Annotated in this window: 101 protein-coding genes and 1 pseudogene (2 of these 102 cut by a window edge); 38 read left to right on the plus strand and 64 right to left on the minus strand. The window is 58.2% G+C overall.

Going from position 1 to position 115343, the window contains the following annotated elements; all coding sequences use genetic code 11:
- On the minus strand, positions 1-900 hold the 5' portion of the coding sequence (locus F3J36_RS03755; RefSeq protein ID WP_104092940.1) for an FGGY-family carbohydrate kinase. Its footprint begins 657 nt before the window's first position; 900 of the gene's 1557 nt are visible here — the first part of the coding sequence; the start codon lies at positions 898-900; its stop codon lies beyond the left edge, outside the window.
- 432 nt (positions 901-1332) lie between these two features.
- On the opposite strand from F3J36_RS03755, the gene F3J36_RS03760 reads away from it, so the two are divergent.
- The 5 genes from F3J36_RS03760 to F3J36_RS03780 all read left to right on the plus strand — a co-directional run bounded on the left by F3J36_RS03760 (position 1333) and on the right by F3J36_RS03780 (position 6613).
- Complete coding sequence (locus F3J36_RS03760; RefSeq protein WP_166718959.1) at positions 1333-1986, plus strand: DUF2291 family protein; 654 nt, start codon at positions 1333-1335, stop codon at positions 1984-1986.
- Complete coding sequence (locus F3J36_RS03765; protein ID WP_021506048.1) at positions 1983-3521, plus strand: sugar ABC transporter ATP-binding protein; 1539 nt, start codon at positions 1983-1985, stop codon at positions 3519-3521. The genes F3J36_RS03760 and F3J36_RS03765 overlap by 4 nt, the downstream gene beginning before the upstream one ends.
- 22 nt (positions 3522-3543) lie before the next feature.
- Positions 3544-4599, plus strand: coding sequence for an ABC transporter permease (locus F3J36_RS03770; RefSeq protein WP_058758647.1), 1056 nt, complete (start codon positions 3544-3546; stop codon positions 4597-4599).
- 74 nt (positions 4600-4673) lie between these two features.
- Entirely contained in the window at positions 4674-5621 is a 948-nt protein-coding gene (locus F3J36_RS03775; RefSeq protein WP_058758551.1) for a D-ribose ABC transporter substrate-binding protein, read from the plus strand.
- Positions 5622-5749: 128 nt separating this feature from the next.
- On the plus strand, positions 5750-6613 hold the full coding sequence (locus F3J36_RS03780; RefSeq protein WP_021506045.1) for a DeoR/GlpR family DNA-binding transcription regulator: 864 nt from the start codon (positions 5750-5752) through the stop codon (positions 6611-6613).
- Positions 6614-6628: 15 nt separating this feature from the next.
- Here F3J36_RS03780 and F3J36_RS03785 read toward each other — a convergent pair whose 3' ends face one another.
- Complete coding sequence (locus F3J36_RS03785) at positions 6629-7879, minus strand: NupC/NupG family nucleoside CNT transporter (RefSeq protein WP_166719127.1); 1251 nt, start codon at positions 7877-7879, stop codon at positions 6629-6631.
- Between the two features lie 83 nt (positions 7880-7962).
- Positions 7963-8895, minus strand: a complete 933-nt coding sequence (rihB, locus tag F3J36_RS03790; protein WP_058758552.1) for a ribosylpyrimidine nucleosidase — start codon at positions 8893-8895, stop codon at positions 7963-7965.
- 136 nt (positions 8896-9031) lie between these two features.
- Here rihB and yeiL point away from each other — a divergent pair, with 136 nt between their 5' ends.
- Entirely contained in the window at positions 9032-9724 is a 693-nt protein-coding gene (gene yeiL / locus F3J36_RS03795) for a transcriptional regulator YeiL (RefSeq protein ID WP_166719128.1), read from the plus strand.
- Between the two features lie 3 nt (positions 9725-9727).
- On the opposite strand, the gene F3J36_RS03800 is transcribed toward yeiL, so the two are convergent.
- On the minus strand, positions 9728-10462 hold the full coding sequence (locus F3J36_RS03800) for an SDR family oxidoreductase (protein ID WP_166718960.1): 735 nt from the start codon (positions 10460-10462) through the stop codon (positions 9728-9730).
- Between the two features lie 109 nt (positions 10463-10571).
- Here F3J36_RS03800 and F3J36_RS03805 point away from each other — a divergent pair, with 109 nt between their 5' ends.
- The gene (locus tag F3J36_RS03805; protein WP_166718961.1) at positions 10572-11405 is read left to right on the plus strand and encodes a LysR family transcriptional regulator; all 834 of its coding nucleotides are present in this window, start codon (positions 10572-10574) and stop codon (positions 11403-11405) included.
- A 40-nt stretch (positions 11406-11445) separates the two neighbouring features.
- On the opposite strand, the gene F3J36_RS03810 is transcribed toward F3J36_RS03805, so the two are convergent.
- Entirely contained in the window at positions 11446-12201 is a 756-nt protein-coding gene (locus F3J36_RS03810; RefSeq protein ID WP_166718962.1) for an SDR family oxidoreductase, read from the minus strand.
- Between the two features lie 326 nt (positions 12202-12527).
- Between F3J36_RS03810 and F3J36_RS03815 the strand changes: the two genes are divergently transcribed.
- Positions 12528-13667 (plus strand): fimbrial protein, encoded by a 1140-nt coding sequence (locus F3J36_RS03815; RefSeq protein ID WP_166718963.1) that lies wholly within the window; start codon positions 12528-12530, stop codon positions 13665-13667.
- A 588-nt stretch (positions 13668-14255) separates the two neighbouring features.
- On the opposite strand, the gene F3J36_RS03820 is transcribed toward F3J36_RS03815, so the two are convergent.
- The 4 genes from F3J36_RS03820 to F3J36_RS03835 all read right to left on the minus strand — a co-directional run bounded on the left by F3J36_RS03820 (position 14256) and on the right by F3J36_RS03835 (position 17278).
- Positions 14256-14771 (minus strand): phenolic acid decarboxylase, encoded by a 516-nt coding sequence (locus F3J36_RS03820; protein WP_058758650.1) that lies wholly within the window; start codon positions 14769-14771, stop codon positions 14256-14258.
- 182 nt (positions 14772-14953) lie between these two features.
- On the minus strand, positions 14954-15871 hold the full coding sequence (locus tag F3J36_RS03825) for a nucleotidyl transferase AbiEii/AbiGii toxin family protein (protein ID WP_058769802.1): 918 nt from the start codon (positions 15869-15871) through the stop codon (positions 14954-14956).
- Positions 15846-16400: a type IV toxin-antitoxin system AbiEi family antitoxin gene (gene abiEi, locus F3J36_RS03830; RefSeq protein WP_021506034.1), complete on the minus strand. Its 555-nt coding sequence runs from the start codon at positions 16398-16400 to the stop codon at positions 15846-15848. The genes F3J36_RS03825 and abiEi overlap by 26 nt, the downstream gene beginning before the upstream one ends.
- A gap of 146 nt (positions 16401-16546) precedes the next feature.
- Positions 16547-17278: a YoaK family protein gene (locus tag F3J36_RS03835; RefSeq protein WP_166718964.1), complete on the minus strand. Its 732-nt coding sequence runs from the start codon at positions 17276-17278 to the stop codon at positions 16547-16549.
- Between the two features lie 228 nt (positions 17279-17506).
- On the opposite strand from F3J36_RS03835, the gene F3J36_RS03840 reads away from it, so the two are divergent.
- Positions 17507-18286 (plus strand): alpha/beta hydrolase, encoded by a 780-nt coding sequence (locus F3J36_RS03840; protein ID WP_166718965.1) that lies wholly within the window; start codon positions 17507-17509, stop codon positions 18284-18286.
- 85 nt (positions 18287-18371) lie between these two features.
- On the opposite strand, the gene F3J36_RS03845 is transcribed toward F3J36_RS03840, so the two are convergent.
- Entirely contained in the window at positions 18372-18902 is a 531-nt protein-coding gene (locus F3J36_RS03845; protein WP_058769804.1) for a GNAT family N-acetyltransferase, read from the minus strand.
- Between the two features lie 275 nt (positions 18903-19177).
- Here F3J36_RS03845 and F3J36_RS03850 point away from each other — a divergent pair, with 275 nt between their 5' ends.
- Entirely contained in the window at positions 19178-20605 is a 1428-nt protein-coding gene (locus tag F3J36_RS03850; RefSeq protein WP_021506030.1) for a cytosine permease, read from the plus strand.
- 112 nt (positions 20606-20717) lie between these two features.
- Entirely contained in the window at positions 20718-25316 is a 4599-nt protein-coding gene (locus tag F3J36_RS03855) for an ATP-dependent helicase (RefSeq protein ID WP_211072807.1), read from the plus strand.
- Here F3J36_RS03855 and F3J36_RS03860 read toward each other — a convergent pair.
- From F3J36_RS03860 to F3J36_RS03875, 4 genes and pseudogenes are all read right to left on the minus strand, one after another.
- Entirely contained in the window at positions 25313-27409 is a 2097-nt protein-coding gene (locus tag F3J36_RS03860) for an FUSC family protein (protein WP_058774673.1), read from the minus strand. The two genes, F3J36_RS03855 and F3J36_RS03860, sit on opposite strands and share 4 nt — an antisense overlap.
- Before the next feature lie 322 nt (positions 27410-27731).
- Positions 27732-28847: a beta-propeller fold lactonase family protein gene (locus tag F3J36_RS03865; RefSeq protein ID WP_166718967.1), complete on the minus strand. Its 1116-nt coding sequence runs from the start codon at positions 28845-28847 to the stop codon at positions 27732-27734.
- Positions 28848-29168: 321 nt separating this feature from the next.
- A pseudogene (locus tag F3J36_RS03870) lies at positions 29169-29732 on the minus strand (MFS transporter); the annotation flags it as partial.
- A 73-nt stretch (positions 29733-29805) separates the two neighbouring features.
- Positions 29806-29988: a DUF1289 domain-containing protein gene (locus F3J36_RS03875; protein ID WP_058769813.1), complete on the minus strand. Its 183-nt coding sequence runs from the start codon at positions 29986-29988 to the stop codon at positions 29806-29808.
- Positions 29989-30055: 67 nt separating this feature from the next.
- Between F3J36_RS03875 and F3J36_RS03880 the strand changes: the two genes are divergently transcribed.
- The 3 genes from F3J36_RS03880 (at position 30056) to F3J36_RS03890 (ending at position 33171) form a co-directional block, all read left to right on the plus strand.
- Positions 30056-30406, plus strand: coding sequence for a DUF3147 family protein (locus tag F3J36_RS03880; protein ID WP_088515765.1), 351 nt, complete (start codon positions 30056-30058; stop codon positions 30404-30406).
- Positions 30407-30729: 323 nt separating this feature from the next.
- Positions 30730-31755 (plus strand): NADP-dependent oxidoreductase, encoded by a 1026-nt coding sequence (locus tag F3J36_RS03885; RefSeq protein ID WP_058758571.1) that lies wholly within the window; start codon positions 30730-30732, stop codon positions 31753-31755.
- Positions 31756-31905: 150 nt separating this feature from the next.
- The gene (locus F3J36_RS03890; protein WP_166718968.1) at positions 31906-33171 is read left to right on the plus strand and encodes an SfnB family sulfur acquisition oxidoreductase; all 1266 of its coding nucleotides are present in this window, start codon (positions 31906-31908) and stop codon (positions 33169-33171) included.
- Here the strand turns inward: F3J36_RS03890 and F3J36_RS03895 are convergent.
- The 6 genes from F3J36_RS03895 to rluF form a co-directional block, all read right to left on the minus strand.
- Positions 33168-34532 carry an LLM class flavin-dependent oxidoreductase gene (locus F3J36_RS03895; protein ID WP_166718969.1) on the minus strand — a complete coding sequence of 455 codons (1365 nt, stop codon included), beginning with the start codon at positions 34530-34532 and terminating at the stop codon, positions 33168-33170. The two genes, F3J36_RS03890 and F3J36_RS03895, sit on opposite strands and share 4 nt — an antisense overlap.
- A 12-nt stretch (positions 34533-34544) precedes the next feature.
- Positions 34545-35519, minus strand: coding sequence for an ABC transporter permease (locus tag F3J36_RS03900; protein ID WP_021506018.1), 975 nt, complete (start codon positions 35517-35519; stop codon positions 34545-34547).
- On the minus strand, positions 35512-36525 hold the full coding sequence (locus tag F3J36_RS03905; protein ID WP_166718970.1) for an ABC transporter permease: 1014 nt from the start codon (positions 36523-36525) through the stop codon (positions 35512-35514). Before F3J36_RS03905 ends, F3J36_RS03900 begins: the two co-directional genes overlap by 8 nt.
- Positions 36522-38045, minus strand: a complete 1524-nt coding sequence (locus F3J36_RS03910) for a sugar ABC transporter ATP-binding protein (protein ID WP_058780553.1) — start codon at positions 38043-38045, stop codon at positions 36522-36524. The genes F3J36_RS03905 and F3J36_RS03910 overlap by 4 nt, the downstream gene beginning before the upstream one ends.
- Entirely contained in the window at positions 38035-39021 is a 987-nt protein-coding gene (locus F3J36_RS03915; protein WP_058774665.1) for a sugar ABC transporter substrate-binding protein, read from the minus strand. Before F3J36_RS03915 ends, F3J36_RS03910 begins: the two co-directional genes overlap by 11 nt.
- A gap of 265 nt (positions 39022-39286) precedes the next feature.
- Complete coding sequence (gene rluF / locus F3J36_RS03920) at positions 39287-40168, minus strand: 23S rRNA pseudouridine(2604) synthase RluF (protein ID WP_021506014.1); 882 nt, start codon at positions 40166-40168, stop codon at positions 39287-39289.
- A gap of 264 nt (positions 40169-40432) precedes the next feature.
- Here rluF and F3J36_RS03925 point away from each other — a divergent pair, with 264 nt between their 5' ends.
- Complete coding sequence (locus tag F3J36_RS03925; protein ID WP_247653131.1) at positions 40433-41065, plus strand: MmcQ/YjbR family DNA-binding protein; 633 nt, start codon at positions 40433-40435, stop codon at positions 41063-41065.
- Here the strand turns inward: F3J36_RS03925 and F3J36_RS03930 are convergent.
- From F3J36_RS03930 to F3J36_RS03980, 11 genes are all read right to left on the minus strand, one after another.
- The gene (locus F3J36_RS03930; RefSeq protein WP_166718972.1) at positions 41049-41993 is read right to left on the minus strand and encodes a metallophosphoesterase; all 945 of its coding nucleotides are present in this window, start codon (positions 41991-41993) and stop codon (positions 41049-41051) included. The genes F3J36_RS03925 and F3J36_RS03930 overlap by 17 nt on opposite strands.
- A gap of 12 nt (positions 41994-42005) precedes the next feature.
- Positions 42006-42824, minus strand: coding sequence for a carbohydrate ABC transporter permease (locus F3J36_RS03935; RefSeq protein WP_166718973.1), 819 nt, complete (start codon positions 42822-42824; stop codon positions 42006-42008).
- Positions 42821-43732 (minus strand): carbohydrate ABC transporter permease, encoded by a 912-nt coding sequence (locus F3J36_RS03940; protein ID WP_021506010.1) that lies wholly within the window; start codon positions 43730-43732, stop codon positions 42821-42823. Before F3J36_RS03940 ends, F3J36_RS03935 begins: the two co-directional genes overlap by 4 nt.
- Before the next feature lie 10 nt (positions 43733-43742).
- Complete coding sequence (locus F3J36_RS03945; protein WP_166718974.1) at positions 43743-45020, minus strand: ABC transporter substrate-binding protein; 1278 nt, start codon at positions 45018-45020, stop codon at positions 43743-43745.
- Positions 45021-45047: 27 nt separating this feature from the next.
- The gene (locus tag F3J36_RS03950; protein WP_058758581.1) at positions 45048-46151 is read right to left on the minus strand and encodes an ABC transporter ATP-binding protein; all 1104 of its coding nucleotides are present in this window, start codon (positions 46149-46151) and stop codon (positions 45048-45050) included.
- A gap of 156 nt (positions 46152-46307) precedes the next feature.
- Positions 46308-47273 carry a sugar-binding transcriptional regulator gene (locus F3J36_RS03955; protein WP_021506007.1) on the minus strand — a complete coding sequence of 322 codons (966 nt, stop codon included), beginning with the start codon at positions 47271-47273 and terminating at the stop codon, positions 46308-46310.
- 108 nt (positions 47274-47381) lie between these two features.
- Positions 47382-48239 carry a phosphogluconate dehydrogenase C-terminal domain-containing protein gene (locus F3J36_RS03960; protein WP_088518233.1) on the minus strand — a complete coding sequence of 286 codons (858 nt, stop codon included), beginning with the start codon at positions 48237-48239 and terminating at the stop codon, positions 47382-47384.
- The gene (locus tag F3J36_RS03965) at positions 48236-49054 is read right to left on the minus strand and encodes a sugar phosphate isomerase/epimerase (protein WP_058758582.1); all 819 of its coding nucleotides are present in this window, start codon (positions 49052-49054) and stop codon (positions 48236-48238) included. Before F3J36_RS03965 ends, F3J36_RS03960 begins: the two co-directional genes overlap by 4 nt.
- Positions 49051-49827 carry a triose-phosphate isomerase family protein gene (locus F3J36_RS03970; RefSeq protein ID WP_166718975.1) on the minus strand — a complete coding sequence of 259 codons (777 nt, stop codon included), beginning with the start codon at positions 49825-49827 and terminating at the stop codon, positions 49051-49053. Before F3J36_RS03970 ends, F3J36_RS03965 begins: the two co-directional genes overlap by 4 nt.
- Before the next feature lie 2 nt (positions 49828-49829).
- Positions 49830-51575, minus strand: coding sequence for a dihydroxyacetone kinase family protein (locus F3J36_RS03975; RefSeq protein ID WP_088518231.1), 1746 nt, complete (start codon positions 51573-51575; stop codon positions 49830-49832).
- Between the two features lies 1 nt (position 51576).
- Positions 51577-52911: an MFS transporter gene (locus F3J36_RS03980; RefSeq protein ID WP_058769829.1), complete on the minus strand. Its 1335-nt coding sequence runs from the start codon at positions 52909-52911 to the stop codon at positions 51577-51579.
- A 433-nt stretch (positions 52912-53344) separates the two neighbouring features.
- Here F3J36_RS03980 and F3J36_RS03985 point away from each other — a divergent pair, with 433 nt between their 5' ends.
- Positions 53345-53803 carry an RpiB/LacA/LacB family sugar-phosphate isomerase gene (locus F3J36_RS03985; protein WP_021506001.1) on the plus strand — a complete coding sequence of 153 codons (459 nt, stop codon included), beginning with the start codon at positions 53345-53347 and terminating at the stop codon, positions 53801-53803.
- 116 nt (positions 53804-53919) lie between these two features.
- Here F3J36_RS03985 and F3J36_RS03990 read toward each other — a convergent pair whose 3' ends face one another.
- The 3 genes from F3J36_RS03990 to F3J36_RS04000 all read right to left on the minus strand — a co-directional run bounded on the left by F3J36_RS03990 (position 53920) and on the right by F3J36_RS04000 (position 56970).
- Positions 53920-54624 (minus strand): pirin family protein, encoded by a 705-nt coding sequence (locus tag F3J36_RS03990; RefSeq protein WP_125308632.1) that lies wholly within the window; start codon positions 54622-54624, stop codon positions 53920-53922.
- 80 nt (positions 54625-54704) lie between these two features.
- The gene (locus F3J36_RS03995; RefSeq protein WP_088518228.1) at positions 54705-55382 is read right to left on the minus strand and encodes a glutamate racemase; all 678 of its coding nucleotides are present in this window, start codon (positions 55380-55382) and stop codon (positions 54705-54707) included.
- Positions 55383-55548: 166 nt separating this feature from the next.
- A complete protein-coding gene (locus tag F3J36_RS04000; RefSeq protein ID WP_371741993.1) occupies positions 55549-56970 on the minus strand; it encodes a carbohydrate porin in 1422 nt (473 codons plus the stop codon).
- A 476-nt stretch (positions 56971-57446) separates the two neighbouring features.
- Here F3J36_RS04000 and F3J36_RS04005 point away from each other — a divergent pair, with 476 nt between their 5' ends.
- The gene (locus F3J36_RS04005; protein WP_021505996.1) at positions 57447-58913 is read left to right on the plus strand and encodes a catalase; all 1467 of its coding nucleotides are present in this window, start codon (positions 57447-57449) and stop codon (positions 58911-58913) included.
- A 58-nt stretch (positions 58914-58971) separates the two neighbouring features.
- Here F3J36_RS04005 and F3J36_RS04010 read toward each other — a convergent pair whose 3' ends face one another.
- The gene (locus F3J36_RS04010; RefSeq protein WP_166718976.1) at positions 58972-61332 is read right to left on the minus strand and encodes a membrane-bound PQQ-dependent dehydrogenase, glucose/quinate/shikimate family; all 2361 of its coding nucleotides are present in this window, start codon (positions 61330-61332) and stop codon (positions 58972-58974) included.
- Between the two features lie 195 nt (positions 61333-61527).
- On the opposite strand from F3J36_RS04010, the gene F3J36_RS04015 reads away from it, so the two are divergent.
- The 3 genes from F3J36_RS04015 (at position 61528) to F3J36_RS04025 (ending at position 64393) form a co-directional block, all read left to right on the plus strand.
- Entirely contained in the window at positions 61528-61668 is a 141-nt protein-coding gene (locus F3J36_RS04015) for a hypothetical protein (protein ID WP_166718977.1), read from the plus strand.
- 235 nt (positions 61669-61903) lie between these two features.
- Positions 61904-62872: a GT-D fold domain-containing glycosyltransferase gene (locus F3J36_RS04020; RefSeq protein ID WP_088518225.1), complete on the plus strand. Its 969-nt coding sequence runs from the start codon at positions 61904-61906 to the stop codon at positions 62870-62872.
- Between the two features lie 201 nt (positions 62873-63073).
- Complete coding sequence (locus F3J36_RS04025; protein WP_058769834.1) at positions 63074-64393, plus strand: MFS transporter; 1320 nt, start codon at positions 63074-63076, stop codon at positions 64391-64393.
- 3 nt (positions 64394-64396) lie between these two features.
- Here F3J36_RS04025 and F3J36_RS04030 read toward each other — a convergent pair whose 3' ends face one another.
- On the minus strand, positions 64397-65029 hold the full coding sequence (locus F3J36_RS04030; RefSeq protein ID WP_127834112.1) for a DapH/DapD/GlmU-related protein: 633 nt from the start codon (positions 65027-65029) through the stop codon (positions 64397-64399).
- 137 nt (positions 65030-65166) lie between these two features.
- Between F3J36_RS04030 and F3J36_RS04035 the strand changes: the two genes are divergently transcribed.
- Positions 65167-66069 carry a ParB/Srx family N-terminal domain-containing protein gene (locus F3J36_RS04035; RefSeq protein ID WP_166718978.1) on the plus strand — a complete coding sequence of 301 codons (903 nt, stop codon included), beginning with the start codon at positions 65167-65169 and terminating at the stop codon, positions 66067-66069.
- A 186-nt stretch (positions 66070-66255) separates the two neighbouring features.
- Here F3J36_RS04035 and F3J36_RS04040 read toward each other — a convergent pair whose 3' ends face one another.
- On the minus strand, positions 66256-67350 hold the full coding sequence (locus F3J36_RS04040) for an NADH:flavin oxidoreductase (protein ID WP_166718979.1): 1095 nt from the start codon (positions 67348-67350) through the stop codon (positions 66256-66258).
- Between the two features lie 102 nt (positions 67351-67452).
- Here F3J36_RS04040 and F3J36_RS04045 point away from each other — a divergent pair, with 102 nt between their 5' ends.
- The gene (locus F3J36_RS04045; protein WP_058758595.1) at positions 67453-68346 is read left to right on the plus strand and encodes a LysR family transcriptional regulator; all 894 of its coding nucleotides are present in this window, start codon (positions 67453-67455) and stop codon (positions 68344-68346) included.
- A gap of 529 nt (positions 68347-68875) precedes the next feature.
- On the opposite strand, the gene F3J36_RS04050 is transcribed toward F3J36_RS04045, so the two are convergent.
- The 7 genes from F3J36_RS04050 to F3J36_RS04080 all read right to left on the minus strand — a co-directional run bounded on the left by F3J36_RS04050 (position 68876) and on the right by F3J36_RS04080 (position 75429).
- Positions 68876-70171 carry a sorbosone dehydrogenase family protein gene (locus F3J36_RS04050; protein WP_166718980.1) on the minus strand — a complete coding sequence of 432 codons (1296 nt, stop codon included), beginning with the start codon at positions 70169-70171 and terminating at the stop codon, positions 68876-68878.
- Positions 70168-70590: a DUF2231 domain-containing protein gene (locus F3J36_RS04055; protein WP_021505986.1), complete on the minus strand. Its 423-nt coding sequence runs from the start codon at positions 70588-70590 to the stop codon at positions 70168-70170. The genes F3J36_RS04050 and F3J36_RS04055 overlap by 4 nt, the downstream gene beginning before the upstream one ends.
- 115 nt (positions 70591-70705) lie before the next feature.
- Positions 70706-71542 (minus strand): MBL fold metallo-hydrolase, encoded by an 837-nt coding sequence (locus F3J36_RS04060; RefSeq protein ID WP_136547640.1) that lies wholly within the window; start codon positions 71540-71542, stop codon positions 70706-70708.
- A gap of 261 nt (positions 71543-71803) precedes the next feature.
- A complete protein-coding gene (locus F3J36_RS04065; protein WP_104186604.1) occupies positions 71804-72307 on the minus strand; it encodes a thioredoxin domain-containing protein in 504 nt (167 codons plus the stop codon).
- Positions 72304-73026: a DsbA family protein gene (locus tag F3J36_RS04070; RefSeq protein WP_088517198.1), complete on the minus strand. Its 723-nt coding sequence runs from the start codon at positions 73024-73026 to the stop codon at positions 72304-72306. The genes F3J36_RS04065 and F3J36_RS04070 overlap by 4 nt, the downstream gene beginning before the upstream one ends.
- Complete coding sequence (locus F3J36_RS04075) at positions 73026-75029, minus strand: protein-disulfide reductase DsbD (protein WP_166718981.1); 2004 nt, start codon at positions 75027-75029, stop codon at positions 73026-73028. Before F3J36_RS04075 ends, F3J36_RS04070 begins: the two co-directional genes overlap by 1 nt.
- 49 nt (positions 75030-75078) lie before the next feature.
- Positions 75079-75429, minus strand: a complete 351-nt coding sequence (locus F3J36_RS04080; protein ID WP_166718982.1) for a hypothetical protein — start codon at positions 75427-75429, stop codon at positions 75079-75081.
- A gap of 209 nt (positions 75430-75638) precedes the next feature.
- Here F3J36_RS04080 and F3J36_RS04085 point away from each other — a divergent pair, with 209 nt between their 5' ends.
- Together F3J36_RS04085 and F3J36_RS04090 are read left to right on the plus strand one after the other, a co-directional pair.
- Complete coding sequence (locus F3J36_RS04085; protein WP_088517162.1) at positions 75639-75989, plus strand: type II toxin-antitoxin system RelE/ParE family toxin; 351 nt, start codon at positions 75639-75641, stop codon at positions 75987-75989.
- Positions 75989-76288: a helix-turn-helix domain-containing protein gene (locus F3J36_RS04090; protein WP_021505978.1), complete on the plus strand. Its 300-nt coding sequence runs from the start codon at positions 75989-75991 to the stop codon at positions 76286-76288. The genes F3J36_RS04085 and F3J36_RS04090 overlap by 1 nt, the downstream gene beginning before the upstream one ends.
- Here the strand turns inward: F3J36_RS04090 and pqqF are convergent.
- From pqqF to F3J36_RS04130, 8 genes are all read right to left on the minus strand, one after another.
- Complete coding sequence (gene pqqF / locus F3J36_RS04095) at positions 76279-78600, minus strand: pyrroloquinoline quinone biosynthesis protein PqqF (RefSeq protein WP_166718983.1); 2322 nt, start codon at positions 78598-78600, stop codon at positions 76279-76281. The two genes, F3J36_RS04090 and pqqF, sit on opposite strands and share 10 nt — an antisense overlap.
- The gene (gene pqqE / locus F3J36_RS04100; protein WP_058758602.1) at positions 78600-79742 is read right to left on the minus strand and encodes a pyrroloquinoline quinone biosynthesis protein PqqE; all 1143 of its coding nucleotides are present in this window, start codon (positions 79740-79742) and stop codon (positions 78600-78602) included. The genes pqqF and pqqE overlap by 1 nt, the downstream gene beginning before the upstream one ends.
- Positions 79729-80007, minus strand: a complete 279-nt coding sequence (pqqD, locus tag F3J36_RS04105) for a pyrroloquinoline quinone biosynthesis peptide chaperone PqqD (protein ID WP_166718984.1) — start codon at positions 80005-80007, stop codon at positions 79729-79731. The genes pqqE and pqqD overlap by 14 nt, the downstream gene beginning before the upstream one ends.
- A 4-nt stretch (positions 80008-80011) precedes the next feature.
- Positions 80012-80767: a pyrroloquinoline-quinone synthase PqqC gene (gene pqqC / locus F3J36_RS04110; RefSeq protein WP_166718985.1), complete on the minus strand. Its 756-nt coding sequence runs from the start codon at positions 80765-80767 to the stop codon at positions 80012-80014.
- Complete coding sequence (gene pqqB / locus F3J36_RS04115; protein ID WP_021505973.1) at positions 80764-81690, minus strand: pyrroloquinoline quinone biosynthesis protein PqqB; 927 nt, start codon at positions 81688-81690, stop codon at positions 80764-80766. The genes pqqC and pqqB overlap by 4 nt, the downstream gene beginning before the upstream one ends.
- A 55-nt stretch (positions 81691-81745) precedes the next feature.
- The gene (gene pqqA, locus F3J36_RS04120; RefSeq protein ID WP_010617686.1) at positions 81746-81817 is read right to left on the minus strand and encodes a pyrroloquinoline quinone precursor peptide PqqA; all 72 of its coding nucleotides are present in this window, start codon (positions 81815-81817) and stop codon (positions 81746-81748) included.
- A 149-nt stretch (positions 81818-81966) separates the two neighbouring features.
- A complete protein-coding gene (locus F3J36_RS04125) occupies positions 81967-82986 on the minus strand; it encodes a dipeptidase (protein ID WP_371741994.1) in 1020 nt (339 codons plus the stop codon).
- A 98-nt stretch (positions 82987-83084) separates the two neighbouring features.
- Positions 83085-83999 carry an ABC transporter substrate-binding protein gene (locus F3J36_RS04130; protein WP_166718987.1) on the minus strand — a complete coding sequence of 305 codons (915 nt, stop codon included), beginning with the start codon at positions 83997-83999 and terminating at the stop codon, positions 83085-83087.
- 399 nt (positions 84000-84398) lie between these two features.
- Between F3J36_RS04130 and sapA the strand changes: the two genes are divergently transcribed.
- Positions 84399-86021, plus strand: a complete 1623-nt coding sequence (gene sapA / locus F3J36_RS04135; RefSeq protein WP_166718988.1) for an ABC transporter substrate-binding protein SapA — start codon at positions 84399-84401, stop codon at positions 86019-86021.
- 2 nt (positions 86022-86023) lie between these two features.
- A complete protein-coding gene (sapB, locus tag F3J36_RS04140) occupies positions 86024-86989 on the plus strand; it encodes a putrescine export ABC transporter permease SapB (protein ID WP_021505968.1) in 966 nt (321 codons plus the stop codon).
- A gap of 56 nt (positions 86990-87045) precedes the next feature.
- Here sapB and F3J36_RS04145 read toward each other — a convergent pair whose 3' ends face one another.
- Positions 87046-87678 (minus strand): hypothetical protein, encoded by a 633-nt coding sequence (locus F3J36_RS04145; RefSeq protein WP_247653125.1) that lies wholly within the window; start codon positions 87676-87678, stop codon positions 87046-87048.
- 305 nt (positions 87679-87983) lie between these two features.
- Here F3J36_RS04145 and sapC point away from each other — a divergent pair, with 305 nt between their 5' ends.
- The 5 genes from sapC (at position 87984) to F3J36_RS04170 (ending at position 92928) form a co-directional block, all read left to right on the plus strand.
- On the plus strand, positions 87984-88874 hold the full coding sequence (gene sapC, locus F3J36_RS04150; RefSeq protein WP_021505967.1) for a putrescine export ABC transporter permease SapC: 891 nt from the start codon (positions 87984-87986) through the stop codon (positions 88872-88874).
- Entirely contained in the window at positions 88874-89869 is a 996-nt protein-coding gene (gene sapD, locus F3J36_RS04155) for a putrescine export ABC transporter ATP-binding protein SapD (protein ID WP_021505966.1), read from the plus strand. The genes sapC and sapD overlap by 1 nt, the downstream gene beginning before the upstream one ends.
- Positions 89869-90672: a putrescine export ABC transporter ATP-binding protein SapF gene (gene sapF / locus F3J36_RS04160; protein WP_058758607.1), complete on the plus strand. Its 804-nt coding sequence runs from the start codon at positions 89869-89871 to the stop codon at positions 90670-90672. Before sapD ends, sapF begins: the two co-directional genes overlap by 1 nt.
- Positions 90673-90813: 141 nt before the next feature.
- A complete protein-coding gene (gene fabI, locus F3J36_RS04165; protein ID WP_021505963.1) occupies positions 90814-91602 on the plus strand; it encodes an enoyl-ACP reductase FabI in 789 nt (262 codons plus the stop codon).
- Positions 91603-91797: 195 nt separating this feature from the next.
- Complete coding sequence (locus tag F3J36_RS04170; protein ID WP_166718989.1) at positions 91798-92928, plus strand: oxidoreductase; 1131 nt, start codon at positions 91798-91800, stop codon at positions 92926-92928.
- On the opposite strand, the gene F3J36_RS04175 is transcribed toward F3J36_RS04170, so the two are convergent.
- Both F3J36_RS04175 and F3J36_RS04180 read right to left on the minus strand, forming a co-directional pair.
- Positions 92925-93821 carry a LysR family transcriptional regulator gene (locus F3J36_RS04175; RefSeq protein WP_058758655.1) on the minus strand — a complete coding sequence of 299 codons (897 nt, stop codon included), beginning with the start codon at positions 93819-93821 and terminating at the stop codon, positions 92925-92927. The two genes, F3J36_RS04170 and F3J36_RS04175, sit on opposite strands and share 4 nt — an antisense overlap.
- A 188-nt stretch (positions 93822-94009) precedes the next feature.
- On the minus strand, positions 94010-95599 hold the full coding sequence (locus tag F3J36_RS04180) for a PTS transporter subunit EIIC (RefSeq protein ID WP_166718990.1): 1590 nt from the start codon (positions 95597-95599) through the stop codon (positions 94010-94012).
- Positions 95600-95846: 247 nt separating this feature from the next.
- Here F3J36_RS04180 and F3J36_RS04185 point away from each other — a divergent pair, with 247 nt between their 5' ends.
- From F3J36_RS04185 to pdeR, 5 genes are all read left to right on the plus strand, one after another.
- Complete coding sequence (locus F3J36_RS04185; RefSeq protein ID WP_166718991.1) at positions 95847-98156, plus strand: FdhF/YdeP family oxidoreductase; 2310 nt, start codon at positions 95847-95849, stop codon at positions 98154-98156.
- Positions 98157-98282: 126 nt separating this feature from the next.
- Complete coding sequence (locus tag F3J36_RS04190) at positions 98283-100217, plus strand: exoribonuclease II (protein ID WP_166718992.1); 1935 nt, start codon at positions 98283-98285, stop codon at positions 100215-100217.
- Between the two features lie 185 nt (positions 100218-100402).
- Positions 100403-102469 (plus strand): carbon starvation CstA family protein, encoded by a 2067-nt coding sequence (locus F3J36_RS04195; protein WP_059012964.1) that lies wholly within the window; start codon positions 100403-100405, stop codon positions 102467-102469.
- A complete protein-coding gene (locus F3J36_RS04200; RefSeq protein WP_058774631.1) occupies positions 102462-102758 on the plus strand; it encodes a YbdD/YjiX family protein in 297 nt (98 codons plus the stop codon). The genes F3J36_RS04195 and F3J36_RS04200 overlap by 8 nt, the downstream gene beginning before the upstream one ends.
- Before the next feature lie 153 nt (positions 102759-102911).
- Positions 102912-104897 (plus strand): cyclic di-GMP phosphodiesterase, encoded by a 1986-nt coding sequence (gene pdeR / locus F3J36_RS04205; RefSeq protein ID WP_058758614.1) that lies wholly within the window; start codon positions 102912-102914, stop codon positions 104895-104897.
- 15 nt (positions 104898-104912) lie between these two features.
- Here the strand turns inward: pdeR and F3J36_RS04210 are convergent, their stop codons facing one another.
- From F3J36_RS04210 to F3J36_RS04220, 3 genes are all read right to left on the minus strand, one after another.
- A complete protein-coding gene (locus F3J36_RS04210) occupies positions 104913-105779 on the minus strand; it encodes a crotonase/enoyl-CoA hydratase family protein (RefSeq protein WP_021505954.1) in 867 nt (288 codons plus the stop codon).
- Between the two features lie 293 nt (positions 105780-106072).
- On the minus strand, positions 106073-106771 hold the full coding sequence (gene araD, locus F3J36_RS04215; RefSeq protein WP_088517172.1) for an L-ribulose-5-phosphate 4-epimerase: 699 nt from the start codon (positions 106769-106771) through the stop codon (positions 106073-106075).
- Positions 106772-106992: 221 nt separating this feature from the next.
- Positions 106993-109068: an Ig-like domain-containing protein gene (locus F3J36_RS04220; protein ID WP_166718993.1), complete on the minus strand. Its 2076-nt coding sequence runs from the start codon at positions 109066-109068 to the stop codon at positions 106993-106995.
- A gap of 481 nt (positions 109069-109549) precedes the next feature.
- On the opposite strand from F3J36_RS04220, the gene osmB reads away from it, so the two are divergent.
- Positions 109550-109765, plus strand: a complete 216-nt coding sequence (gene osmB, locus F3J36_RS04225) for an osmotically-inducible lipoprotein OsmB (RefSeq protein WP_031279061.1) — start codon at positions 109550-109552, stop codon at positions 109763-109765.
- 69 nt (positions 109766-109834) lie between these two features.
- On the opposite strand, the gene yciH is transcribed toward osmB, so the two are convergent.
- From yciH to pgpB, 5 genes are all read right to left on the minus strand, one after another.
- Positions 109835-110158: a stress response translation initiation inhibitor YciH gene (yciH, locus tag F3J36_RS04230; RefSeq protein WP_021505951.1), complete on the minus strand. Its 324-nt coding sequence runs from the start codon at positions 110156-110158 to the stop codon at positions 109835-109837.
- Complete coding sequence (pyrF, locus tag F3J36_RS04235) at positions 110158-110865, minus strand: orotidine-5'-phosphate decarboxylase (RefSeq protein WP_166718994.1); 708 nt, start codon at positions 110863-110865, stop codon at positions 110158-110160. The genes yciH and pyrF overlap by 1 nt, the downstream gene beginning before the upstream one ends.
- 205 nt (positions 110866-111070) lie before the next feature.
- Positions 111071-112240 carry a lipopolysaccharide assembly protein LapB gene (lapB, locus tag F3J36_RS04240; protein WP_166718995.1) on the minus strand — a complete coding sequence of 390 codons (1170 nt, stop codon included), beginning with the start codon at positions 112238-112240 and terminating at the stop codon, positions 111071-111073.
- A 6-nt stretch (positions 112241-112246) separates the two neighbouring features.
- The gene (locus F3J36_RS04245) at positions 112247-112552 is read right to left on the minus strand and encodes a LapA family protein (protein WP_058771279.1); all 306 of its coding nucleotides are present in this window, start codon (positions 112550-112552) and stop codon (positions 112247-112249) included.
- A 126-nt stretch (positions 112553-112678) separates the two neighbouring features.
- A complete protein-coding gene (gene pgpB / locus F3J36_RS04250) occupies positions 112679-113443 on the minus strand; it encodes a phosphatidylglycerophosphatase B (RefSeq protein WP_021505947.1) in 765 nt (254 codons plus the stop codon).
- A gap of 230 nt (positions 113444-113673) precedes the next feature.
- On the opposite strand from pgpB, the gene ribA reads away from it, so the two are divergent.
- Complete coding sequence (gene ribA / locus F3J36_RS04255) at positions 113674-114267, plus strand: GTP cyclohydrolase II (protein ID WP_058758620.1); 594 nt, start codon at positions 113674-113676, stop codon at positions 114265-114267.
- A gap of 72 nt (positions 114268-114339) precedes the next feature.
- Here ribA and acnA read toward each other — a convergent pair whose 3' ends face one another.
- A protein-coding gene (acnA, locus tag F3J36_RS04260) for an aconitate hydratase AcnA (protein ID WP_166718996.1) crosses the window boundary here: on the minus strand, positions 114340-115343 show its final stretch. The gene runs 1678 nt beyond the window's last position; 1004 of the gene's 2682 nt are visible here — the last part of the coding sequence; its start codon lies off the right edge, out of view — the gene reads right to left on this strand; its stop codon occupies positions 114340-114342.

The raw sequence follows: 115343 nt of genomic DNA on the forward strand, positions 1-115343 counted from the left end.
GACATAACCTGGCCACGGCAGCGGGATCACGTAGCCGGTTTGCGCCGGGTTGAGCCATACCTCGTCAATGGTGACGCTGCGCAGATGCACGCCGGTTGAGCCGACAATCGAACAGGCGGTATTGGCTTCACCGGTGTGCACCCCGGCACCGAGCGCGGTCATCGCCATATCGACATAGCCGAGACACACCGGCGTGCCAGCCAGCAGGCCGGTTTGCCGGGCGGCGTCAGCGGTGAGGCCATGGGTGATTTGCGTACCGTCGATAATCTCCGGCAGCAGGTGGCGCCGGTGGTTAAGCCCCAGCGCGTCGATTACCGTGTCGTCATAGCGCTGGTGGCGATAGTTGCCAAAGGTAAAGCTGGCTTCAGACGGATCGGTGGCGCGCACGCCGGTCAGATTGAGATAGAGCCAGTCCTTGCAGTGCAGCGCCACTTCGGCGCGCGCCAGCAGTTCGGGATAGTGCTGGTCCATGTGCGCCAGTTGCGCACCCTGCTGGCAGGTGTTAAGACCGGTACCGGTGGCCTGAAAGCGTGCGGCGGCCAGCGGCTGCTGATTAAGTTTTTCCACCGTGGCGGCGGCGCGGGCATCCAGCCAGATCCACGCATCGTCCACCGGCTGATTATCAGCACCGACCAGCCAGCTGCCATCGCCTTGGGCGGTCACCGCCACGGCCACCACGCGCGCCGCCAGATTCTCCACCCGATCGCCGAGCTTGTGAATCGCACTGACCGCATCCTGCCAGGTTTGCGTCATTGACTGCTGGGCGGCACCGCCTGCGCTGCGGTAATAGCGATTGCGCGCCGACGCGCACGCCAGCTGGTTACCTTCCAGATCAAACGCCACCGCTTTAACCACCGAGGTGCCGGAATCCAGACCCAGAATGATATCGCCACTCTCCACATACACCTCCGTTCGCTGCTCGCGGTGCGGAAACCCCTGTTTGGTTTATCCGCAGCCTTGTTAATTAGCTGTGATGATTTTGCTAAATACTGTCTTACACCACTTCTCATGGAGATAACATATCTGGTGTATTATTTTTCCAAAAAAAGAATAAATTTCACTCCGGATGGCGAGCCCGATCACAAAATCAGTGGGGGTTGCGGATGCGCCTGGACACTGTGAAAGGTTTTTAATGATTGTATTAAAGGGGTTTTTAAACGGATTTGGGGTGATTGCAGGCAAATAAGCGATCCAGATCGCGCTGTGCGAAAAATTGCGCGCCACCTGTTGACAATTTAGTCACAACAGCACAATTCTCATCACACAAGTTATCACATTTATAACATTGCAGGGCGATGAACATCGTCGCTGTTCACCCTGAGAGGTCACGTTATGTCCGAGGTCTCAATCTTAACGCAGCAGCTGGCACGCAAACGTCGGCGGCGCTACACGCTCAGCGGCGTGGTGATCGTGGCGCTGGTGGCTGCCATGGCGCTGGATACCAAAGTAGTGCGCATCGGTTCGGCGGACGACGCGCGTCAGCAGGGCTTCTCCGCAGACAGCTACGGGCAGAAAACCTTTCCCGGCATCCAGCAGGATGTCGAAGCGCGCGCGGTGGATGCCGCCACGCTGGCGACCGCACTGAACAGCGATCGGCAGCAGGCGGTGGCCAGATACGGTGTCGGCTCGCCGCTGCCGGTGCTGCCGGTCAAACTGCAGGGCGTGGTGCAGCCGGGGCAAATGGGTGTCTTCCCGTTACAGGTCGCCGGTCTGCCGGCGGGCACGCAGCTGCGGTTGCAAACCGGTCCGGCGATCACCGGCACCGATCTGCGTGATGCCAGCGGCAAAATTCAGTTTGGTGATTTTACTAATCAGATCGAATACCAGAACGCTGGTGCGGCGATTAACCGCGCCATGAAAGCGGCGGTACTGGAGAAACTGGACCGCGACGCGCTGCCGGGCAAAACCGTGCAGGTGGTTGGCGTGTTCCGTCTGCTCAGTCCGACCAACTGGCTGATTACGCCGGTGCGCGTGGAGGTGCAATGAAACCGTTCAACGTCAACCCGGCGCTGCTGAAAGGAGAAGTGATTCTGCAGGCGCGCAACGTCAGCAAAGTGTATGGCTCCACCCATGCACTGAAAGGCGTCAATTTTGAAATCCGCCGCGGCGAAGTCACCACGCTGTTCGGTGAAAACGGCGCCGGTAAATCGACGCTGATGAAAATTCTTTCTGGCGTGATTACGCCAACATCCGGGGAAATTCTGTTAAACGGCGAAGCAAAGGTGTTCCGTTCGGCCACCGAGGCGCGCGACTGTGGTATCTCGATTATTCATCAGGAGCTGAATCTCGCGCCCAACATGAACGTGCGTGACAACATTTTTATGGGGCGCGAAATCATGCGGCCCGGCGGGGTGGATTATGCCGAAGAGGCGCGGCTGACCCGCCATCTGATGGCAGCGCTGGAGGAGGAGATTGATCCGCTGACGCCGGTGGAGAACCTGCGTCTCGGGCAGCAGCAGATTGTGGAAATCGCCCGCGCGCTGTCGGTGAATTCACAAATCCTGATCATGGATGAACCGACCTCGGCGCTTAGCGCAGCGGAAGTGGCGGTGCTGTTTCAGGTCATTCGCGATCTGACCAGTCAGGGCGTGGCGATTGTGTATATCTCACACCATCTGGAGGAAGCACTGGAGATCACCGATCGCGCAGTGGTGCTGCGCGACGGCGTGATGACCGCCTACGCCCGGCGCGACGAGATCGACCTCGAATGGATCGTGCGCAACATGGTGGGAGAGCACTTCGACCTCGGTTCACCGCCCGGCGGCTATGCCTTCGGCGGCGACGCGCTGACGGTGCAGGCGTTAACCGTGAAAAGCAAAACCGGTATCCGGCTGGTGGATCAGCTGTCGCTGACGGTGCAGGCCGGCGAGATTGTCTGCATTTATGGCCTGATGGGCGCGGGGCGCACCGAGCTGCTGGAGTGTCTCGCCGGACGGCTGAAGCAGAGCAGCGGGCACATCCTGCTGCAGGATACCGAGATCTCCGCGCTGTCGCTGTCGCAGCGCATCAAAATGGGGCTGGCGCTGGTCCCGGAGGATCGCCAGCGCGACGGGCTGGTGCAGACCATGACGGTGGGCGAAAACCTGTCGCTGGCCAGCATCAGCGAGTTCGTGCGCGGGCTGGTGCTGTCAACGCGACGGGAGAAACAGCTGATTAGTGACAGCATCCGTAACGTGACGGTCAAGACTGCCGGCGGTGAGGCGGCTATCGGTTCCCTGTCCGGCGGCAATCAGCAAAAGGTGGTGATCGGCAAAATGCTCGCCACCCGACCCAAAGTGATTCTGCTGGATGAACCGAGCCGCGGCATCGATATCGGTGCCAAAGCCGAAGTGTTTCGTCTGCTGGCGGAGAACGCCAGCAAAGGGCTGGCGGTGGTTTATACCACCTCAGAAGTGGGCGAGTGCCTGAGTATCGCGCACCGCATCGTGGTGATGAGCAAAGGGCGCATCTCGGCCATCTTCGACGCCAGCGTGAGCAAAGAACGCATTATGGCCGCTTCGGGCGAGTCTCTGGTGGCATGACATGAAAAACGGAGCAAACGGTATGACTGACAGAACCCAAACGCTGGATAGCGCACCGCGGGTGGCGAAACCGGCCAGCGGCAAGCGCCTCAATCTGGCGCGGCTGCTGCTGGAAGGGCGTGCCTTTATCGCGCTGCTGGTGATTATCGCCACTTTCTCCCTGCTATCGCCCAACTACTTTACCGGCGCGAACTTCCTCACCATGGCGTCGCATGTGGCCATCTTCGGTTTGCCGGCGATCGGCATGCTGCTGGTGATCCTCAACGGCGGGATTGATTTGTCAGTCGGCTCGACGCTGGGACTGGCTGGGGTGATGGCCGGCTTTATGATGCAGGGCATCAACCTTGAAGCGCTCGGCGTGGTGCTCTACCTGCCGGTGTGGGCGGTGGCAATTCTGACGCTGGTGCTGGGCGCGCTGGTAGGGCTGGTCAACGGCGTGCTGATTGCGATTTTTCGCGTCCCGGCGTTTGTCGCCACGCTCGGCACCATGTATGTGGCGCGCGGTATCGCGCTGCTGATCACCAACGGTCTGACCTACAACAAACTCTCCGGCAGCGAAGCGCTGGGCAATACCGGTTTCGACTGGCTCGGTTTTAACCGCCTGTTCAACATCCCGGTCGGCGTGCTGGTGCTCGGCGCAGTGGCGCTGGCCTGCGGTTTCCTGTTGAGTCGCTCGGCGTTTGGCCGCTGGCTGTATGCCTCGGGCGGTAACGAGCGCGCCGCCGATCTCTCCGGCGTGCCGGTGAAACGCATCAAAATCAGCGTCTACGTGCTGTCGGGTATCTGTGCGGCGATGGCCGGGCTGGTGCTCTCTTCGCAGCTGACCTCCGCCGGTCCGACCGCGGGAACCACCTACGAGCTGACCGCCATTGCTGCGGTGGTGATTGGCGGTGCGGCGCTGACCGGAGGACGCGGTAACGTGCGCGGCACGCTGCTGGGCGCGTTCGTGATTGGCTTTCTCTCTGATGGCTTAGTGATTATCGGCGTTTCTGCCTACTGGCAGACGGTGTTCACTGGCGCCGTGATTGTGCTGGCGGTATTGCTCAACACCCTGCAATACGGCCGGCGCGGTCGCTAACCCTGTGCGCGCTGGCAGGCTGGCGCGCGAGTAACCGTAAAACAAACCTGTACCCTAATAATAACGGAGCACCTATGTTCACTAAACGTCTGTTTATCGCCGCCGCCGCGATGGCCATCTCCACCTTTGCCTTACCCAGCTGGGCCAACAACGGCCTGATGACCATCATCGTCAACGATCCCTCGAACCCATACTGGCTGACTGAGGGCCAGGTCGCGCAGAAGGCGGCGGAGAAGCTGGGCTACAGTGCCAAAGTTAGCGCGCACAAAGGGGATACCAACACCGAAAGCCAGCTGATTGATACGGCGATCACCAATAAATCCAAGGCGATTATTCTCGATCCGGCGAATGCCGACGGCTCGATTGGATCGGTGAAGAAAGCGATTGCCGCCAATATTCCGGTGTTCGTGATCAATGCCGAACTGAACCAGAGCGGGCTGGCTAAAGCGCAGCTGGTGTCGAATAACGCCCAGGGCGCGGCAGTAGGCGCGATGGAGTGGGTGAAGCAGGTGGGTGACAGCGCCAGTTATGTCGAGCTGGTGGGACCGCCGTCGGATAACAACGCCGCCACGCGCGCCAACGGTTTCGATACCGTGCTGTCTCAGTACCCGACGCTGAAGAAAGTCGGCCAGGAAGTGGCGAACTGGGATCGCACCCAGGGCTTCAATAAAATGCAGTCGCTGCTGCAGGCTAATCCGAACATCAAAGGGGTGATCAGCGGTAACGATGAGATGGCGCTGGGTGCTATCGCCGCCCTGAAGGAGGCCGGCAAACTCAGCCAGGTCAAAGTGGGTGGGTTTGACGGTTCACCGGATGCGGTCGACGCGGTTAAAGCCGGTACGCTGGCCTATACCGTGATGCAGCCGGTAGCGCAGTTCGCACAGAAGGCGGTAGAGCAGGCGGACACTTTCCTCAAAACCGGCAAAACCGGTGTTGCACAGGAGAAGCAGCTGTTTGACTGTATCCTGATCACCAAAGACAACGCCGGTGATTTCGTTTCGCCGTTTGTCCTGAAGCAGTAAGTCAGATTACCGATGGCGGCATTTTAGCCGTCATCGGTTGCCTGCTGCGCGCCTGATTTGCAAAAGAAACGTTTACGCGCTGTAATCAAAGCCGAAACTGCATTTCCGCTTCACTTTCCGGACGAAACATGGCGCATAACCCGCAAGAGACCTCCGCTGGTCACTTCCTGAATGAAACCTTACCGGGCGACAGCCGTCAGGCGCGTCAGCTGGCACGACGCCAGCTCATAGCCGAAGCCGTGATGGCCGAAGGCGCGGTGCGTATCGAAGATATTACTGAGCGCTTCGGGATCAGCCTGATGACCGCCCATCGCGATATTGATGAGATGGTCGAGCGCGGGCTGCTGCATAAATCACGCGGCGTGGTCTCCGCCACACCAACCAGCCTGGTGGAATCCAGCGATCTCTACCGTGCCACGCGCCAGCTGGAAGAGAAGCAGGCAATTGCCGAAGTGGCCGCTGGCTACCTTGAACCCGGCCAGGCGCTGTTTCTGGATGATTCCACCACCGTGCTGCAGATGGCGCGGCTGCTGCCAGCCAAAGCGCCGCTCACGGTGATCACCAACTCGCTGACGTTAATGAATGAATTACGCAACGGTCGCGATATCACCCTGATGGGGCTCGGCGGCCAGTTTCATCACTGGTGTAACGCCTTTATGGGGCGCATGACGCGAGACGAAATCGCCAGCCTGCGCGCCGATGTGTTTTTTGTCAGCATGTCGGCGATTATTGATGATGCGGTGTTTCACCAGTCGGCCGAGACGGTGGAGACCAAGCGCGCGATGTTCGAGGCGGCGCAGAAGCGCATCCTGATGATGGATAACACCAAGTTTGAGCGGCGCGCGCTGCATCGCTTTGCCCACCTGAGCGAGTTTGATGTGGTGATTGTTAATCAGGGCACGCCGGTGCCGGTGCTGCGTCGCCTGCAGGAGCTGGGGGTGAATGTGGTGGTGGCACCGATGAAAACCGGGCAGGGACGCACAGAGGCGTAATGCCCGGTTTGCGCGTTAGCCAAGGCCGATGAAGAAGCCGGCAATGGTGGCGCTCATCAGATTGGAGAGCGTTGCGGCGATCAGCGCACGCAGTCCCAGCCGCGCGATTTCCGGGGTGCGCTCTGGTGCGACGGCCGAAAAGGCGCCGACCACCACGCCAATCGAACCAAAGTTAGCAAAGCCGCACAGGGCGAACGAGACGATGGCGATGGTTTTGCCGTCGAGCGCGCCCGCCTGATGCAGATAAGGTGAAAAGCTGATGTAGGCGACAAACTCGTTCACCACCAGTTTCTGACCTATCAGACTGCCCGCCAGCGCCGCATCGTGCCACGCCACACCCATCAGCCACGCCAGCGGAGCCAGCGCGAAGCCGAGTATTCCCTGCAGGCTGATGTCGCCGTGACCAAACCAGCCGCCGATGCCGCCGAGTATGCCGTTGAGCATCGCGATGATACCGACAAACGCCATCACCACCGTCGCCAGACCAGCGGCTATTTTCATCCCGGTAATCGCTCCGCTGGCGGCGGCTTCAATCAGGCTGCGTGCCGGCGTGTCGCTAAACGACAGGTGGGTAAAAGTCACCTGCGACGCTTCCGTTGCCGGACTGAGCAGCCGCGCGAACAGAATGCCGCCGGGAATAGCCATCAGCGAGGCGGCCAGCAGATATTCAATCGGCACCCCCAGCCCGGCATAGCCGAGCATAGTGGAACCGGCTATTGAAGCCATGCCGCTGCAGATGGCGGTGAACAGTTCGTTGCGATTGAGACGGTTGACGAAGGGTTTGACGATGGCCGGGATCTCATTCTGGCCGAGGAAAATGGTGGTGACCGCCACGAAGGATTCGAGTTTACTGATATTGAGCGCGCGCTGAAAGATCCCGCCGAGCAGGCGAATGATGGCGCCCATCACGCCAATATAGTAGAGCACGCTAACCAGCGCGGTGATAAAGATGATGGCCGGCAGAACGTGAAAAGCAAACACAAAGCCGGCGCCGTTAAACACCTTGTCCATTTGCGGTCCGGCCAGCGCGCCAAACAGAAACGCGCTGCCCGCATCACTGTAAGCCAGCGCCTGATGCACGCCGCTGGCGACTTTTTCCGCCAGCCATTTGCCCGGCGGCAAATAGAGGATCGCGCCGCCGAGGGCAATCTGAATCAGTAACGCGGCACCCGTGGTGCGCAGACTGATGTGTTTTTTATTTACTGACAGCAAAAACGCGATCGCCAGTAATACCACCATACCCAGAACACTTCTCATTATATCCATCATGATATTTCCTGATGTCAGCCTGGTGAGGTTGCATAGCGGTATGGGCGACCACTTTCTGCCCATATTGTGGGGTTAAAGGATTAGCGGTACCTGCGCACGCAGTCTTCGACTAAATCCCAGAACCAGGCGGTATCCAGCGTGATGCCCACTTTGGTGTTTGCCGGTTTCCCCAGCACACCCAGCGCATCACACACCGTGCGGCCATAGCAGGGACCGCTGTTGACATCGATTTCGACAAACATCGGCTGAACGTTGAAGGCATCCGGATTGATCAGATAGGCCACACAGGTGGCGTCATGCACCGGGCCGCCTGCCAGACCGTAATTGTCGTGCTGGGTTTTCAGCGTAAAATTCATCATGTCGCTGAACAGCTTTCCGGCCGGGCCGCCGGCCTTTTCCATGCGGGTTATAATGTCCGGCGTGCACACCGTCTGGTGCGTTAAGTCGAGGCCCATCATCACCAGCGGGGCGCCGGCGGTAAATACCACGCGCGCGGCTTCCGGGTCGGCAAAAATATTGAACTCCGCCGACGGGGTAAAATTACCGGTGCCGTAAGCGCCGCCCATCAGCACGATTTCACGGATTTTGGGAATGATTTTCGGCTGCATGCGCATCGCTACCGCAATATTAGTGAGCGGGCCGACCGGCACCAGCGTGATATCCCCGTCGCTGTTCATCAGCGTATCGATAATAAAGTTCACCGCGTGCTTTGTTTCCGCTTTACGCGTCAGCGGGCCGAACACCGGGCCGTCAAGACCGGTTTCGCCGTGAATATTATCGGCGACGATCTGCTGGCGCATAATCGGCTGTGGCATGCCGGCATAAACTGGCGTGTCAATATTCAGCGTCTGGCAAACATTCAGGCCGTTGACCAGCGTTTTGTCCAGAATTTGATTGCCCGCCACGATACTGATGCCGAGCAGTTCTATCGAAGGATGTTTCGCGGCCAGCATGATGGCGATGGCATCATCATGACCGGGATCACAGTCCAGAATAATTTTACGTGCTGTCATGGTTTACTCCTCAGCTTCTTTAGTTATCACCTTAATTTCATTGCAGAAATTTTCCGGTGCGGTAGGGTAGAGGCCTTCACCTTAGCAGCGGCGTGACACGCCAGAGTATGAGAAATCTCATAGTGGACATCGAATGATGAAAGAAATAAATAATGACGCGCTGAAGCAGCAGTTAATAATGGCGTCCGGCTATTGCGATAAATTTTCAGCCGATGTGATCCCGCACACACATTTATTTCATATTCTTGCCGGGGACTATATTGTGCGCGAGGGCGCTCTGCCGGCGTATATGTTTTATCTGGCGCGCGGTCGCACCAAACTGTATGTCACACTGGCCAATGGCCGTATTTCGCTGGTGGATTTCTTTAATGCGCCCTGTTTTATTGGCGAGATTGAAGTGCTGGATGAAACACATGCTTCACGCGCGGTGCAGGCGATTGAAGCCTGCTGGTGCCTGGCGCTGCCGGTGAAAACCTGCCGCACGCTATTGTTAAATGACGCACAGTTCCTGCGCCACGCCTGTCTCGGTTTAGTGAAAAAGAATTTCCGCAATATTGTTACCTCAACGCGCAATCAGGCGTTTCCGCTGGTTAACCGGCTGGCGGCCTTTATCCTGCTGACCCAGCATGAGGGTGTATATAAAGAGAAGCATACGCAGGTGGCGGAGTACCTTGGCGTGACCTATCGCCACCTGCTGTATGTGTTTGCGCAGTTCAGCGCAGAAGGGGTGCTGCGTAAGCAGCAGGGGGGTTATGCGATCGGTAACCGCGCGGCGCTGACGGCCTTAGCCGAAGAGATGGAACCCGGCGCAGCGCTGCCGGGTCACTGAGGTTTATGCGCCCTGGCGGGTGGCCGCCAGCACGATTTCCCGCACGCAGACCGACTGCGGCTGTGAATAGGCGTAATCGATGGCGCTGGCCACGTCGTCTGCGCTGAGCACCTTGCCGCCCATTTCGGCTTTCCACGCGTGATAACCTTCCTTAATTGCTTCGCTGGTGGTGTGACTCAACAGCTCGGTTTCAACTGCGCCCGGCGCGATAACGATCACGCGTACATTGTGCGGCGACAGCTCTTCGCGCAGGTTCTCTGACATGCCATGCACAGCGAATTTAGTGCCAACATACACTGCGTGATTAGGAAACGTCTTCCGTCCGGCCACTGAGCTGATATTGATGATCGTGCCGCTTTTACGGTCAACCATGCCTGCGGTGACCGCCTGCACGCCATTGAGCAGGCCTTTCACGTTGACGTCGAACATCTTATCCCATTCGCCGGCATCCTGTTGTTCAATCGCGCCGAGCAGCATCACGCCCGCATTGTTAATCAGCGCATCGACCGGGCCAAACTGCTGCTCCGCATCCTGCACTGCGGCAGTAAATGCGTGGCGATCGGTCACATCAACCGCGCGGCACAGGGCGTTGGGCAGGTTCAGTGCCGTCATACGATCGATACGGCGAGCCAGCAGCAGCAGGGCATGTCCACGCGCCGAAAGCAGTTTCGCCGTGGCAAGACCGATACCGGAGCTGGCACCGGTGATGACGATTAAGGGTTTAACATTCTGGGTCATAATGACTTCCTCATAGATAAAATTAATGGCGAAGCTGAGGCGTGCACTTTAAATCGCGCGGCAATTGGTGAAAAATGGTTTATTTCTTTCGCCGATATAATGATTTTCTATGGATAAGCGACAGCTAAAAGCTTTTATCTGCGTGTTTGAGGAGCGCAACATCACGCGCGCCGCACAGTTACTCAATCTGACGCAGCCCGCGCTCTCGGCCACGATCAAACTGCTGGAAGAGGAGCTGGCCACCACGCTGTTTATCCGCAGGCCGCGCGGGGTGGAGGTCACGGAGGACGCTCGCGTCCTTTATCCGCAAGCGCGCAAGATGCTCAGCGATATGCAGGCGCTGGTCACACGCTTTCGGCAGCCGTCGGATTGCCTGCCGCTTAAGATTGGCGTCGAAGGGGATGTCGCGCCCGCCCAGCTGGCGCAACTGCTGACGGCCATCCGGCAACATTTTCCCACGGTGCTGCTTAGCGTCGAGCCCGGCTGCGTGGGCGATATCCGGCTGGCGTGTGAAAGCCTGCGCTGCGAAGACGAGCTGTTTATGCCGCTGTTTGAAGAGCACTACGTGCTGGCGTATCCCGCCAGTCATGCGCTAAATCAGCTGGAAACGCTGACCCATGACCTGTTGCATCCGCTGTCGTGGGTAATGGTGCCGACTGATGAGTCACATCAGCGGCTGCTGCCGTTTTACGGTGCGGGTGCGGCAGCGGCCAACGCCGGCAGCTACGCGCTGGCGCTGGATCTGGCGGAAGCCGGCTTTGGCGTCACCATTGCGCCGGCGCCGCTGGTTGCCGCGCGGCATCGCCTGGCCTGGCGCGCTTTACCCGGTCAGCCGCTGATGCGGCGTGTCGGCATTTGCTATGCGGTTCAGGCGCAGGCCAATCCGGCGGTAGAACGGGTGCTGGCGCACTTCAGCCACGGCGTGTCTTTGCGTACATCGTGATAGACCCGGTGCGCTGTCGGGCGCACCGGATCAAAGCGGATTAGCGCGGGTTCATCATGTCAAATATGGCGTCAAAATTGCCGTCGCGTTCGGCCCAGCGCCGCGCGTGGTCGCGCTCCAGCAGCAGTTCGCCGCGCGCGACCAGGCCATTTTCCAGCATCTGCAAAATCTGCGCGATATAGTCGTCCAGCGGCATGGCGCGGGGATCGCTGAGCTGGTGATCACCGGTCAGCGCCGTCTGTAAATACGGCGGCAGCATTTCCAGCACCTCGACCGGGGTATTACGCAGCTGATGACGTAGCGAAACCAGCCAGGAATGCAGAAAGGCTTTGCTGGCGCAGTAGGTGGGAAAACTGGCCAGCGGCATGAAGGCCAGCGCGGAACTGGTTGCCATCAGCGTGGCCTGCGGCTGACGGCGCAGCAGCGGCAAAAACGCGGCGGTGACGCGAATCACACCGAGGATGTTGGTCATCACGATTTGCTCAGCAATATCACTGGTCCATTCGTCCGCCGTCACCGTTTCCGGCTGCGAGATACCGGCGTTGGCGATCAGCACGTTGATATGCGGAAACTGCGCGTGAATCGCTGCGGAACAGCGGGCGAGGGCGGTGGCGTCATTAACGTCCAGAGCAAAGCCAGTAATGGCCGGGCGCTGGGCGGTGATCTCATCGAGCAGCGCCTGACGTCTGCCGGTGATAATGACGCGGTTTCCGCGATCGTGAAAAACCTCGGCCAGGCGGCGGCCAATACCGCTGGTTGCGCCGGTGATGAGCAGGGTGTTGTTGGTCAGTTTCATAATGTGCCTTGTCAGTCAGAGAATGAAAGGCCACGTGCGGTGATGCACTGCTAGCGATCCCGAGAAACAGGATGCGTAGAAAGCGTGAACGATGCCGTGGCGCTGTTCCGGTTTTCCTCTGCGCAGAGGCCCATTCCGGTTCAGGGCGCGTTGGATGACGGTAACGCCTACGGCAAGTCAGAAGTGAGATGCGCGCTTACTATATAGCGAGCCGGGGAGGGATGTCTATCCTGTCGTCCTGTTCCTACAGCCTGTGGCGGTGTGTCTGATTCATGTGGAGGTGCAGGTGTGACATTTTCACTGCAAACCTTTCCAGACGACCGACAATGAAAAAGATCTTATTAACGCTGAGCCTCAGCCTGGCGAGTGGATTATTGAGTGGGATGGCGCAGGCGGATGACTGTGATTTTCCTGCAAACAACGGGCATAAAAATTTCACTATCAATCTGATCACGCCAAATATTACGGTTGGTGCTGATGTGCCGGTGGGCACCATTATTCATCGCCAGAGACTGAGATCGGCAGACAGTTTTACACCTCAACTGGTGTGCCATACATCGGATAGCAATAACCCATTTCCGGTTCAGCAATTTGTGAGTTTAACGAATACTCAGCCGCTTGTTCCTGGCTGGACTGAAAGTTATCCCGGTGCAGTCTATCAAACGTCAGTACCGGGAATTGGCGTGGCGGTAATCAATGAGGATGGTTATGACCAATCCAAAGATAAAGCCATAAATGGCGTACCTCTGCAAAAATGGGAGTATCCTTCAACAAAATACGGGAGCTCTGACGTATTAATTCGGAATCAATTTTCTCTCGTTTTCATTAAAACCGGACCGATTGGACCTGGCATTATCAACGGTACACAATTACCGACGGTGGTATTAAATGTGAGCAGCAACCGCCCGGTGACAGGATTACCGAAAGAAGTATTCCGGGAGAACTTTGCTGGCTCGATTAACGTTGTTGCGGGCACGTGTAAGACTTCCGATGTAAATGTGCCGATGGGGAGTTATGGGCTGGATAAGTATTTTAATGGTAAAACATCAAATACTCCATGGAAAGGCTTCTTAATCTATCTACATGACTGCCCGGTGTTTCACGGTACTTATACCAATATCGATAGTCCTCCTTTATACAATATTGGCGGAAGCACACAGGCTGGACTTATGGCGCGAAATTATTTTGAAGTCCAAATTTTACCGACATTTGGGGTTGTTGATGTCGCTAATGGTATTTTTAATTTAAGTAATGAAGAAAATTCCGCCTCAGGTATTGCTATCCAAATGGCAACGGGACAGCAAGCTACGCCGATTGACCTAAGTAAAGTTATTAAGCAGGAATTTCTCTCAACAGGTGAAAGTACGCAAGCCATAGTCTTATTGGCTCGCTATATCCAGACAGGCACAACTGTTACGCCGGGTAAAGCAAATAGCAAGGCGATGTTCACGATCAGCTATCACTGAGGGGCGATGAATTTGTCGCGACAGCGCGTTGACTGAAATCACCATAACCGGATGCTTTTGCAGGTAAGCGTAGACCCGTTGAGCGATGTGGTTGTCAGGTAACGGCATGAGGATCTGGGGATTGTGGCGAGTCAAAACACCGGCGGACATCTCGATTTAGCCGGCATCATCAAATGGCGCATAATGTATATTATGTTAAATAAAGTATCTGATCACGTATCTCAATCCTTCAGTTTCGCCCTTCACGCCTCTTACCTATCCCACCGGTCTGTTTAATTGACACCACGACGTTATCCTGGTGCGCATCAATGCGCACCCTACAGCTGACTGCCCGGTCAGCTTCGCACTTTGTGGCTTTTATCATGTCTTTAGCTCATCCAGCATGACAACGCTACGCGAAAACTTCCCGGTTATCCCTCAGCGCTTTTGCCAGATTTCACGTAGCGCGATCGGTCTGTTTGCTGGATACCACTCACGAGTAACTCTGGTGCGCATCAATGCGCAACCTGCAATGCCACTCCGCACTTCACAATCGCAGGGGCGCCATTCATGGCGACCGAACCCGGCGCCGTCAGCGGATTGCCAGCCTCATTTATCTTTAAAATAATCTTCCGGCATTTGTCCCGGCGGCATGTTGATTACGGCATCATTATCCGGACCTTCATTCTTCATGTAGGTCACTTTGGCAAACTCAGGAATCACTACGTACGGATACGCTGGCCCTTCATCACGGAAACGATGCATATCTTCGATAAATTCATTCTGATAGCAGATGGTTTTTTCCGGATGCTGTCCTTCGCCGGCAATCCACTGCGGGAAAAAGATGGTGCCGTGAATCACCTTGCGGTTGATATCAAACAGCAGACTGACGCAGGTGCCGGTCGGCTCGTGCCAGTCGACTTTATAAATGCCCGGTGCGAACTGCACCGCATTCATGCTTTGATTGGTCACCCAACGGCCACCAACCAATCCCTGATGGATACGATAATCACAGGTCGTCGCGTTGCGCGCGTACCACTCATATTTCCAGCCATTATCATAGGTATAAACGAAATGTGTCCCGACAAACGCAGACAAATCTTTGGAAAATTCATCCGTTATCATGGTGTTATCCATTATTTTACCTCATCAGCAGTTTGTTGAAGCAGGAATAGTAAGTTATAGCGCCTGTGAGAAAACCAGACGGCAAATTAACAAAAAAATCCGCTTCCTGAGCGTGCAGCCGGCTTGACAGCGCCCGTCCCCTGCTCTTTTATCTCCTCTACACGCCGGGCCAGCTGTGGTTGTTACATTCTGAAGGCGTCATCGGGCCGTTTTCCTGCTAAATCTCGTTGCAATCTTTGCAACAGCGAGGTCAAACGTTCGGCGATGTAATCGGTAAATTCTGCACGTCCCAGCGTTCTGGCAAATACCTGCTGGGGTATGAAACGGCGCATCTCGTTGTAAAAACGTCCGTCTTTGACGATATTTTCGATACCAGCCAGCCGCTGTTTTAATAACTTTTCATAGTCAGGAATCCGGTAATCCTCGATTTTTTGCCGAATCCACCCCACATCATACGCAGCGCCTTGCTGCATCAGCCACGGTAAATCCCAGACATCGCGGTAACGAAGATATTTGGTGGTCGCAACCAGGGAAATAAGCTTATCACTCATGATTTCGTCGAGACTTTCACACATCACCAGCGTATCGCTGTAGCCATCCGGCAACACCGGATAATTGCGGCTCAGCGGCAACGGTTTGCGACTGTAAGCGGGAATATTAGCAACTTCGACTTTGATGGGTTGCTTAGGCATATCGCGTTTTTCGGGTGCTGTCGTCACGGAGACCTGCCATTTATCGACCCTAATCTCTTCATAGCCGGGCTGGCGGCGAAGTTCTGCCGGCTCTTTGACCGTAACTTCTAAACCGTAACGCGTGCCGAGATAGTCTTCGATACAGACCTTCATGTTTTTTAAATCTGCACCGGAAAAGTTGATGCCGCCGGCGAAATCCAGATCCTCGCTAAACCGATTGCCGTCATAACATAGCCGCAAAGAGGTACCGCCCTGGAACGTCAGATTTTGCAGCAGACCCGCTTTATCCAGACAGTAAAGGATGTCGTAGTGTAAAAGCTCTTTTTCCACTACGTTACGCATACCCTCGAGTTGCGCTGAAGCCATGGCCTTAGCGACCAGTTCAGTGAAACTGACTTTCTGATTCATCGTTCGTTTCCGCCTCATCAATCAGATGCGTATTACGTCCCACCCGACGTAAATCGCGCAGTGCGGCTTTTTTGGTTGCCAGGCGCAAAGGTGACTCGCCCAAAATGGTGTCCTGCAAAATTTGTTCAGGCGATCGTTTGGTATGCGTGAATTCGATCACGCCATAAGGCGTAATGTGTTCTTCAGAACGGCCCGTGGTCATAACGGTAAGACGCCCCATCGGGATTTGTGAAATTACACCGTAAGCCGATAACGCCGATTCCAGGCTCAGGTAACTGTATTCTCCTCTGCGCAACGTCTGGACGATTCTTTCCAGCGTGTAAGCGTCTTTACTTCTCGCATAGGCGTAAACATAGACGCCACGGCTGGCGCGCTGCAGGATGCCGTCCTTCACCAGACGGTTCAGGCCAGCATTGAAAGCCTTGTCACTGTCGTCATAAAAGACTTTGGCTAAATCACGAACAGCAAAGACATAGCGCCCCTGCCTGTCAAACGCGTTAAGCCGCTCGATTGCCGTCATTTTGTTCATATTAGTCTACGGGAAAACTACATTTATAGAGTATTCATGTGTACATGATTTGCCCTGCACTTTCAAGTGCACATGAATACCAGCAAAAAGTAGTATTCATGTGCACTTAATCCGCCTGTTTCAAATCGGACAACTCTCCGTGCGTGTTACCAAAATCGCATGCCGGTTAAATGCAGGGTTCTGGCGATGCCACCGACAGCGATCAGCGCCAGCACAATGCCCAACCCCGCCATCGCTTCAAATCCAAGGTATCTGAACAGCAGATAACCGACAACGCAGCCGGAAAGAAATGAGAAAATCGTGACCAGATGAGTAAAAAGCACAGTTCGGTGGCCATCGCGATCGGCGGCCTCGCTTTGACTGAACGATGCGCGCAGCCAGGAGCCTAACGCGATGCCGGCGTCGGTCAGTGTGCCGGTCACGTGCGTGGAGCGAACGCGACCGGAGGAAAGCTGGGTCGAGGTTGAATTATGGATGCCCATCAGCAAACTCAGCGTAACCAGAATTTCGCCGTTGTTTCGTTCGGAATACCACAGAATTTCCACCAGGGAGGTCAGCAGCAGGAAAATACCCTCGGCCAGCAGCACCAGACAGTAAATGGTGCGCAGATTCCGCTTCAGGCCGTAAGCTACCGTCAAACGCGCCAGCATGGCACCACAGACAAAAGCAAAAATCAGCACGGCCAGAAACAGCAGATCGTGCAGGTCAGAACCATTTACCTCTGCCGAAATTTGCGAGGTATTGCCGGTCATATGGGAAGGGAAAAAACCAAATGCGCCAAACGCCATGGCGTTGAGGATACCGGCCGTGGTGGCCAGCGTTAACGCCAGCAGGCGGTCTTCGCTGTGAGAGCGGATTTTCTTCTTGCGCAACAGCATAATCTATTCAGCACTCCTTTGAGAGATTCTCGGGTTGGTCGGGTCTCATCCTTATCAAGCATAGCGGCTATGCTCCGACTCACGGCTAATCCTCTGCTTTTATTACTTTTAAATCCTCTGCTGTTACATCGTGTCGCTGTCATTTTTTTGTCATTTCCACGTCAGCGGAATGTTGGTCCCCGGCGCTTAAAGTGGTGCATGAACCCCGATTAATTATGAGGACCGATCATGACATTACGCAAAATCACGACGCTGACGGCGCTGGTAATCTCTGCCCTGAGTGCCGGACTGGCGCATGCCGACAGCGCTGCCGCGCCGCAGGAAGTAAAAAATATTGTGCTGGTCCATGGCCTGTACGCTGATGGCTCCAGCTGGGGCAAAGTCATCCCACTGTTGCAGGCGAAAGGTCTGCACGTCACCGCGGTACAAAACCCAACGACGTCGCTGAATGATGACGTGGCGGCGGTGAAACGCGCGCTGGCACAGCAGGACGGACCGGTGATTCTGGTTGCGCACTCCTACGGCGGCATGGTTATCAGCCAAGCGGGCGATGAACCTGAAGTGAAGGGGCTGGTGTACATCGCGGCGCGCGCGCCGGAGGCCGGTGAAGATTATCCGGCGCTCACCAAAAAGTTCCCTGCAGCACCCGTTGCCGCTGGCCTGAAGTGGCGTGACGACGGTTTCGGGGCGCTCAGTGAACAGGCGTTTATCCACGACTTTGCCGGCGATCTGCCGGAAAGCGAAGCGCGGGCTTATTACGCCGTTCAGCAGCCGATGGGTAAAGCCATTACCCAGGCGAAAACCAGCGTGGCAGCCTGGCATAGCAAATCGAGCTGGTATGCGGTGTCGACGCAGGATCACACTATCAATCCGGATCTGCAGCGCTTTATGGCGAAACGCATGCATGCGCAGACTATCGAACTCAAGGCCAGCCATGTGTCGCTGATTTCCCAGCCGCAGGCGGTGGCAAATCTGATCATGAAAGCCGCGCACGTACCAGGGTATTGAGCGCACCCTTACCGGGTGCATGTTTGATAGCGGCGCAATTTATTGCGTGATAAATCGCGCCGCCAGAAAGGGTGCGCGCCCTGCCTCATGAATGCGCTGGGGCACTCTTCATATCCAGTTCATAAACCACACAGGGCTGGTCGTAATGCTGCTCGATACCGCGATAGCGCATACCCAGCCGCTGCATCACCCGATGGGATGCAAGGTTTTCCGGATGTGCCACCGCCACCAGATAATCCACGCCAATCTGCCCGGTAGCAAACTGCACAATCGCCGTGGCGGCTTCGGTGGCATATCCTTTCCCCTGACTGCTGCGCAACAGTCGCCAGCCAATTTCCAGCGGCGCCTGTTCCTGATGGGCCAGATGCTGCAGACAAGCCGCCCCGACGATGTCATCGCTGCTCTTCTCGCGCAGTGCCCACCAGGAAAAACCATAGCGCTGCCAGCGTTGCTGCACGCGCTCAATGGTCGCCAGCGTCTCGTCCTCGCTCTTCACCTGTCCCTCATTGATATAACGCATGATTTCCGGGTCATCATCCATCGCGCGCAAGCCGGCGAGGTGGCTTAGCGCAAAGGGTTCCAGTCGTAAGCGTTCTGTTTCAATCACTGCCTGCATGATTCCCTCCCCGGGTTGTCCTGATCGCCACAGTTAGTGGGTCTGTAGTTAGCGCATCATCGCCTTTGTGCGCGTCCGTTACCGGCCAATATCCTGACATTAACGGACAACATTGCCAGCGTCATCACAATTTCCAATGACTGGTCAGCTTGTAACCTCATCAACCTCGTGACAATATCGCTACATGTATATACATGTATGTTTCGTGACATTTACCACTGACTAACAAGAAAAATCAATGACTAACCACCTTTAGCCGTTCCAGCGAGGAAACTATGTCCGCTCAGATACCTGCCGCAGATTATTCAGGTGCAGAGAAACAGCGCCTGTCAGAAACACGTTCCATTGATTACATCCCGCTCAGCGAGCGTCACGGGCATCCGTTTAGCCAGTTCACGTTGTGGTTTGGTGGCAATTTGCAGATCACCGCCATTGTTACCGGTGCGCTGGCGGTGGTGCTGGGTGGCGATGTGGTGTGGTCGATTGTCGGTTTACTGGTGGGACAGATTGTCGGCGCGGCCATCATGTCGCTGCACGCGATTCAGGGCCCGCGCCTTGGCCTGCCGCAGATGATCACCAGCCGTATGCAGTTTGGCGTGTTTGGCGCGGTGATCCCGCTGGTGCTGGTGTGCATTATGTATGTGGGCTTCTCGGCCAGCGGCACGGTACTGGCCGGCCAGGCGCTGGCGAAGCTGGTCAACGTCAGCAATGCAGCCGGCATGATCATCTTCAGCGCCATCATCATTGTGATTGCGGTGCTTGGCTATCGGGTGATTCATAAACTCGGCAAAGTGGCTAGCGTCATCGGCGTGCTGGCGTTTGTTTACCTGTTCATCACCCTGCTCTCCAGCCACGATTTAGCGGCCGTCTGGCAAAATCAGCACTTCAGCGTTGCCAGTTTTCTGCTGGCGGTATCGCTCTCCTCGTCATGGCAGATTGCGTTTTGCCCGTATGTGTCGGACTACTCGCGCTATCTGCCGGTGGATGTCTCCGCGAAAAAGCTGTTCAGTTCGGTGTTTTTTGGCACCGTGCTGGGCACGCAGGCATCCATGACGCTGGGCGTCATTGTGGCTGCAATTGCGGGTAAAGCGTTCTCCGGTAATGAAGTGGGCTACATCGTCGGGCTGGGCAGCAGCGCCACCATGGCGATGGTTATCTATTTCGCCATCTGCTTTGGCAAAATCACCTTCACCACGCTCAATGCCTACGGCAGCTTTATGTCGCTGACCACCATTGTCTCCGGTTTTCGCCAGCAAACCGCGATCAGCCGTGGCGGACGTATCCTGTTTGTGGTGCTGATGGTCACGCTCTCCTGCATCATTGCGCTGCTCAGCGAACCGGCGTTTCTCAAATCATTTACCCACTTCCTGCTGTTCCTGCTGGCGTTTTTTGTGCCGTGGAGCGCCATCAGCCTGACGGATTTCTATCTGATTACCAAAGGGAAAGTCGATGTGCCCGCGCTGTCGCAACCGGATGGCCGCTACGGTCGCTGGAACTGGGCCGGCATTATCATTTACTTCCTCGGGGTGCTGGTACAGCTGCCGTTCATCGATAACCCGCTGCATCATGGTTCCCTGACGTGGATTTTTGCCGGCAACGATGTGTCATGGATCATCGGCTGGTTTGTTACCGCGCTGCTGTGGCTGGCCGCACGTCGCTTTGATCGCCGCGGGAAACTGGCCGACTCTGTTTATCCTCAGTGACGTTGTCACATATTGGTGCTGCGGCGCGTGTATTCGCGCCGCCCTCATCGGCAATATCCTGATAATGCCGTAAACGCTGCGGCACGCTACACTGCTGATCGCCCTTTCGAGAATGCAGGAGTCATGGATGCCAGCCTCAGCGCTTTCACTGTTTACCCCGGCCACGCAACAGTGGTTTCGCCGCACTTTCCCGGCGGCGACCCCCGTACAACAGGAAGCCTGGCGCGCCATCGCCAGCGGACAACACTGCCTGGTGATTGCTCCAACCGGCTCCGGCAAAACGCTGGCGGCATTTCTGCATGCGATCGACGCGCTGTTTCGCGAGCGCAGCCGCGACCAACCCGTAGCGCGCAGTCATAAGACGCGCATTCTATATATCTCACCGGTTAAAGCGCTTGCGGCTGACGTGCAGCGTAACCTGGCGCTACCGCTGGCGGGCGTTGCCGCTCAGCGCGCGGAATTGGGTGAGGCGGAAATCACGCTGGAGGTCGGCATGCGCTCCGGCGACACGCTCAGCGCCGAACGGGCAAAGCTGCAGCGCCGGCCGCCGGACATCCTGATTACTACCCCGGAATCGCTTTTCCTGCTGCTGACGTCAAAAGCCCGCGAAACGCTGCGTGGCATCTCGACCGTGATTATTGACGAAGTGCACGCGGTGGCCGGAAGTAAACGCGGTGCCCATCTGGCGCTCAGCCTGGAACGTCTCGATGTATTGCTGGCGCAGCCTGCTCAGCGCATTGGCCTGTCGGCCACCGTGCGACCGCCAGAAGCGGTGGCGGCTTTCCTCGGTGGCGCAGGTATTGCGCGCATCGTCAACCCGCCGGCGCAGCGGCCGCTGCAGCTGACAATTACTGTGCCGGTAGAGGACATGACGGACATCCAGCAGCGTCCCGATGCGCGCGCCGCGCAGGAGAGCAGCCTCGCCGCCGGTTCCATCTGGCCACATATTGAAGCCGGCATTCTGGATGAGATATTGCGCCATCGCGCGACTTTGGTGTTTACCAATTCACGTGGGCTGGCGGAAAAACTCACCGCACGGCTCAATGAACTGTATGCGCGACGCGCCGCGCCGGAACAGGGCGTAACGGAGCCCGCCCTCGCCTATGGCTCTTTTAGCGGTGGAACCGAAAAACGCGCCACGCCTGCTGAAGCGTATATTGCCCGTTCGCATCATGGCTCGGTGTCAAAAGAGCAGCGGCTGGAGATTGAGAACGCCCTGAAAGCCGGCGAGCTGCGCTGCGTGGTGGCGACATCCAGTCTTGAACTGGGAATTGACATGGGCGATATCGATCTGGTGATTCAGGTCGGGACACCGCCTTCGGTGGCCAGCGCGCTGCAGCGTATTGGCCGGGCCGGTCACCAGGTCGGCGGTACGCCGAAAGGCATTATCTGGCCGCGCACGCGCCGCGATCTGGTTGATGCGGCCGTGACGGTGGACGCAATGCTGGCAGGTGAACTGGATGCTATCGCTTTGCCACACAATCCGCTCGATATTCTCGCCCAGCATACGGTGGCGGCGGCGGCCATGGACACCCTGTCCGTCGAGGCGTGGTATCAACAGGTACGTCGTGCCGATCCGTTCAAAACGTTACCGCGTAACGCCTTTGATGCAGTGCTGGATATGCTGTCTGGCCGCTACCCTTCGGACGAGTTTGCTAACCTGCGCCCGCGCATCATCTGGGATCGACAACAGCAAACCTTAAGCGGCCGCCCGGGCGCGCAGCATCTGGCCGTCACCAGCGGTGGCACCATTCCGGATCGTGGCATGTTCAGCGTGATGCTGCCGGAGGGCGAAGAACAGTCCGGTGCGCGCCGGGTCGGCGAACTGGATGAGGAGATGGTGTATGAGTCGCGAATTAACGACATCATCACGCTTGGCGCCACCTCGTGGCGCATCCAGCAAATTACGCACGATCAGGTGGTAGTGGTGCCGGCACCCGGTCGCTCGGCGCGCCTGCCCTTCTGGCACGGCGACAGTCTCGGGCGTTCGGCGACACTCGGCGAAGCCATTGGCCGCTATTTGCGACATGCCGCCAGCGGGGTGTTGCCCGGCAGCGACAACCTTGACGCCAATGCCCGACACAACATTCGTGCGCTCATCGACGAACAGATCGCCGCCACAGGCCTGGTGCCTGACGATCGCAATTTGCTGATTGAGCGCTGTCGCGATGAAACCGGCGACTGGCGCGTGATTTTGCATTCCCCTTATGGTCAGCGCGTGCATGCGCCATGGGCGCTGGCCATCGCTGAGCGGATTGGCCGCCAGATGGGGCTCGATCCGGCCGTGGTCGCCAGCGATGATGGGATTGTCGCGCGCTTCCCTGACAGTGAAGGCCGGGTGCCAGGCGCTGAACTGTTTTTGTTTGCGCCGGACGAACTCCAGCGACAGGTGACGGCTGCGGTGGGACATTCTGCGCTGTTTGCCGCCCGCTTCCGCGAATGCGCCGCGCGCGCCCTGCTGCTGCCGCGCCGCAATCCCGGCAAACGTTCTCCGCTGTGGCAGCAGCGGCTGCGTGCCGGGCAGTTGCTGGAAGTAGCGCGGCAGTTCGACGATTTCCCGATTTTGATCGAAACCGCGCGTGAATGTCTGCAGGACGTGTATGACCTGCCGGCGCTGCATCAGCTGATGGCGCGGATACAACAGGGTGAGGTTAAGCTGACTGACGTCACCACCGACACGCCCTCGCCGTTTGCTGCGCCGCTGCTGTTTGGTTATGTCGCCGAATTCATGTATGCCAGCGATGCGCCGCAGGCGGAGCGGCGCGCCTCAATGCTGGCGCTCGACAGCACGCTGCTGAGCGATCTGCTGGGCCAGGTTGAGATGCACGAGCTGCTGGCACCCGAGGTGGTGGCCCGCGTTGAGCAGGAGCTTCAGCGCACCGTCCCCGATTATCAGGCCAGCACTCAGGAAGCTGTGGTTGATCTGCTGCGCGAGCTGGGGCCGCTCACTGTGCCGGAAATCACGGCGCGCTACAACGGCGAGGCGGCGCTGATGCCGCTGCTAACCGCGCTGCAGCAGGCGCAACGCATCATTCAGGTTACGATTGCGGCGGAGGCGCGCTGGGCTGTCGCTGAAGATGGCGTGCGGCTGCGCGACGCGCTGGGCACGGCGCTGCCAGCTGATCTGCCCGCCGGGCTGCTCGCGCCGGTGGCCCGTCCGCTGCATGACTTACTTAATCGCTATCTGCGCACCCACGCTGTCGCCACCAGTCTGCAAATCGCCGCCCGCTTTGGTCTGGGCAGCGCCGTGGTCGACGACACGCTGGAGGAGCTGCGTCAGCAGCAACGCGTACTGAAAGGCGATTTCCTCTCGCCTGCAGTCGATGCGTCAACGCAGTGGGTAGCGGAAAGCGTATTTCATCGTTTGCGCGTGCGCTCGCTGCAGGCGGCGCGCGAGGCCACCCGACCGGTCGAAGCGCCGGCGTACGTGGCTTTTCTGCTTGAGCGCCAGGGATTGCTGAGCGACGTCGCGGCAGCTGCGGCACAGGGCGCCTTTGCCGGTATCAACGGCGTGGTGCGGGTGATTGAACAGCTGGCTGGCGTGGCGCTGCCGGTTTCGCTGTGGGAAAGCCAGATTTTGCCGGCGCGGGTGCGTGACTACCAACCAGCGATGCTGGATGAGCTGCTCTCTTCCGGTGAAGTCATCTGGAGTGGCCAGCGGGCCCCTGGCGCGCAGGACGGACTGGTTTCACTGCACCTGAGTGAGTTTGCCAGCGAAACGTTACCGGTGCCAGATGAGGGCAATAATGTGACATTGTCACCTTTGCAGCAGGCGATTGTGGCGCAGTTACAGGACGGCGGCGGCTGGTTCGCCCGCGAGCTGCTGCCGCGCGTGATGGCGCAGCCTGAACATGCTGTCGATCCCGGCGAAGTCTTTGCCGCGATGTGGGAGCTGGTATGGCGCGGCTATCTGACCATGGATACCTGGGCCGCGCTGCGCCACCTCAGCACCACCAGCCACACGCCGCGTCCACGCCCGGCCCGTCCTGCGCGCAGCCGCCACAGTCGGGCCAGTTTCGCGGCCAGCCGCAGTGCAGCTGTGCAGCCCTCGCTCAACAGCATGGCCGGACGCTGGTCGCTGATTGTGCGGCAGCCGCTGACCGACACCGAACGCGCCCTGGCGCTGACTGAAAATATGCTCGACCGCTTTGGCGTGATCACGCGCGGTGCCGCCGTGGCAGAGCAGATTCCCGGTGGCTTTCCGGCGCTGCAGCCGCTATTGCGCGGTATGGAGGATGCCGGACGGCTGCTGCGCGGCCGCTTTGTTGCTGGCATGGGCGGCGCGCAGTTTGCTGAAAATCCGGCCATCGACCGGCTGCGCCAGCTCGGCAGCGCGCAGGCCACGCATCCGCCGGTGGCGCTGGCAGTGCTGGATCCCGCCAATCCCTTTGGCGTGCAGCTGGCGTGGCCACTCAGCGTCGGTGGCGTGCGGCCTACCCGCCGCAGCGGCGCACTGGTGGTGATTGGCGATGGGCGCGTTATGTTGTGGCTGCCGCCGGGTGGTAAAGAGCTGTTAACTTTTGGCGACATCTCTGAGGAGCAACGCCAGGCCGCCATCGTGGCGCTGGGCCAGGCCTTACGCCGGGAGAAGACCCACAGCTTCATTCTCGAACGGGTGGACGATCAGCCGGCCAGCCAGTCATCGCTGCTACCGGCCCTGAAAGCCATCGGCTTTTCCCGCGTGCCGAAAGGTTACAGCTGGTATGGCTAAGCCTGCAGGCGGTAACGATGCTGCTGCAGGCGTTCGGCCTGACGCGGCGTGGCCACCGGCCAGCTAAGTTGCGGAAACAGGTATAGCCGGATGCTGAACAGATGAAACAGCGGCAGCAACAGCGCCTCGTCACGTTGCGCCAGCTGTTCCAGCTGCATCAGCAGCACATCGAGCTCCTCCTGCAAATCCTCATGCGGCGGCGTCTGCAGCGACTTCAGCCTGCGCTTAAGAAACAGTCCCAGCTCGTGAAACATCTGCCCGCTGTCCAGCTGATAACGGCTCAGCAGCGCCTGATGGCGCGCGTAGTAGTCAAAGCTATTGACCCCCAGCCACACCTCGGTCAGCAGCATTCCCGCCGGCGCCATATCGGACTGCGGATCAAGGTGCAGGCGCGGTAGCACCACGTTGACCTTATCCAGCATCAGGCCAATAAAACGCTGGCGTCCCAGCAGCGATGAGCCGTTGCGCTCAATCTCCTTGATAAAGCGCAGCAGTTCACGCAGACCGTGACGCACGGCGCGGCGCGCGGTCCACGATGGCCGCTTGTTGCGCATCAGCGCGGTCAGGATCACCGCAAACAGCACGCCGGCCATTGAAGCAATCGCGTTATTCACCAGCAGCACCAGATCGGGTTTCAGATGATGTCCGAGCCCGATAAAGCCGGGGATCTGAATCGCCACGCTCAGACCGATCATGTTGCTGGCCGGTCGCGCAATCATCAGCCCGAGCAGCAGCAAACCCGGTGCCAGGCAGAGGATCAGCGCCTCGAACGAGGTTGCCTGCGGCAGCAGCAGCGCGACATAAATCACGCTGATAAAGATCGCCACAATCACCCCACGAATAAACAGCTTCATTGAGGTCAGCGGCGTATCGAGGCTGGCGAAGAAGGAGCTGAGAATCGCGGCCATCACTGGCGCTGATGCCCCGTCGCGCCAGCCGGTCGCCATCCACAACAGACAGGAGCCAAAGGTGGCGCAAAATGCCGTCAGCGCCGAGAGCCGAATCAGCCCTTTGTCGAAAAAGCGATGCGTGCGTTTGCCGCGCGCCAGCGTGGTGTCGCCTGACAGATCGCTGACCAGCCCGCCCACGCTCTGGTAAGCCCCGGCGATACGCACAAAATCCACCAGCCGTTCCAGCAAGCCGGTAAACAGCAGGCAGTGTTCGGTAGACAGCTCGCCGTTGCGCCACGCTGCATTCAGCCGATCCTGACAAAGGCTCAGCTCCAGCTGAATGCCAATGACATCGCCCACCGCTTCGCCGTCATTCAGCCACAGCAGGAACTGTTGCAGGGTCTGCTCAACCCAGGCAGGAAAGGCAATCTGGCGCGCCGCCAGCCGCTGCAGCCGCATCTCAATCGCCGTCAGCGTGGGGATTAAGTATGAAAGATGCTGATACTGCGTGCTGACCAGGCGAATCAGACGCCGGGCCGCGTCGCCCTCGTACACGCAATGGGTAATCAGGATCTCAACTTGCTGCGGATTAGTGGCCATGCGGGTCAGGATTTCGTCGCGTTCTGGCGATCGGTCAGCGGAAATGCCAGAGAGTAAATCGCGGCACAGCTTGCGCCCGTTGAGATACCACTGGCTGACGCTCTGCTCCAGCAGACTGCGCATCGAGACCGGAAACAACAGCGCGTGCACCAGGCTGCTACACACAATGCCTAAAGTAATTTCCTCAATGCGCGACAGCACGGTACTGGTGATACCGAGCGGCGTCGTCACCTCCGGGAAACCCATAATCGCGGCGCTGTAGCCCGCCAGCATAAAAACATAGCTTTTCGGCGTGCGGTCGTGCAGCGACAGATAGAGACACAGGCTCACCCACAGTGAGATACACAGGCTGAACAGCAGCGGATGCGCCACGGTGAGCGGAAAGATAAAAAAGATGAAGACGCCACCGAGCAGCGTGCCGAGCAGGCGGAACAGCGATTTGGAGATGGTGGAGGCCGAATAAAGCTGCGATGCCACAAACACCGTGGTCAGCGCCCAGGCAGGACGATCAACATTCAGTTCAAGAGCCAGATACAATGCCAGAAAGGCGGCCAGACAGGTTTTTACGGCAAAAAAAACGGCGTTTTTCGAAAACCACTGCATGTCACGGAGACCAGAAGGCGCTAAGTGCGGCGTATCCTGCCAGAATCTGGCGGGCACTCATCCCGATAACTACGACAAATTGTTTCGTAATCGAAAACGGTGTTCATACACGCCAGACAGCAGGCACAGAATGCTTTAAGGAAACTAATCGAACGCAGCGATCGGCGGGTCGCCGGCGGGATATCTGCGCTGTCACTGCCGCAGAAAGCAGCAATCTGCCTTCAGCGGCAGAAATGTGTCGCAGATCACATTTTACTGCCAGACGATGCTATCCATAAAATAATTTCGCGCAATAAGGCGCAGTTTCCTGCGCCCGATCATTTTAATAGCTGACGATGGTCACCCAGTTCGCGTCCCGGCCGGCTGGCGCCTCGCCGACCCGCTGCAACGCTCCGCTGCGCGCCTCAATCGCGTAGCTGCCAATAACCGCACTCTTCTCACCGCTCACCACCAGCCAGCGACCATCGGGGCTGATCGCCATGCCGCGCGGCTGTTTCTCCACCGGCCAGCTGCCGATCAGCGTCAGTTTGCCATCCTGCTGGTTAACACGATAACCGCTCACGGTACTGCTGGTGCGCTCGCTGACATACAGAAAACGCCCGTCCGGCGTCAGCTGGATATCCGCTGACCAGATGCGCGGCGTGCTGTCGCTGTAACCCGGCGGCCGTTCACGCCCATGTTGCAGATGATACTGCGCCGCCACCGCGTTGGGCGTTTCCGCCACTTTCACCAGCTCGCCGCTGGTTTCGCGTCGGAACTGGGTAATGATGCCGCCCATTTCACCAATGTTGTACAGATAGCGATTATCCGGCGACAACACCGAGTGGCGCGGACCGTTATCGGCGGCGGTTGCTACCTCCCCCTTGCCGAGGGCGCTCAACGTGCCGTCTGCGCCCAGCCTGAGCTGCAGCACGCGATCGGTGCCAAGATTACCCACATAAGCGTGACGACCGCTGGCATCGACAATCACCGAATGCGCCGCATGACCGGTTTTATAGCTGCCGACCGGCGGCGTAGCGATGGTGCCGCTGGCCGTCAGGCGGTAAACCTGCACCACGTCGCCGTCATATGAGGCCCCCAGCAGAAAGCGTCCCTGACGGTCAGTGCTGATATAGGGGTAACTGGCCGCAGCCGGCACGGTGTGCCGGTGGTTCAGCTCGCCGCTCTGCGAGTCAATCTGCCAGCTCGCCAGCTGCAGCGGTTTACTGCGAATCGCCGCGTACAGCGTTTTGTGATCCGCACTGAGCGCCATCGGCATCACTTTGCCCCCGGCCTCAGTGTGGCCAAGCAGCTGCAAAGCGCCGGTGCGCGCGTCCAGCGTATAGCGCACGATGGTGCCGTCGTCGGCGGCGGATACGTACACAAAGGTCTGCGCCAGCAGTGGCGCGCTCACCGTCATTGCCGCCAGCAGCGTAACGGTGCGCAGGCTGTTTATCATGGTGTTCTCCTTGATGAGGGGTAATCAGACCCGGTTATACGCAGTAAAGCACGGGCCTGTTATGTGAGATTGCCCGACGTCACCTGGGCACTTCTCCAGCAAGCCAGGCTAATCAGGTAATTAGCGCGCCGGCGAACCTGATGTTTTGTCCGGGTTTGTGCGCGGGCTCACCTGGCGTGGCCGCGATGTGGTGCAGGATTTTGCGGTGATGATTCTGGCTACGGTGGGTATACCACACAACTGGCTGAACACCTGACAGCGCGTCAGGTGTTCAACCGTGTCACAGGTTTTAACCTGCCGATTGCGCGACAGGCGCAAAGCTTACTGCAACTTCACGCCTTTGGTTTCTGGCGCTAACCAGACCACCACCATCGCGGCAAGAAAGGCGATCACCGTGGTGGCCAGCCCGGCGGTGAATCCTCCAACGCTGGCCACAAAGCCAATCAGTAGCGGCGCGATAAAGCCGCCCAGGCGCCCGCCGTTATACGCCAGCCCCATTAAAAAGCCGCGTGACTGCGTGTCGCCAATGATCTCGGCGAGGAAAGGACCGGAGCCGGCAAAAATACCGTTTACGCCAAAACCTGCCATAAAGATCGCGACCATCAGAATCAGCGGCTGAGTGGTCGCCAGATACATGCCGACCGCCACCGCACCGATAAACAGGTAGAGCAGAAACATCGTTCTGCGCCCCCACTTATCGGCCAGCAGTGAGAACACCAGGAAGCCAGCAATGGCACCGGTTTGCAGGGCCAGCACAAATTTCAGGCTGTGAAGAAAATCGAGATGCTTAACTTCACGAAGATAGGTTGGCGTCCAGGTGAATACGCCCCAGAACAGGTACTGAATGAAAAAGATAAAGGTAAATGCCAGCAGCAATCCTTTGAGCTACACCGTCAGGTTTCAATCTTCGGTAGCAGCGTCACCCTCAATGTGTGTCGCCTCGACCTGACGAACAAGACTACGCCTCTCGGGTTTTAAGCGCTTTCAGGCGCGCCGGAAGCGCCCGCTCTGTCGCTTTGCGATGGTAAGGCGAAAGCTTGCTCCAGCTTTGGGTTTCCCCACGGGTGCGTCCGCATCCTTCGCACCAGCCGGTTTTCGTATCAAACACGCAGAGATCGATGCACGGCGATTTTGCGGCCATATCCAGCCTCCTCTAAAATAGAGCCTCAGGCACGCAGCCGGCTTAATGATAATTATCGGGAACAACGATGCTCTGGCTAATCTCAAAATACGCGTTAACCGCCTTTATGGTGGTACTGATCTCAGAAGCCGCGAAACGCAGCGATCGTCTGGGCGGCCTGCTCGCCGCTTTACCGCTGGTCACCTTGTTGGTGCTTATCTGGATGAAAATAGAAGGACAAACGCAGGAAAAGATTGCCGCTCACGCCTGGTATACGTTCTGGTATGTGGTGCCGACACTGCCGATGTTTATCCTGTTTCCGTTTTTTTACCAGCGCGTCGGTTTCTGGCTCACGCTACTGCTCTCCTGCGTGATTACCGTGGTGCTGTTCGCCCTCTGGGCGGTAATGCTGAAGCGGTTTGGTATCATTCTTATGTAGACGCAAGCCGCATCAGTTCCTGCGGGTTTAGGCTGGCTCATCTGCTCTGTTCATCTTGACCTTTCATTTTGATTAACCTCGCCCTGTCCTGCGTCCCGGGACACAGGATAGGGCGGTTTTCTTTCGGGCAGGAAAGCAAGAAAACTTTGCACTGCTTAATCCACGGCTACCAGCAAAAGAGCGGGCATGGCGACCCGCAGAAACCGCTCAGAAGAAAGTCTTTAAAGGCGCGATAGCACATCCGGCCCCGCATCAATCATCCATTTCCTGCCCAATCATTGGCTACACTTGCTGTTTTACCCGCGCAGAAACAAGGAAATGCTATGACTCAACACGCTTCACTCAATCACGCCTGGCTGCTGGCGTCACGCCCGGACGGCGAGCCGGTGAAAGAGAACTTCCGCTTTGTCGAACAACCGCTGCCGCAGGTGCAGGCGGGACAGATGCTGCTGCGCACCCACTATCTGTCGCTCGACCCGTATATGCGTGGCCGCATGGATGACAGCAAATCCTACGCACCGCCGGCGCAACTCGACCAGCCGATGGTCGGCGGCACCGTATGCCAGGTGGCGGAATCGCAGCATCCGGATTTCAGCGCCGGCGACTGGGTACTGGCGGCCAGCGGCTGGCAGAGCTATGCCCTGTCCGATGGCACTGGCGTGACTAAAATTGGTCATCTGCCCCATCCATCCTGGGCGCTGGGCATTCTGGGTATGCCGGGCTTTACCGCCTACATGGGCCTGATGGATATCGGTCAGCCCAAAGCCGGTGAAACGCTGGTTGTCGCCGCCGCCACCGGACCGGTGGGTGCCACGGTCGGTCAGCTCGGTAAGCTGAATGGCTGCCGCGTCGTCGGCGTGGCCGGCGGTGAGGAGAAGTGCCGCTACGCGATTGACACCCTCGGTTTTTCCGCCTGTATCGATCATCATCGTGACGATTTCGCAGAACAGCTGGCGGCCGCCTGCCCGGACGGTATCGACATCTATTTTGAAAACGTCGGCGGCAAAGTATTCGATGCCGTCTTCCCGCTGCTCAACACCGCCGCGCGCGTGCCGGTGTGTGGCCTGGTGTCGGGCTACAGCAGTCGCGAACTGCCACCCGGCCCCGATCGCACGCCGCTGATCATGGGCGGGATTCTGAAACGCCGCATCCGTATGCAGGGCTTCATCATCTTCCAGGATTATGGCGATCGCTATCCGGAATTCCTGCAGGCGATGACGCCGCTGGTCGAGCAACAAAAAGTGTTGTACCGCGAACACATGGTAGAAGGGCTGGAGCATGCGCCGCAGGCGTTTATTGACATGCTGAAAGGTAAAAACTTCGGCAAAACCGTGGTGAAAGTGGCGTAGCCAGCGGTTCTCTCCCCGACTGTAAATCCGGCCTTAGTGTGCGAGCACTAAGGCTTTTTTGCGCTTTGCTTAACCGCTATTGAGATATAAGCCCTCCGCGTGCGCATGCGATGATGCCCTCCTCTATCCTCTTCTACCGGAGAAGTCATTATGTCGCTGACCTTAGCCGACTCCGCGGCGCTGCCGCGTAAAGTCAATACGCAACAGGCGGAAGCACCGGTGCCATTACCGGCTGGCGCCGCGCATATCATTCGCGACGATGCGGAAGCTATCGCCGTAGCCCATCAGCTGGCGGCCAGCTTCGCGCGCGAGGCGGCACTGCGCGATCGTGAGGGCATTCTGCCCCTCAAAGAGCTGGATGCGTTCTCGCAAAGCGGCCTGTGGGCAATGGCCATCCCCAAAGCCTGGGGCGGAGCGGGCGTGTCGTGGACCACCGTGGCCAGGGTGATCGCCATCATTTCAGCTGCCGATCCGGCGCTCGGTCAGCTGCCGCAAAACCATCTGGCCGGTGTGGCCCATCTGCTGGAAGACGGTAGCGAAGCACAAAAACAGGTACTGCTGAGCGAGGTACTGGCCGGGCTGCGCTGGGGTAACGCCTTTTCGGAGAAGCATGGCCGCACGGTCGCCGATTTTCAGACGCGCTTTCGGCGTGACGGTGATGAGGTGGTGATTAACGGGGAAAAATTTTATGCCACTGGCGCGCTGCTGGCGCATCGAATCCATGCCGTGGCGCTGGACGAGCAGGACCGGGCGCATCTGATTGTGCTCGATCGCGACACGCCGGGCATCAGCGTCATTAATAACTGGTCGGCCTTTGGTCAGCGCACGACGGCTTCCGGTACCGTACTGCTGGAGAATGTCCGCGCCCCGCTGTCGCGCGTTATTCCAACCTGGCAGGCGTTTGAGCGGCCAACCGCTGCCGGGCCGATTTCACAGATCATTCAGGCGGCGGTGGATGTCGGTATTGCGCGCGGCACCATTGAAGACACCCTGCAATTTGTTCGCGAACGCTCGCGGCCGTGGATTGACAGTGGCCAGGCGCGCGCTGCCGATGACCACTTCACGCTGGCGGCAGTCGGTGATTTGAAAATCCGCCTGCACGCTGCCGAAGCGCTGCTGTGGCAGGCCGGAGCAGCGATTGACGCCGCGCTGGCGCAGCCCGATGAAACCAGCGTGGCACGCGCGACCGTGGCCACCGCCGAGGCCAAAGTGCTGACGACGGAGATCGCTCTGCTTGCCGGTAACAAACTATTTGAGCTGGCTGGCACCCGCGCCACGCTGCAGGAGTTTAATCTGGACCGCCACTGGCGCAACGCGCGCACCCATACGCTGCACGATCCGGTGCGCTGGAAGTATTACCACGTGGGTAATTATTATCTCAACGGCACGCCGCCGCCGCGCCATGCGTGGAGCTAAGGGCGGCGGAAGCGCGTTGCCGGATGGTCAGCTGCCAGGCGCGGCTGACCCGTGAGACGTTCACGCAAGGTTAACGGCTGTGCTGGCTGAGGACGCACCCGCCCGCGCTGGCGCAGCACCGGCATGACCCAGGCAATGAAATCGTTGAAGCTGCCCGGGCTAATAGCCCAGCCCAGATTAAAGCCGTCCACGCCCGATTCTGCCGCAAACTGATCCAGCCGATCGGCAATGGTTTCGCCGCCGCCCACCAGCAACGGATGCAGACCACCGATACCGATGTAGCGGGCTGCCTCACGCAGCGTCCAGCGTTTTTGATCGTCAATTCGCGTCAGGCTGGCCAGCGCCGAACGGCAGGCGTCGGTTTCGCGAAAGGCCAGCGGCATGTCCGGATCCTCCTGCGACCAGTCGATACCGGTCCACGCCGAGAAAAGCGCCAGCGCAGCCTCTTCACTGATGTATTGCTGATAATCCTCAAGTTTGGCCCGGGCGGCATCATCATCCTCGGCCGTGATCACCGTGATGGCTGTGACAAAACGCAGCGACGCCGGATCGCGCCCTTCTGCCACGGCCAGCTGACGAATGCGCTGAATATCGCTGGCAATCGCCTGCGCGGTGACGCCACCGAGGAAAATGACTTCTGCGTTGCGGGCAGCAAACTGCGCACCGCGTGCCGAAGCGCCAGCCTGAAACAGCACCGGGGTGCGCTGTGGGCTGGGCTCACTGAGATGTGCATCCGGCACCTGATACCAGCGACCATAATGCTGAATAGCGTGCACTTTTTGCGGATCGCTATACAGGCTGTTGGCTTTATCGCGGCTAACCGCATCTTCCTCCCATGAGCCTTCCCACAGCTTCGCGGTCACATCCATAAACTCCTGTGCGCGATCGTAACGCTCATCATGCGGCAGCTGCCGGGTCAAACCCAGATTGCGCGCCGCGGAATCAAGCATGGAAGTCACCACGTTCCAGGCGATACGCCCGCGGGTGAGATGATCAAGCGTCGTGAACTTGCGCGCCAGCAAATAAGGATGTTCGTAGGTGGCAGAGACCGTAATACCGAAACCGAGGTGCTGCGTGACGGCCGCCATGGCGGAGACCAGCAGCAGCGGATCGTTCACCGGCATCTGAGCGGCCAGGCGCAACGCCGCGTCCGGCTTGCCCTGCCACACATCCAGTTGTCCCAGCGCATCAGCAATAAACAGCGCATCAAAACCTGCGGTATCAAGCTGCCGCGCGAGGGTCGTCCAGTAATCCAGCTCGGTATAGCGGTGCGCCTGATCCTGGGGATGTCGCCACAATCCGGCAGAGAGATGACCAGGGACATTCATCATGAACGCAAACAGCAAAAACGGTGAAGGCATCCGTTACCCTCCTCAGACAGGGCGACGCGCACGCAGCGCACCCACGGCCAGTACCACAAAGATCAGTGCGCCGGTTGCCACCTGCTGCCAGTAAAAGTTCCAGCCGACCAGCAACAGTCCGTTGGCGATGAAACTCAGCAGCACGACACCCAGCAGCGTACCCGGCACATTCGGGCGGCGCGAAGGCGCGAAGGTCGCGCCAATAAAGCTGGCACCGATGGCATTCAGCAGATAGGCATTGCCCGATAACGGTACCCAGGCTTTGACATTGGCGGCGAGAATTAACCCGACGATACCGGCGACCAGTGCACTGAATATGAATGCCAGCGCGGTGAGACGTTTGACCGCCACGCCAGAATGATGCGCTACGCTGAGCTGTTCACCCATCATGCGCAGTGCGCGACCGCTGGCGCTGCGGTGCAACAGTTGATACAGCACCAGCACCACGCCCAGCAACAGCCAGAGCGGCAGTGGAACGCCAAGCAGCGTGCCGTGACCAATAGCGGTAAAACCCGCCGGCAGCGTCTGGCTTAGCAGATAGACCGGCTGCCCACCGTTGGACGACAGTTGCTGTACGCTCTGACCAATAAACAGCGTGCCAAGCGTGGCGAGAAACGGCTCAACGCCGAGTTGTGTCACCAGAAAAGCGTTGAACACGCCTACCAGCAGTGCCGCCGTCAGCGCACCCAACAGCGCCAGCGGCAGCGCGACCTGATGCAGTACCAGCGTCACCAGCACCAGGCAGGCGACATCAATCGCCGTACCGACGGACAGATCGATCGCGCCGATACGCGTGACCAGCGTCATGGCCAGCGCCACAATCGCCAGCGGTGCGACATTATTCAGCAGCACGCTACGAATGTTGGCGACAGTGGCAAACGCGGGCGCGGCGATGATGAAAAACAGCAGCAGCGCAACAAAGGTCAGCACCATCAGGCTGCGCAACAGCCCCGGCACTTTTTTACCGCTCAGGCTCAGTTCAGACATGAGATGCCCTCCCCGCCTGACGGCGCCGCAGTAGCGCGGTCAGCGCCACAACCAGCAGGATGAGCACACCCTCGACGCCGTTAATCCAGTAACTTGAGACGTTAACCAACTGAAAGCCGTTGGCTATCAGACTCAGAAACAGCGCGCTGATCAGTGCACCGCCCAGGGTCGGCACCAGGCGACGCGAAAACACCACGCCGAGCAGCGCGGCGGCAATCACCATCAGCAGATTGTCGTTAGCGCCCGGCGAACTGCCGCTGAGCAGCGCCACCGAGGCAATGGCTGCCAGTGCAGCGCTGAAGCCGCACAGCACATAACTCAGACTTTGATAGCGCGCCACGCTAATGCCCGCCGCGTTGGCGGCCTGCGGATGGCTACCCACCGCCTGCAGGCGCAGGCCAAACGCGGTGAAACGACTGAGCCCGAGTGCACTCAACGCCAGCAGCAGAAATCCCCAGCCGAGCCAGGAAACGCCCAGCGGTCCGCTGGCTATCAGCAGGTTTTGCAGCGCGCTGCTGGCGGAAATCGACGCGTTTCCGCTCAGCACCATCTCCAGTCCCATGGCGATGTTCATGCTGGTCAGCGTCGCCAGCAGGGGCAAAATACCAAGCCAGACAATCGCCAGGGCATTGAATATCCCCACGGCGATGCCGGTGAGCAGCGTGAGCAGCAGCGCATAAGTGACAGAGTGTTGCTCAGCGATCTGCGACGCGAATACCGCGGCACACAACCCCATATTAGCGGCAATGGATAAATCAATGCCGCCGCTAATCCCCTGAACACCGCCACCGCTTAGCACCAGCGTCAGACCCAGCGCCAGCGTTCCCACCACCGCCGTTTGCTGCAATACGTTACCGAGGTTGATCACGCTGAGGAAAATAGGCGACAGCCAGGCAAATACCGCCAGCACCAGTACAATAATCAGCAGCGCGACGTGCTGCAGCCACGGCTGCCCCTGCGGTTTGCCTGCCGCCTTCACCACCGCCGGTTGGCTCAGTTCACTCATAGGATTTGCTCCGTCAATGCGCCCGTGCCGGAAGCCAGGGACAGAATCTCCTGGTGACTGGTGTGCCGGGCGGACAGCGTGGCGACCTGCTCGCCGCGCGCCAGCACAATAATGCGGTCGGCGAGCGTTTGCAGTTCCAGCAGATCGGTGGAAAACAGGATAATCACCGCACCGGCGGCCGCCAGCTGCTGCAGGGTTTGATAAATGGCGGCCTTGGCGGCAATGTCGACGCCAACCGTGGGCTCATCCAGCAGATAGAGCGTGGCGTGGGTGTTGAGCCATTTCGCCAGCACCGCTTTTTGCTGATTGCCGCCGGATAGCTGACGCAGCGGTGCCAGCTGGCCCGGTGTGCGGATCGCCAGCTGGCAGATGTTGTCCGCCACCAGCGCGGTCTCGGCGGTTGCGGAGACGCCGCCCCAGCGCAGCAGGCGCTGCACGGTCGTCAGGGTGATGTTGTCGCGCAGGCTCACATCGAGCGCGATGCCGTTGGCGCGGCGATCTTCCGGCACCAGCGCGATGCCACGTTTCACCGCGGCATGTGGCGAAGCCGGTACGCCGTGCGTCTCACCTACGCGCAGCGTCCCGCTCACGCCACGTTCCAGACCAAACAGTGCGCTGATTAACGCCTTCCCTCCGGAGCCCAGCAGGCCGGTAATGCCAACGATCTCGCCACGTCGTGCGCTGAAACAAACATTGTGAAAGCGACCCGGCGCGCTCAGGGCGTCTACGGTCAGCACCGGCTCGCCGTCAGGTGGCAGACCGCGCGGTGCAATCGCCTGCTGCGTCTCACCGATCATGGCATTAATCAGCGCCTGCGGAGAAAGGGCGTCGCCGGTAAAATGCGCGACGTCTTTACCATCGCGCAGCACCGTAACCCGCTGGCACAGCGCCTGGATTTCATCGAGATAGTGAGAAACGTAGATCAGTGCGATCCCCTGCTGACGCATACGTTCAATAACGCGAAACAGCGCCTGCACCTCGTGTCGCGCTAGCGCGGCGGTCGGTTCATCCAGTACCACCACGCGCGGCGCGCGCTGTAATACGCGACAGATCTGCACCAGTTGCTGTTCCGCCACGCTTAACCCGGCGATCAGCGCATCGGGATCGATCTGCAGATCGAAGTGCTGTTGCAGTAGCTGCCGCGCCTGCTGCCGCATACGCCGGCGATCGATAAACGGTGTGCTGCCAATCCGTGGCTCATTACCGAGCAGCAGCGCTTCCGCCACCGTCAGCGTGCCTGGCAATAGCCGCTCCTGATGAACAATGGCGATGCCCTGCTGTTGTGCCTGAGCCGGACTGGTCAACACCAGTGGCCGGCCTTCCAGCGTCACGCTGCCCTCATCGGCAGCGTGGATGCCGCCCAGCACTTTGATCAGCGTCGATTTTCCGGCTCCGTTATGCCCAATCAGCCCATGCACTTCGCCGGCGTGGACATCAAGCGATACCGCTTGCAGCGCGGGAATGCCGTCAAAGGCTTTACTGATCTGGCGCAGTTGCAGTCGCACTGTCTTATTTATCATCGCTCTGGCCCAGCGTTTGCTGCGCCTGCGCCGCATTCTCTTTGGTGACCAGAATGGCCGGAACATAGGTGGCAGGCGGAAGTGAACGATCGCCGGCAAGGTATTTCGCCACATTTTGTACCGCAGTCTGTCCGATCAGATAGGGTTGCTGCGCCACCACCGCCGCCGCGCTGGATTTCGGATCTTTCACCAGCGAGACCACGTCCGGGCTGCCGTCCACGGCGTAAGTTTTGATTTCACTGCGACCGGCAGCATCAACCGCCTGAGTGGCACCAATCTGCGGTACGTCCCATGCCGCCCAGATAGCCTGTACTGACCCTTGCGGATACTTGTTAAGCAGCTGACTAATCTGCGCATAGGCATCCTGCACGGTATTGGGAATGACGTCGCGCAGTTCGGGCTGAATGATTTTAATTTTCGGATACCATTTCAGCACGGCTTTTAACTGGTCATAGCGCATCGCCACCACCGGCACGCCATAAAAACCATTAAACACCAGAATATTGCCTTCGCCGCGCAGATCATTGACCAGTTTTAATGCCAGCTGCTCGCCAATATAAAAGTTATCGGAGGTCGTGACGTTAATACTGGATGGGCTGGCGGTATCCACGGTAAATAAGGGAATGCCGGCGTCGCGAATTTTTTTCAGCCAGGGTTCCAGCACTGAGGCGGTGCCCAGCGTTTCAATAATGGCATCCGGTTTTTGTGCAATCAGCGTTTGAATTTGCGCGATCTGCTGTGACTCTTTGCGTCCGCCATCCAGCGCGATAGGCGTGCCACCCAGCCGCTTTACTTCATCAATTTGTCCCTGATAGGCTTTCAGATCCCAGTAGTGATCGGTACCGGCCACGGTAATACCGATACGTTTACCGGCCAGTGAGGGAATAGATGCGTCAGCGGCGCGAGCGTGCAGCGACAAGCCGGCGAGCAGCGATGCAGAGGCCAGTAATAGTCCGGCCAGGCGGTGTTTATGCATTGTTTATATCCCTGGAAAAGGTTCAGCTAAATAAGGTGAGTGACGCCTGCTATCCGGCGTATAGCTGAAAATTATCACAGTCACTATTTATCCCTAATGCCATTTTCTCCTTTGGATATGCAGCGGATTTGCATATTGATTGCGTGAAAAAGCATGACCGGGCGCAGATATTCTGACGCCCGGTTATAAATAATAAAAACGTGGCTGGAATGAAGACGTGCGGCGCTAAAGATACGTGATGGTCGCGGGCGCCGCGGGTGTGATTTTAACGCCCTTTTTTCTTGCGTCCCGGCTGAGTAAAGCGCTTGCGGTTAGCGCCCTGACCCGCTTTGTCACTCTGTTTCGGTGCGCTGACGGCCGGTTTTTTCGCGGCGGGCGTCGCCGCTTTTTTCTTCGCCTGTGCCTGCTGCGTTTTTTGATCTTCTGACGACGAATCCTCAATCAGCTTAAACAGGTCGATCAGTTCATCGTCCGTCAGATCGCGCCATTCACCGAGCGGGATACCTTTCAGGCTCACGTTCATGATGCGCGTGCGCTCCAGCTTCGTCACTTCATAGCCGAAGTGTTTGGCCATGCGGCGAATCTGCCGGTTCAGTCCCTGCACCAGGATAATACGAAATACAAAGGTCGACTCCCGCTTCACTTTGCATTTTTTCGTCACTGTGCCGAGCATCGGTACGCCCGCCGCCATACCGGCAATAAACTCGTCGGTGATCGGCTTATCCACCGTGACCACGTACTCTTTTTCGTGATTGTTACCGGCGCGCAGGATTTTATTCACCAGATCGCCGTGATTGGTGAGAAAAATCAGCCCCTGCGAGTCTTTATCCAGTCGGCCAATCGGGAACACGCGCTTGCTGTGGTTGACGAAGTCACCAATGTTGTCACGCTCGCCCTCTTCCATGGTGGTGACAATGCCCACCGGCTTGTTGAGGGCGATTAATACCAGATCGTCTTCATTGCGCGGTTCAATCAGCCGACCGTTGACTTTGACCTCATCCCCGGCGAACACCTGCGCACCGACGCTGGCGCGTTTGCCGTTAATGAAAACGTTGCCTTGTTCGATGTAACGATCGGCGTCACGGCGCGAGCAGATTCCGCTCTCGCTGATGTATTTATTCAGGCGCGTGGATGAGTTGGGCAGCATGGTTCCTCCGAAAAAAAACGGACTATACAGCATGTGCGCGCGTTGCGTAAGGCTGGGTTAAGCGTCCGGTGGCGGTTGTTCTTGGCGGTGTGATATGGCGAAAAAGCGGTGCCGGGTGTCATAGCGATTTATGGCACATAAAAATCCCTCCTGTCGGTTAAAATAGCCCGCTAGCCCCTGATTAAACTCCGGGTATTGTGAACACCTCACCGTTAACCAGGCATGAAAATGTACAACGTGAATCATCTTTTCGTCAGCCGGGAAATGAATGTGAAAAAGCTGCTGGCTTACGGTTTCCGCAAGGACGGGCAGGATTACGGCTACCGCTGTGATGTGATGAATAAGCAGTTCACCCTGCAGGTAAACATCACCACCCAGGGTGACATTGCCGCCACCATTATCGATAAAGTCACAGGAGAAGATTACATTCTTCACCGTATTACTTCTGCCACCGGTGCCTTTGTGGGGCAGGTTCGTGAAGAACATGACGCTATCTTGCTGGATATCGCAGAAAAATGTTTCCCGCAAAAGCATTTCAAAACAGCGCAGGCCGATGCGATCGTTCAGCACCTGGAACAGCAGTATCAGACTGAGCTGGAATTCTTATGGCCGCGCTTTCCTGAAAACGCCATCTTTCGCCGCAAAGATAATCAAAAGTGGTTCGGCGCGCTGTTAACGATTCACAGCAGCAAGCTGGGCCGACCGGATGATAGCCTGATTGAAATCGTCAATATTAAAGTCTCGCCGCAGGCCATCGCTTCGCTGGTCGATGGCGAGGTTTATTTCCCGGCCTACCATATGAACAAAAAGCATTGGGTCACCCTGTGTCTGGATGGATCAGTCCCGACGGCCGAGGTTTTGTTGCGCATTGACAACAGTTTTAACCTGGCCGGCTAGCCATCGGCGCGGCACCGTATACCTCTTCGCGGCTGATTTCGCCGCCCCATCCCCTCAGCCGCAACGTCTCGCTCGTCAGTTCCACCACCGCAAAGGGCACGCGCGACGGGCCATCCAGCATCCCCTGCAGGGTTATAAACACGGTATCCGCGCGGCGATGATAGCCGCCTCGGTGATCGTGGCCGGCAAAACAGGCGCGCACGCCATAGCGGCAGAACAGCTCTGCCAGCTGCGCACCGTTGAGCAGACTGTGGCTGTAGCCCGGTGCCAGCGGATAATGGCCGAACACCACCACCTGCTGGCCGCAGGCGCGGGCCTCGATAAGCTGCGTTTCCAGCCATGCCAGCTGCGTCGCACCGACCGCGCCATTCCACGGCTGCGCCTGCGGTTGCTGGCGCGCCTGTAAATCAGCCAGCAGTGCGGCCGCGCGCTGGCGATCGTCGCCGTTGTGTTGATTGCAGTACAGGCTGATATCGTTGCCGTCGTAGACAATAAAGCGCCAGCCCGGCAGCTGAAAGGCATAGTAACTTTTTGGCAGCGGCAGCGCGTCATCGAGGTGATGCGCGATGGTCTGGGCGTCGTGATTCCCCAGCACCACGGCATGCGGATGGAGTAGCCGATCGTAGAGCGGCAGCAGCGTGGCATAGCTGGCCCAGTGGCGATCCACCAGATCGCCGAGCGTAACGACAAAATCCAGCGGCTGCTGATTGAGCGCGGTTATCGCCTGCGGCAGCTTATGCAGCGCATGACGATAGTAGAGATTCGCCGCCACATCCGCCTCAACGTCAGCATATTGCGGGTCGGCCAGCAGCCCGAAGCGCAGCGTGCCGTCGAGCGGTGCCGCGCGTAAATCCGGTAACTGATACAGCTCAGCGACATCACCCAGCCGCTGGCGTTGCGCTGCGGTTAGCGCATGGGCATATCCCATCTCTGGCTCTCCTTAGCGAATTCCGGCACGCATGAATGACTGAATAAACTGCCGCTGGAACAGCAAAAACAGCAGCAGCAGCGGCAAGGTGGTCATCAGTGTTGCTGCCCCAATCAGCGCCCACTGCACGCCCTGCTCCGGCGCAGAAAACAGCTGCAGCCCGACGGTTAACGGACGCACCTGAACCGAGTCGGTGATCACCAGCGGCCAGAGAAAATCGTTCCAGTGGAAGCTGATCGAGACCAGCGCGAACGCCACATAGATTGGCTTTGCCAGCGGAATGTAGATGTGGCGCAGAATGTAAAACCGGCTGGCCCCCTCAACGGTTGCCGCCTCTTCCAGCACCAGCGGAATGCTTTTGAATGTCTGCCGCAGCAGAAAGATGGCGAACGCCGAGGCAAAGTACGGCAGCGCAATGCCGGTCAGGGTATCGCGCAGCCCGAGCGCGCTGATGGTGCGGTAATTATTCAGAATCAGCACATCCGGGCTGATCATCAGCTGCAGCAGAATCAGCGCGAAGAGGAAACCGGAAAATCTCAGGCGGAACCGCACCAGTGCATAAGCGGCCAGCGTGGCCAGCACCAGCTGGACTACCACAATCATCAGCACCAGCAGCGTGGTATTGAGAAAGTAGCGGGCAAACGGTGCCGCGTGCCAGGCATTGATGAAGTTCTCCAGCGTCAGCGGCGCCAGCAGCGAAAAGTGCCCCTGTCCGGCGGCCGGATGAATGGCAATCCACAGCGCCACCAGCATCGGCAAGCTCCACAGCAGCGCGGCCAGCCAAATCAGCAGGTTGAGCGCAAAACCGCCCGGAGAGGATGCAGCTTTCATTGATAATGGGCTCGCTTGTCCAGCAGATGAAATTTGATCAACGCAATCGATCCGAGGATCACCAGCAGCACCACCGTCATGGCCGACGCGGCTGGCATGTCCCAGAAACTGAATGCGGTACGATAGATATAAAACAGCAGCAGGCTACTGCTGTTGTTCGGGCCGCCGTTGGTCATGGCAATCACCTGATCGACAATGCGGAAGGCGTTCATCGAGGCGTTGATCAGCACAAACAGCGTGGTTGGCAACAGCAGCGGCCACTGCACGCGGCGGAAAAAGTAACCGCGCGATGCGCCTTCAATGGCGGCGGCTTCGCTGAGGCGCGGATCGATCTGCTGCAGGGCGGCGAGATAAAAGATCATGAAAAAGCCCGCCTCGCGCCATACCGAAACCGCCATCAGGCAGTACAGCGTGGTATCCGGCTCGCCGAGCCAGTTGACCGCCGGTAGCGAAAACCATGCCAGCAGGCTATTCAGGATGCCAAGCTGCGGTGTATAGAAAAACAGCCACAGATTGGCGATGGCGATCATCGGCAGCAGCGACGGAATGAAGAAGGCCGCACGCACCAGTGCGTTGCCGCGCAGCCGACGATTGACCGCCAGCGCCATCAGCAGCGCCAGCGTTACCGCCAGCGGAATGGTGATCAGCGCATACAGCAGGTTATTCCACAGCGACTGCATAAAAATGTCGTCATCCAGCAGCGCGCGATAGTTATCCAGCCCGACAAAATGGGCCGGATGCGAAGCGCGCGCAGCGCTGAACAGGCTCTGCCACAGCGTGGCCAGTGCCGGGTAATGGGTAAACAGCAGCAGGAAGCTGAGCGCGGGCAGCAGCAGCAAATAGCCGCTGAGCTGCAATGACCACCCGCGCGGGCGCAGCGTGGCGGCGCTGCCAGAGAATGAGCTCATCACGCGGCCGTCACTGATAGTTTTTCAGCAGGCGGTCAGCCTGTTTCTGCGCATCGGCCAGCGCCTGGGCCGGGGTTTTGCTCTGCGTCACCGCTGCTTCAATGGCGTGATTGAGCGCGTCCTGAATCTGCACGCTGTTGTAGGTCGAGAGTTCCGGCTGAGCATATTTCAGCTGCTCACGCGCCACCAGTGCCTGAGGCACCTGCTGCACATAGGCTTTCATTGCCGCCGTGTCCCACGCTGCCGGCGAGGTGGCGACATAGCCGGTAGCGATACTCCAGCGCGCGGCCTGTTCCGGTGCGGTGACCCAGCGGATGAAGCGCATCGCCGCCGCCTGCTGCGCCGGTGAGGCGCTTTTGAACACGTACAGGTTGCCGCCACCGGTCGGGCTGCCGCGCTGGGTTTTCTCCGGCAGCATGGCGACGCCAAACGGGAAGGTCGCGTTGTCGTGCACGTTGGTCAGGTTGCCGGTGGTGGTGACCATCATGGCCGTTTTGCCGCTGATAAAATCCTGCGGCGTGGTGCCCCAGGCAATCGCACCCTTCGGCGACACTTCCTCTTTCTGGCCGAGATCGGTCAGCCACTGCAGGGTTTCCACGTTGCCCGGCGTGTTGAAATACACGGCGTTGCCCTTGCCGTTATCCAGTCGTCCGCCATTGGTGGCTGCCAGCCCCTGGAAATTCCAGTAGCCGTTCGGCGTGGAAGGGATTTCAATGCCCCACTGGCTGACGCCGCTGGCCTGTTTCAGCGTCAGTTTTTTGCTGAATGCCACCACCTGCTGCCAGGTGGCGGGCGGTGTATTCGGATCGAGACCGGCTTTCTCAAATGCCTGTTTGTTCCAGTACATCACCACGGTTGAGCGCTGAAAAGGCACGCCCCACACTTTGCCCGCAATGCGACGCAGAAAGGCCGGATAGAAGCTGTCGATCCACTGTTTGCCCTCTTCACCCGTGGCTAAATCGCTGGCGGCGACGATGGCACCGGCATCCATCAGCGACCAGGCTTCAATATCGCCCATCACCGCCAGTTGCGGTGCGTTACCGCCGCGAAACGCCGTCAGCGCTTTGGTCACGGTGGTGGCGTAATCGCCGGTGTAGACCGGCTGAATGCTGATCTCAGGGTACTGTTTTTCAAAATCCGCCACCAGGGCTTCCACGGTGTGGCTGACTTTACCGCCGACCGCAATCGGATAGTACATCTGTAACTTCACCGGCTCAGCAGCAAACACCGACGCGGAGGCACACAGCATAACGACACAAGCCAGAGGCGAGAAACGGATCGCAGACATGATTTTCCCTTGAATAAACGACAACGGTTAAACAGCGTATTTTTTCTCAGCGAGCAACATCGGGTGTTCTGCAGCGACACAGCGCTGGCCGCTGGTGGTGGAAAACAGGTATTGCCGGCTGGTGGACCACTGCAGGCCGACCAGGCTGTCATCCGTGAAGCGCTGCAGGCCGGGCACTTTGACGGTCAGTGATTCCGTGATGCCGGGCAACCGACAGACCAGCAGCGTATCCGCGCCCATGTATTCGTAGCTCACTACCCGCGCACTCAGCGCGGCCTGCTGCGGGGCGACCAGCTGGATATCCTCCGCGCGCAGGCCCAGGCTTAGCGCCGTTTCGCCGGCATAGCTCAGCAGCGGTGTGCTGAGATGGCTGAGGTAGTGATGCGCGCCTTTGCTGTGCAGTGGCAGGATATTCATTGGCGGTGCGCCAATAAACTGCGCGGCAAAACAGCTCGCCGGCTGGTTGTAGAGTTGGTCTGGCGTGCCGTGTTGCTCAATGCGGCCATCGTTGAGCAGAATGATGTGATCGGCCATGCTCATCGCTTCGGTCTGATCGTGGGTGACGTACAACATGGTCAGCCCGAGCTGCTTTTGCAGCGCGCGGATTTCGCGCCGCATGCTCTGGCGCAGTTTGGCATCCAGGTTGGATAACGGCTCATCCATCAGGCACAGCGTATTGTTGGCGATCACCGCCCTGCCCAGCGCCACGCGCTGCTGCTGGCCGCCGGAGAGCTGTGAAGGCAGGCGCGCCAGCAGCGGTTCCAGCTCAAGCAGTGCGCTGACCTGCGCCAGCCGGGCGGCAAACTGTTGCTTATCTTCTCCGCGCGCCTTCAGGCCAAACAGCAGGTTCTCCCGCACGCTCAGGTGAGGAAACAGCGCGTAAGACTGAAACACCATCGACAGCTTGCGCTGCGCCGGTGGCAGAGGCGTGACGTCGGTGTGATTGAAATAAATGCGGCCGCTGTCGGCCGTTTCCAGCCCGGCGAGGGTGCGCAACAGCGTCGATTTACCGCAGCCTGAAGGCCCCAGCAGTGCGACGAAACTGCCTTGCGCCACGTCGAAGCTGATATCCTGCAGCGCGATTTTATCGCCCCAGGTTTTGGTGATGTGTTGCAGCGAGAGATGGCTCATGCATCCGCAGTCCTGAAATCAGAATGGCGGTAAGCTAGCTGAGGCGGATGAAAGATTTATGGCGCTGACGTGACGGTTGGGTGATGGACGGCGACCTGGCGCAGCATCCCCCTCACCCGGCACGCCCGCAGGCCGCGCCGGGCAGGCGTTTATGCGTTACTGTGACATGCTCAGAATGGTGCGGATGTTCTGCGCCGTGGTGGCAATGATGTCGATAGCGCCGGTGCGCAGCGCGCCGAGGATCGCCATGGCTTTGGTGTTTTCAGCGGCAATGGCAATCACGCAGGGAATTTTACGCAGCTCGTCGATACTCAGGCCAATTACCCGGTCGTTCATCACCGTATCCACGTGCTGGCCCTGGGCATTAAAAAAATCATAGCCGGCCACATCACCGGTCACGCCCTGATTGACGCTGGCATCAATGATTTCGTGCGGTGTGAACCAGCCGAGCTTAACCATATAGCTGTTTTCGTTCATGTCACCAATGCCCACCAGTGCCACATCCGCTTTGCGCGCGCGGTCGAGCGTCTCTTTGATGGTGCCGTTTTGCATGAAGGCGTCGCGCAGCGCCCGGTTTTCGACGTAAGCCGGGGCGTACAGGGTTTCGCTGATGCCGCCAAACTTTTTGGCCAGCCGGCGGCTGATGTGGTCCGCGTTGATGGCATCCCCCGGACGATGGGTGCCGCCGATGCCGCTGATAAACAGGCAGTTGCGCGTCGGCACCTGACCGGGATAATCGGCGACGGCCGCCACGTTGCGTCCCTGGCCCACGGCGACAATGGCGTTGTCTTTCAGCGACTGCGCGAGATGCGCCGACACCAGCGCAGCCACCTGACGCCGCTGCTCGTCGCTGTCTGGCGAATCGAGGGCAATCAGCGCGCGCTGCAGATGGGGAAAGCGCGTTTGCAACTGCTGTTCCAGCCGCGTACTGAACACCGGATGGTAGCGCACATTGATCTCGACGATGCCCTCTTCACGCGCGCGTTTCAGCAGTCGCCCCACCTTGATACGGGAAATCCCAAACTTACGCGCAATCTCCTCCTGGGTGATTTCGTCCTGATAGTAGGCGACGGCAATTTCCGTCAGCAGCTCGGAGTCCTGAGAAAGCGTGTTTTTTTCCATCCGTTACCTGTCTTGTATCGTCGTGCGGAGTGCTCAGCAGGGAGTTATATCATTGATGCGACTCGCTTCGCCAGCCAGCAACGCCGCGAGTCGCCGCGGCTGTCACGCTTAACGCTGAATGGCGTCAATTTTCAGCATGCGGGCAATAACCTTATCCAGCTCTTGCTGATCGAAGATCTGTTTCCAGTCCGGTTTGATGATCTTCTCGCGGCCATACTCCATGGCGATCATGCAGGCGTCCGAGAACGGGTTGGTGGCGCGGAAAGCCACCGCCAGCGCAATCTGAATATGGCCGTACAGCATGGCCTTCGCTGCCTCTTCCGGGACGCCGCTGTGTTTCACCGTTTCATCCAGCGCCTCTTTCATGAAGGCACCGACCATGCAGGCGACGGTTTCGACCAGCGTCGGCTCCAGATACGCCAGTTGCGTCACCGTGACCCAGTGCACCTGATCAACCGGGCCGTACATCACGCTGATTACCTTACTCAGCTCTGCCTTCTGTTCAGCGCTGCCGCTTTCCCAGGCTGCCGCGACGTGCTGGACGGCAGCAACGCCACCAAACGCATCGGCGTGCTCCTCTTTGGTGTAGCGGGCCAGAAATACTGACGGATGGCACGGGTGCGCGACCGCATACTCGATGCCGTCACGCTGGGCGATCAGGTTGGCGTAGGCCGCGGCCGGATCGAGCGTCAGCAGCACCGCACCGCTTTGCATCTGTGGCACCACGCTTTGCGAGACTTTGCCCAGTACGATATCCGGCACGGCGAGGATCACCACGTCACTCAGCGGCACCACCGACGCGGCATCCGACAGCTCGCGTCCCTGTGCAGTCACCTGCTGCTGCGCCTGCGGTGAATTCTCGCAGTAAAACACCTGATAAGCGCTGTGCTGCAAATTAGCGGAAATACGCATGCCCATTTTGCCGCCTGCGCCGATCACGGTGATGGTTTTCAATGCCTTGCTCATGTTAACGACTCCTGATCTTGTTTACTGCGTAGGAATTCAACGGCGCGGCGGGTCCATTCGGCTTCCCGCGCGCAGGTCTGCGCGGCATCGTCCTGCCACGGCAACCAGTGTTCGATGATTTGGTTGATGTCGCGATCGACCGGCCGCACGCTGGCGATCAGCCGGTCATAATCCAGCTTCCCTTCGCCCATCGGACAGCCGGCCAGGGTAAAACCGACCCAGCCGGCACGGCGGGTAAAAGCGAAATCTTTGATGTGCAGATTGCCGACGCGCGCAGCGGTATTGGCGATCACCTGCTCCTGCAGTTCCAGTCCGGCGACGCAGTTGGCCGGATCGAGACAGACACACAGCCACGGCGAGAGAAAGCGGTTGATCACCGACATCATCGCCGCGCTGCTGACCTGCTCGTAGGTTTCCAGGCACAGCCGCACCTGCTGGCGGGCAAAATCCGGCAGCACGGCAGCAATCAGATTGGCCGCTTCATCCAGCGATGGCCGGTGATCGGCGGTGTTGAACATTGAGCGGACTACGCGCGCGTCGAGAATGGCGGCGATGTGCAGATAGCGGCGCAGGTGCGCGCTGCCGAGACCGCGCGTACCCAGCTCCAGCGTGATGCCAAGCGCATCCGCCTGCTGACGCAGCGCCAGCAGCTGTTCATCTGACCACTGCTCAATCGCCGGGTAGTCGCAGATCTGAAATACTGACACGTCGAGATCGGCGGTGTGCTGCAGCATCTGCGCCAGCGTGAGCGGCTGTGGCACCTGGGGCGACATGCGCCAGAAAAAAGCGTAGGTGCTGAGTCCGATGCGGCTCATGACGGCAGCTCCTCAGCCAGCTCACTGGCTTCCTGCACGATTTGCGCCAGCGCCTGCGGATCGTGGGCAAAGCGGCCGAGGAACAGGCCGTTGACGTCGCCGCCGAGGCGCTGAATCAGACCCGGCCCGGCGCTGCCGCCGTAAATCACCCGCAGCGTGATGCCGTCTGGCGTCGTCAGCTGCTGTAGCCCGCTGCACACCGCGCGGATGTAGCTGTCCGGCGCCGGTTGCGGGGCACCGATGGCCCACTGCGGTTCGTAAGCAAACAACACTTCTCCGTGCAGATTGTGCTGTACTGCCTGCGCCAGCGCCTCCTGCAGCTGCTGCTGGCACAGCGCAATCGCCTGCTCAGGCGTGCCCTGCTGCGGTTCACCGATGCACAGCACCGGGGTCAGGCGATAACGCAGCGCCATCGCCACTTTGGCGGCAATCTGCGTTTTATCTTCATGAAAATGGCGACGGCGTTCGGCGTGGCCGATCTCTGCCAGTGAGCACCCCAGCTCCTGCAGCATGCTGGCGCTGACCTCACCGGTCCAGGCGCCGTTTTCCGCCTGACACACGTCCTGCGCGCCGACGCGCACCGGCGTGCCGGCAAAAATCTCTGTTACCGCCGGGATGGCCGGATAAGCGGGCAGCACAAACAGCCCGACATCACCGCGCTGCACTGCCGGATGCTGCGCCAGCGTCACAACTTCGCGACACCACGCCAGCGTTTGCTGGTAGCCGAAATACATTTTCAGGCTGACGCCAAGCCAGATTTTAGGCTGAGCCATAATTACGCTCCCTGTTCAGATGCACTGTGTTCTTTTAACAGATTGCCAACGGTGTTGACGATCATCGCCAGTGAAACCGCACCGGCGTCCGGCGTGCCAACGCTTTTTTCTGCCAGCGGCCGCGCTCGCCCCACTTTCGGTACCAGCTGTGCGGTGGCCTGCGCGGCCTGCTCCGCCACCGCTGCCGCACGTAACCAGGCTTCAGTGAGTGATGCGCCCTGCGCGACCGCAGCGCTCAGCGTGTCGCTAAACGGAACCAGCACGTCAACCATGGTTTTATCACCGACGCGCGCTTTGCCGAAGTGCATAATGCCCTCTTTGGCATCCCGGACGCCGGCAGCGACGCGTGTTGCATCCGCTGCCGCGCTGTCGCCCAGCGCGGTGCCGAGCGCGGTCAGTGCCACGCCCCACAGGGCTCCGGACGTGCCGCCCGCTTTATCCGCCCAGACATCGGCGGCGCGACACAGCAGACTGCCAGCGCCGGCGCCACGCGCGGCCACCTCACGCGCCTTTTCCACTGCGCCGAGTATGCCGCGCTCCATGCCAATGCCGTGATCGCCGTCGCCCGCTACCGCATCAATGTCGCCCAGCTGGCCGGCATGACGCTGAATCATCACTGCCACCGCTTCCAGCAGCTCAAGAACGCGCCGGGCGCTGTGTTGTGATGCGGTGCTGGCCTGCGGTAACGTCTCTTCACGGATCTCTTCGCACTCGGCGGCGCTGAGCGGTTCGGCAATCAGGACGCTGCCTTTGCGGTAGGCTGGCGTATTGGCCGGCGCGCGCCACAGCGTTTCCAGTTCATCATCAAGCCACATCAGCGTCAGCGAGACGCCTGCCATGTTAAAACTGGTGACGAATTCGCCGACATCCGGCTCCACCACCTGCAACTGCGCCGCCGACAGCAGCTGGGCGATGCGGCGATACACCACAAACAGCTCTTCATACTTGACTGAACCGAGACCGTTGAGGATTACCGCCACGCGCTGTCCCGCCACCTGCGCCACATCCGCTGGCCGCTCACTCAGCAGCCGGTCGACAAAGATTTCTGCCAGCTCGTCGGCACGCGGCACCGCCGTTTCGCTGATGCCCGGCTCACCGTGGATGCCCAGCCCGAGCGCCATGCGCCCTTTCTCTACCTCAAACAGTGGATGCGCAGCGCCCGGCAGCGTGCAGCCGGAAAATGCCACGCCGAAGGTGCGGGTGCGATCGTTGGCGTGCTGCGCTTTTTTCAGCACCGTAGCCAGATCGTCACCCGCTTCTGCCGCGGCCGCCGCCACTTTAAACACACACAGATCGCCGGCGACGCCGCGTCGCTTCAGACGCTCATCGTGGCTGGCGCTGGACACATCATCCGTTACCGCCAGCACCTCACAGGCAATACCCTCAGCGCGCAGCCGCTCGCACGCCTGACCAAAATGCAGCACGTCACCGGCATAGTTTCCAAACAGCAACAGCACACCCGCGCCGTTATGCGCCGCGCGCGCGACGTTATAGATTTGCTGCGCTGACGGCGAAGCGAACAGATTGCCCATTGCCGCCCCGTGCGCCAGGCCCTGGCCGACCAATCCGGCAAAGGCGGGATAGTGACCGGAACCGCCACCGACAATCACCGCCACGGTATCCGGCTGGCTGCGCGTGCTGCGCACCACACCACCGCTCACCTGGCGTACTTTATCGGCGTTGGCGGCCACAAAGCCTTCGATCAGTTCCGCGGCAAACGCGGATGGCTGGTTAAACAGGTACGTCATGTTATTGCTCCTGTACAAATGAGGCTGGCAGAGGCTGCGCGCGACGGCGATTGAGGAACAGCATCAATACAGCGGAGAGCAGCATAAAACCGCCGACCACGAACATCGGTAACACATAACTGTGAGTGGCATCATGCAGTGCGCCGGTGATGTAACCGGCGGAGAAACCCGCCACGTTGCCCAGGGTGTTAATCAGCGCAATCGCCGCCGCGGCCGATGCGCCGGTCAGGAACTGCGTTGGCAGCGTCCAGAAATTGGGCAATGCGGCGAAGATGGCGCTGGCCGTTACGGCGATCACCAGGATGGTGGTAAACGGTGAATCCATGTAGAGCGCCAGCGGTACGCTGACGCCGCCCGCGACCGCAGGAATCGCGATGTGCCAGGTTTTACAGCCGCGCCGCGCGGCATCCCGCGACCAGAAAAACATCACGACGGCGGCGATCAGGTACGGCACGCCGGTGATCAGCCCTTTCTGCATCACGTTGAAGGTGGTGCCAAACTGCTGCTGGAAGCCGGCGATAATGGTCGGCAGGAAGAACGCCAGCGCGTACAGGCCGTAAATAAAGCCGAAGTAGATCAGGCACAGCATCCACACGCGGCTGTTGCCCATCACCGAACGCACGCTGTGCGGATGCTGGCCCTGCTTGTGCTGATGTTCCGCTTCCAGCTCGGCTATCAGCCAGTTTTTCTCGTCGTCATTCAGCCACTTCGCCTGACGCGGCGAGTCCACCAGCCAGAATAGCGCCACAATCCCGATGAGGATTGCCGGCAGCGACACGCCCATAAACATTACGCGCCAGCCCTCCAGGCCGAACAGGCCGTGCTGCTCAATCAGCGAGGCAGCCAGCGGTGCGCCAAATACCACCGTCAGCGGTTGTGCCAGGTAGAACAACGAGAGAATTTTGCTGCGGTGGCGCGCCGGCACCCACAGGCTGAGATAAAGGATGGCGCCCGGGAAGAAACCAGCCTCGGCAATCCCCAGCAGCAGGCGCAGCGTATACAGCCCTTCGACACTGCTGACCCAGGTAAACAGTAGCGAGACGATGCCCCAGCTGATCATGATGCGCGCCAGCCAGCGCCGCGCGCCGAACTTATGCAGCGCCAGGTTGCTGGGCACTTCCAGCAGGATGTAACCAATAAAGAAGATGCCGGAGGCGAGACCAAACTGCAGCGCACTGAGGCCGAGGTCCTGCGTCATGCCGTTTGGCCCGGCAAAGGAAATGGCGGTGCGATCGAGGAAGTTGATAAAGAACATCAGCGCCACAAACGGTACCAGGCGCCAGGAGATTTTGCGGATTGCGGTCTGCTCAACCGCGCTGACAGCAGACTGATTCATAACGCACCTCCGAAACGTGCGCAGTGAGACGGTGTTGGCCAGGCGCAAAACCGGCGCTGGCGACAGACAAAATGCGAGGTAAGAAGCAAATGACACATGTTCGAGTCCTCAATGGGTCTTCTTGTACATGGATAGGGTCATGCGAATAAATGAACACTACATGGATATTTGCTCATTCCTCAAGTGCAGTTGGCGAAAGTGTGACAGTGCGCATGAGATTTGATTTCAGCGACATTTTCAGGATTTTTCGCAGCAGAGCGGCGCTGCGCGATCGTTACATCAGGGGGTGCGCGAGATTTTGCGTGGCCGATCGCTAAATCATATGAGCATGTATTGAACATATGTTTGATTTTGTGGCAGGCTATCAGTGAACATCTAATCACCTGACGAACATATGTGCAGGTGTCAGACCCTGTATCACTGGAGAGACGTGATGAAAACTATCGCTATTGGTGCCGATGATGCGGCTATCGATTTGAAAAACATCATTAAAAAGCTGCTGGAAGAGCAGGATTATCAGGTAACTGATTACAGTAACGACGCGCAAAATGACCGCCCGATGTATCCGGACGTGGCGTTTGCGCTCGCTACGGCGGTGCAGCAAAAGCAGTTTGAGCGCGGCATTTTGCTGTGTGGCACCGGCATTGGCGTCGCGATTGTTGCCAATAAAGTGGAAGGCGTGCGCGCCGCGCAGTGTCATGACACCTTCTCCGCCGAGCGCGCGCGCAAAAGTAATAATGCCCAGATCATGACCATGGGCTCACGCGTAATTGGGCCGGAGCTGGCGAAAAACATCGTTAACGCCTGGCTGGCATCCGAGTTTGAAGGTGGCGGTTCGACCGCCAAAGTGGAGAAGATCGGTTACTACGAACAGGTGTCACACGCGAAATAAGAGGTTATCGGGCGCTGAGTTGCAGAGCCGGCAGCGCCTGAGTGCGTGACATCGCCAGCGGCACGCTGACACGACTGGCCACTTTGGTGCGTGCCAGCCGTGTCATAGCCGGTGTTTTAACTGCCGCTTAGCGTACCGCTGAGCACTGCAGGCGCATCCTGCTGCACCAGAAAGGCGACCAGCAGGGCGTCGCGTTCACCGTGGATAGCCGGCAAGGCAGCGCTATCGCTCACCGCATCGCCCTTTTGCAGTCGCACATCCCCGGTGCGTGCAATGCCCTCCAGCACCGTGACCCAGCTGGCATAACCCGGCAAATGCGGCACCTCGATCTGTGCGCCACGATCCAGCCTGACGTCATAGATGTAAACGGCCTGACGCAGCGTCAAAGGTGCCGCGCTGTGCTGCGGACCGGCCAGCATCGTCCACTGGTTAAGCGCCGTCCCTTCTGCCCGGTATACGCTCTGTACCTGCCCTTCACCGCCGCCGGATGCCGGGCGGATGTATGCCTGCAGCATTTCGCTTTCAATCAGCGGTGCTGACTCTTCATGACGTACCCCACTGCCCGCGTTCACCAGCAGTGCGCGTTTGCCGTTGAGGGCGAGGGTCTCTCCCTCCTCGCGCCGGTACTGCACCGAGCCGCGCCAGACATAGCTGAAAATCTCATCATCCTGATGGCGGCGCATCGGTACTACCGCGCCGGGCTTCAGCGTCATCTGGTCGACAATCGCCAGCGTGCCCAGTGGTTCTCCCGGCCGCTGCCGGCGAATGGTAAAGGGACCGTATTCAAACAGCTGGTCGCGCTGCGCTTTAATCACGTTCATCAGTGGCTTCCTTAAAAGTCAGGTTCTGATGACCATCATAAAGGCTGCAAAATTGCGTAACAGTAGGGCTTTTTGTTGGCTTAAATCAGTGGTTTTGAATGACCTTCGTCCGCGCCTTTAGCCTGCTGCAGTACGAAGCTGAGCGCCAGGTGCGGGCTGGTGAGTGGCCGCTGTGGCGCAGGAAAACGCGACGCGGCCCCGGCCATTGACACCTGCGCTAACGCCACCTGAACCGCGCCCTGCTGCTGTCCCTGAGCGACGGCATCGGCGATCAGCGTGTAATAGTCGTCCAGCCGGCCAGCTTTGAATGCGGCCCAGGCATCAGGGATAAGCCTGACTTGCGGACGCTGGTCGGGTGCCAGACGCTCCGGGCAAAACAGCTGGCATGTGCTGTGCAGCGTAGACTCCGCGGCACACAGCACCAGCGCGGGTGCGCCACGGCGATGCACTTCGTCCGCCAGCATACGGTCAGTGCGATAAACCGCACAGTGCTGTTGTGCATCGCGCAGGCTGTCTGCGGCGGCACCTAAGGTAGAGCAGGTAATCAGTATCGCGTCGAACCACGGCGTCAGGCTGAGTAACAGCTGCTCCAGACGCTGCTGCTGGGCCGGCGTCATGCCACCGCTGAGCTCTGCTTCTGCCAGCAGATGTGGCATCACCAGATGGCTGATTTGCTGAGGCGGAATGCCGAGCGACTGTGCGGCGTCATCAAAAATAGCAATATTACTGGCGGCGGTATGCAGGCAGGCAATGGTCACAACGATTCCTTATCGCTTCAGGTTTAGTACGTTGCACTATAGCCGCAATCGGTGACGGAATGCAGCTTTACCGCTGCCTGGCAGGTTTCGCCGGATGCGGTGCGAGGCCGTTTCAACGCCTCACACCGTGCAACCTTCCTTCAGCCGGTCAGCGCGAAGTGCGATCTCAGAACCACACTTCTGCCTGTACGCCAAAGTTCCAGCTACCGCCAGCGGTAAAGCCCGCGCTGCCGAAATCATCGTTCAGCGCATAGTTGTCCAGCGCTTTAGACCAGTTCATCCAGGTCGCGAACAGGCGAATCTCCGGCCGCACCAGCATGTCGTTGATGTTGCCGACTTTAAATGTTGGCGCAAAGGTCAGCTTATACACGTCGCCCTTCACCGCGTTGTACGTCGCGATGCTGCCGCCATCCTGATAGCTGCGGCCAATGGGTTTGAGGTCCATATACAGCCACGACGCTTCATATTGCAGCGCAAAGTTTTCCGTAATCGCCTGGGAGGCGCGCAGGTTGATGGTTGCCCAGTCATAGCGATCGCCTTTGCGGTAGCGATCTTCACTGTGCTGCGCCAGCAGCGACGGGGCGACTGACCAGCGATCGCTGAGTGGCATCACGCCAAAGGTGGCCAGTCGCAGCGCGCTGGCGTTGCGCGTTAAGTCGCCGTCGCCACCGATCTGCCGGGTTTCTGCGCCCAGCCCTTTCCCCCACTGAATGGCGTGAGTGCTGCTGCCCGGTGCCAGTCCGTAGAAGCGGTTTTTATCGTGCCAGGCCAGCATGGTAAACACGCCGTGCTTTGCCGTATCGTCACTGCGCAGCGCATAGCTGCCGGTGGTCGATGCGCGCCCTTTCAGCTCGTCGTTGCCGTTTGCGCTCATGCCGGTCAGCATCCACTGCCAGTTACCGTAAAACTGGTTCGAGGTCAGCAGCAGGTTTTGCACGTTGTTATCGTCGTAGCGGCTGCTGCCCAGGTCGCCAAAACTGCGGCCATAAATGGAGAAATCGCTGCGCCATTGCTCGTTCCATTGCAGGTTGCTGATGCCGCCGCCGGTGCCGCCAAGAAAGACGATATCGGTATCAGTGAAGTGCAGATCAAAATTGTCGCCGTCAAAGCGTTTACCTGCCCACAGCGAGGCATGTTGCGCGGCGCCCCCAAAGCTGGGCAGATCCCCCATTTCGACATACACCTGGCGGATATTCAGATTATTGTCGTTATTCTGCACCCACGGGTCCGGACTGGATGAGCCATCTGCCAGCAGCGCTTTGAAATTGGCCCACGAACCATTACTGAACCGGGTTTGATTATGAAAGCCCAGCTCGATGTAGTGATCTTTTTCATTCCCTAACCGGCCAATATGCGCATCGCCGCCGATCGAACTGGCAGGCGAAATAGCAGGTCCGGCACGTCCACCGCGCCCTTTATCATTAATCAGCAGGCCGGAACGGGCGTAGCCGGAAAAGCGGAACGTGTTGGTTGTTCCGGCACTCGCCTCCTTTTGCTGCTGCTCATCGCGCGCGATTTTCTCTTCCAGCTGGGCCAGACGCTGCTCCAGCGTTAATGACTGTGCCGCTGCACTGCCACCCACCATCATCCCCGCGATAGCCAGCGCCAGGCGCGCGGTTTTAGCCTTATGCATCACCATATTTATCTCTCTTATTATGTCCATTCATTAATTACAACGGGATTGCCTTTGACGCAGCGAGAGCATAAATAAGCGGGTTGCGGTTCTTTTTGATCAATATCATTAAATTAAAAAGTGATATTTTACATGAAGTTATAAAATGATTGATTAATTCAAGGTCTGTTTTTACTTAAATGGAAAAATCCTTTGCGACCTGTCTTAAAAGACGGGTGAATTAATTTTTCTTTTCCGATCCCATTCGCAGAATGGCGCTTTTTCCGGCACGGAAAATCTGCTTAGCCAGCAGCAGAAATAAAAACAAATTTGCGAGCTGTACCGCATCGCTTAATGCGGCAACCAGATGAGACGGCGCAATTATTCGGGCAAGCCTGCGCCTCGCTGCTACGCTTAGTGGTTGGATTATCCTTACAAAAGCTGGAGATATTATGAGCAATGACGATCGCAAGCCGACCACCACGGATGCTGGCATTCCGGTAGCCAGCGACGAACATTCTTTGTCCGTCGGTCCTGACGGCCCGCTGATGCTGCACGATCACTACCTGATTGAGCAGATGGCTAACTTCAACCGCGAACGTATTCCAGAGCGTCAGCCGCACGCCAAAGGCAGCGGTGCATTTGGCTATTTTCAGGTGACAGAAGATGTCAGCCGCTACACCAAAGCGGCGGTATTTCAGCCCGGCACCAAAACCGATGTGGTGATGCGCTTCTCCACCGTGGCCGGCGAGCGTGGCAGCCCGGACACCTGGCGCGATCCGCGCGGCTTCGCGATCAAGTTTTACACCAGCGAAGGCAACTACGACATGGTGGGCAATAACACGCCGGTGTTCTTTATCCGTGACCCGATGAAGTTCCAGCACTTTATCCGCTCGCAGAAGCGCCGTGCCGACAACAATCTGCGTGATAACGATATGCAGTGGGATTTCTGGACGCTGTCGCCAGAGTCGGCGCACCAGGTGACCTGGCTGATGGGCGATCGCGGCATTCCGAAAAGCTGGCGCCACATGAACGGTTACTCAAGCCACACCTATATGTGGGTTAACGCCGCCGGAGAGAAATTCTGGGTTAAATACCACTTCAAAACCGATCAGGGTGTGGAGTTCCTGACGCAGGATAATGCCGATCTGCTGGCCGGCCAGGACGGCGATTACCATACGCGCGATCTGTTTACCGCCATCAAAAATGGTGATTTCCCCAGCTGGACACTGTACATGCAGATCATGCCGTTCGCCGAGGCGGAAACCTACCGCTTCAACCCGTTTGATCTGACTAAAGTCTGGCCACACAGCGATTATCCGCTGATTAAAGTCGGTAAACTGATGCTCAACCGCAATCCGACCGACAACCACGCGCAGATTGAACAGGCGGCGTTTGAACCAAACAACCTGGTGCCCGGCATCGGGCTGAGCCCGGATAAGATGCTGATTGGCCGGGTGTTTGCCTATGCCGATGCCCACCGCGCCCGTCTTGGCGTTAACTACAAGCAGATTCCGGTCAACGCCCCGCAGGCACCGGTGCACAGCTACAGCAAGGATGGCGCGATGCGCATCAATCCGGTCAGCGATCCGGTCTACGCGCCGAATTCGAAAGGCGGTCCGGCGGCGGACGGCGAGCGCTACCCGACGGATTCCACCTGGGAAGCGCACGGCAACATGGTGCGCGCGCCCTACACGCTGCGTCAGGATGATGATGACTTTGGCCAGGCCAATACGCTGGTCAATAAAGTGCTGGATGAGGCGGCACGTGACCGTCTGGTGAATAACGTCAGCGGTCATCTGCTCAACGGCGTGGAGGAGCCAGTGCTGTCGCGCGCGTTTGAGTACTGGCGCAACATCGACCAGACGATTGGCGATCGCATTGCCCAGCGGGTGCAAACCGAGCGCGCCAAGCGTTAATGAGCTGATTTATAAATATAAAAAGGCGCCCGCGGGCGCCTTTTTTGCATCGACAGGATTATTTCAGACGGAACGCCACCACGCTGTCGCCGGCTTTGGTGCCGAGCGAACCGTGACCGCCTGCGGCAATCACCACGTACTGCTTACCGTCGCTGCCCATGTAAGTGGATGGTGTCGCCTGTGCGCCGGCGCTAAGCTCCTGCTGCCACAGCAGTTCGCCGGTGGTGCTGTCATAGGCGCGAATGAAGTTATCTGCGGTCGCACCGTGGAACACCAGATCGCCGGCTGTCAGCAGTGGCCCGCCGTGCGCCACCATGCCCATCGGGAAGCCAATCGGGAAGCGGCCCGGCAGGAAGCTGGTTTTCAGGTTTTTCGTGGTGCCAACGCGACGCAGCCATTCGGTTTTGCCGGTTTTCAAATCCACGCCGACCATGCGGCCCCACGGCGGTGCAATGCACGGAATGCCGAGATCGGAGGCCAGCTGCTGGATGTGGATGGCGTAATCACCGTGGAAGTTTTCGTTCCAGTAAGGCTGGCCATCTTTGGTGAACAGGCGCTCCGTCGCCGTGGCGGGCGTACGCTTGATCAGGTTGTATTTGTAGGCGAGGCGCACCGGTGCGGCAATCAGCATCTGACGCTGCGGATCAACCGCCACCGATCCCCAGTTAAACACCCCGATGTTGCCCGGGAACACCAGCGAGCCGCCTTCTGTGGCTGGCGTCCACGGATTGCCGTCATAGCGCAGGCTGCGGAAATCCATACGGCAGGCCATTTGATCAAACGGCGTGATGCCCCACATTGACTTCTCAGTCAGCGGCTGCGGAATAAAGTTCAGGCTGGATACCGGCTGGGTGGCGGCGAATTTCTCGCCCGGCACGCCGCCTTCCGTCGAAACCTTCACGTCGTTAACCGGATAAACCGGCTGGCCAGTCAGGCGATTGAGCACAAACAGGTTACCGGTTTTGGTCGGCAGGATCACCACCGGCTGTTTCTGGCCCTGATAATCGATATCGACCAGCGACGGCTGTGACGGGTTATCGCGGTCCCACAGATCGTGATGGGAGCTCTGATAGCGCCATTTGAATGCACCGGTCTGCAGATCGAGCGCCACTAACGCATCACGGAATTTTTCAGTGTTGCTATTGGCATCACGCTCGATGCCCAGTTCATCCGGCGAGGCGTTGCCAAATGGCACATACACCAGGCCGTTTTTCAGGTCGGCGCTCAGCGTACCCCAGGCCACCGGCGTATCCTGCGGATAGGTCTGGCCAGCAGCTATCGGCGCGGTATTTTGCGGATTAGCCGGATCAAAGTTCCACACCAGACGACCACTCTGCACATCATAGGCGCGAATTACGCCAGAGGGGTTACCGCTGTTGAAGCCGTTATCCATAACCGAGCCGCCGACAATCACCAGATTGCCCGCGACCAGCGGCGCGGCGGTCTGCATCAGCGCGTGTGGACGAACCTCACCCATATTGGCATGCAGATCCACCACACCGTTGTTGCCAAAATCGGCGCACGGTTTGCCGCTGTCGGCATCCAGCGCAATCAGCCGGGCATCGGTGGTGGCGTTAAAGATGCGCTTGCGGCACACCGCCGGCGTCGCCGCCGTGTCCTGTGCGGCAAGCGGTGCGCCCGCGTAATAGCTGACGCCACGGCAGGTCTGATGCTGCTGCAGATAAGAACGATCTTTCGCTGGCGTGTATTTCCACTTCACCGCACCACTCTGCGGATCGAGCGCGTGGACCTCATTGTGCGGCGTACAGAAATAGAGCATGCCGTCGGCTTTCAGCGGCGTGGCTTCGAAGGTGTATTCGGTGGCGTCGTTATCCTGACGCAGATCGCCGGTGTGATAGGTCCAGGCCACTTCGAGATTGCGCACGTTCTCTTTGGTGATCTGATTCAGGGCGGAGAAACGCAGGCCGTCGGCGGTGCCGCCGTAGGCGGTCCAGTCAGCGCTCGCGCCCTGCTCGCTGTTTTGTTCACGCGCATTGGTGATGGTGCCGGCCTGCGGCAGCGGATCGTAAAAGCACAATCCAATCACCAGTACAATCATGATGGCCACCGTGCTGCCGAGCAGGCCGTGGAAGCGACGCTGTCCCTGATACAGCGGTTTGACCACCCACGGCATCGCCAGCCACAGGCCGATCACGCCAAACAGATCGCCGCGCGGGATCCACTGCCACTTGTCGAAGCCGACTTCCCAGATCATCCATGCCAGCGTAATCCACATCAGCACCGCATACAGGCTTAACGCGCTGCGCTGATTGCGGAACAGTAAAATGGCGGTGATCAGTAATCCCACCGCCATCAATGCGTAAAATGCGCTGCCGCCCATCATCAGCAGCTTGCCGCCCATATAGAGCAGCGCAACACCCAGAATCGCCAGCACGAGACTGGTCAGTTTGTTTATCATGCGAATCCCTCAACGCTCATCATTATTAACCACCCCAAACTAAAGACACATAAACTCAACAAAATCTTAACTTACGTAACCGTTAGTTAAAAATCTGCCTGGCAGCGTGTCGTTAGTGCCGCTTATCAATGTAGCTCTGCTCCTTCCTGCTGCGCCCCGCTTCGCTCGTAGTGTGAGTGAAATCACGTTTCAATTTTGTTGGATGAAATTAATCAATCATCAGGAAAATCCGCATTTTTTGATAACGCAGCGGGCGATATGACTAAGGGCGCGACAGGCGTGCTGCCGGGCAGCCTGCAATTTGTCGGCGCATGTATTTCTGGTGAAATTATTTAATTGATTAGTGGCGTACAAATGCGATTTGTCCTGGTCATGTCAGAACCTGATGCCAAAAAAGCAGGCAACGCTGCGCTTTGCCCTAAAAATAGCGTCTTTCCGGCGCGGTGACATTGATAAATGAAATAGCGTATTTATTATTTTGAGAGTTTCCTTAGCCTGTCTGACAAATTAATCGATGATATATATTATCTGACTGCTCTGCGGCAAAGCCGCTTATAAAAAGAAGGTTATTATGATCAGCGCAGACGCTTTTTATCGCAAATTACGTTTTCCATTTAAACTCACACACGCTGCCATTAAATTTCCCGTGGCCAATGCACACGCCCGGCAATACCAGGTCCTGTCAGCAGAACAGACCATCGACCTGCTGCTCAGCGATGACCGGCTCTCAGTGTGCCGCTATGGGGATGGGGAACTGGAAATGACGCTATTTAAGAATATAGGCTTTCAGTCTTTTGATGAACGCCTCTCCATTCGCCTGAAAGAGATCATGCGCCGTGGCACGCAGAGCGATAATCGCTGTCTGATGTGTATGCCTGATGCCTTTCGCGGTACCGGGAATATGCGTTTTGGCTCAGCGCTTTTCTGGTTTTTTCATAAAGCGTTTTTCTTTCGCCACTATGAGCATTTATTAAAGAAAGGCTATCGCTATGGTAATACGTCGGTAACGCGACCTTATCATGATTATAAAGATAAACAGCCGGCAGCGCGTATTTTTGCCAAATTTAAACAGCTGTTTCATGATAAAAAAATTCTGATTGTTGAGGGTAGCGGCACACGCCTCGGTCTCGGTAACGATCTGCTGGATGGCGCGCGGCAGATCCGGCGCATTACCACCCTCAACCGTAACGCCTTTTCGGTTTATAACGAGCTATACAGTAATGTGCTGGCGCACGCGCGCGAGTTCGACATGGTATTGATCTCTCTTGGCCCGACGGCAACCGTGCTGGCTTACGACCTCAGTCAGCACGGCATTCGCTGCATCGATACCGGCCATATCGATATTGAGTACGAGTGGATGCGCAGCGCGGCACGCACTAAGGTGCAGGTCGCGGGGAAAAATGTGAATGAGGTCGGTTTATTACAGAGTGACGAACAGCAGGAAGCGGATGCGCATTACCGCAGCCAGATTCTGCTGCACGTCGGTTTAGGTCAGGAGCCACTGCGCAGTGCCGCGGTGGTCACGCAGCCGATAGTGTGATGCAGCGCACCGTAACCGATCGTGCCGGCGATCGGTTTGGTGCAGTACGCTCACATAGCGGGTATTTATTAGCCAGCGCGATGGTTCTGACTGCGACGGCGCGGGCACTATGGCATGGCGGACACTAATTAGTTAGCAGCCTTAGCAATCTGGCATTACCTTTGCTTAATGATTCCTGTGTTCATTTTCAGGAGTCGTATGATGAAAGCGTCCTCAACCCGCTACACCATTTTCTCGCTGCTGTTTCTCATCGCACTGATTAACTACATCGACCGCGGTGCGCTGTCGTTCGCCGCCAACGCCATCTCGCAGGAATTTCACTTCAGTAAAGTGCAACTCGGTGCCGTGCTGGGCTACTTTGGCTTTGGCTATCTGTTCGGGTCGCTGTGCGGCGGCTTCCTGGCCGACCGGCTGGGCACTAAAAAGGTCTGGCTGATGGCCGGCATTCTGTGGTCGCTGCTGGAGATCGCCACCGCCTGGGCCGGAGAGCTGGGCATGGCGCTGTTTGGCGGCTCGGCGATCATGGGGTTTGCTGCACTGCGCGTGCTGTTTGGCTTCAGCGAAGGGCCGGCCTATGCGTTGATGAACAAAACCATCGCCCACTGGGCACCGGATAACGAACGCGGTTTCGCGCTGGGAATTGGCCTGCTGAGCACCCAGGTGGGCTCGCTGCTGACCGCACCGATTGCCGTCGGACTGCTGCTGCTCACCAACGACTGGCGCATGATGTTTATGCTGCTCGGCGCGTTTTCACTGCTGGCGATGCTGCTGTTTGCCCGCCACTTTACTGATACGCCACAGCAGCATCCGCGCGCCAATGCCGTCGAGCGTCAGCTGATCATCGCCGGGCAACGCCAGCAGCCGCAGGACGAAGGCGCGCTGCCGTGGTGGCGCTTCTTCACCAGCCGCACGCTGGTGTGTAACGCGCTGGGCTATTTCAGTTTCCTCTACATCACCTTTACCCTGGTGACCTGGCTGCCGAAATATCTGCAGGATAATTTCCACTATGACCTGCACTCGCTGTGGTATGTGGCGATGATCCCGTGGAGCGGTGCCTGCCTGACGGTGCTGCTGGGCGGACGCATCGCCGATCGCCTGCTGGCACGCTTTAACAATCTGCGGCTGGCACGCAACCTGTTTGCCGCCGTGACGCTGTGCGCCACCGCCTGCTGCTTTATGGCCATTCCCTGGGTCGGATCTGCTGCCGGCATTATCGCGCTGATGACGCTCGGCAACGCGCTCAATGCGCTGGTAAATAACGTCTACTGGTCGGTCGTGATTGACGTGACGCCGAAGGCATCGGTCGGCACCTTCAGCGGCATGACGCTGGCCATCGCCAACCTCGCGTCGATCATTTCACCGATGCTGTGCGGCTGGCTGGCGCAGTACTACGGTTATAACGCCATGTTTACCGTCACCGCCTGTATCGCCTTTGGCAGCATGCTGGCCATGACGCTGCTGCAGCCGGAGAAACGCCTGCAAGCCGATGCGCCGCCAGCCGCCGCGCAGCAGGCCGTGTAAGGGTTATCGTCCGTGCCGCTGGCAGAAGGCGGCGATATCCGGCGACTGAAAATCCGCCAGGTGCGCCATCAGCTTCTCCAGCGGCCAGTTCCACCAGGCAATCGCCTGCAGCTGCGCTGCGATGTCGGCGCTGAAACGGGCGCGAATCGGTTTCGCCGGCACACCTCCGACAATGGTGTAAGGCGGCACATCTTTACTCACCACCGCCCCGGCCGCCAGCACGGCGCCGTCACCGACCGTCACGCCAGGCAGGACAATCACGCCGTGACCGATCCACACATCGTGACCAATGATCACCCGATCGGCGCGGCGTCCGGCGAAGAAACCGGCATCGCGCTGCGCGCGGCTGTCGTAATACTCCGGGCAGTAGGTGAAGCGATGCTGTGAGGCGCGATCCATCGGATGATTCGGTGCCCCGATACGCACCTGATTGGCGATGGCCGTGAAGCGGCCAATCTGCGCATCCGCCACGCAGCAGTGTTCCCCAAGGTAGGAAAAATCACCCAGTTCGCTGTATTCCAGATAACTGTGCGCCAGAATTTCACACTGCTGGCCAATCTGCGTGTCGCGCAGACGGACGCTGGGATCGATCGCGGTGTGTTGCAGTTTAGCGGGATGCTGGGTGGCAGAAATCATAAAGCAGGTGCTCCGTTGTGGTCAGATGTCTGGATAAGTGGTTGCCTCAACGCAACCGCGAGCCACAACACTAGAGCGGGAAGATGACAGGAATGCTATCGTGTTGCTCCACCGGGAGATCTTCAGGAGAAAATGGAATGAAAGCGTCCCTGCCGTTATTAGCCTTGCTATTCAGTACCGTCCCCGCCTTTGCCGCCCTGCCTCCCGACATCAAAGCCGGAGAAATTGTGCAGGTCGAACTGGCGCAGCTGCATCCCACTCAGGCCGCCATTGGTTATCGCCAGCTGGATTACAAGCAGCATCGTTATCAGGCCGATCCGGAAAAGCTGTTCGATGACTATTGCGAAAGCATGGGACAAAAAGGGGTGAAAAGTTTCACGCCGCGCTCCACCCTGCGCGATCCGGCCAGTTTCAGCTGTAAGGCGCCGGTCGGCAGCGAACCCGGCCCGATGAAAACCGCGGTGATCGGCCCGGATAATCAACTGTACCTGACTGATGGCCACCACACGTTCAGCAACTTTGCTGACATGGCCGGCCTGTCAACGCCGGTGCAGGTGCGCATTACCGATGATTTCCGCCCGCTGAAAAGCCAGGCTGCTTTCTGGCAGAAAATGGCGGCGGCACATCTGGTGTGGCTGGAGACGCCAAACGGTAAGATCGCCCCCGAAGCACTGCCGCAGGAGCTGGGTCGCCAGCATATGCAGGATGATGAGTATCGTTCGCTGATCTATTTTGTGCGCGATATCGGCTTCGATAAGCCAGACAACCCGCCGCCGTTCCTTGAGTTCTTCTGGGGACAGTGGCTGAGCCGGGAACTGCCGCTGAAAGTGTTCAACCTGCGCGATCGCGACGGCTACGCTGCAGCGGTGAAAAAGGTGGCGGAGAAGATGGTGAGCGTGCCGAAGGATACGGTGATTGCGCAGAGTGATAGCGGTCCGCTGACGGCGCAGGCGCTCGGTGCCAGAGACGCGGTGAACCAGAAGGCGCTGCACAAGTTAAGCGCCGATAACGGTAAGCTGAGCTGGGCGTTTAAACGTTAAGCGGGCTGGGTAGTGTTGGGTTTATCCAGGTGCGCATCAATGCGCACCCGACAAAATCACACACCATTGTTGCTGATGCGCAGCAATACGCACCCGACAAAACCCCATACCATTGTTGCTGGTGCACGGGCATGCGTCTTTCACCGTTGTGGCAGGGTCGCCATGGATGGTGACCGAAAACGACGGTTATGCCAGCTCGCTGTTTTTAACATCCGCGGACGGTGCCAGCAGGTTTTGATCGAAGGCGCGCAGCGGCTGGCCGTGGCGAACGCGCTGTGGCCAGTCCGGATTGGCCAGCGCGCTTTTGCCCAGCGCCACATAATCTGCGCCCTGATACAACGCCATGCCGGCGCGTTCGGCATCTGACAGCGATCCGTTGATCACCACCGGCAACTGTGGCGCAGCCTGGCGCGCCAGCTGTAGCAGCGACTCCGTCGCGTCCGCGAACGCCGGCTGCAGCGCATCATGCTCGGTCAGGTGCAGATAATCGATACCTGAGTCAGCCAGCAGCGCAAACACCTGGCGCGCTCCGGCAGCGCCCTCCTGCCATTTATGCGTAAAATCATTCACTTTCCCCTGAGAAATCCGCACGCCCAGCGTGACGTTGGCACCGATGCGCTGCCGCACCGCGGCGATCACCTCCCGCGTCAGCGTCAGTCTTGCGATAATATCGCCGCCCCAGCGGTCGCTGCGCTGGTTGGTGTAATCGGTAAAGAACTGATCGAGCAGATAACCGTTGGCCGCGTGAATTTCAATGCCGTCAAAACCGGCTGCCTCAATGGCGCGCGCCGCGCTGTCAGCAAAGGCGTCAATCACCTGCTCAATCTGTTCATCACTCATGGCGCGCGGCAACGGATAAGCGCCGTGGCCATGGTAAAACCGCAGTTGTTCGCCACGTGGCGGGATCGCCGAAGGCGCCAGCGTATCGCGCCGGTAAATATTGCCCTGCGATATCGCACCGGCGTGCATCAGCTGTGCAATGATTTTGCTGCCGTGCTGGTGCACGCTGTTGGTGATGGCCCGCCAGCCGGCGATCTGCTGGCGATTGACCAGCCCGGCCTGAAAAGCGTAAGTCTGTGACCAGGCTTCATCGATGTAGAGACCTTCGGTGATTATCGCGCCAAAGCCACCGCGGGCAAAACGCGTGTAGTACTGCTGCATACGCTCGCCCGGGACACCGTCCACGCTGGCGGAGATGCGCGTCATCGGTGCCACCATCAGGCGATTGGTTAAATCGAGGTGGTTAAGCGTACTGCTCTGAAACAGGTGTTTGTCGGACATTTGGCGCTCTGAGGTAAATTATCATCAGGAGCCATTATAGTGAGTCGCTATTGTGGCAAAAATGACCGATTATGATACGTCTGCTTAACGGAAACCGTTACAATGAACTCCCGGGATATTGATGTTTTTCTGATGGTGTCGCAAACCCGCAGCCTGACGCAGGCGGCGCGGCGGCTCGGCACCACCACTATGACCGTGTCGCGCCGGCTGGCCTCACTGGAGGAGGATCTCGGCGTACGGCTGCTGCATCGCACCACGCGCGCCATTGCCCTTACCGATGAAGGCGAAGAGTTTCTTCCCTATGCCAGAACGCTGGCCGAGACCGAACAGAGCGCACGCAACCTGTTCGCGCCCGATAAACAGGGGGCCACCGGCCAGCTGCGCATCACCGCGCCTACGGGGTTTGGCCGCCGCACCATTATTCCGCTGCTGCCGTCTCTGATGGAGCAAAACCCCGGGCTGCGCGTTGAGTTTCAGCTCAGCGACGATGTCACGGACATTGTCGGACTGGGCTTTGATGTCGCGATTCGCATCGCCCCGCTGCGCGATTCCCGCCTGGTGGCACACCGTCTGGCCGATAACCCGCGCCGGCTGTGTGCGGCTCCGGGCTATCTGCAACGCTTCGGCACGCCGCGTCATCTGGCGGATCTGCATCAACACCACTGTCTGCGCCTGTCGAATGTGGTGCAGTGGAGTTTTATGGTGGACGGCCATCTCTCCAGCCTGAGCGTTGACGGGCGCTTCAGCGGCAGCAATGTCGAAGGGGTGCGTGCGCTGTGCGTGGCCGGCAGCGGCATCGCACAGCTTTCCGAGTGGGATGTGCGGGAAGAGCTGGCATCCGGCGAACTGGTGGCGCTGGAGCTGGAGGACGCGCAGCCGCAGATGCTGGGCGTGTGGGCGCTGTTTCCCACCACGCGCCACCTGCCGGCGCGCGTTAGCGTGTTTGTTGCGGCGCTCAGACAGGCGATGCAACAGCAAAGCCGGCCCGGCGCGTGACGCGGGCGTACGAAAAAAGGCGGAGGGGTGAGCTCCGCCTTGTTTCAAGTTCCGGTCAGTGCGCCTGACCGGTCAGTTGCAAAAGGGCAACGATGATTTGCAGGATCACCCGGACCAGGTCCAGGAGTAATCGAACAAGTTCCATCACTTTCCTTCTCCTCTGACAGGAGCGCGCTGTTCAGCTTTCGGGGCCCTGACTCTACCCGCCGACCGCCTAAGCACATCTGTGAGGAGCGCTGAGCGGCACTCATTGTGAAAGCCACAGGCCAGCACCACCTGAAACCTGCCGGGGTTTGACTATCCGCGCCCCTGGAGTCATCAGAAAACAATAAGCATCCGCCGCGCTCAACACCTGTATAACCATACAGTATTTTAGCGAAACTTGAAATCTTTCGCTGCACATTTTATCATTCCTTTTGTGAGGAGTGCTGAGCACCCCGTTCCGAGCGCGGTTACCAGCCGGGTGACGAACATAAAAAAAGGATTTGGCGACATAAGCCAAATCCTTTTTTATTGCCTGCGATTACCGCTACTGGGCGGCGCTGATACGCCAAATCGCGTTGCCGGCATCGTCGGCAATCAACACCCCGCCCTGATTATCCGTCGCCAGTCCTACCGGCAAACCGCGTACCTGCTTCTGATCGTCGGTGAGGAATCCTGACACCACCGTCTGCGGTTGCCCGACCGGTTTGCCGTTTTCAAATTTCACCCAAATCACTTTATAGCCGTTGAGCGGCGTGCGGTTCCAGCTGCCGTGTTCACTGATGAAGGCGCCGCCGCGGTACTGCGGCATATTATCCGCGCCATAGAACAGCAGGCCGAGCGGTGCCACGTGTGAGCTCAGCGCATAGTCCGGCTTGATGGCTTTCGCGACCAGATCCGGCCGCTGCGGCTGCGCGCGCTCGTCGACGTGCTGACCAAAGTAGCTGTACGGCCAGCCGTAGAAACCTTTGTCCTGCACGGAGGTCAGGTAATCCGGCACCAGATCCGACCCGATTTCGTCACGCTCGTTGGCGATGGCCCACAGCTTGCCGCTTTGCGGCTCCCACTGCAGACCGGTAGGATTGCGGATGCCGCTGGCATAAATGCGGCTGGCACCGGTTGCGGCGTCCACTTCCCACACCGCCGCGCGGCCATACTCTGCGCCGATACCGTTCTCGGTGATGTTACTGTTGGAGCCGACACCGACGTACAGTTTGCTGCCGTCCGGACTGGCGAGCAGCGCTTTGGTCCAGTGGTGATTCAGCTCACCGCCCGGCAGTGACGTCACCTCTTCCGGCGGCGTACGGATTTCGGTTTCGCCGGTCTGGTAAGGGAATTTCACCAGGCTGTCGGCGTTAGCCACATACAGCGTATTGCCAATCAGCTGCATGCCAAACGGCGCATTGAGGTTTTCGATAAACCGGTGCTGTTCCCACTTGCCGTTTACGTTGCGCAGCAGCGTGATGCGGTTGCCGCCCGGGCCACCTTTGCCGGAAGATTTCTGCACCAGGCTCATGATCAATTCTTTCGGTGCCGTGACCGGGTTTTTCACCCCGTTGGCTTCTGCCACCAGCACGTCGCCATTCGGCAGCACATACAGCTGACGCGGGTGCATCAGGCTGGCCGGGATTTTCTCGATCTTCAGGCCGTCGGCCACTTTTGGTGTCTCGCCCTTTTTCCACGCGGTGCCTTCCGGCACCTGCATCGGCGGCATAAAGAAGTTTTTGGCCTGCGGCAGCTGCGGATCAGGGCCGATTTGCCGTTGCGGATCGAGGTCCGATCCGCTGTCGCAGGCGCTCAGCAGTACCGCAATTCCCAGCGCACTCATTACACGAAATTTCATGGGCGACCTCCCTGTAAACGACGCTCGCGCAGCGCCAGCTGCAGATTCGCTATCAGCAACACCACCACCACCAGGGTGGAGAGCGTCACGCCCATCGGCACCACCGCATAGGCATCGCGGCTGTGAATGAATGCGTTGACGATGGCCAGCACGATTGCCAGCAGCGACAGCCAGAAATGGGTTTTCTCTGCGGCAGGTGCGCCACGGAATAAATGAATCAGGCTGATTAGTCGCGGCACAATCGCCAGCACCAGCCCGATGGCTATCAGCCAGCTGGCGGCTTTGGTCCACATGACGATGAAGGTTTGCAGATAGATAATATCAAACAGCCAGGCAGCAAAGAAAAAGCCCAGCGGCAACGGCTCAAGCAGGGTAAACAGCGTCACGCCAACAACCGAGCGTCCCGAGGTATGGTACATCGCACTCTCCCTATCACAGTTTTTCCAGGCGAGAGCGATCCGGCCAGGCATCGCTTCGCACGCCTGAGAAATATTAGTAAAGATAAAGAGTCATGCGCATAGCCCGCACAAAAAGTTAACCGTGCCGACGGAACTGGTTCAGTTCCTGCGCGTCGTGGCTGCAGAACAGTTGCACCTCTTGCGCGTGCTGCAGTGACAGCTCACGCAGCCGCTGCTGATTGCTGTGCCAGGCGGCGCGGTCACTGCACATCAGGCGCTGATAGGCGCGCAGGCCCGGCGTACAGTGGCGCTGGCTGTGGTACATTTCACCGCGATAAAACCAGGCGTCGCCGCCATGCAGCAGCCAGCCGCCCTGATGACGAATCGCCACGCCCGCATGGCCCAGCGTATGTCCCGGCAGCGGCACCAGCAGAATCTCATCGCTGAGATCGTCGACCGCCTTCACCGCATCAAAGCCATACCAGCGCTCGCCGCCGCTGGCGTAACCGCGCCAGCCATCGTGCGCAGTCCACTGCTGCGGGCGAAACCGCTGACGCGCCAGCCAGCTGCTGTCGCCCGCCTGGGTTACGGTATCCAGTTCACGCTGCAGCAGATGAATGCGGGCGGCCGGAAAATCACTGATGCCGCCGGCGTGGTCAAAATCGAGGTGGGTCAGAATAATGTGGCGCACATCTTCCGGTCGAAAACCCAGCAGCTGAATCTGTGCCAGCGCGCTGAGCTGCTCGTTATAGCGAATATTATTCAGCGCGCGGAAAAAGCCCGACAGGCGGCGGTCAGGATGGCGCATGTCCTGCGTGCCCAGACCGGTATCCACGAGGATTAAACCGTGACGGTCAGTTTCCAGCAGTAAGCAGTGGCACACCAGTTCAGCAAACGGACCTTTGCTGAAACCATCGAATAACGCGCCACCGAGCGGGCACATGCAGCCACAGTTGAGGTGATGAATTCGCATTGTTCTCCCCCAAAATAAAATGGCGCGAGCGCGCCGTTATTAAATGAATAAATAAAAAGGTGATTTAACATATATGTGCCATGATGATGCTAATTGCAAATAAACCAGAAGCATTCACTTATCATTTTATTTATTACTTATTTAATTTCAATGAATTGAAATATTTAGATTGTAGTTTTTAATGAGCAAAAAAAATAACCGCAGCGCAAGGTTATTCACGCTACGGTTATTTAACGCGGTCGGTTAACCGTTATTGATTAATCAGGCAACTCGTGCCGCCCACCACAGGCGCAGCTTCAGCCCCCAGCTGCTGGTCCAGCCACTGCTGGTGCTGACCACCTTGCCCTGATGCAGTACGATGAACGTCGGCGTAGCGCTGATTTGCCAGCGCTGTCCCAGCGCCCCGCTTTCATCATTGACGGCGAATCCCCGTACTCCTTTTTTATCCAGCCAGGTGGCGACGCGCGCATCGCTGCCGGATCGCAGAGCCACGCTGACCACCTGCGTGCCGTGCTGACTGAGCGCGGCCACCGTCGGTGTGGTGAGTTTGCACACGCCACACCAGCTGGCCCAGACGTAAACCAGCACCGGCCGCTGCTGGCTCAGCGTCGCCAGGTTCACCTCGCCCTGCAGCGCGCTGAGCGGCTGCCGGGCCACATCCGCGGGCAGCTGCGGTGCACGCAGCCAGTCCATGGCCAGCAGCAGCGCCGCTGCCATCAGCACCAACAGCACGCCTTCACGCAGCCAGCGCGTTACCCGGCTCATGGCTGAGCCTGCAGCGCACCTTTCACCGCGGCTTCCAGCTGTGCATAAGGCACTGCCCCGCTGATCAGCTGATTGCCCACCAGCGTGGCGGGCGTACCCTGCACACCCAGCTGCTGCGCCAGCGTCAGGTTGAGGTTAATGGTGTCGAGGCTGGCGGTGCTCGGCGCCGATAAGCTGATGCCACTTTTGTCCAGCGCGGCGGCGATGCTGGCTTCATCATGGTTGCCTTTCTTTGCCATCAGCCGTTCATGCAGCTTAAGAAAGTTATTCGGCTGCTGCTCCCACACCGTCAGCGCCAGACGCGCCGAACTGAGCGAGCTTTCAGCGCGGTACGGCAGCGGCTTCAGCACCACGGCCACCTGCGGATAGTTGTGCAGCAGTTTTTCGATATCCGCCTCAAACTTTTTGCAAAAGACGCAGTTGTAGTCGGTGAAATAGACCAGCGTCAGTGCCGGTTTTTTGGCACCGATGCGCGGTGAGCCGGCATCGTTAAACAGCGCCGCGCGGTTTTTCTCTACCATCTGCGCAACCACGTTTTGCTGCTGGCGCGCGGCTTCTTTATCAAATGCGTCGGCGGCTTCTGCCAGAATCGCCGGATTTTGCACCAGGGTTTCGCGAATCAGCTGTTTGATGCGCGCCTCCTGCTCAGGGGTAAATGGCGCGGCGGCCAGGGCGGGTGCCGCCAGTAACATCAGCGAAAGTAACAGGGATTTTTTCATCATTTTTTTGCCTCAGAGAGTGTTGAAATCACCGCATCACGACTTAATAACGGCGATAAAATCTGGCCGTGCGGCAGTGCCGGGCCGTAAATCTGGTTAAAGGGAATCGCTACGCGATCGCGGCGGCGCAGGAACTCGCCGATGGCCGGATCCGGTTGTGTCCAGTCACCGCGCAGCAGCACCACATCCTCTGCGCCGAGGGCGGCACGCACGTCAGGCTGATTCAGCACCCGCGATTTATTCACTTTGCAGGTAATGCACCAGTCAGCGGTGACATCGACGAATACGCGTTTATCCTGCTCCAGCGCCTGATTGATGGCGGCTTCGGTCAGCGGTTGCCACACCAGCGATTCTTCTTCCGGGGAGAGGCGCGTCAGCAGTAACAGCGCGCCCGCCAGCGTCACGGTAATGAACACCAGACCTGCCTGCGGCAGCGCGCGGCGTGCGATTAGCCAGCCCGTCAGCGCCAGCATAAGGATGGCCGCCAGCAGAATGGCGACGGTGCTGCCCCAGTGGGGAATCAGCAGCGTCACCAGCCACAGCGTTGCCAGCAGCATCAGCAGCCCCAGCAGCGTGCGCAGATGCAGCATCCAGCGCCCCGGACGCGGCAGGCAGCGCGCCATACCCGGCAGCGCCGCAACCAGCAGCCACGGCAGACTCATGCCGACACCGAGCGCGACAAACAGCAGCCACAGCTGCGGCAGCGGCGCGGTCAGCGCATAGGCGACGGCGGTGCCAAGAAACGGTGCGCTGCACGGCGTCGCCAGCAGCGTGGCAAAGGCCCCCTGGCCAAAATGTCCTGCCAGACCGGCACCGCCGTGCGTCGCCAGCCGGGTAGTCAGGCCGGAAGGCAGGCGAAAATGCAGCAGATCGAACAGACTGGCGCTGAACAGGAACATCACCAGCACCATCACCAGCAGAAAGCCGCTGCTCTGAAACTGAATGCCCCAGCCCAGCGCCTGACCGCTGAGCCGTAGCACGGTCATCAGCAGCGCCAGCAGCAGGAAAGAGAACAGAATGCCGGCGCTGGACGCGAGAAACTGCTGACGCGTCTGGCGTTGCGTCTGTCCCTGCTGCTGCACCAGACTGCTCAGTTTGATCGCCAGCACCGGCAGCACGCAGGGCATCAGGTTGAGAATCAGCCCGCCAAGCAGCGCCAGCAGCACTACCGACCACAGCGTGGCGTTCCCGGCGGAGGGAGAAAACAGCGGCTGATGACCAAGGATCAGCTGGCTTTGCTGAGCGATACCGGCGTCAGCGATAACCAGCGACAGCGCTTTACCGCGCAGATCCGGCGCGGCCTCGCCCCATTCATCGGTCACCGCCACGCGAGCAGTCAGCGTCTCACCCTGCACGCTGATTTGCGGCGCCGCCAGCATGCTGCCCTGCGGATAATCAAAGAACAGTTCCGGCTGCTGCCAGCCCTGCTGACGCTGCGCCCGGATTTGCAGCATGCCATCAACGAAGCTGGCATCAAGCTGATCGGTCAGCCCGCTGTCAGCCGGGATCTGCCCCATCGCCTGAGCGAATTCACGCGCAAAATCCGGACTGGCGGGCTGCGAGAGATCGAGCTGGAACGGAAAGTCCGTCAGGATGCAGACGTCGCTACAGGTGGACAGCGTCAGCGTGCCGGCCAGCGTGCCCTGCGGGGCAGATTCGAGCACGATGGGCAGCGTAACGTTGCCTTTGTAGCCCTGCGTGGTGAGGCCGCTGACGTCAAAGCGCGCTGGCACTGGCCACGACCAGCGGGCGTTGACATCCGGCGTTTGCCAGCGGATTTCCGGCGCGACGCCGCCTTCGCCCGGCGAGCGCCAGTAGGTTTTCCAGCCCGGCTGCAGGCGAATATCCAGCAGCAGTTGCAGGTGATCGCCCTGCGGCGCGGCGCGCAGGCGCACTTCAGCATGGCTATTTTGCGCGTTGCGCAGCCAGCCGGTATTGGCGGCTTGCACGGTCAGCGCGCAGCTCGCCACAAGGAGCAGCAGGCTCCTGATCAGGAATGTCATAATCGTTTCTCCAGTGAATAACAGGGTTTACGCGGTGGATCGCGTAGTGTTATTCCCGGAAGACGCAGAGCGTGAGATGGCGCCGTCGCAGCGGCACAAACAGCGGTTCACGCCGCCAGACGGTAGCAGACGAGGTCTGGAAGAGCGTGGCGATCAATGCCAGCAGCAGTACGAGGAACGGCAGCGCGGTATCAAGCAGCGGCGCGCTGCCGCTGAGTGACTTAGCGCCCAGCGCACAGGGTTTATCACTGCTGGCACCGTCATCAACGTCGGCGCTGTGAGCAGTAATGCTAACGACAGGCTGAGTCGGGAGATTGAAGCTGCGCTGGACGAGACAAAACGCCAGCACCAGACAAACCAGTGCCAGAATCCATTTTGCGCGTTGGGGCGATATCGTCATGCCACAGCCTCAGAGAAAAGTGCGGCCAGTTTATGCAAAAGCAGCAGAAACACCAATCCCTGCTGTGTAAACTTTTGTCTTTATGCCAGCGGGAGCAGGCTGACTGCAGAGAGGGAGAAATTATTCACGTTAATTAACCCCTCCACCCTTGTGGTCATAGCCTAAAGGCTATAAACTCATTTATAGCAAAAAAGCTATGGGATAGCGCTATGTGGGAAATATTAACAACGGATGTTTTTGATGACTGGTTTCTTGCGCAAAATGAAGGTTTACGTGAGGACGTGTTAGCAGTGATGCAAATCCTGGCAGAGATGGGACCAAAACCCGGTCGTCCCTACGTTGATACCTTAAAGGGGTGTCAGTTTCCCAATCTTAAAGAACTGCGTGTGCAGCATGCAGGCATGCCTGTCAGAGCCTTTTTCGCCTTCGATCCAGTGCGCCGTGCGATTGTACTTTGCGCAGGAAATAAGGCTGGCTGTCAGCAGAAACAATTTTACCGCACTATGATTCGCCTGGCTGAAGCGGAATACCGCAAGCATTTAGTGCATATGGAGGGATAATGGGGACCTACAAGCAACTACTGGCAAAACAATCACCTGAAAGTCAGCAGCGCATCGCTGAAAAGGTGGAAAAGCTGCGTCAGGAAATAGCCCTGAGCCAATTGCGTGAAGAGCTAAACCTTTCGCAAACTGAGCTGGCGCGCACCATCGGTGTATCACAACCAACGCTGGCAAAGATGGAAAATCCGGAAAACGATCCGCGCCTGTCAACGCTAAAACGCTACGTCGCCGCGCTTGGTGGGGAACTTCGTATCGATGTTAAACTGCCAAACGGCAAACATTTTGCTTTTCAGCTGTGATTAATCAGCAAGCGCCAGCGGCGGCGTTCGCGCAGCAGGCGTTGATGCAGCCGCTGCAGCTGGGGTAACGTGAGCGCGGCGACCGCTTCTGGCGTAAGCACCGGCAGTCCCTGCTGTTTTCGCAGTGCCTCACTGGCGGCGTCGGCGTTCTGGTGTGGCTGGCACTGCGCCAGTAGCGTCGCCTGCCAGCTCTGCAGCGTTTCATCGTTGATGGCGGCGAGTTCACTCACCATATCGCGCAAAAACGCTTTGCAGTGTTGCAGCAACGTGCGCCAGCCAATGGACGGTGATTGCAGCGCCAGCTGCAGTCCATCCACATCCGCCACGCGCTGGTAGCGCGCTGACACCACGTAGCCAATCTGTTGCTCAACGCGCAGCCGCTGAAAGAAGCGTGGTTCAAACATCAGCGCCAGCGCACGCAGCGCCGCGAGGCTGGCATCATCGGCAGCGGGCAGCGGAATAAACAGCAACAAGGCCTGATCGTTCGCCGCACAGCGCAGCGCGCTGACGCCGTGCTGTAGCGCAGCCGCGCGCGCCGGCGCAGGCTGCGTCTGCACCACCTCGCTCAGCCCGTGCGCGACGTGCTGACTGACGCTTTCGCTGTGGCCGCACCAGGCGGCCTGCCATGCAGGATGCGCAGCCGGGGCCAGCAGCTGCTGCGGTAGCGCTTCCAGCAACTGACGAATCACAATACTTTGTGCAGCACGGTGCGGTTGCGGCAGCACCGGCGCATTCAGCGCCGCCAGCACGCCAGGCAGCTGTTGCAGCGCAGGCATTGCATCGTCAGGCAGATCAATCACCAGTTGCCAGACGCCCTGCTGCTGTTGCCAGCGTCCGCTGCCACCGGCATGGCGCAGTGCGGCCAGCCGTGGGCGCAGCTGCAGCTGCCAGCTTAGCGCCGCCTCGTCACTCAGGGTGTGATAAAACGCCGGGCGCACCAGCAGCGTTTCCCGCGGCTGCACCGGATTTGCGCGCAGCAACGGCGCGCAATTTGCCGGGAGTTCCGGCAAATGCAGGACGTCAGCGCACGAATAAAATGACCAGTTAACCGGCGCAACCGGGCCAGCCGCGGTCTGTGGCCATGGCGCGCGCTGCAGGCAGAATCCCTGCGTGGTATAAGGCGCGGCGGACAGCTGTCGCTGCGTCAGCAGCCGCGTGCACGAGGCCTGTGGCAGCGCGGCGATGAAACCGGTGAAATCTGCGGGAACGTCAGCTGCCGGCGCCGATCCCAGCGCCCGTCCACGCAGCTGCGTCAGCGGCGACAGCGCAGCGAAATCCTGCTGTGCCAGTTGCAAATAATGACGATGCTGCGCTGGCGTGGCGGCGCGCACCGCACGCAAATGCTGCCAGAAGAGCTGTTCAATGCGTCTTGCCGCCGACGCTGACAGCGCTGGCGCACTGAAGCGCAACGCCAGCCAGCTATGATCGGCGCTCTGCCACAGCCATTCACACTGCAGCGATGCGCACAGTTGCTCGCTGCGCAGCTGCGCCATCAGGCTGCCAGGGGCTTCATCCTGCCAGAAAGCCTCCAGTAATGTGACATTGTCACGCAAAGCGTTTTCTTCACCGCTGATAAACAGGCTAAGCCAGAATGACTCTTCATCGGCAAGCTGGATGAGCGTTTCAACTGGCTCCGGCGCGGAAATGGCTGGCAATAAGGAGTGCGCCGCACCGCCTGACTGGCGAACAGCAAACGCCTCAGCCAGCTGCTGTAATTCATCCAGCGATTGCGGTCCACTCAGCCACAGCTGCTGGTTGGCGGCGACGAAATGCTGCTGATGAAACAGCCGCAGCGCCTGCTGCAGTTCCGTTACGTTGTCACCAAAACACGCTGCACTCCCGACGCGAAAGCGGCGCAGTGCGCCACCGGCCGCGTCGAGCAGCGCTGCTTCACTCAGCGTTTCGGCATGATGCCGCAGCAGCTGAAATTCTGCCTCAATGACCGCCGCTTCCTGCGTAATCGCCGTACCGGTCAGCAGTGGCGCAGCCAGCATATCCGCCAGCCTTGCCACGCCCGCCGCCAGCGCCTGCGCCGGCAGCTGGAAGAACCAGGCACTGCGGCTGAGTTGCGTGGTGGCATTCACCTGACCACCCTGTTGCTGCAGCCACGGCATCAGGCGCTCATCACCGGTAAAGCCCGCGCTGCCGCAAAACAATAGATGTTCCAGCAGATGCGCCAGGCCGGGCCAGCGATCGGGTTCGTGCAGGCTGCCCGCGCCGACGTGCACCAGCGCCGCGCTTTCCCGCGCGTCGGGCTGGTGCGACAGATGACAGCGCAGACCGTTAGCCAGCGTCAGGCTGCGTTCGCACATCAGGTGACCCGCTGTTTGAAAATCAGCTCAGAATTGCTGCGGTTGCGGAACTGCAGCTGGGCGATTTTGATATCGCTGCAGCTGGCTTCGCGGCGTGCCTCAAGAATTTTTCCATGATGCGGCGACTTGCTGCACACCGGGTCGGTGTTGTCGGCATCGCCGGTCAGCATGTATGCCTGGCAGCGGCAACCGCCGAAATCTTTCTCTTTCTCATCGCATGAGCGGCACGGTTCCGGCATCCAGTCGAAGCCGCGATAGCGATTGAAGCCAAACGAGTTGTACCAGATATCCTCCAGGCTCTGCTCCAGCACGGAAGGAAACTGCACCGGCAGCTGGCGCGCGCTGTGACAGGGTAACGCCGTACCTTCCGGCGTCACGCTGAGAAATATCGATCCCCAACCGCCCATACAGGGTTTGGGCCGCTCTTCGTAGTAATCCGGCGTGACGAACAGCAGATTGGTGAGATTACCGCTGCTGCCCATGCGCTCACGGTAGCGCGCAACCACCGCTTCGGCGCGGGCAATCTGCTCGCGTGTTGGCAGTAATCCCTGACGGTTAAGATGCGCCCAGCCGTAGAACTGACAGGTGGCCAGCTCAACATCATCCGCCTCCAGCTCGATACACAGATCGATGATTTTATCGATCTGGTCGATGTTATGGCGGTGCAGCACGAAGTTCAGCACCATCGGGTAGCCGTGCTTTTTCACCGCTTTTGCCATCGCCAGCTTCTGCTGAAACGCCTTCTGCGAACCGGCCAGCGCGGCGTTCAGCGTTTCATCACTCGCCTGGAAACTGATCTGGATGTGATCCAGCCCGGCGTCGGCGAAGGCGTCGAGCTTTTTCTCCGTCAGGCCAATGCCGGAGGTGATCAGGTTGGTGTAAAAACCCAGATCGCGCGCGGCGCGAATCAGCTCCGGCAGATCTTTGCGCGTCAGCGGTTCACCACCGGAAAAGCCCAGCTGCACGCTGCCCATGGCGCGTGCCTGGCGGAACACCTCAATCCACTGTTCGGTGCTCAGCTCCTGTTCCTGCTGCGAAAAATCCAGCGGGTTCGAGCAGTAAGGACACTGCAGCGGGCAGCGATAAGTCAGCTCCGCCAGCAGCCACAGCGGCGCATTCACGCCAGGTTTATTCGGGTTCACGACACTGGATCCACTTCTGTTCAATGGCCGATTGCAGGAAGTCTTTGACGTCATCATCGACGCCGCCCGCCTCCGGAAAACGCGCATTGAGCGTGGCGATAATGGCCGCCACATCCTGCTTGCCGGTCACCAGTTCCAGAATGGCGGCAGCGGTTTCATTCAGCTTCGCCATCCCTTCCGGGTAAAGCACCACGTGGCTGTGCTGCGCGGCTTCCCACTGCAGACGATAGCCGCGGCGAAACGCCGGAATCAGAGTTTCTTTCATGTGATTACACCAGTCTTGTACTGTGCCAGGCGACCTGATCGGTCACCGTGTGGTACGGCGGACGCTGCAGTGCGTATGCCATGGTCATGGCATCCAGCATGGTCCAGAGAATGTCGAGTTTAAACTGCAGGATCTCCAGCATACGGTTCTGCTGCTCAGCGCTGGTAAAGACTTCCAGCGCCAGCGCCAGGCCGTGTTCCACATCGCGGTTCGCCTGGCTCAGGCGGCTGCGGAAGTAGAAATAGCCTTCCTCTTTGATCCACGGATAGTGCTGTGGCCAGCTGTCGAGGCGCGACTGATGAATCTGCGGGGCAAACAGCTCGGTGAGTGAGCTGCACGCCGCTTCCTGCCAGTTGGAGCGACGCGCAAAGTTGACATAGGCATCAACGGCAAACCGTACGCCCGGCAACACCAGCTTCTCTGACAGCAAGACTTTGCGATCGAGACCAACCGCTTCTCCCAGCTGCAGCCAGGCTTCAATGCCGCCTTCCTCACCGTTACGACCGTCGTGATCGAGGATACGCTGTACCCATTTACGGCGCGTTGCCGGATCCGGACAGTTGGCCATAATCGCCGCATCTTTCAGCGGAATATTGGTCTGATAGTAAAAACGGTTCGCCACCCAGCCCTGAATCTGCTCGCGCGTCGCGGCACCGTTGTGCATCGCGATGTGGTAAGGATGATGAATATGGTAATACGCGCCTTTGGCACGCAGCGCCTGTTCAAAGGCTTCGGGTGACAACGCCTCGGTAATGATCACGATGCGGACTCCTGCAAATGAATCGCCATGCCGTCCCAGCTCACTTCAATGCCCTGCTGCGTCAGGAACTGGCGCTGCGGCGAATGCTCGTTGAGAATCGGATTGGTGTTGTTAATGTGAATCAGAATTTTGCGTCTGGCCGGCAGCGCGGCCAGCAGCGCCATCAGCCCCTGCTCTTCCGCCAGCGCCAGATGGCCCATGGCTTTGCCGGTATTTTTGCCGACGCCGGTGGTCAGCAGCTCATCATCCTGCCACACGGTGCCGTCGATCAGCAGGCAGTCGGCTTTTTGCAGCCACGGCATAATCACCGCATCCGGTTCGCCGAGGCCTGGCGCATACAGCAGCGTCTGCCCGCTGGCGGTGTTTTCGATAAACAGCGCCACGTTATGTCCCGGCAGCGGACGATCGCGATACGGCGAATACGGTGGCGCATTGCTGAGAATCGGAATGGCGGTGAATTGCAGGCTGGCGCAGACGTCAACGCGAAACGGCTCAAGCGGCGTGAGCGCGCGATGCTGCAGGCCGCCGTTCCAGTGCTGCAGCATGGTAAAAATCGGGAAGCCGCTGGTGAGGTCGGCATGCACTTCCGGCGTACACCAGACCTGATGCGGGCAGCCCTCACGCAGGCTCAGCAGACCGGTAGTGTGATCGATCTGGCTGTCGGTCAAAATAATGCTGCCAATCGCGGTTCCGCGCAGCACGCCGTGTTTCACCAGTTCCGGTGTCCGGGCGATTTGCTGGCTGATGTCCGGCGAAGCGTTGCACAACACCCAGTCGGTACCGTTATCGCTGACAATGATTGAGGATTGGGTGCGCGCCTGCGCCTGGAGCGTGCCGTTACGCAGCCCGCTGCAGTTGGCGCAGTTACAGTTCCACTGCGGAAAGCCACCGCCAGCCGCCGAACCGAGGACTTTAATAAACATGTGAAGGACCGAAGCAGGAAAAGAAAATGCCCGCACGAACGGCGGGCAGGACGTCTTAGCGGTTGGAGATGTACAGCGTTACTTCCAGGCCCAGACGCAGGTCAACAAACTCAGGTTTTTTCCACATAATATTCTTCCTCATAGTCTTAAAACGCAGAGCAGGCTCTGCTAAAAACATTGCGGCAGAAACAAGGCTTCCGCCAGCAATGGATAACGCGGGGCGATGTTGCGCCAATGTAGCGAGCAGATCAACCCTGATTGCGTAAGGAAATACACTTACGCCTGCCAGATTTGGTGCAATACCCGCTGCCAGTTGCCCCAGGCAAGTTGTTCGAGCAATGCCTGATCATAGTTGAGACTGCGCATCAGCGCATACAGCCGCGGCAAACCGGTGACATCTTTAAGCTCTGCGGGCACGCTGATGCCGTCAAAATCCGACCCCAGCGCGACGTGATCGCTTCCCATAATAGTCATCAGATGCTCACAGTGTTTAACAATTTCGATCAAGCCGCCATCATCGTCGCGCTTACCGTCGGCGCGCAGAAAGGCGTTGCCGAAATTAATGCCGACCACGCCACCGCTATCGCGAATCGCCCGCAACTGGTCGTCGGTAAGGTTGCGCGGCTGCGCGCACAGCGCGTGCGCATTCGAGTGGCTGGCGACCAGCGGCGCGGATGAGAGCCGGGCTGTGTCCCAGAACGCTTTTTCATTCATGTGCGACACGTCGATCATCATGCGCTGCTGATTCGCCAGCGCGATCAACCGCTCGCCGTCGGCGGTTAGTCCCGGACCGCTATCCGGCGAACCGGGAAACGCGCCAGTGACGCCAGCACCAAAGCGATTTTCCAGATTCCAGAACGGACCGATGCTGCGCACGCCCGCCTGCCAGAAGGCGGCAAGATCGGCGCCGTCGCCGTCAAAGCCATCCGCGCCCTCAATGTGCGCCACCATCGCCAGTACGCCGTCGCGTCGGCAGGCGGCGATATCGGCGGTGCTGAGGCACAGGCGCGCCCGGCCGTCAGAACGGGCAACCAGCGTTTTCAGAATCTCCAGCTGCTGCCACAGGATCTCCAGCGGCTGCCACGCTTCACCGGCCAGCTGAGGTGCTACTTCGCTGACGTAGCGCTGCGGCGGCACAAACAGCGCAAACAATCCACCGGCAAAGCCGCCCTGCTGCATGCGCGGAAAATCGAGGTGTCCCTTGTCGATACCACTAAAGAAGGCAGCGGCCGGATCGTCGCGATGATGCAACCACAGGTTGAGCAACAGGTCATTATGACCATCAAAGGTTTTGATTAACATTGGGTTATCCGCCACGGATTTGATGCCGCCATGCTACGCGCATCCCGCCTGTTCGCCAAATACCGGCGCACAAAGGGTTACTGTTGTGCCACCTACAGACCGCGATAAAAGGTCGGCTTTACATCGAGTGGCTGAGCAATCAGGCCATACTTTTGATAAAAGTCGGCGGTTTCCTGCTGCTGTTGTACGGTGTGGTCGTCAATGCTCTGCCAGTGTGACTGACGTCGGGCAAAAGATTTGGCGGCAGCCTCCTGAGGAAAGCCGATGATCTTTGCCAGCCTGGCGGAATACGCCTCAACGTGGCGATTGGCCCAGCGATCAGCGGCCGCCAGCCGGTTAATATAATCCTGCAGCGCCGCACGTTTACTGGCGTCACTCAGTGCCGCATCGGTGGCGGCGAGGAAGCTGTTGCCGCTGGAGAGCCCCACGCCGTTGATCAGCACGCGGCCGGTATGCGTTACTTCTGCCAGCGCGGTGTAAGGATCCCAGGTTGCCCACGCATCGACGGAACCACTTGCCAGCGCAATGCGCGCATCGGCAGGCGTGAGAAAGCGCCAGCTGACGGCTTTATCGCTCAGCCCGGCACTTTCCAGCGCTTTCAGCGCGATAAAATGACCGATCGACCCGCGCCCGGTGGCGATACGTTTAGCGCGCAGATCCCGCGGCGTTTTGATGGGTGAGTCCGGCGCAACCAGCACCGCCAGCCCGGCCGGGGTGGATTTGCTGACGGCCACCGCTTTAACCTGCGAACCCGCGGCCAGCGAGAACAGCAGCGGCGCATCACCAATAATACCGGCATCAACCGCCCCGGCATTCAGGGCTTCGGCCAGCGGAGCGGCGGCCGGAAATTCCGCCCATTCGATACGGTAGGAGAGATCGTTGAGCTGCTGCGCTGCTTCCAGCTCGGCGCGCATGTTGCCCTTTTGATCGGCAATGCGCAGGGTAACGCCGTGCGCCGCGACGCTGCCGCTGGCCAGTAACAGCATCGTTAAAGTCACTCTTTTCATTATCATTTCTCTGCAGATGAAAAGCCCAGACTACCCTGCGCGTAACAAATGACCGATGCCGATTTCGCATGAGGATTGCCGGAAGGAACATAACGATGCGCGGCTGACGAGGGCGCAAAAAAAAGCCCGCAACACGAGGTGCGGGCAACGTAATACTGGAAGCAATGTGAGCAATGTCGTGCTCTTCTTCGGTAGAGCCACCGTCGAAGCGCAGAAGAATAATAATCATTCCTATTATCATCTGTAAAGCTCTAATTGAGAACTTTTCTCATTTCCACACTAAGGTTGTGCTTACCCCCGTCGCCCGCTGGGTAAAAAAAGCGCAGATACGCGGCGGATTTGGGGAGTGCGCGTGCTTTGCGATACACTCTCGCTATTGCCCGAGAATCGTTGAGTTCTATGCCAAAATTATTCCCCGCGCTGCTGCTTGGTCTCAGCGTCCTGAGTGCCTCTGTGCTTGCCGCGCCCGCGGACTCTATCCGCCACAGCGGCTTTGTCTATTGCGTGAACGGCACGGTTAACACCTTCAACCCGCAGATGGTCAGCAGCGGGCTGGTGGTCGATACGCTGGCGGCACAGTTGTATGACCGCCTGCTCGACGTCGACCCTTATACCTATCGTCTGATCCCCGATCTGGCGCAGAGCTGGGAAGTGCGCGATAACGGCGCGACTTACCGCTTCCACTTACGCAAAGATGTTTCGTTCCAGCACACCAACTGGTTTACGCCGACGCGCAAAATGAACGCCGACGATGTGGTCTTCAGCTTTGCCCGCATGTTCGATCGCCAGCATCCGTGGCATAACGTCAACGGCGGCAGCTATCCCTACTTCGACAGCCTGCAGTTTGCCGACTCGGTGCAGAGCGTGAAGAAGCTGGATAACGACACGGTAGAGATCCGCCTCAACAGCCCGGACGCCTCGTTCCTGTGGCATATCGCCACCCACTACGCGCCGGTGTTGTCGCAGGAGTACGCCAGCCAGCTGAGCGCGGCAGGCCAGCAGGAACAGCTGGATCGCCAGCCGGTGGGCACCGGCCCGTTCCAGCTGAGTGAGTACCGCACCGGGCAATATCTGCGTCTGGCGCGCAATCCGCACTACTGGAAAGGCGTGCCGCGTCTGCAACAGGTGGTGATCGACCTCGGCGTGGGCGGCACTGGCCGTCTGTCGAAATTGCTGACCGGTGAGTGTGACGTACTGGCCTACCCGGCCGCCAGCCAGCTGTCGATTCTGCGCGACGATCCGCGCCTGCGCATGACGCTGCGTCCTGGCATGAACATCGCCTATCTGGCGTTTAACACCCGCAAACCGCCGCTCGACCGTCCGGAAGTGCGCCACGCGCTGGCGCTGGCGATCAATAACGAACGTCTGATGGAGTCGATTTATTACGGCACGGCGGAAACCGCAGCCTCGATTCTGCCGCGCGCCTCGTGGGCCTACGATAATGATGCGCGCGTGACGGAATACAATCCGGCAAAAGCGCGTGAGGCATTAAAAGCGCTGGGCATTGAGGATTTGCATCTGCGCCTGGTAGTGCCGACCACCTCGATGTCGTGGAACCCCAGCCCGCTCAAAACCGCCGAGCTGTTGCAGGCGGATCTGGCGCAGGTGGGCGTGCGCGTCACCATCGCGCCGGTCGAGGGACGTTTTCAGGAAGCACAGCTGATGGCCATGAATCACGATTTAACCCTGACCGGCTGGGCCACCGACAGTAACGATCCGGACAGTTTCTTCCGCCCGTTGCTGAGCTGCGCGGCGATTCGTTCGCAGACCAATTACGCGCACTGGTGTTCGCCGGCGTTTGATGAGGCGCTGCAGCGCGCGCTGCTGTCGCAGCAGTTGTCGGCGCGTATCGACAGCTACGATCGCGCCCAGCAGATGCTGGCGGAGGCGCTGCCGGTGCTGCCGCTGGCGTCGTCGCTGCGCCTGCAGGCTTACCGGCACGATATTAAAGGCCTGGTGTTGAGTCCCTTCGGTAACGCCTCGTTCGCCGGGGTTTACCGCGATGAGCACGGCGAGGAGTAAGCATGATCATCTATCTGTTGCGTCGCCTGCTGTTGCTGATCATCACCCTGTTCTTACTCTCGCTGGTGAGTTTCAGCCTGAGCTATTTCACGCCTAACGCGCCGCTGGAAGGCGCCTCGCTGTTCGATGCCTGGTGGTTCTGGTTTAAAGGGCTGCTGCAGTTTGATTTCGGTGTCTCCAGCACCAACGGTCAGGCAATTGATATACAGCTGCGCGAGGTGTTTCCCGCCACGCTGGAACTGTGCGTGCTGGCGTTTATGCTGGCGCTGCTGGTCGGTATTCCGCTCGGCATCTGCGCCGGCGTGATGCGCAATAAATGGCAGGATAAAGCCATCAGCGCGCTGGCGCTGCTCGGCTTCTCAATGCCGGTGTTCTGGCTGGCGCTGCTGTTTACCCTGCTGTTTTCGCTGACGCTGGGCTGGCTGCCGGTTTCCGGTCGTTTCGACCTGCTCTATCCGGTGCAGAACATTACTGGTTTTGCCCTGATTGACGCCTGGCTTAGCCCTTCACCTTGGCGGCACGAAATGCTGGTCAGTGCGCTGACGCACCTGATTCTGCCGGTGATCGTGCTGGCCGTGGCACCGACCACCGAAGTGATTCGCCTGCTGCGCAACAGCACCAGCGACGTGATGGATAAAAATTACGTCAAGGCAGCGGCAACGCGCGGCTTGTCGCGCTTCACCGTGATTCGCCGTCACGTGTTGCACAACGCATTGCCGCCGGTGATCCCGCGTCTTGGCCTGCAATTCTCCACCATGCTGACGCTGGCGATGATCACTGAAGTGGTGTTCAACTGGCCCGGACTGGGGCGCTGGCTGATTAACGCCATCCGTCAGCAGGATTACGCGGCGATCTCCGCAGGCGTGATGGTGGTTGGCGGGCTGGTGATTCTGGTCAGCGTACTGTCGGATATTATCGGTGCGGCGCTCAACCCGCTGAAACACAAGGAGTGGTATGCCCTACGCTAGAACATCATGCCGTTCGCGCCTGCGCGAGCGGCATGTCAACAGGCTGGAGGAGTGAATCAATGCAGTTTATCTTTGCTGATCACCAGCAGTCGGTGTGTGTGACAATCTTTATCATCACCCCAACAAAAGTCTGCCCAGGTACTGTAAAAATCGTCCCATGAAGTCATAAATGACAGCGGGCGATCGTGCTGAGTACCATCTGAGACATAGACATTGTACCCCGGAGTCATGATTGCCCAGGCAATCATGCCTTCCCAGAATCGACGGCCATCGCGGGTCTGTTCGCTGTCGGATATGACAATCGAGTGATTCTCCAGGAAAAACTGGAAGAACGTTTGTGGCAGACCTGAGACAGCGGCCTTGTGTTGCGGCAGAACAGTGCGCCATACCATAATCTGGGTACAGCTTCTGCGCCCAGGCACAATGTTATCAATGAATTGAAGCTTTACGGCATAAACGGTGACCGGCGCCGTTTCATCAGTAACCAGACGATAGTGATCTGCATGTAAGGACTTAAGCAAACGATAGCCGAACGGAACCACAAAACCCGGCAACACAAAATCCCGCACACCTTTCTCAAGGAACGCTGAAGTATGTTCGATATTGTTTTCTGTCACGTTTAATTTAGTGTTAAACCCAGCATCCGGGATGTTGTACGGCATGAACCAATTCACTTTTGTTAATCGCATAATGTCCTCCATGCGTTGCAGGAGTACTTCTGACAAAATGCCGCAGCAATGAAGCACGGCTAAATGTTTACCATTTTGGTAACTAAAGTGTATTCTGGCCAGTAAAATACTGCAACCATAAGATGGACGCTAAAGTCAACACATTTGTACCTGCGGCAGACCTGATAGACAAAGCCAGTATGAATCGTAACCTTCTGTTCTCTATAAATGAAATTGCTGGTTCCGTTTCCTTGCCTGTAACTGCGGTATCGGCTGATAATCCTGTCATTGGCAATCAATAGCGATTTTAACCATCAAGCGAGCTTATGCCCTCAGATAACATCTACGCCGAGAAGCGGCTGCCGAGTGCGTTTCGCCTCAGCTGGCAGCGCTTTTATCGCGATACCAGCGCCATGATTGGCCTGTACGGCTTCGGCATCCTGCTGTTTCTCTGTCTGTTCGGCGGGCTGCTGTCCCCTTACGGTATCGACCAGCAGTTTCTCGGCTATCAGCTATTGCCGCCGTCGTGGTCGCGCTACGGCGATGTCTCCTTCTTTCTCGGCACTGACGATCTCGGGCGCGATGTGCTAAGCCGTTTACTGAGCGGCGTGGCACCGACGGTTGGCTCTGCGCTGCTGGTAACGGTGCTGGCAGCAATCTGCGCGCTGCTGCTGGGCGTGCTGGCGGGGATTACCCACGGTTTGCGCTCGGCGGTGATGAATCACGTGCTGGATACGCTGCTGTCGATTCCCTCTCTGCTGCTGGCGATTATCGTGGTGGCCTTTCTTGGCCCGCGGCTGGAGCATGCGATGCTGGCGGTACTGCTGGCGCTGATCCCGCGTCTGGTGCGCGAAATTTACACGGCGGTGCATGATGAGATGGAAAAAGAGTATGTGGTGGCGCTACGGCTGGATGGCGCGCGCAACCTGAATATTCTGTGGAATGCGGTGCTGCCAAACGTCCTGCCGCTGCTGGTCAGTGAATTTACCCGCTCGCTGTCGATGGCGATCCTCGACATCGCCGCGCTCGGCTTTCTTGACCTCGGCGCGCAGCTGCCCTCGCCCGAATGGGGTGCGATGCTGGGTGACGCGCTGGAGCTGATTTACGTGGCGCCGTGGACGGTGATGCTGCCGGGTGCCGCGCTGATGGTAAGCGTATTGATTGTTAACCTGCTGGGCGATGGCATCCGTCGCGCCGTCGCTGCGGGAGTGGAATAATGCCGTTACTGGACATCCGAAATCTGACCATTGAATTCATGACCGCTGAAGGTCCGGTGAAAGCGGTCGATCGCATCAATCTGACGCTAAACGAGGGCGAAGTGCGTGGCCTGGTGGGCGAATCCGGCTCGGGGAAAAGTCTGGTGGCGAAAGCCATCTGCGGCGTGACCAAAGATAACTGGCGCGTCACCGCCGACCGCATGGTGTTCGATGATATCGATCTGCTGCGCCTGTCGCCGCGCGAACGGCGGCGTATCGTTGGCCATAACGTGTCGATGATTTTTCAGGAGCCGCAATCCTGTCTCGACCCTTCTGAAAGTGTCGGCCGCCAGCTGATGCAGGCCATTCCACGCTGGACCTTTAAAGGCCGCTGGTATCAGCGCCTGTGGTTCTGGCGCAAAGAGCGCGCCATTGAGCTGCTGCACCGCGTCGGCATTAAAGATCACAAAGACATCATGCGCAGCTTCCCGTATGAGCTGACCGAAGGCGAATGTCAGAAGGTGATGATCGCTATCGCGCTGGCTAATCAGCCGCGCCTGCTGATTGCCGATGAGCCGACCAATGCCATGGAGCCCACCACGCAGGCGCAGATTTTCCGTCTGCTGAGCCGCCTCAATCAGAATAACAACACCACGATTTTGCTGATCAGCCATGACCTGCGCACCATGAGTCAGTGGGCGGACCGCATCAACGTGATGTACTGCGGACAAACGGTGGAAACCGCGCAGAGTGACGATCTGATGGAAACGCCGCACCATCCGTATACTCAGGCGCTGATCCGCGCCATGCCCGACTTTGGCCGCGCGCTGCCGCATAAAAGCCGCCTGAATACGCTGTCCGGCGCGATACCGTCGCTGGAACATCTGCCGATTGGCTGCCGTCTCGGTCCGCGCTGCCCTTACGCGCAGCGTAAATGCATCGAAACGCCGCGCCTGAGCGGCACTAAAGCGCATCTTTATGCCTGTCACTTCCCGCTGAATATGGAGAGCCAATAATGGAAACCCTGCTGGAAGTGCGCAACCTGAGCAAAACCTACCGCTACCGCACCGGGCTGTTCCGACGCCAGCATGTTGAAGCGGTGAAAAACGTCAGTTTTACCCTGCGCGAAAAGCAGACGCTGGCCATTATCGGCGAGAACGGTTCGGGCAAATCCACGCTGGCGAAGATGCTGAGCGGCATGGTGGCGCCAAGCGAAGGCGAGATGCTGATTGACGATCACCCGCTTAGCTACGGCGACTACGGCTACCGCAGCCAACGGATTCGCATGATTTTTCAGGATCCGTCGACGTCGCTCAATCCGCGCCAGCGCGTCAGCCAGATCCTTGATTTTCCGCTGCGGCTGAATACCGATCTTGATGATGAAGCACGCGAAAAGCGCATCATTGCCACGCTGCGTCAGGTCGGGCTGCTGCGCGACCACGCCGGCTATTATCCGCACATGCTGGCCCCCGGCCAGAAGCAGCGTCTGGCGCTGGCGCGCGCGCTGATTCTGCAGCCGAAGGTGATTGTCGCCGATGAAGCCCTCGCCTCGCTGGATATGACTATGCGTTCGCAGCTGGTGAACCTGATGCTGGAGCTGCAGGAGAAACACGGCATCGCCTATATTTATGTTACTCAGCATCTTGGCATGATGAAGCACATCAGCGATCAGGTGCTGGTGATGCATCAGGGCGAAGTGGTGGAGCGCGGCGGCACCGCTGACGTGCTGGCCTCGCCGCTGCACGACTTAACCAAACGGCTGATTGCCAGCCATTTTGGCGAAGCGTTAACCGCCGAGGCGTGGCGGCGCGAGCGTTGAGTGCTACGGCCGTAGCGGAAAACGCGGCGCGATTTACCCCATTTGATACAGACGTGCTAGAATCCGCACGTCGATTAACGTCGGTCGCACAATTTTTAATCATCGCGACCGCCAACAACAATGACCATAAGGATTACAGCTATGGGTTTTCTTTCCGGTAAGCGCATTCTGATTACTGGCGTTGCCAGTAAACTTTCCATCGCCTACGGTATTGCGCAGGCGATGCACAAACAGGGCGCAGAACTGGCTTTCACCTACCAGAACGACAAACTGAAAGGTCGCGTGGAAGAGTTCGCTAAAGAACTGGGTTCAGACATTGTTCTGCCGTGCGATGTGGCAGAAGACGAGAGCATCACTGCCCTGTTCACTGAACTGGCAAAAACCTGGCCGAAATTTGACGGCTTTGTTCACTCCATCGGCTTCGCCCCGGGCGACCAGCTGGATGGCGACTACGTGAACGCCGTTACCCGTGAAGGCTTCAAAATCGCGCACGACATCAGCGCCTACAGCTTTGTAGCGATGGCCAAAGAGTGCCGCGCGATGCTGAACCCGAACGCAGCACTGCTGACCCTCTCTTACCTGGGTGCAGAGCGCGCTATCCCGAACTACAACGTGATGGGTCTGGCGAAAGCGTCGCTGGAAGCCAACGTGCGTTACATGGCGAACGCGATGGGTCCGGAAGGCGTGCGTGTTAACGCCGTGTCTGCCGGTCCAATCCGTACCCTGGCTGCATCAGGCATCAAAGATTTCCGTAAGATGCTGGCACACTGCGAAGCGGTAACCCCGATTCGTCGTACCGTCACCATCGAAGACGTGGGTAACTCTGCGGCCTTCCTGTGCTCAGACCTGGCGGGTGGTATCACCGGTGAAGTGGTGCACGTCGATGGCGGCTTCAGCATTGCCGCGATGAACGAGCTGGAACTGAAATAAGTTCTGCGGGCGAGCCAGGTGCTCGCCCTTTTTCTTTTCTCTCCCCCGCCTTATAGCCACACGCTATTAATTATTCCCCATCATTCTTTTGCCGTGGACAGCCGTTCAGCGACGATAAGCTAGCCCTTGAGTGGCGATGCGCTTTTCAGATTTGCCCGTTGTGCACTCAGTCCGTTTTTTGCGAAAGGAATGACCATGGAACACCGCCGTTCTCCCGGCCATGACCACTGGTTTTATGAAAGCCAGACTCGCCCGCATACGTCCGCTGCTGCTCCCCTGGTTCCCGAAGCCGCTCATATTGATGACCGTTTTCTGCTCGGCCTGCAGCAGGAAGCCAGCGCACTGCAGCCGTTGCTGCAGCGCTTTCAGCCAGTGCTACAGGCGGCACGCGACCTGAGCCATACCCTGCTGCCCGATGCGGTCAGCACCTCGCTGACCCACACGCTAACGCTGTACGATCGTCTCAGCACCGCATTGACGGTGGCGCAGGTGGCTGGCGTGCAGCGGCTATGCAATCACTACTCGGCGCGGCTTAATCCGCTGCCGGGACCGGATTCTTCGCGCGAAAGCAATAATCGCCTGACGCAAATCACGCAGTATGCGCGCCAGCTGGCGATGCAGCCTGAGCTGATTACCGCCAGCAGCATCAGCGCGCTGGATGCGGTAGGCCTGACTGAACCCGATATCGTTACGCTCAACCAGCTAGTAGGTTACGTCAGCTATCAGGCGCGCGTGGTCGCCGCGCTTCAGGCGATGATGGGCCTGCCGGTGCGCTGGATCCCTGGCGTCACGCCGCCCGCCGACGCCGATGCGGCGCTGTTCGGTCAGGCTACTGCCTGGCAGCACGCCATCAAGCCGGTTGAGCTGCGCTATGCCAGCGCTGACCAGCTGGCGGCGGTGACCTTTTGTCAGGGTATGCCCGGACTCGACGACGCTGTCTGGCTGCTGGTGCACGATGCTCAGGCGCTGTATGGCTGGGCGACGCTGCGTCAGCGGCTTGAGGCTTATGGTGGGGAAGAGGAACAGCTGGCGCAGGCAGTCAGCGCGCGCGTGCTGGGCTGCCGACGCCAGTTCGCGCAGCTGGCGAACGGCTGGCGCACGCGTTTGCTGCACGATGTGGATCAGGCCAGCGATGACAGCCTGACGCAGCAGGTAATCGCGCTGAGCGCCCAGCTTACCCGGCTGCCGGAGCGCTTCAGTGCCGCCCATCTGCAGCCGCTGTTAAACGCGGGCTGGGGCAGCGAGCGCCTGTTCACACTGATGCAGGCGGTGGCATTTGCCAGCTGGCAGGATCGACTGCTGATGGCGCTGGGCGAAGCGCGCTAATCCGCCAGGTGGCGTCGTGCTTCGTCAAAGAAGTGCTGCGACAGCGGCGACGCCCTGCCCGGCTCAGCAATCACCAGTGCCGCCTGACGTCCCATCGGCGCGATATCAATTGGCCGGCGCGCCAGATGGTGTAGCATTTCCGGTAGCAGATGGCCGCAGGGCGACACCATGACGCCCAGGCCAACCTGCGCACTCTGAATCAGCTGCATCACCGAGGCGCTTTCTACAATCACCCGCGGCAGCACCCCGGTTTCACGCAGCTGTCCGTCGAGGTAGCGGCGGAAATAGCGCGTGGGCTCGGCGAGGCACAGCGGCTGGCTCGCCAGCGTGTGCAGCGACAGCCGCTCATGCTGCAGCAGCGCCGGGAAGTGGTCGGGATGGAAAATCGCTTCCACGCCGCGATCGTTGAGCAGTGCGGTCTGGAAATGCAGTTCCCGCAGTGACGTCAGCTCAAAAAAGCCGATACCGCCGTCCACGGTGTGGCTGTTAAGCGCTTCCAGCAGTTGATCGGCGCTCATGGCGGAAACGCGATAGTCGAGCTGCGGATAGCGCGCTTCCACCGCTTTCAGTAACGCCGGCAGCGCCACGCTGCACTGCGGCATCACGCCCAGCCGCAGCGTGCCGTTGACGCCGTGCTTAAGCGACTCCACTTCCAGCTTCAGTCCCTGATACACCGAAACAATTTCGCGCGCCCACGTCAGCACGCGTTCCCCTTCCGGCGTGAAGCCGTCGAAGTTGTTGCTGCGATTGATCAGCGACAGCCCCAGCTCACGCTCAAGGTTTTTAAGCCGCATCGAGAGCGTGGGCTGGCTGACGAAGCTGGCCTCCGCCGCGCGGCCAAAATGGCGTTCGCGCTCCAGATTGCACAGGTAAATCAATTGCTTGATGTCGATTTTCTTATCCACCGTCGAATTTTTATCGCGTTATGGTAGCAAAACTCGTCGCGCCCCAACGCGCACTCAGCGAAGAAATTTCTGCGTTGTCAGGCGGATTGCTCAGGCGGATAGCGGGTGATATATACAAGGAGACGCGGCGGGTCGCCACCGGCCGCGACCCGCATGATTAACGGTACCGCCCGGCATCAGGCGACGCCGAGCGCACTTTTCACCTCGTTAGCGATCTTCTCGACCTGCGGCCCGTAGATCACCTGCACATCGTGCTCGCTGACGCGATTAACCCCGTTAGCGCCGGTCGACAGCAGCGTTTGATCCACCACTTCTTTCATCTCTTTGACCCGCACGCGCAGGCGAGTGAAGCAGCAATCGACGTCCTCTATATTGGCCTCTCCGCCCAGCCCGCTGATGATCACACGGGTGCGTTCATCCGCCGCCACCTGCTGCGGTTTGGCTTCCTCTTCGGATTCGCGCCCCGGCGTTTCCACCTGCATCCGGGTAATCACCAGGCGAAAGCCCCAGTAATAAATCGGCGCATAAATGGCGCCCAGCACCAGCGTCCACCACCAGTGGGTTTTGCTGCCGCCGAGAATGCCAAACACCAGCAGATCAATCGCGCCGCCCTGCACGTTACCGATCATCAGGTGCAGCATCGACATCAGCATAAACGACAGGCCGGTCAGCAGGGCGTGCATCACGTACAACACCGGCGAGACGAAGATGAAGCAGAACTCCAGCGGTTCAGTGATGCCGGTGGTAAACGAGGTCAGCGCGCCGGCCAGCACCAGCGCTTTGACCCGCTGTTTATGTTCAGGTTTGGCAGTGTGATAGATGGCCAGCGCGGCGGCGGGCAGACCGAACATCATCACCGGGATTTTGCCCTGGGCGAGAAACTGCGTGGCGGTACGCACGGTGTCGTCCGGAATCGCGCCGGGATGGGTCAGCGAGGTGTTGAAAATATTCAGCGCGCCGACGATGGTCTGGCCGTCCACCGTCGCCATGCCGCCAATCGGCGTAAAGCGCACGGTTTCATTGAGGATGTGATGCAGGCCGGTCGGGATCAGCAGGCGCTCGCAGGCGCCGAGCAAAAAGGCGCCGTACTGACCGCTTTTACCGATCATCTGGCCGACCCACGCAATGCCCTGACCGATGGTTGGCCAGATAAGCGCCAGCAGCACGCCCGTCAGCGGCAGCACCACCACCGTCACGATGGGCACAAAGCGACGCCCGCCAAAAAAGCTGATCGCCGTGGGCAACTGCTGGGTATAGAAGCGGTTGTGCAGCATCACAGTGAGCAGGCCGGCAATCACCCCGCCCAGCACGCTCATGTTGTAGGTAAAAATGCCGAGCATATCGATGTACTCGGCTGACGTCATCATGGCGCTGGTCTGGTCCATGCCCGCCTGCTGCAGCGCCTCGGGCGTGGTGGTGGCTGCCGTCAGCCCTTTCGCCGCCAGCGTGGCGCTGATCCCCACATTCATGGCGATATAGCCAATCACTGCCGCAAACGCGGCGGTGGGTTTCTCCGCTTTGGCCAGCCCAATCGCGCTGGCGACGGCAAAAAATACCGGCAGGTTGGCAAACAGCGCGCCCGCCACTTTACGAATAAAACCGATGATCAACTGCGGCACCTGCAAACTGGCAAATGCTTCACCGGTGATCGCCGGATTCTGCAACGCGGCGGCCAGACCGAGAAAGATACCGGCGGCAGCAATGACGGAGATCGGCATCATTAAGGCTTTGCCGAATGCGTGAACCTGACTGGCAAGTTGCTTCATGGAGCGCGCCCTTTTGCTAACGGAAAGAGCAATTATTAGCCACTATTTGGCCGCGCACTTACCCGCCGGCGCGCGGCAGCGGATAATTTATGATGGCGATCACGCTTTCACCCCTGGCGCGCGATAAACGTTAACTATCGCACCATTAAGTCAATCAATTAGACAACTTTTGCCGTCAGTCGCACACTTCTCACCAACAGAAGTCATATTCTGATAACAATTCATAAACAATAAGCCTGCGACTATCATGAAATTTAAACGTAAGATTCAGCCCTATCGCGCCGCTGCGGGCGGCTGGGGCTCGCTGGAAGCCACCACCCGTTTTGTCCTTGACAGTAAAGCCGCCCTGAAAAACATGCGTAACCTGATGCGCATGAACAAAGCGCGCGGCTTTGACTGCCCGGGCTGTGCCTGGGGCGATGATAACAAGAGCACCTTCAGCTTCTGCGAAAACGGCGCGAAAGCCGTGACCTGGGAAGCGACACGCCGCGTCGTCGAGCCAGAATTTTTTGCCCAGCACAGCGTCAGCACCCTGTATCAGCAGAGCGACTATTTCCTTGAGTATCAGGGCCGTCTGACCCACCCGATGCGCTACAACAGCGCGACCGATCACTATGAGCCGATTAGCTGGGATGACGCCTTTGCGCTGATCGCGCAGCATTTGCAGGCGATGGATCATCCGGATCAGCTGGAGCTGTACACCTCCGGTCGCGCCAGCAATGAAGCCTCGTGGCTGTACCAGCTGTTTGGCCGCGTGCTGGGTACCAACAATTTCCCTGACTGTTCCAACATGTGCCACGAAGCCAGCGGCACCGGACTGAAACGCAGCATTGGCGTCGGTAAAGGCACCATTCGCCTGGACGATTTCGACCACGCTGATGCGATTTTTGTCTTTGGTCAGAACCCCGGCACCAACCATCCACGCATGCTGCACAGCCTGCGTCACGCCGCCGATCACGGCGCCAGAATCGTGACCTTCAATACCCTGCGCGAGCGCGGCCTGGAACGTTTTGCCGATCCGCAGAAGCCGCTGGAAGTGGTGACGTCGATGGCTGGCAACATCAGTTCTGCCTATTATCAGCCTAACCTCGGCGGCGATATGGCGGCGGTGCGCGGCATGGTTAAAGCGCTACTGGAAGAGCAGCGTAAACGGCTGGCCGCCGGTGAAAAAGGCATATTCGATCAGGCCTTTATTGACGCCAACACCCAGGGCGTTGAGCAGTATCTGGCGGCCGTCGATGAGACCCGCTGGGAACAGATTGTGCAGCAGTCGGGCCTGAGCGAAGCGCAGATTCGCGAAGCCGCCGCCATTTACCAGAGCGCCGAACGGGTGATCATCACCTGGGCGATGGGCATTACTCAGCACAAACACTCGGTCGATACCGTACGGGAAATCGTTAACCTGCAGCTGCTGTTTGGCCAGCTCGGCAAACAGGGCGCGGGCCTGTGTCCGGTGCGCGGCCACAGTAACGTGCAGGGTAACCGCACCATGGGCATCGACGAGAAACCGTCGAAAGCGTTCCTCGATGCACTGGGCGCACATTTTGCTTTTGAACCGCCGCGCGAACACGGTCATAACACGGTTGAAGCGCTCAACGCCATGCTGCGTGATGAAGTCAAAGTGCTGATTGCGCTGGGCGGTAACCTCGCCGCGGCGGCGCCGGACTCACCGGTTACCGAAGAAGCGCTGCAGCACTGTGGTCTGACGGTACACATCAGCACCAAGCTGAACCGCAGCCATCTGGTACCGGGCCACGAAGGCCTGATTCTGCCGACGCTGGGCCGTACCGAGCGCGATCGCCAGGCCAGCGGCAACCAGTTCATCACCGTGGAAGATTCGTTCAGCATGGTGCACGCCTCAGAAGGTGTCGGTATTCCGCTGGCAGAGACGCAGCGTTCGGAAACAGCCATTGTGGCCGGTATCGCGCACGCGACACTGGGCAGCGACCACATCGACTGGCTCGGCATGGCCGCTGATTACAACGTCATTCGCGATCACATTGCGGCGACCATCCCCGGCTTCGCTGATTTTAACCGTCAGTGTGATATTCCCGGCGGCTTTTACCTCGGTAACGCAGCCGCAGAACTGCGCTTCAATACGCCATCGCGTCAGGCAGAATTCAGCGCGTCGGCACTGCCGACTTCGCTGTTCCCGCAGTTGGGCAATGACGTTGAAGTGCCGTTCACGTTGCAGACGCTGCGCTCACATGACCAGTACAACACCACCATTTATGGCCTGGATGACCGCTATCGCGGCGTATACGGTCAGCGTGAAGTGGTGTTTATCCATCCGGACGACATGGCGTCCCTCGGTTTCAGCGAAGGGCAGCTGGTCGACATTGAAACCCTGTGGAACGACGGTCTGACGCGTCGCGTCAGCGGCTTTAAGCTGGTGCCGTATAATATTCCGCGCGGTAACCTCGCCGCCTACTATCCGGAAACCAATCCGCTGGTACCGCTCTCCAGTTACGGTGACGGCAGCGGCACGCCCACCTCTAAATCGGTACCGGTGAAGCTGGCGCTGACCGCCGCCGCGCCCACCCAGCGTATCGCCTGAGTTCTGTGCGTTACCAGAAAGTAAAAAGCCGCGTAAAGCGGCTTTTTCGCCTGTTTTAGCCTTGCCGCGCGGACCTGATTCGCGTAAAACTGTCCACCGCTCTTAGGCCACGAAACTAAATATATTATGTTCCAGGATAACCCGCTGCTCGCGCAGCTGAAAGAGAAGCTTCACGCGCAGACCCCGCGCGCCGAAGGTGTTGTGAAAGGCACGGAAAAAGGCTTTGGCTTCCTCGAAGTTGACGCTCAGAAAAGCTACTTCATTCCCCCTCCGCAGATGAAGAAAGTGATGCACGGCGACCGCATTTCCGCCGTGATCCACACTGATAAAGACCGCGAGAGCGCGGAGCCGGAAACCCTGATTGAGCCGTTCCTGACGCGCTTTGTCGGCCGCGTGCAGAAAAAAGATGACCGCCTGTCTATCGTGCCGGATCATCCGCTGCTGAAAGACGCGATTCAGTGCCGTGCGGTGCGAGGCCTGACCCACGATTTCCAGAACGGTGACTGGGCCGTGGCAGAGATGCGCCGCCATCCGCTGAAAGGCGATCGCGGTTTCTATGCCGAACTGACCGAATTTGTTGTCACCGCGGACGATCACCTCGCGCCGTGGTGGGTCACGCTGTCGCGCCACAATCTGGAGCGCGAAGCGCCGGAAGTGGGCTTTGGCGAGATGCTTGACGAACAGCTACAGCGTGAAGATCTCACCGCGCTGAACTTTGTCACCATCGACAGCGCCAGCACCGAAGATATGGACGATGCGCTGTATGTTGAAGAGCTGGCAGAAGGCAAGCTGGCGCTGACCATCGCCATTGCCGACCCGACCGCTTACGTTGCCGCCGGCAGCGAACTCGACCAGCTGGCCTCCAGACGCGCCTTCACCAACTATCTGCCGGGCTTTAACATCCCGATGCTGCCGCGCGAACTGTCGGATGATGTCTGCTCGCTGCGCCCTAACGTCAGGCGTCCGGCGCTGGTGTGTCGCGTCACTGTGATGCCGGATGGCAGCCTGGCTGACGATGCCCACTTCTTTGCCGCGTGGATCGAATCCAAAGCCAAGCTGGTGTACGACGAAGTGTCGGACTGGCTGGAGAACAGCGGCAGCTGGCAGCCGGAAAATGACACCATCGCGCAGCAGATTCGCCTGCTGCATCGCCTGTGCCTGGCACGCGGCGAGTGGCGTCAGACGCACGCGCTGGTGTTCAAAGATCGCCCTGACTACCGCTTCGTGCTGGGTGAGAAAGGCGAAGTGCTGGATATTATTGCGGAACCGCGCCGCATCGCTAACCGCATCGTGGAAGAAGCGATGATCCTCGCCAACGTCTGCGCCGCTAAAGTGCTGCAGGAGAAGCTTGGCTTCGGTATCTACAACCTGCACACCGGTTTCGACCAGGCGAATGCGGAACAGGCGGCTGGCGTGCTGGCTGGTCACGGTATCACTGTTGATCCGCAGGCCATTACCACGCTGGAAGGCTTCCGTCAGCTGCGTCGTCAGCTTGATGCGCAGCCAACCCAGTATCTCGACAGCCGCATTCGTCGTTTCCAGAGTTTCGCCGAAATCAGCACCGAACCGGGCCCGCACTTTGGCCTCGGCCTCGACGCCTACGCGACCTGGACGTCACCGATTCGTAAATTCGGCGATATGATCAACCATCGTCTGCTGAAGGCTATCGTGCGCGGTGAAAGCATTGCGCGGCCACAGGATGACGTGACCCTGATCATGAGTGAGCGTCGCCGTCTCAACCGCATGGCCGAACGCGATGTCGGTGACTGGCTGTACGCGCGCTTCCTCGCGCCGTTTGCCGGCACTGACCGTAAATTCAGCGCGGAGATCATCGACGTTTCGCGCGGCGGCATGCGCGTGCGCCTGCTGGAGAACGGTGCGGTCGCCTTTATCCCTGCCCCGTTCATTCACGCCGTACGTGACGAACTGGTATGCTCGCAGGAGAGCGGCACCGTGCAGATCAAAGGTGAAGTGGCCTACCGCGTGACCGATGTGATTGATGTGACCATCGCCGAAGTGCGCATGGAAACACGCAGCGTGGTGGCCCGTCCGGCCGCCTGAGCATGAAATCGTGCGGGATAACAGCCGTTATCCCGCATTTTTCCCCGCCCGCCTGAGCAGTTGTTAAATTTGTTTCCCGCTTCACACTTCTGATCCGATTCCCTGTCGTTAACAATTCATTACATTACTTTTAACTTGTTGTATTCCGATCGCCTTTTTTCCCGGTCCCTACAAGGAGTTAACTCATGAACAACGTCAGAACCGGATTGATCTGGTTAGCGGTGGCGTTAATTGGTGCGGCTGCGTTCGCCATGCTGGCGCTCAGTCGCGGCGAGCACGTTAATGCCGTCTGGCTGGTGATCGCCTCCGTCGCCTGCTATAGCATCGCGTATCGCTTCTACAGCCTGTTTATCGCCAGGCGCATTTTTGAGCTGGACGACCGGCGCCGCACGCCGGCAGAGCGCTTCAATGACGGGCTGGACTATGTTCCTACCAACAAATGGGTGCTGTTTGGCCACCACTTTGCCGCCATCGCCGGTGCCGGTCCGCTGGTCGGGCCGATCCTGGCGGCGCAGATGGGTTTTCTGCCCGGCACCATCTGGATTCTGGTCGGCGTGATGCTGGCCGGCGCGGTGCAGGATTTTCTGGTGCTGTTTATCTCCACGCGCCGCGACGGTCGTTCGCTGGGTGAGATGGCGCGCCAGGAACTGGGCTCGTTCGCCGGCGTGGTCACCATGCTCGGTGCGCTCGGTGTGATGATCATTATTCTCTCCGCGCTGGCGCTGGTGGTGGTGAAAGCGCTGGCTAACAGTCCGTGGGGGCTGTTTACCATCGCCGCCACCATTCCGATTGCCCTGTTCATGGGCGTGTATATGCGCTTTCTGCGTCCGGGCAAAATCGCCGAAGTGTCGATCATCGGCTTTGTGCTGATGATGGCGGCGATCATTTACGGCGGTGACGTGGCGGCCGATCCGTACTGGGGACCGATTTTTACCCTGAAAGGCACCGAGCTGACGTGGGTGCTGGTGATCTACGGTTTTGTTGCCTCGTCGCTGCCGGTGTGGCTGCTGCTGGCGCCGCGTGATTACCTCTCCACCTTCCTGAAAATCGGCGTGATCATCGGGCTGGCGGTGGGCATTCTGTTCGCCATGCCGGAACTGAAGATGCCGGCGGTGACGCGCTTTATCGACGGCACGGGGCCGGTATTCTCCGGCGCGCTGTTCCCGTTCCTGTTTATCACCATTGCCTGCGGCGCGATCTCCGGCTTCCACGCGCTGGTGTCGAGCGGTACGACGCCAAAACTGGTGGAGCGCGAAAGCCATATTCGCTTTATCGGCTATGGCGCCATGCTGATGGAGTCCTTTGTGGCGATCATGGCGCTGATTTGTGCCTCGGTGCTCGATCCGGGCGTCTACTTTGCCATGAACTCACCGGCGGCGCTGATTGGCACCACGGTGGAGAACGCATCTCAGGTAATTAATGGCTGGGGCTTTGTGGTGACGCCGGAGATGCTGAGCGGTATCGCCGGTGAAGTGGGCGAAAGCACCATTCTCTCCCGCGCCGGTGGCGCACCGACGTTTGCCGTCGGGATGGCGCATATCATCACCGAGGTGTTTAACAGCCGCGCAATGATGGCGTTCTGGTATCACTTCGCCATTCTGTTTGAGGCGCTGTTTATCCTCACCGCCGTGGATGCCGGTACCCGCGCCTGCCGTTTTATGGTGCAGGATCTGGTCGGGACCGTGGTGCCTTCGCTGGCTAACAACCGCTCGTGGCTCGGAAACATGGCCGGTACCACCGTGGCGGTGGCCGGCTGGGGTTTCTTCGTGTATCAGGGCGTGGTCGATCCGCTCGGCGGCATCAATACGCTGTGGCCGCTGTTTGGCATCGGTAACCAGATGCTGGCGTCGATGGCGCTGATCCTCGGTACCGTGGTGCTGTTCAAAATGAAAAAGCAGCGTTACGCCTGGGTGACGATTGTGCCTACCGCCTGGCTGTTTATCACCTCCATGACCGCCGGCTGGCAGAAAATTTTCCATGAGAAACCGTCAATTGGTTTCCTCGCGCAGGCCAGTAAGTTCCGTAAAGGTCTCGATGAGGGCGTGATTATCGCACCGGCGAAAACCGTGGCCGACATGCAAACCATCGTGTTCAGCAATCAGATCAACGCGGCGCTGTGCGGCTTTTTCATGCTGGTCGCGGTAACCATGCTGATTGCGGCGTTCTTCGTGATCCGGCGCGCGCTGCGCAGTTCAGTGCCGACCACCCATGAGTCGGACGTGTCACTGCGTCAGGAGGTGCGCAATGTCTGAGGCCATTTTACGCTGGAAAAAGCCGCACGCGGGCTGGCAAATTCAGCAGTGCTTACCGCTCGCTGCCCGCGCCCCTGCCGCGCCGCGCTCACGCTGGCAGCGTCTGTGGCAGGGATTACAGCAGAGCTTCCGGTTAATGGTGGGCGTACACGACTATCAAACTTATCTGAAGCATATGCGCGAAAAACATCCGGAACAAACCCCCATGGATGAGCGCGCCTTCCATCGTTACTGCCTGGAGGCGCGTTTTCCCAGCCAGGCGGGCAAACTCGGCAAGTGCCCGTGCTAACCTTTCAGCCCCGGAATCCGGGGCTTTTTCGTGCCATTCTTTAATAAAAACAAAAATATATTCAGTTTGCATCTTGTGCTGGCGCAGGAGGTTGAATACTGTTGCTAAAATAATGAGATACCCCTGCTGCGCATTCCTCCGGAGGAAGTTTCCATGACCGATGAACAAGGGCAAACGTTGCTATATACCTTGTTTGGCACAACCAGCCCTCATTGGCGTTTAACTTCAGATAGCGATGCGCTGCATTTTGCCGAAGATGAAAATGCCAATACCAATATGGCGGTGCCCCTGACGCCGGCTCAGGCCAGTCTACTGCGTGCCATGACGGTAATTACTTCCAGCATCAACCTGACACTTTCACTGCACGGCTCGCCAGTGCCGATGCACTTTGTCGGCCGTAAAGTGAATCAGTCCACCTGGGCCGGCACTGCATCCGCCTGGGGCGATACCTCGTCGGTGGCGCGCGATTTAACCCTTGGCCTCTCCTTCGCCGAACAGGTGGTGTCAGAAGCGAATTCGGTGATCGTCATCCTCGATCAGCGCGGCAACATTCAGCGTTTTAACCGCCTGAGCGAAGAGTACACCGGCCTGAAAGAGCAGGAAGTGATTGGCCGCAATGTGTTTCAGCTGTTTATGACCAAGCAGGAAGCGCAGGCGTCGCGCCGCAATATCGCCGGCTTCTTTCGCGACGGCAACTCCTACGAAGTGGAGCGCTGGGTTAAAACCCGAAAAGGTCAGCGACTGTTTCTGTTTCGTAATAAGTTCGTCCACAGCGGTAGCGGAAAAAATGAAATTTTCCTCATCTGTTCCGGAACCGACATCACAGAAGAGCGTCGGGCGCAGGAGCGCTTACGCGTTATGGCCAACACCGACACGGTGACCGGCCTGCCGAATCGCAACGCTATCCATCAGCAAATTAGCCTGGCACTGGAGTTGGCTAACGGCAGCCAGACCGGCGTGGTTTACCTCGATCTCGACAATTTTAAAAAGGTAAACGATGCCTACGGCCATATGTTTGGCGACCAGCTGCTGCAGGCGGTGTCGCTGGCGATCCTCAGCTGTCTCGGCAAGGACCAAACGCTGGCGCGCCTCGGCGGTGATGAATTTGTGGTACTGGCTGAGCACACCAGTCAGGCGGCGCTGGAGGCGATGGCCTCACGCATTCTGGAGCGGCTGCGTCAGCCGTTCCGTATCGGACTGATCGAAGTCTACAGCGGCTGCTCGATTGGTATCGCCCTCGCCCCGCTGCATGGTGAAGATCGCGAAAGTCTGATTCGTAACGCCGATACCGCGATGTACCACGCTAAAGAGAACGGGCGTGGCAAATTCTGCGTGTTCGCCAGCGAGATGAACCAGCGCGTATTTGAATATCTGTGGCTGGATACCAATCTGCGCAAAGCGCTGGAGCAGGATCATCTGGTGGTGCACTATCAGCCGAAGATCGATCGTGACGGCGAAGTGCGCAGTGCCGAGGCGCTGGTACGCTGGAATTCACCTGAACGCGGCCTGGTGCCGCCTGGCGATTTCATCTCTTACGCGGAAGAGTCCGGACTGATTGTGCCGCTCGGGCGCTGGGTGATGCTGAACGTGCTGCAGCAAATCGTTAAATGGCGCAGCGAAGGCATTTACCTGCGCGTTGCTGTCAACGTTTCCGCCAAGCAGCTGATCGACCAGAGCATCTACAGTGACCTGAAACAGGCGCTGAGCGAAGCGGGCATCAGTGAGTGCCCGATAGACATCGAGCTGACGGAAAGCTGCCTGATCGAGAATGAGGCCGGTGCGCTGAAGCTGATGAAACAGTTTCAGGAGTTAGGCGCACAGGTGCATCTGGATGATTTCGGCACGGGCTACTCCTCGCTCTCCCAGCTGGCGCGCGTGCCGATCGATGCGATTAAGCTGGATCAAAGTTTTGTGCGCAATATCAACAAGCAACCGGTATCGCAGTCGCTGGTGCGCGCGATCGTTGCCGTGGCGAAAGCCCTGGATTTACAGGTCATTGCCGAAGGCATCGAAACCAAAGCCGAAGAGAAGTTTGTGCTGACCAACGGTGTCGATGGGCGTCAGGGTTATTATTATGCGAAACCAATGCCCGCAGAGCAGCTCGGGCATTGGCTGGCTAAGCATCCTGCCCGCGTTTAACGTCTTAGCGTACTGCTAACCGGCTTTACGCAGTGATGCGCTGTGACGATTTTGCAGCTGTACCAGACGTTCCATGTAGGCAATATCTTTCGGTTCCAGCGTGAAAGCATAGTCGACCCAATCCTCAGTAATATCCATCAGTTCTGCCCGTGACAGCTGCAGCACGCGCTGTCGCGCTTTCAGCATGGCACGGACTCCATTCAGTTTTGGCCGCAGCGTATCGATGAAGGTACGCGTGGTGCGGTAGCTGTCACCGGGCTGGAACACTTTGTCGACCAGACCACGGGTTTCATACCACTCTGCGCTGTGCGACTCCCCTTCACAGATCAGCTCTTCGGCCAGCTTCATCCCGGAGCGGCGTGCCACCAGTGAGTAGCCGCCCATGCCGGGGAACAGGTTGAAGGCAATTTCCGGGAAGCCCATACGCGCACTGTTCTGCGCCAGAATGAAGTGGTGCGCCAGCGCTGCTTCAAAACCGCCGCCTAAGGCACTGCCCTCAATCATCGCCAGCGTCACTGCGCCGGTATCAAACCCACGGGCCGCCGAATGGATGCAGTCAACACAGGCGCGGGCGTAGGCGCGCAGTGCTTCACGGCGGTTGTTGCGAATGCATTCGACAAAGAAACGCAAATCGCCCCCGGCGTTAAACATCTGCGGCACCAGCGATCCGGTCACCCAGAAATCAATCGGCAGACCGGAACGCTGGGCGGCGTAGCTCAGGTTCATGATCTCCTCGATTAATTCGTGGTTGAAACTGGGGCGCGGCTGCGCGCGCAGCATCATCCACATGGTATGTCGACCTTCCTCATAATAGGCGGCGAGTTGTGTGGTTTGGCCGACTTCGGTAAACAGGCGGCAGGTTGGTTGGTTAATTACTGTCATCGTCTCATCCTCTATTTATGTGATGCGTTAAACGCCACATCAGCGTAATGCAGAGTGAGGCCAGACCAAATGAGAGTTTGATTTATAACGTAAAATCCAGAGAGATCCCCGAGCACCTGCCTGAGGAAAGATTAGCGGGCTTACTTAATGACGGCGCAACAGCCGGCAAGCGCATTAAAACGCTTAACGCATGGTGAATAAACGACAGCATTAACAGTCCCCGTCTCGTCCGGGCACGCAATCCCCTTAAATAAAAAAGGCACCCGCCGGTGCCTTGAGAAAACATCATGCGCTCAGCCTTGCCCATACCAGGCGTTCTTCCCGTGCTTGCGCAGATAGTGCAGGTCAAGCAGGGTCTGAGCGATAGGCGGCAGCTCCGCGCGCAGCTGCTCAGTGTGCAACGCCATGTACGCCACCTCTTCCAGCACCACCGCACTGTGCACCGCGCTATGTGCATCTTTCCCCCAGGCAAACGGCCCGTGGGAGTTCACCAGCGCAGCAGGAATCGCGCCGGGCTCGATGCCGCGCTGCGCAAAGGTTTCAATGATGACCTGGCCGGTGTGCCATTCATATTCCTGCTCAATCTCTGCCCGATGCATCGCGCGGGTGCAGGGAATGGTGCCATAGAAATCGTCAGCGTGCGTGGTGCCCCATGCAGGGATGTCCCTGCCCGCCTGTGCCCAGATGGTGGCATGGCGCGAATGAGTGTGCACGATGCCGCCAATCTCCGGCCACGCCAGATACAGTGCGCGGTGTGTCGCGGTATCCGAGGATGGCCGCAGCTGGCCCTCCACGACATTGCCGCTTTCCAGCTCGACCACCACCATGTCGTCGCGCTGCATCTGCTCATATTTAACGCCCGAGGGTTTGATCACTAGCAGCCCGCGCTCGCGGTCTACCGCACTGACATTGCCCCACGTAAAGGTCACCAGGTTGTAACGCGGCAGGTCGAGATTGGCCTCCAGAACCTGCTGTTTCAGCGCTTCCAGCATTGTGTTTTCTCCGCCATACAGTCATCACTGAATTGTGCGGAGCCACCGGTAAAAACGTTATGGAGAGAATGGCTGGATCAGCAGCGGAAAGTGGCTAAAGCGGGCAAAGTGTGGGGTTTAGCGCATTAGCCATATATTGTGGATCTGAATCGATAAAACGCCTCGTTGATGACAGTGCCGATGTCTGCCTTATCACGGCTAAACATCGGACCGATCAACCGTTAGTAATTGTTAAGCTCAACAATTATCCCCTGTTGTACAATGACTTCAGTATCGACATTGCCGCTATGCTGATAAACTTCATATTGTTCTCCAGCGATAGTGATGGTTCCGGCTGCTTTCGTCCAGTCATTTAAATCCGCCCCATCCTTCAACAGGTTTGATAACTCTATTTTTTGCGTTTCATTGCCGGAAATGAGCACCTGATTTTTCCCATCGTCTATAAACTTACTCACCGTTCCCCTGGTGAGCACATCATCGATATTGACACGTAAATCAAACTGCCGAACCTCATTGTCAGAAAAATCAGTGCCGGGCTTTTCTGAAATAAATTCACCAGCCAAATCAACAATAGAATCATCAAAATCCAGCATCTGGTTATTTGCATGGATATCATTCGCAGGAATTGCGGTTGTCATTTTGATATTATCTAAATAAACACCTGAGTTCTCATTAAGTGCCTCAACTTCAAAAAATTTGACAGGCGCACCAGAATAACGAGAAGTGTTATAACTTGTCCCGACATTGGGCCCGGAAAAATATTCGCTATGAAGAACTTTCCCTGCGGCATCCAGATACCTTACAACTACTGCATTTGCTCCATTAACCGACAACACATCCATAGAAAATTCAATTACTTCATTATCAAGCTCAAATTTGGTTCTGGAAGTAGTCCACCCATTACTCTGATAATCTCTATTAAGTGCCAGGGTTTTACTGCCATAGAAAGTAGTAATATGAGGCGTACCATGACCTGAATCACTAATGAGTTTAAAACCATTGAAATGCGTGCCTATTGCAACAGCACTCTCACTCTTATTTTCAAAATTTTCATTGAGTGTCTTAATAATGGTATCTGGCGTTACGTTCACGCTCCACTTATCTGAGGGTTGACTGGTATTTCCCGCTCCATCAGTGGCAATAACATGAAATTGATGCTCACCATTTTTCAAATCGATTGATGGTGTAAAAATCCAGTTGTTATTTATATCAGAAGTTACAGATCCGACTACATTCTGACCGTCATAAATAACCACCACACTTCCCTTTTCGGCGGTTCCGGACAGGGTGGGCCTCACATCGTCAGTCTTTCCACCGTTTGCAATATTGCCATGACTTTGACCAGCATCATCATAAACTGAATTAATGACTGGTTTACCAATTATTGTATCTACCAGAATATTCCAGTCAGATGACGCCTCACTATTTTCTCCTTCATCATTACTGGCAACAGCGTGGATGTTATGAACGCCGTCCAGCAAAGAACTGGCTGTGGTAATAGACCATAAGCCATTAGCATCAGCGCGTGTGCTACCAACGCCTTTGCCATCAATGTATAAAGTAATAATATTTCCAGCTTCAGCAGTACCATTTACAGTTGGGTGCTGATCATCAGTGACACCTCCATTATCTATGGCCCCCTGTAACGTGCCCACATTATCCGTTATGCCAGAAATAATCGGAGTGCTGACAGGGTTGCCATCAATAATGAGTTCAAATGGTGCTGATATTTCACTGATACGTTCCTTTTTAGCGAAGAGCTCTTTTGCTTGCAGTGTCAGATTGTGTTTGCCGTTGCTTAAATCCTCCATAGGTTCAAGCGTCCAGACACCATTATCATCGACTTTTGTACTACCAATTATCCTGTCGCCATCTTTGAGATAAACAATCGTGTTTTTTTGTGCAAATCCGGTCAGTGTTGGTCGTCGATCATCCGTAATATCTCCAGATTTCAACATGCCTGTTTCCTGTCCCTGATCGTCATACATCAAAATTAATTCAGGCACCAGCGGGGGCGTGGTATCAACAATCAACGTGCGCAAGGTGGGAATACTAGGATTACCCGCTTTATCCATGGTTTGAAAAGCCATATTATAATTACCATCTTCTATAGGCTCTGGAGGTTCCCAACTCCATTTTCCAGTGGCAGGGTTAATTTCTGTAGTATAGGTCTTATTGCCTATTGTAATGAACATTAAACCACCCTTGCCAATTTCCGAAGGAACCTCCCCAGAAAAAACAGGATGATTTGTATCTCGCTCCAGATATTCAACCTCTACGAATTTTAATATTTCCATGGTTAAGCCTCTTAAGTCACATCAATGAGAAGGAGGCATTTTGACCATAGAAGAATTTCCGGCTTATCAGAATTGTCTCTAAATAAGAAAATTCCCAACCAATAAATTATCTTTATTAATGATGTCGTCGATAGCCAGGCCCGGCGAAGGGAAAATTAATATTTCAGCGTATAAGGATTTCCAGGTAATAACATAAATATCAATTACTTATGCAGAAATCCTGTTATCAGCCCCCCAGAGTTGAGTCGGGATTTCAGAGTTTTCTTTCTGCATACACATCCGCTTACGCCTAGAATTATCTCAAGCCTGCGGCGGTACCAAAATGGTCTTTGCCAGCAGCGTGAACAACGCGCGCAAAGGGCTGCGCGCCAGCGTGCAGACTGAAGGAAAAGCACCGCCTGAGTGCATCGGGCGAACAACTTCAGGGCGTAACATCTATACTTAACGAGTTGCCTCTGAGCAAACCATCAAGGAGATGTCCATGACTACAACAATGAAACGCGTGACAGTTGCCGTGCTGGCAACGACGTTAGTGGTGGCCCTGAGCGGCTGTTCCAACTGGTCAAAACGTGACCGCAACACGGCGATTGGCGCCGGTGCCGGTGCTATTGGTGGATCGGTGCTCACCAACGGCAGCGCGCTGGGTACCGTCGGTGGCGCTGCGGTGGGCGGCATTATTGGCCATCAGGTTGATTAATAATAATATTGTAGCAGGCTACGCAGCGCATCTACGTCACATCGGGCCACCTTGCGTGGCCCGCTTTCATTAACCGCCCGCCAGTTTAACCTTCATGCCTTTGGCTTCCAGCAGCGTTTTAAGCAAATCGCGCTTATCGCCCTGAATCTCAATCACGCCCTCTTTCAGCGCCCCGCCGCAGCCACACTTCTTCTTAAGCTCGGCCGCCAGCTTTGCCAGCGCGTCATCATCGAGATCGATGCCGGTAATCAGGCACACGCCTTTACCTTTACGCCCGCTGGTCTGGCGCTGAATGCGCACGATGCCATCGCCTTTGGGTCGCTGCGGTTTCTCTTCGCTATGTGTAATACGGCCGGTTTCGGTGGAGTAAACCAGCGGATTGTCCTGAGCCATTAGCCCTCCTGTAAACTGTGCAGGATTTGTTGCAGCGTCTGCGCCGGGTCGGCAGATTGGGTGATCGGTCGCCCAATCACCATGTAATCCACGCCGGCCTGTTGTGCCTGCTGCGGCGTCATGATGCGACGCTGATCGCCGGCCTCGCTACCCACCGGGCGAATACCCGGCGTGACCAGCGCGAAATCCTGCCCGATAACCTGTTTGAAGTGCGCGGCTTCCTGCGCCGAGCACACCACGCCATCAAGGCCACACTCGCGCGTCAGTCGTGCCAGACGCTCAGCCTGCTGCGCCGGCGATAAGGTGATGCCAAGACCTTTGAGATCGTCTTCATCCATGCTGGTCAGCACCGTTACCGCAATCAGCAAGGGCGCATCACTGCCAAACGGCAGCAGCGCTTCGCGCGCCGCATTCATCATCCGCGTCCCGCCGCTGGCATGCACGTTGACCATCCACACGCCGAGATCCGCTGCCGCCGCGACCGCATGTGCCGTCGTGTTCGGGATGTCATGAAATTTGAGATCGAGGAATACCTCAAAACCGCGCGCCTGCAACGTCTTCACCAGCGACGGTCCAAACAGGGTAAACATCTCTTTACCCACTTTCAGACGGCACTGGCCCGGATCGATACGGTCAACGAACTGCAGTGCGCTATTGAGATCATGATAGTCGAGTGCCACCAGAATCGGTGAGTGAGTAACAGGCATAACGTTTCCTCAGAGGCTGGCACCCGCAGGCGCGATGGACAAACGGCAAGCATTCTACCCGTGCAACCCGGCCACGACAACGTTGCGACGGCGATTGCCTTGCTGATTGACGAGCTGATGCACAGTGCTGATGGTGCGATGATAAGGTCACTACTATTATGTTGTAACTACTATGCATCATAAATAATCCCCGAACACGGCCAGCTTACTGGCCGTCGAGTCCGCGAATCGGTTTAACGGAAGACCAGGCGCGGCACGATGGGCAGTGCCAGTAGAGGGCGTGCGCGGTGAAGCCGCACTTCTGACAGCGGTAGCGCGGTTTAGTACGAATCTGTTCGCCAACCATGTCGCGCAGCACCATCAGACTCTCTTTGGCGCGGCCATCTTCTGCCTCATGCAGGTGGAAATCCATCAGACGATGGAACACGCGCATGGTGGGATGGCGCTGCAGCTGACGGTTAATGTAGAGCTGTGCCGCTTCCGGCCCCTGCTGCTGCTCCAGAATGTCCGCCAGATAGAGTTCCGCCGCGGCACCGGTGTTCTCTTCAACGCAGCGTTGCAGGAACTGCGCCCAGCTGTCAGGCTGCTCCAGTCGCTGATAGCAGGTTTCCAGCATCGGCAGCGTTTCGCTCACCAGTTCTTTGTCCTGCTCCAGCACGCGCTGCAGCCGCTGCGCCGCTTTCGCGTATTCGCCCTGCTCCATCATGATACGTCCCATCATGATGGAAACGCGCGCGCTTTGGTGATCGGCCGCTTCACCCTTTTTCAACAGGCTCATGGCACGATCGAGGTCGTCACTGCTCAGCGCCTGCAGCGCCAGCTCGCAGTAGAAATGGGCGATTTCGCCCTTTTGCTTATCCTTGCCGAGTTTTACCAGCCGCTCCGCCACCTCGATGGCTTTCTGCCAGTCGCTGGTCGCCTGATGAATCAGCAGCAGTTGCTGCAGCGCGCTGATGCGAAAATCAGTTTCATCGATCAGCTGACTGAACATGTCTTCGGCGCGATCGTACAAGCCGGCGGCCATATAGTCGCGTCCCAGCTGCTGGATGGCCAGCAAACGCTGATCGTAGGTAAGCGACGCGCTTTCCATTAACGACTGGTGGATGCGGATGGCGCGGTCGACTTCGCCGCGCGAACGGAACAGGTTACCGAGCGTCAGGTGGGCTTCAACGGTACCGCTGTCCTCTTTCAACATATCGAGGAACAGATCGACCGCTTTATCCTGCTGATTAGAAAGGAGAAAGTTGACCCCTGCCACGTATTCGCGTGACAGACGGTTAGCTTCCTGTTGCTTATCCTGTTGCGCACTGCGGCGGCCCATATACCAGCCGTACGCCGCCGCGACAGGAAGAAGCAGAAACAGCAATTCAAGCATCGAACATTAATCCCGACGCACTGCAGTGGAGGTGCTATTTACCGCAGCAGATTGTTCATTTTGCGCCTGCATACGTTTCAGTTTGCGCTGTGCATGCGCCAGCGAAACACGAATGCGCAGCCAGAACAGGCCACAGATCGCCCAGCCCAGCAAAAATCCGGCACCAAACAGGCAGGCCAGCAAGGTTGAAATGCGGAATTCGCCCTGCGCCAGCAGATAGTTGAAGGTGACAATCTGGTCATTATGCGCTCCGAGCGTGACGGAGATGATGAAAATGACCAAAACCACGAGAAAAATCAGCAAATATTTCACAATGCGTCCTGTCGTGAGGTTATCCGGTAGAGTATGCCAAAAAAGTGCCGCCGTTGCTGCTTATCCGCGCAGCAGTTAGTGCCCTTTCTGCAAGTACAATCAATCATATGGGGGCAAAGGGAGAAATTACAATCCGTCATCGCGCCCGGCAATCTCACGCTGCTCTTCCGGCGGCACGCTGAGCGGGCCACAAAAGCGCTGCGCCAGCCAGGTTGCCAGCGTCACCAGCAGCCACGAGATCAGCGTCGCGACCACCAGATCGCGCGGCCAGTGCATGCCCAGTACCAGCCGGCTGCCCATGACCAGCGTAGCCCAGACAAACAGCACCACAACCGTGACAACATGCCGGCGCGGCCATAACAGGCCAATCACCAGCAGCGCCCAGCTGGCGGCAAACATGGTATGGCCAGACGGAAAAGCAAAGCCCGTCTCAAACGCCCAGTGATTTTTTAACCAGGCGGGCAGCTTTGTGTCATTGGCGAGCAAGGCGGACACCATTTCGCCGCGCTGCTGCCGTTTCAGCTGATAAAACTGCTGTTCGTTGACGCCGTGGCTGTGCTCAAGCCAGACCACATACGGCCGCGGCTCCTGCACCTGCTCTTTAATAAAGGTTTTGGTCGACTGACCGGCGAGAATCGCGCCGTTCATGATAATCAACAACAGAATGGCCGGCCGGAGGCGAAAGCGCAGGCACCACAGTACCCATCCGCTCAGAATCAGGCTGGTCAGCGTGCCCCACGGACTGGTGACGGTTTCGGTGATCCAGAACAGCACGCGCAACAGATGCCCGCTCTCCCCCGGTTGCCACTGCCAGCCGGAAAGCCATACGCCCAGCGGCATCAGCAATAATAAAAACGCGCCCAGCGTGGTGCGTTGCACAATTTTTAACATCTTGTCCCTTTATTGTTTCCCGACCTGACAGGCGTATTGCATAACTTTAGTCGAAAAAAGAATAACATACCCGTTGCGGCTTAGATAATTGTGCTTTATCACTACAATCACTCTGACTGATTAGCGGCCCTGGTTCAGGTTGTGGCACAATATCGGCAGTTTCGTCGGGCCAGTCGGGCCCGTGCGTTATCATGATGATAGCGCATCCTCTGAAGGTTCTGGAGAGTCACATGCAGCTGAAACGGGTAGCAGAAGCCAAACTGCCCACGCCATGGGGAGATTTCCTGATGGTTGGTTTTGAAGAACTGGCAACCGGCCACGACCACGTCGCGCTGGTTTATGGTGATATTAGCGATCATAATCCGGTGCTGGCGCGCGTCCACTCCGAATGTCTTACCGGCGATGCGCTGTTCAGCCTGCGCTGCGACTGCGGCTTCCAGCTGGAGGCAGCGCTGACCGCCATTGCGGAAGAAGGACGCGGCGTGCTGCTGTACCATCGTCAGGAAGGCCGCAACATCGGGCTGCTGAACAAAATTCGCGCCTATGCGTTGCAGGACAAAGGCTACGACACGGTGGAAGCGAACCACCAGCTGGGCTTTGCCGCCGATGAGCGTGACTTCACCCTGTGCGCCGACATGTTTAAACTGCTGGGCATCAATGAAGTGCGTTTGCTGACCAACAATCCGCGCAAAGTGGAGATCCTGTCAGAAGCGGGTATCAATATCGTTGAGCGCGTGCCGCTGATCGTTGGCCGTAACCCGAAAAATGCGCACTATCTCGATACGAAAGCCGAGAAGATGGGGCATCTGCTGCCGAAATCGTAACGCGGCGGTGCGCTCTCGCGTCATGCACTTTCTGCGTCAATAAATAAAGCCGGGCATGCCCGGCTTTATTTTTTAGTTGAGCATATTGCGTATCACGTAATGCAGGATGCCGTCGTTCTGGTAATAGGTCAGCTCATTACCGGTATCGATACGACAGCGGGTTTCCAGCGTCTGCTGACTGCCGTCAGCCCGCGTCAGCGTTACCGGGACGCTGCAGCCGGGCTGTAGCTGCGCCAGATTTGCCACGTCGATCCGCTCTTCCCCGGTCAGCTGCAGCGTCTTACGCGTTACGCCCGCCGGGAATTCCAGTGGTAAAATACCCATACCGATCAGGTTAGAGCGGTGAATACGCTCGAACGATTCGGCAATCACCACGCGCACGCCCTGCAGGCGCGGGCCTTTCGCCGCCCAGTCGCGGCTGGATCCTGAGCCGTACTCTTTCCCGGCAATCACCGCCAGCGGCACGCCCTCCTCCTGATACTTCATCGCCGCATCGTAGATAGCCAGCTGTTCCTGACTCGGATAGTGCCGGGTATAACCGCCCTCGACGCCAGGCACCATTTCGTTGCGAATACGGATGTTAGCGAAAGTACCGCGCATCATGACTTCGTGGTTGCCGCGTCGAGAACCATACGAGTTGAAGTCGTTACGCTCAACACCGTGCGCCAGCAGATAACGCCCCGCCGGACTCTCCGCTTTAATGCTGCCAGCCGGGGAGATATGGTCGGTCGTCACCGAATCACCGAGCATCGCCAGGATGCGCGCGCCGTGAATGTCCTGCACCGGCTGGGGTGTTTTTTCCATATCGTCAAAGAACGGAGACAGACGAATATAGGTGGATCCTTCGTCCCAATCATAGGTAGCGGCTTCGCTGACTTTGATTTGTTGCCACTCGGGCGTGCCGTCGAACACCTCGGCGTACTCTTTATGGAACATGTCGCTGGTAACTTTCTGCACCGATGCGGCAATCTCTTCCGGCGATGGCCAGATGTCCTTCAGAAAGACGTCATTGCCCTGCTGATCCTGACCGATCGGATCAGTCTGCAGGTTGATCTTCATGTTGCCCGCCAGCGCAT

Source organism: Pantoea sp. Cy-640 (genome assembly GCF_011752635.1).
Classification (GTDB): Bacteria; Pseudomonadota; Gammaproteobacteria; order Enterobacterales; family Enterobacteriaceae; genus Pantoea; species Pantoea dispersa.

Bases quoted from the DNA above. Each gene is read 5' to 3' on its own strand.
- ribA (WP_058758620.1), top strand. From the start codon at position 113,674: ATGCAGCTGAAACGGGTAGCAGAAGCCAAACTGCCCACGCCATGGGGA.
- F3J36_RS03910 (WP_058780553.1), bottom strand. From the start codon at position 38,045: ATGATAAATAAGACAGTGCGACTGCAACTGCGCCAGATCAGTAAAGCC.
- F3J36_RS03955 (WP_021506007.1), bottom strand. From the start codon at position 47,273: ATGGAAAAAAACACGCTTTCTCAGGACTCCGAGCTGCTGACGGAAATT.
- sapB (WP_021505968.1), top strand. From the start codon at position 86,024: ATGATCATCTATCTGTTGCGTCGCCTGCTGTTGCTGATCATCACCCTG.
- yeiL (WP_166719128.1), top strand. From the start codon at position 9,032: ATGAAAGAAATAAATAATGACGCGCTGAAGCAGCAGTTAATAATGGCG.
- F3J36_RS03860 (WP_058774673.1), bottom strand. From the start codon at position 27,409: ATGCAGTGGTTTTCGAAAAACGCCGTTTTTTTTGCCGTAAAAACCTGT.
- F3J36_RS03950 (WP_058758581.1), bottom strand. From the start codon at position 46,151: ATGAGCCATCTCTCGCTGCAACACATCACCAAAACCTGGGGCGATAAA.
- F3J36_RS03915 (WP_058774665.1), bottom strand. From the start codon at position 39,021: ATGCATAAACACCGCCTGGCCGGACTATTACTGGCCTCTGCATCGCTG.
- F3J36_RS03820 (WP_058758650.1), bottom strand. From the start codon at position 14,771: ATGATAACGGATGAATTTTCCAAAGATTTGTCTGCGTTTGTCGGGACA.
- lapB (WP_166718995.1), bottom strand. From the start codon at position 112,240: ATGCTTGAATTGCTGTTTCTGCTTCTTCCTGTCGCGGCGGCGTACGGC.
- F3J36_RS03960 (WP_088518233.1), bottom strand. From the start codon at position 48,239: ATGAGCAAGGCATTGAAAACCATCACCGTGATCGGCGCAGGCGGCAAA.
- F3J36_RS03965 (WP_058758582.1), bottom strand. From the start codon at position 49,054: ATGAGCCGCATCGGACTCAGCACCTACGCTTTTTTCTGGCGCATGTCG.
- F3J36_RS04090 (WP_021505978.1), top strand. From the start codon at position 75,989: ATGGGGACCTACAAGCAACTACTGGCAAAACAATCACCTGAAAGTCAG.
- sapC (WP_021505967.1), top strand. From the start codon at position 87,984: ATGCCCTCAGATAACATCTACGCCGAGAAGCGGCTGCCGAGTGCGTTT.
- F3J36_RS03845 (WP_058769804.1), bottom strand. From the start codon at position 18,902: ATGCAGGCAGTGATTGAAACAGAACGCTTACGACTGGAACCCTTTGCG.
- pdeR (WP_058758614.1), top strand. From the start codon at position 102,912: ATGACCGATGAACAAGGGCAAACGTTGCTATATACCTTGTTTGGCACA.
- F3J36_RS03990 (WP_125308632.1), bottom strand. From the start codon at position 54,624: ATGAACGTGATTAAAGCGCAGCGCGACCAGCTGTTTGAATACGGTCCC.
- F3J36_RS04210 (WP_021505954.1), bottom strand. From the start codon at position 105,779: ATGACAGTAATTAACCAACCAACCTGCCGCCTGTTTACCGAAGTCGGC.
- F3J36_RS03775 (WP_058758551.1), top strand. From the start codon at position 4,674: ATGTTCACTAAACGTCTGTTTATCGCCGCCGCCGCGATGGCCATCTCC.
- F3J36_RS03770 (WP_058758647.1), top strand. From the start codon at position 3,544: ATGACTGACAGAACCCAAACGCTGGATAGCGCACCGCGGGTGGCGAAA.
- F3J36_RS03840 (WP_166718965.1), top strand. From the start codon at position 17,507: ATGACATTACGCAAAATCACGACGCTGACGGCGCTGGTAATCTCTGCC.
- F3J36_RS04220 (WP_166718993.1), bottom strand. From the start codon at position 109,068: ATGGAAATATTAAAATTCGTAGAGGTTGAATATCTGGAGCGAGATACA.
- F3J36_RS04145 (WP_247653125.1), bottom strand. From the start codon at position 87,678: ATGCGATTAACAAAAGTGAATTGGTTCATGCCGTACAACATCCCGGAT.
- osmB (WP_031279061.1), top strand. From the start codon at position 109,550: ATGACTACAACAATGAAACGCGTGACAGTTGCCGTGCTGGCAACGACG.
- F3J36_RS04025 (WP_058769834.1), top strand. From the start codon at position 63,074: ATGAAAGCGTCCTCAACCCGCTACACCATTTTCTCGCTGCTGTTTCTC.
- F3J36_RS04055 (WP_021505986.1), bottom strand. From the start codon at position 70,590: ATGTACCATACCTCGGGACGCTCGGTTGTTGGCGTGACGCTGTTTACC.
- F3J36_RS04200 (WP_058774631.1), top strand. From the start codon at position 102,462: ATGTCTGAGGCCATTTTACGCTGGAAAAAGCCGCACGCGGGCTGGCAA.
- F3J36_RS04005 (WP_021505996.1), top strand. From the start codon at position 57,447: ATGAGCAATGACGATCGCAAGCCGACCACCACGGATGCTGGCATTCCG.
- F3J36_RS03905 (WP_166718970.1), bottom strand. From the start codon at position 36,525: ATGAGTGAACTGAGCCAACCGGCGGTGGTGAAGGCGGCAGGCAAACCG.
- F3J36_RS03895 (WP_166718969.1), bottom strand. From the start codon at position 34,532: ATGCCTTCACCGTTTTTGCTGTTTGCGTTCATGATGAATGTCCCTGGT.
- pqqB (WP_021505973.1), bottom strand. From the start codon at position 81,690: ATGTTTATTAAAGTCCTCGGTTCGGCGGCTGGCGGTGGCTTTCCGCAG.
- F3J36_RS03850 (WP_021506030.1), top strand. From the start codon at position 19,178: ATGTCCGCTCAGATACCTGCCGCAGATTATTCAGGTGCAGAGAAACAG.
- rluF (WP_021506014.1), bottom strand. From the start codon at position 40,168: ATGCTGCCCAACTCATCCACGCGCCTGAATAAATACATCAGCGAGAGC.
- F3J36_RS04180 (WP_166718990.1), bottom strand. From the start codon at position 95,599: ATGAAGCAACTTGCCAGTCAGGTTCACGCATTCGGCAAAGCCTTAATG.
- F3J36_RS04190 (WP_166718992.1), top strand. From the start codon at position 98,283: ATGTTCCAGGATAACCCGCTGCTCGCGCAGCTGAAAGAGAAGCTTCAC.
- F3J36_RS03900 (WP_021506018.1), bottom strand. From the start codon at position 35,519: ATGTCTGAACTGAGCCTGAGCGGTAAAAAAGTGCCGGGGCTGTTGCGC.
- F3J36_RS03835 (WP_166718964.1), bottom strand. From the start codon at position 17,278: ATGCTGTTGCGCAAGAAGAAAATCCGCTCTCACAGCGAAGACCGCCTG.
- F3J36_RS03885 (WP_058758571.1), top strand. From the start codon at position 30,730: ATGACTCAACACGCTTCACTCAATCACGCCTGGCTGCTGGCGTCACGC.
- F3J36_RS03975 (WP_088518231.1), bottom strand. From the start codon at position 51,575: ATGACGTACCTGTTTAACCAGCCATCCGCGTTTGCCGCGGAACTGATC.
- F3J36_RS04080 (WP_166718982.1), bottom strand. From the start codon at position 75,429: ATGACGATATCGCCCCAACGCGCAAAATGGATTCTGGCACTGGTTTGT.
- F3J36_RS03810 (WP_166718962.1), bottom strand. From the start codon at position 12,201: ATGAAACTGACCAACAACACCCTGCTCATCACCGGCGCAACCAGCGGT.
- F3J36_RS03930 (WP_166718972.1), bottom strand. From the start codon at position 41,993: ATGGGATATGCCCATGCGCTAACCGCAGCGCAACGCCAGCGGCTGGGT.
- sapF (WP_058758607.1), top strand. From the start codon at position 89,869: ATGGAAACCCTGCTGGAAGTGCGCAACCTGAGCAAAACCTACCGCTAC.
- abiEi (WP_021506034.1), bottom strand. From the start codon at position 16,400: ATGAACAAAATGACGGCAATCGAGCGGCTTAACGCGTTTGACAGGCAG.
- sapA (WP_166718988.1), top strand. From the start codon at position 84,399: ATGCCAAAATTATTCCCCGCGCTGCTGCTTGGTCTCAGCGTCCTGAGT.
- F3J36_RS03940 (WP_021506010.1), bottom strand. From the start codon at position 43,732: ATGAGCTCATTCTCTGGCAGCGCCGCCACGCTGCGCCCGCGCGGGTGG.
- pyrF (WP_166718994.1), bottom strand. From the start codon at position 110,865: ATGCCTGTTACTCACTCACCGATTCTGGTGGCACTCGACTATCATGAT.
- F3J36_RS04170 (WP_166718989.1), top strand. From the start codon at position 91,798: ATGGAACACCGCCGTTCTCCCGGCCATGACCACTGGTTTTATGAAAGC.
- F3J36_RS04045 (WP_058758595.1), top strand. From the start codon at position 67,453: ATGAACTCCCGGGATATTGATGTTTTTCTGATGGTGTCGCAAACCCGC.
- F3J36_RS04000 (WP_371741993.1), bottom strand. From the start codon at position 56,970: ATGATGGTGGGTGGCAGTGCAGCGGCACAGTCATTAACGCTGGAGCAG.
- F3J36_RS04130 (WP_166718987.1), bottom strand. From the start codon at position 83,999: ATGAAAAGAGTGACTTTAACGATGCTGTTACTGGCCAGCGGCAGCGTC.
- rihB (WP_058758552.1), bottom strand. From the start codon at position 8,895: ATGACAGCACGTAAAATTATTCTGGACTGTGATCCCGGTCATGATGAT.
- fabI (WP_021505963.1), top strand. From the start codon at position 90,814: ATGGGTTTTCTTTCCGGTAAGCGCATTCTGATTACTGGCGTTGCCAGT.
- F3J36_RS04020 (WP_088518225.1), top strand. From the start codon at position 61,904: ATGATCAGCGCAGACGCTTTTTATCGCAAATTACGTTTTCCATTTAAA.
- F3J36_RS03980 (WP_058769829.1), bottom strand. From the start codon at position 52,911: ATGAATCAGTCTGCTGTCAGCGCGGTTGAGCAGACCGCAATCCGCAAA.
- F3J36_RS03825 (WP_058769802.1), bottom strand. From the start codon at position 15,871: ATGAATCAGAAAGTCAGTTTCACTGAACTGGTCGCTAAGGCCATGGCT.
- F3J36_RS04040 (WP_166718979.1), bottom strand. From the start codon at position 67,350: ATGTCCGACAAACACCTGTTTCAGAGCAGTACGCTTAACCACCTCGAT.
- F3J36_RS03760 (WP_166718959.1), top strand. From the start codon at position 1,333: ATGTCCGAGGTCTCAATCTTAACGCAGCAGCTGGCACGCAAACGTCGG.
- pqqD (WP_166718984.1), bottom strand. From the start codon at position 80,007: ATGAAAGAAACTCTGATTCCGGCGTTTCGCCGCGGCTATCGTCTGCAG.
- F3J36_RS03785 (WP_166719127.1), bottom strand. From the start codon at position 7,879: ATGGATATAATGAGAAGTGTTCTGGGTATGGTGGTATTACTGGCGATC.
- F3J36_RS04195 (WP_059012964.1), top strand. From the start codon at position 100,403: ATGAACAACGTCAGAACCGGATTGATCTGGTTAGCGGTGGCGTTAATT.
- F3J36_RS03805 (WP_166718961.1), top strand. From the start codon at position 10,572: ATGGATAAGCGACAGCTAAAAGCTTTTATCTGCGTGTTTGAGGAGCGC.
- F3J36_RS04185 (WP_166718991.1), top strand. From the start codon at position 95,847: ATGAAATTTAAACGTAAGATTCAGCCCTATCGCGCCGCTGCGGGCGGC.
- F3J36_RS03855 (WP_211072807.1), top strand. From the start codon at position 20,718: ATGCAGGAGTCATGGATGCCAGCCTCAGCGCTTTCACTGTTTACCCCG.
- F3J36_RS04030 (WP_127834112.1), bottom strand. From the start codon at position 65,029: ATGATTTCTGCCACCCAGCATCCCGCTAAACTGCAACACACCGCGATC.
- F3J36_RS03935 (WP_166718973.1), bottom strand. From the start codon at position 42,824: ATGAAAGCTGCATCCTCTCCGGGCGGTTTTGCGCTCAACCTGCTGATT.
- F3J36_RS03875 (WP_058769813.1), bottom strand. From the start codon at position 29,988: ATGGCCGCAAAATCGCCGTGCATCGATCTCTGCGTGTTTGATACGAAA.
- sapD (WP_021505966.1), top strand. From the start codon at position 88,874: ATGCCGTTACTGGACATCCGAAATCTGACCATTGAATTCATGACCGCT.
- F3J36_RS04065 (WP_104186604.1), bottom strand. From the start codon at position 72,307: ATGAGCCGGGTAACGCGCTGGCTGCGTGAAGGCGTGCTGTTGGTGCTG.
- araD (WP_088517172.1), bottom strand. From the start codon at position 106,771: ATGCTGGAAGCGCTGAAACAGCAGGTTCTGGAGGCCAATCTCGACCTG.
- F3J36_RS03800 (WP_166718960.1), bottom strand. From the start codon at position 10,462: ATGACCCAGAATGTTAAACCCTTAATCGTCATCACCGGTGCCAGCTCC.
- F3J36_RS03880 (WP_088515765.1), top strand. From the start codon at position 30,056: ATGCTCTGGCTAATCTCAAAATACGCGTTAACCGCCTTTATGGTGGTA.
- F3J36_RS03815 (WP_166718963.1), top strand. From the start codon at position 12,528: ATGAAAAAGATCTTATTAACGCTGAGCCTCAGCCTGGCGAGTGGATTA.
- F3J36_RS03985 (WP_021506001.1), top strand. From the start codon at position 53,345: ATGAAAACTATCGCTATTGGTGCCGATGATGCGGCTATCGATTTGAAA.
- F3J36_RS03890 (WP_166718968.1), top strand. From the start codon at position 31,906: ATGTCGCTGACCTTAGCCGACTCCGCGGCGCTGCCGCGTAAAGTCAAT.
- pqqF (WP_166718983.1), bottom strand. From the start codon at position 78,600: ATGTGCGAACGCAGCCTGACGCTGGCTAACGGTCTGCGCTGTCATCTG.
- F3J36_RS04035 (WP_166718978.1), top strand. From the start codon at position 65,167: ATGAAAGCGTCCCTGCCGTTATTAGCCTTGCTATTCAGTACCGTCCCC.
- F3J36_RS04060 (WP_136547640.1), bottom strand. From the start codon at position 71,542: ATGCGAATTCATCACCTCAACTGTGGCTGCATGTGCCCGCTCGGTGGC.
- F3J36_RS03945 (WP_166718974.1), bottom strand. From the start codon at position 45,020: ATGTCTGCGATCCGTTTCTCGCCTCTGGCTTGTGTCGTTATGCTGTGT.
- F3J36_RS04070 (WP_088517198.1), bottom strand. From the start codon at position 73,026: ATGAAAAAATCCCTGTTACTTTCGCTGATGTTACTGGCGGCACCCGCC.
- yciH (WP_021505951.1), bottom strand. From the start codon at position 110,158: ATGGCTCAGGACAATCCGCTGGTTTACTCCACCGAAACCGGCCGTATT.
- F3J36_RS03780 (WP_021506045.1), top strand. From the start codon at position 5,750: ATGGCGCATAACCCGCAAGAGACCTCCGCTGGTCACTTCCTGAATGAA.
- F3J36_RS04085 (WP_088517162.1), top strand. From the start codon at position 75,639: ATGTGGGAAATATTAACAACGGATGTTTTTGATGACTGGTTTCTTGCG.
- F3J36_RS03765 (WP_021506048.1), top strand. From the start codon at position 1,983: ATGAAACCGTTCAACGTCAACCCGGCGCTGCTGAAAGGAGAAGTGATT.
- F3J36_RS04075 (WP_166718981.1), bottom strand. From the start codon at position 75,029: ATGACATTCCTGATCAGGAGCCTGCTGCTCCTTGTGGCGAGCTGCGCG.
- F3J36_RS03865 (WP_166718967.1), bottom strand. From the start codon at position 28,847: ATGATAAACAGCCTGCGCACCGTTACGCTGCTGGCGGCAATGACGGTG.
- F3J36_RS04010 (WP_166718976.1), bottom strand. From the start codon at position 61,332: ATGATAAACAAACTGACCAGTCTCGTGCTGGCGATTCTGGGTGTTGCG.
- F3J36_RS03925 (WP_247653131.1), top strand. From the start codon at position 40,433: ATGAATGTGAAAAAGCTGCTGGCTTACGGTTTCCGCAAGGACGGGCAG.
- F3J36_RS03970 (WP_166718975.1), bottom strand. From the start codon at position 49,827: ATGGCTCAGCCTAAAATCTGGCTTGGCGTCAGCCTGAAAATGTATTTC.
- pgpB (WP_021505947.1), bottom strand. From the start codon at position 113,443: ATGTTAAAAATTGTGCAACGCACCACGCTGGGCGCGTTTTTATTATTG.
- F3J36_RS04050 (WP_166718980.1), bottom strand. From the start codon at position 70,171: ATGAAATTTCGTGTAATGAGTGCGCTGGGAATTGCGGTACTGCTGAGC.